This is a genomic window from Stutzerimonas sp. KH-1, from assembly GCF_054483855.1.
Map to the genome: position 1 here is coordinate 4,166,998 of NZ_CM137011.1, position 112,943 is coordinate 4,279,940.

Below are 112,943 nucleotides of genomic sequence, written 5' to 3' on the forward strand. Positions count from 1 at the left end.
CTCGGGGTTGTTCTGCGCGGCGAGAGTGGCCAGCGGATGTTCCGCTGCAACGGCCACGTAGGTCGCACCCATCAGCGTATCGGGGCGGGTGGTGAAGACCTTCATCACGCCTTCGCTGCCGATGCTGGCGACGTCGTAGGGGAAGCTGATCTCCATGCCGCGCGACTTGCCGATCCAGTTGCGCTGCATGGTCTTGACCTGCTCGGGCCAGCCGTCCAGCTCGTCCAGACTCTCCAGCAGCTCATCCGCGTAGGCGGTGATCTTGAAGTAGTACATCGGGATTTCGCGCTTCTCGATCAGCGCGCCCGAACGCCAGCCGCGGCCATCGATGACCTGCTCGTTGGCCAGCACGGTCTGGTCCACCGGGTCCCAGTTCACGGTGCCGTTCTTGCGATAGATCACGCCCTTTTCGTACAGGCGGGTGAACAGCCACTGCTCCCAACGGTAATAGTCAGGCTTGCAGGTGGTGACTTCACGGGTCCAGTCGACGGCCAGGCCCAGGCTTTTCAGCTGGGCCTTCATGTAGGCGATGTTCTCGTAAGTCCACTTCGCCGGCGCCACCTGATTTTTCATCGCGGCGTTCTCGGCCGGCATGCCGAAGGCGTCCCAGCCCATGGGCTGCAGGACGTTCTTGCCCTGCATGCGCTGGTAGCGGGCGATCACGTCGCCAATGGTGTAGTTGCGCACGTGGCCCATGTGCAGCTTGCCGCTGGGGTAGGGGAACATCGACAGGCAATAGAAGGTGTCCTTGCCGGGCTGTTCGCTCACTTCAAAGGATTTCTGCGAATCCCAGTGGGATTGCGCGGCGGCTTCGATCTCGCGGGGCTGATACTGTTCGTGCATGGCTACTGGCGTTGGATAGGGGCTGGCTCTCCGCGAATGCGCTGGCGCAGGCTCGGCTGGCAGGTCGGCACGACCTTGTGCAAACGCGACCCGGCGGGTGGCGGACGGAGGCATGGAAGCGCCGTAGCATACATGACCCCCCGCAGCCTAGGGAAACCCGATTTGCCGTCAGCACCGAGGGTTCCGTCTGTCGCGTCCGGCTTGAGCGAGCCAGGCTGAGCTACGCTTGATCCAGGGGCCGGACAAATGCGAGGTATGTCCAATGGAAAGAGAGTCGCAATCAGAGGACAGCAGTCTGTATGCGCGGGTGCTGCAGCGCTTGAGTTCGGCGCTGCAGGAGGCAGAGCGTGGCGAATCAGGTGCCGCTGGCGAACTGGAGGTCGGCGGGTTGACGCCGGCGGAATTCGAGTTGATTCGCGCCTATCTGCAACGTGATTCCCAATGGCTTTCCGGCTGGCATGCGGCTGCCGAGGAACAGGCTCATCTCACGCGCCAGGCGATGCGGCCAGCCGTGCGTGGTGGCGGGCGGCAGCGCCATGGCGCACGCCTCAGGCATGCGCCGCTGCACCTGCAGCAGAGCCTCAGTTGCGCGCTTTGCAATACCAAGGTGACCTGGCCGGAAGGTGCCGGGCCTGCGACGTGTCCGGCCTGCGGCTCGCAGCTGCTACGTGCACGGCAACGTCTGCAGACCTACCCGCGCCATTGACCGCCCCCTGCGCCGACAAATCGGCCGACAGCCGCTAGAGTGTCGACCTTTGCCGGAGAGCTGGGATGCCCATTCGTTATTTCTTCAAGCAACTGCTGTTGCCGCCGGGGGGGCTGCTGCTCCTGTTGCTGCTGGGCTGGTGGCTGCGCCGACGCGCGCCGAGGCTGGCGGCGCTGTGTTTCGTCACCGGCTTCGGTGGGCTCTGGCTGATGAGCCTGCCGATCGTCGTCGAATGGACGGCGCGCGCGGTGGAGCGCGAGCCGGCATTGGCCGAGGCGCGCTGGCCGAAATTGAGCGGGCAGGCCGGTGCCATCGTGGTACTGGGCGCCGGCCGGGAGCAGAACGATCCGGCCTGGGGCGGTGATCAGCCAGGCTACGTAGCGCTGGAGCGCCTGCGCTATGCCGCGCGCGTCGCCAAGGCATCTGGCCTGCCGATTCTCACCAGTGGCGGTCTGCACTACGGCCAGCCGCCCAGCGAAGCTATGCTTGGCGCCGAGGTGTTGCAGCGCGATCTAGGCGTCGCCACCCGCTGGCTGGAGGAGCGCAGCCGTACGACCTGGGAGAACGCCGTGCTCAGTGCCGAGCTGCTGCGCTCGGCTGGCATCGAGCGGGTGGTGCTGGTCACCTCGGCCGCGCACATGCCTCGTTCGCGTTGGTGCTTCGAGCAGAACGGCATCGAAGTGATTGCCGCGCCAGTGGGCTTCATGGGCGTGCCCAACGGCCGCCCTTTGAACGGCTGGCTGCCGGAGGCCAAGGCTTACTGGCAGAACGGCATGCTGCTCAATGAAATCGTCGGCATGGCGGTGTACCCGCTGGTTTATCGCTCGGCGAACGATTGAGCGGAACGCTTTCATTCGTAGGGGCTTAGGGTGCCCCTATGCGGACTTGCGTCTGACCAGCGCCCAGCCGAGCAGCAACACGCATGCCGCGATCAGCGGCCAGGAGCGCCAGCGCAGGTAGGGCGTCAGCCCCTGCATCGGCGTGACCTCGCCATACAGCACAGCCTGTTCGAACTGCGGAACCTGCTCGGTGATGCGCCCATAGGGGTCGATCAGCACGGTGATGCCGTTGTTGGTTGCGCGGATCATCCAGCGTCCGGCCTCCAGGGCGCGCATCTGCGCCATCTGCAGGTGCTGCAGTGGGCCGATGGAGCGGCCGAACCAGGCGTCGTTGCTCACCGTCAGCAGCAGGTCGCTCTGCGCCGCGAGGCCCGCGGCGAACTCCGGATAGACCACCTCATAGCAGATGTAGGGCGCGATCTGCAGGCCTCTGGCCTGTAGCAGCGGCTGGCCGGGTTCGCCGCGGGCGAAATCGGACATCGGCAGGTCGAAGAAGGCGATCAGCCCGCGCAACAGTTCCTGCAGCGGCACATACTCGCCGAACGGCACCAGCTTCTGCTTGAGGTAGGTACCGGCACCCTCGCCAGCGGTGGTCAGGCCGTTGTAGTAGCGCAGCTCGCCCTCGGCGTTGGGCTGGCGCACCGGCACGCCGGTGATGAGAGCCGATCCGCGCTGCTTGGCGAAGCCGGCCATCATTGTCAGGTAGCCTTCGGCGTGTTCCTTGAGGATCGGCACGGCGGTTTCCGGCCAGACGATCAGGTCCGCCGGACGGCTGCGAAAGGTCATGTCGCGATACAGCAGCAGCTGCATCTCGAGCTTCTTCGGGTCCCACTTCATGCTCTGCTCGACGTTGCCCTGCACTGCAACCACGCTCAAGGGCTCGCCCTTGTCTTGGGTCCAGGCGCGATCCTTGAGTGCCAGGCCGGTCAGCCAGGGGGCGATCAGCAACAGGACGCCGGCCAGCAGGCGCGGCTTGTCGGCACGCAGTCGCGGCAGCGCGACCAGCAGGGTGGCGCTCAGGGCGATGGCGAAGCTCAGCAGCCAGACGCCACCCACCGGCGCCAGCCCGGATAGCGGGCCGTCGAGCTGGCTATAGCCGATATAGAGCCAGGGAAAGCCAGTGAGCAGCCAGCCACGCAGTGCGTCGAAGGCTAGCCAGAGCGCGGCGAAGGCCAGCGCGTCACCGAGCGCGGAATGGCGATTGCGCAGCAGCCGCACCCAAAGCCAGCCGAGCAGGGCGAAGAACAGCGCCAGGCCGGCGACGAAGCCGAGCGTGAGCAGGCCGGCCAGTGGCGGCGACGCCGCGCCGAAATCATGGATGCTGACATAGACCCAGCTGACGCCCGAGGCGAACAGGCCAAAGCCGTAGCACCAGCCGCGCTGCGCCGCCTGCTTTGGCCCGGTTTCGCGCAGGCCGAGGTAGAGCAGCGCGACCGACAGCAGGGCCAGTGGCCAGATGTCGAAGGGCGCCAGGGAGAGGGTGGTCAGCGTGCCGGCCAGCAGGGCCAGCAGATTGCCCGGCCAGCCGGGGCGGGTGAACCAGTGCATGGGGTTTCCTTGCGCGGGGATTGCGGCGCAGGCTACGGGCAACGTCGCGATCGGGCAAGCTGCCCGGCGACTCGCCGCCCATAGGCGGGCGACAAGTCGCGGGTCATGCGCTTTCCAGGCGGCTCAGGCGCAGCATGTGCACGCGGCGGCTGTCGGCGTTCAATACGCGAACGCGGAAGCCGTCGATCTCGGTCACCTCGTTGCGCTTGGGCAGATGGCCGAAGGTGCTCATCACCAGGCCGGCGACAGTATCGAACTCATCGTCGGGGAAGGCGCTGCCGAAGTACTCGTTGAAGCTGTCGATCGGTGTCAGCGCCTTGACCAGGAAGTCGCCACTGGGCAGCGGGCGGATATAGCTGTCTTCCTCGACGTCGTGCTCGTCCTCGATGTCGCCGACGATCTGCTCGAGCACGTCCTCGATGGTCACCAGGCCGGCCACGCCGCCGTACTCGTCGATGACGATGGCCATGTGATTGTGGTTGGCGCGGAACTCGCGCAGCAGCACATTGAGACGCTTGGATTCGGGCACGAAGGTGGCCGGGCGCAGCAGGTCCTTGATGTCGAAGTTGTGATGCTCATCCTTGAGAATCAGCGGCAGCAGATCCTTGGCCAGCAGCACGCCGATCACCTCGTCGAGGCTCTCGCCGACCACCGGGTAGCGCGAATGCGCGGCGGCGATGATGGCGGGTAGAAATTCGCGTGGCGACTGGTCGGCCTTGATGCTGATCACCTGCGACCGCGGCACCATGATGTCGCGTACCTGCAGGTCGGCGACCTGGATGGCGCCTTCGACGATGGCTAGCGCCTCGTTGTCGAGCAGCTTGTTCTGGTGGGCTTCGCGCAGGATCTCCAGAAGCTCCTGGCGATTCTTGGGTTCATGGGCAAAAGCCTGGGTGATTCTTTCCAGCCAGGTCTTCTGCCCGCTGATCGATCGATCTTCGCTCATGTCGTTTGACTCAAGAGTCCTTGCAAATGCCCGTATCGGGCGAATCTTCAGCATAGGGGTCGGGATGCCCCAGTTCGGTCAGCAGCTGGCGCTCCAGCGCTTCCATTTCCTCGGCTTCGGCATCCTCGATGTGGTCGTAGCCGAGCAGATGCAGGCAGCCGTGGATGACCAGGTGGGCCCAGTGCGCGTCGAGGGCCTTGCCCTGTTCCGCCGCCTCGCGCTCGACCACCGGCACGCAGATCACCAGGTCGCCGAGCAGCGGGATGTCGAGAAACTCGTCCGGCACGTCGGCCGGGAACGACAGCACGTTGGTGGCGTAGTCCTTCTGCCGCCAGGTGCGGTTCAGCTCGCGGCCTTCGGCTTCGTCGACCAGGCGAATGGTCAGTTCTGAATCGCCGCTGCGCTGGCGCAACGCCAGTTCGCACCAGCGTTGCAGGTCTGCCGCAGCGGGCGTGGCGCCATCGCTGGCGCATTGCAGGTCGAGTTCAATCATCGGCGGCATCCCGCGCGGCGCGCTTGCTGGCCGGCGACTGACGATCCTCGAACGACTCGTACGCCTCGACGATGCGTTGCACCAGCGGGTGGCGCACCACGTCCTTGGGCTTGAAGTGGGTGAAGCTGATGCCGTTGACGTCCTTGAGCACCTCGATGACATGCGCCAGGCCGCTCTTGGTACCCCGCGGCAGGTCGACCTGGGTGATGTCGCCGGTGATCACCGCGGTGGAGCCGAAGCCGATCCGCGTGAGGAACATCTTCATCTGTTCCTGGGTGGTGTTCTGGCTTTCATCGAGGATGATGAAGCTGTTGTTCAGCGTGCGCCCGCGCATGTAGGCCAGCGGGGCGATCTCGATCACCTGTTTCTCGATCAGTCGCGCCACGTGCTCGAAGCCAAGCATTTCGTAGAGCGCGTCATAGAGCGGGCGCAGATAGGGGTCGATCTTCTGCGCCAGGTCACCGGGCAGGAAACCGAGCTTCTCGCCGGCTTCCACCGCCGGACGCACCAAGAGGATGCGGCGCACCTGCTCGCGTTCCAGTGCGTCCACCGCGCAGGCCACCGCCAGGTAGGTCTTGCCGGTACCGGCCGGGCCAACACCGAAGTTGATGTCGTTGTCGAGAATGGCCTTTACATAGCGCTGCTGGTTGGCACCGCGCGGGCGGATCATGCCTTTCTTGGTGCGCAGCGCCACGCCCTGGTGGGCGTTCGGGTTGGCCAGTTCCTCCATGCCGGATTCCTGCAGGTACAGGTGCACCATGTCCGGGGACAGCTCGGTGGTCTTGGTCTCGCGGTACAGGCGGCGCAGGAGATTCTCGGCGGATTTGGCCACGTTGCTCGGGCCGACCAGTTCGAACTGATTGCCGCGGTTGCGGATTTCCAGCTCCAGGCGCTGTTCGATCAGGCGCAGATGCTCGTCGAACTGGCCGCAGAGATTGGCGAAGCGACGGGCTTCAAAGGGTTCGAGGGTGAAACGATGCGGTTCTATGGGTGCGTTCAAGGGCTTTTATATGTGGCCGATATCGGCGAAATGATGAAAGAAGAATAGCGCTGCGGGCGCGAAGCGAAAAGCGCAGTCGCGGCCCGGATGCATTCACATGGGGGCCGCATTCCGGCTTCTCAAGCTAGCAAGGTGCCACGCAGCGAGTGTGGCAGCGCGTCATCGATGTGTACGTCGACGAACTGGCCGATCAGTCGCGGGTTGTCGCAGCGGAAGTTGACGATGCGATTGTGCTCGGTACGGCCCTGCAGCATGCCTGGGTCCTTCTTCGAATAGTCGCTGACGAGGATGCGCTGGGTGGTGCCGACCATTCGTCGGCTATTCTCGAAACCCTGCTGATTGATGCGCTGCTGCAAGATGGCCAGACGCTGCTTCTTGACCTCTTCCGGCGTGTCGTCGGCGAGGTCCGCTGCCGGGGTGCCGGGGCGTGCGCTGTAGACGAAGGAGTAGGAGAAGTCGAAGCCGACGTCCTCGATCAGCTTCATGGTCTGCTCGAAGTCCTTATCGGTCTCGCCGGGGAAGCCGACGATGAAATCCGAGCTGATCAGGATATCCGGCACGGCGGCCTTGAGCCGACGGATGCGCGACTTGTACTCGAGCGCGGTGTGGTTGCGCTTCATCGCCGCGAGGATTCGGTCGGAGCCGGCCTGCACCGGAAGGTGCAGGTACTTCACCAGCTGCGGGATGTCCGCATGGGCCTGAATGATGGCGTCGGAGAACTCCAGCGGGTGGCTGGTCGTGTAACGGATGCGACCGATACCTTCGATCGCCGCTACCGCGTGCAGCAGGTCGGCGAAGTCGTGGCCGTCATGGCGATAGCCGTTGACGTTCTGCCCCAGCAGGGTGACTTCCTTCACGCCGTTCTCGGCCAGGTGCACGATTTCCGCCAGCACATCGGCCAGCGGCCGGCTGACCTCCTCGCCGCGGGTGTAGGGCACCACGCAGAAGGTGCAGTACTTGCTGCAGCCTTCCATGACCGAGACGAAGGCGCTGGGGCCGTCGACGCGGGGTTCGGGCAGGCGGTCGAATTTCTCGATCTCGGGGAAGGAAATGTCCACCTGCGGCGTCTTGGTTGTGCGTGCGGCGTCGATCATTTCCGGCAGGCGGTGCAGCGTCTGCGGGCCGAAGACCACATCGACGTAAGGCGCGCGGTCGCGGATCGCCGCGCCTTCCTGGCTGGCGACGCAGCCACCGACGCCGATGACCAGTTGCGGATTATCCTGTTTCAGTTCGCGCCAGCGGCCCAGCTGCGAAAAGACCTTTTCCTGGGCCTTTTCGCGGATCGAGCAGGTATTGAGAAGAATCACGTCGGCTTCTGCCGGATTCTCGGTGATCTCCATGGCCTGGTGTTCGCCCAGCAGGTCCACCATGCGCGAGCTGTCGTACTCGTTCATCTGGCAGCCGTGGGTTTCGATGAAAAGCTTGCGGGTCATGTTACGGGCCGGCGTTGTGCAAAAAATGACCGGCGATTATATGCCCATGGCCGGGCAGGGGAAAGCGCGGACGGATGCCGCAGGGGGGCACCGGTTTCTCAGGGGATCTGTGGGGCGTCGGCGGCCTGCAACTGCATCAGGTAGTCGCGGAAGATCTGGCCGAGCACCTGGCTGGCAATCTCCAGCTCATCCCGGCGCATCTGCGCGGAGACGCGGTCGGCGGTATCCAGCGCTTCGTCTTCGCCGTTGACCGCGGCCATCTTCAGCACAATATAGGCCTGCACATTGTTGGCCTTGACGCCTTCGCCGCGGAAGAACATCACGCCGAGGCGGTGCTGCGCCGCCGCATGGCCGCGCAGCGATGCCTGTTCGAACCAGTACAGCGCCTTGGCCAGATCGCGTGGCGCACGTTTGCCGTCGTAGAGGAATTCGCCCAGCTCGTAGGCGGCCTGCACGTCGCCATCGCTGGCTGCCTGCTGGCAGCTGCGCAGCGCTTCAGGCAGTTCCTCGGGCAGCGTATCGAGGGCACAACGGGCGGTCGCCGGGATCAGCAGGGTGTTCCCGCCAGCCAAAGCCGTGAGAGGCGAGAGAAGCAGCAGACAGCCCAAAGACAGGATGCGGCCGGTGCGGATCATGAAAATCTGGCGCCTCGAGGAGCAGGGCGATAATGAAAGACTGGAACGAGCCAGCCGTCACATTATGGATAAGCTGCTGTCTGCTTACAAAGCCTTTAACGGCCTGCCATCGGCTTTTTATGCGGCCGTTGGCTGTTGCTCGCGCGCGCTGCCCGGCAAGCGCAGCAGCAGGACTGCCAGCAGCGGACTGGCGATCGCCAGCAGCAACGGCTGTGCCCCGGCGAACGGGTTGCCGATCGCCATGCTGCCAGGCAACGGCAGCATGAGCAGCAACAGCACGCCTGCCGCGACGCCGGCGCCACTCGGCAAGCGCTCCGGCCATTGCAGCACGGCGGCATAGATCACTAGCAACGCGCTGGCGAGCAGCAGGCCGAGCGCATAGGGCTCGCTCCAGCCGAGCTGTCGTGCCAGTTCGAAGAACACGCACAGGCCCAGCACCACGCGGCCCCAGTTCGGACGGCTCCAGGCCCAGCGTCGCGCCAGGGTCAGTGCGGCCAGGGCGAGCAGGGGCAAACCGAGTAGCAGGCTGGCGCGTTCCAGCCACTGCTGGGCCTCGGCCATTCCGCCGGCGAGGCCGGTCGCCCCGCTGGCCGCGGCAAGGATGAAGGCGAGCATCGCGCTGAACAGCGCCGGTTGATCCGCTTCGCCGTAACGGCGCCGGGCGCGACCGACAAGGATCGCGCTGGTGGCCGCGGCAACTGTCAGTAGCAGGGCCTGCAGCAGTTCCATCGGCGTGTTCACTTGAGCTTGGCGAAGGCGCGCTCGGCGGCGTCGAGGGTGATGGCCAGCTCCTTATCGCCATGGGCGATGGAGGTGAAACCGGCCTCGAACGCGCTCGGCGCCAGGTACACGCCGCCCTCGAGCATCAGGTGGAAGAAGCGCTTGAAGCGATCGGCATCGCTGGCCATGACGTCGGCAAAGGTCACGATGTCGTCGGCGCCGCTGAAATACAGGCCGAACATGCCGCCGACCTGAGTGGTGACGAAGGGAATGCCGGCGGCGTCGGCGCGATCCTGCAGACCCTGCAGCATGCGGCTGGTATAGGCGCTCAGGGCATCATGGAAGCCGGGGCGGCTGATCAGCTCGAGGGTGGTCAGGCCGGCGGCCATGGCCAGTGGGTTGCCCGATAGCGTGCCAGCCTGGTAGACCGGGCCGAGCGGGGCGATGCGTTCCATGATGGCGCGCTTGCCGCCGAAGCAGCCGACCGGCATGCCGCCACCGATGATCTTGCCGAAGGTCGACAGGTCCGGCGTCACGCCGTAGTAGGCCTGGGCGCCGCCGAGGGCGACGCGGAAGCCGGTCATCACCTCGTCGAAGATCAGCACCACGCCGTGCGCGTCGCACAGGCGGCGCAGGCCTTCGAGGAAGCCCGGCGCCGGCGGCACGCAGTTCATGTTGCCGGCGACCGGCTCGACGATGATGCAGGCGACCTGCTCGCCCTTTTCCTTCAGCGTGGCTTCGACTTCGGCGAGGTCGTTGTAGGCCAGTGTCAGGGTGTGCTTGGCGAAGTCCGCCGGCACGCCCGCTGAGCTGGGTACGCCCTGGGTCAGGGCGCCAGAACCGGCTTTCACCAGCAGGCTGTCGGAGTGGCCGTGGTAGCAGCCTTCGAACTTGATGATGGCGTCGCGCCCGGTGTAGCCGCGGGCCAGGCGGATCGCACTCATGGTCGCTTCGGTGCCGGAGCTGACCATGCGCACCATCTCCATGGACGGCACCAGGCGGCAGACCAGTTCGGCCATCTCGGTTTCCATCGCGGTCGGCGCGCCGTAGGACAGCCCGTGCTCGAGCTGGCGACGCACCGCATCGAGCACCTGCGGATGGCTGTGGCCGAGGATCATCGGGCCCCAGGAGCCGACGTAGTCGACGTAGCGCTTGTCGTCCTCGTCGATGACATAGGCGCCTTCGGCGTGCTTGAGGAACAGCGGGGTGCCGCCGACGCTGCGGAAGGCGCGAACCGGCGAGTTGACGCCGCCGGGGATGTGGGTCTGGGCGCTGGCAAAGAGGGTTTCGGAACGGGACATGCGGGCCTCGCAAAACAGGGGCGGGCCGGCATCAGCGACCCACCGTGGCGGAATCAGGGCGTGTTGAACAGTTGGCTGAAGGCCTGGGCGCGGCGCTCGACCTCGGCGGCGCTGTCGGCGGCGAACAGGGCGTGGATCACGGCGATCATCTGCACGCCTTCGGCGATCAGTGACGGCGCGGTGTCCAGCGTGATGCCACCGATGGCGACGATGGGCAGGCCGATACGGGCGCGGGCTTCACGCAGCAGGTCTTGATTGGCTGCCGGTGCGCCGGGTTTGGTGTGGGACTGGAAGAAACGGCCGAAGGCGACGTAGCTGGCGCCGTCACGCGCCGCCTGCTCGGCTAGCGGCAGTTGCGCATGGCAGGTGGCGCCGATGATCGCCTGGCGGCCGAGCAGGGCCCGCGCGGCTGCCAGCGAACCATCTTCCTGGCCCAGGTGCAGGCCTACGCCCAAGCGCGCGGCCAGCTCGGCATCATCGTTGATGATCAGCTGAGCACCGTGGCGGGCGCAGAGCTCCTGCAGCGCATCGGCCTCGCGCAGCCGCCGCGCTTCGTCGCTGGTCTTGTCTCGATACTGCAGCAGGCGGGCGCCGCCCTTCAGTGCCGCCTCGACATAGGGCAGCAGGTGGCCATCGGCCAGCAACTTGCTGTCGGTGATGGCGTACAGGCCGCGCAGGCGGGACGATTCCTTCATGCGCTGCTCTCCAGTCAGGCCAGGTCCAGGGGCAGGCGGCGCGGCACGTACTGGCCGTGGCCGGGGGCCTCGGCATCGCGCAGCGTGCGCCAGGTGTAGTCGAGCGCCGAGCGGACCGCGCTGGTCAGCTCCTCGCCCAGTGCCAGACGACCGGCCAGGGCGCTGGCAAGCGTGCAGCCGGAGCCGTGATAGCTGCCCGGCAGGCGCGCGCAAGTGAAGTCGTGACGACTGCCGTCGCGGCAATACAGGCGGTTGTGCACTTCGCTCTCGTCGCCATGGCCGCCGGTGATCAGCAGGTGGCGGATATGCGGCAGCAGGCGCTCGGCACACTCGTCGGCGCTGCCCTCCGGCAGTTCGGCAAGGATCCGAGCTTCCGGCAGATTCGGCGTGGCGATGGTGGAAACCGGGAACAGCCGCTCGCGCATGGCATAGCCGACATCCTCCTTGCCCAGCGCACCGCCACCGCCGGCGCGCAGCACCGGGTCGCAGACCAGCGGCACGCCCGGCAGCCGGGCCATGACCTTGAGCACCGTCTCGACCATCTCCACCGAGCCGAGCATGCCCAGCTTGACGGCGGCGATGGGCAGGTCGGCGATCACTGCGTTGGCCTGGGCGAGTACCCACTCGCGGTCGAGCACGCGGAAGTCGGAAACGTTGACGGTGTCCTGCACGGTGAGCGCGGTGACGGTCGGCGCGGCGTGGCAGGCCTGTGCCAGCAGGGCTTCGATGTCCGCCTGCAGGCCGGCGCCGCCACTGGGATCGTGGCCGGACAGACAGAGGACGACGGGACGGGAAGTGAAGTTTTTCATGGCGTGCGAGCTTATCACCAAACCGCGCTGGCGGGACGCGGCAGTTGTGCGTCTATCCGCCACCGCCGCGCGCACCGGTCATCGGCCAAGTCATCCTGGCGAATCGGCTTTTTCCGGGTGCGCACGCCGCTGTGGTAGATTGCTGGCACTTTGGTTTTCGGACCGGGCGACGGAGTTCACCGACGGTGGGTTCGCAGTAGTCGCCTGGCCTGCACGAGGCATCATGCGGTACGTCTTCCTCTTCTTCCTGGCTGTTCTGCCTGCCTTGGCCGCCGCCGTCGAGCTCGACGAACACACCCGTCATTTGCCGCTCGGGCAGATGATGGAAGTGTTCGAGGACCCGCGCGGGGAGATCGGCATAGAGGACATCGCGTCGCCCGCATTCGAAAGCCATTTCCAGCGCAATCGCACGCCGGTTTTCAACGCCGGCTATTCACGCTCCGTGCACTGGGTTCGCATCGATCTGAGCTACCGACCGCAGATCGCCCAGGGGGCGAGGCGCTGGTTGCTGGAAGTGGCGTATCCGCCACTGGACAGCCTGCAGCTCTATCTGTCCGACGGGCAGGGTGGCTACCGCCTCGCCCGGGATACCGGCGACACCCGGCCCTGGGCCAGTCGCGAGATCCGTCAGGGCAACTACCTGTTCGAACTCGAGCTCCAGCCCGAGCAGCCGCAGCGCGTCTACCTGCGGGTGGAGAGCGAAGGCTCGATTCAGGTGCCGTTGAGCCTCTGGTCGCAGCACGCCTATCTGGAGGCGCAGCCGGGACGCATCTACGTACTGGGCATGATCTATGGCGTGCTGCTGGCGATGCTGGTCTACAACCTGTTCATCTATATCAGCATCCGCGACCAGAGCTACCTGTTCTACATCCTCTACATCGCCGCGTTTGGCCTCTACCAGGTCTCGGTGAACGGCGCCGGGGTGCAGTTTCTCTGGCCGGATCGGCCCTGGTGGGCCAACGCTGCGACGCCCCTTCTGATCGGCGCCACCGGGTTGTTCGGCTGCCTGTTCACCCGCAGCTTCCTGCGCACCGCCGAGCACAGCCGTTGGATGGACCGGCTGTTGCGGCTGATCATCGGTTTTTCGGTGGTGGTCATGGTGCTGGCGCTGACCACCGACTATGGCCTGTCGCTGCGCCTGGCCACCGCGCTGGCGCTGCTCTTCACCCTGGCGGTGTTCGCCGCCGGCATCCTGGCCTGGCTGCGCGGCATGCGTGTGGCGCGCTATTTCATCATCGCCTGGAGCGCGTTGCTGGTCGGAGGGCAGATCAACACCCTGATGGTGCTCGGCCACCTGCCGCACAACTTCCTGACGATGTACGCCAGCCAGCTGGGGGCGGCGCTGGAGGTGGTGCTGCTTTCGATGGCGCTGGCCGATCGCATCAACGCGCTGAAGGACGAGCGGGCAAAGATCCTGGAGAACGCCCGCTCCGACCTGGAACAGCTGAACCGCGAGCTGGCCGAGAGCAACCGGCTCAAGGACGAGTTTCTCTCCAACATCAGCCACGAGCTGCGCACGCCGATGATGGGCGTGATGGGCGCGCTCGAGCTGCTGCCTACGTCAGAGTCGGCTGACGAGCTGCAGCAGTACCAGCACATCGCTACCGGCTCGGCGCGGGACATGATGCGCCTGGTCAACAACATCCTGGCGCTGAGCGAGCTGCGTGCAGGCAAGCTGCGGCCCCGTATCGGAGAGTTCCGCCTGCGCCAGATGGCCGAGCGCTTGCACCAGCAATTCGCTCCCGCGGCGCAGGAAAAGGGCCTGGAGTTCGAGCTGGAGGTCGCCGCCAACCTGCCGGACCGCGTCTTCGGCGACGGCGAAAAGCTCGAACAGAGCCTGACCCACCTGCTCGACAACGCGCTCAAGTTCACGTCGCGCGGCCACATCACGCTGCGCTTCGGTGGCGAACCAGGGGAGCATCACCTGCTGCTGCAGGCCGAGGTCATCGACACGGGCATCGGCTTCAGCGACGCCGATGAGGCGTTCCTCTACCACCAGTTCCGCCAGGTGGATGGTTCCATGACCCGGCGTTATGGCGGCCTCGGCATCGGCCTGGCGATCAGTCGCGGTCTGCTGGAGGTGATCGGCGGACAGCTCGACCAGCAGTCGCGTCCCGGCCTGGGCAGCCGTTTCCGCATCAGCGTTCGCCTGGCGCTCATCGATCCGCACCAGGCGATTGCCTGACGCGCGGACCTTTTGGCCGATACCTCGCTTCAACCGTCGCGTCAGCACATGCTTCACTGGCTGTGCGTCGCCGGTTGCCGGCTACGCTTGCTGGCAACCGCCGCATCGGTCAAGAAGGAGGACGCCTGGATGAATCCGCAAAGCTGCGCCGAAACCCACGAGGTCACCAACCAGGTGCCGCCCCTCGACGGCGCCAACCTCTACCGTCTCGACCTGCCGCTGCAGCAATGGGTGCAGCGCTATCATGCCGGCTGGGCGGCGGAACGCCTGGACGCCTACGGTGCGCTTGCCGGTGGCCCGTTGATGCAGGCCGGTTTTCTCGCCAACGAGAACAAGCCGGTGTTCAAGAGCCATGACCGCTACGGTCATCGCATTGATCTGGTGGAGTTTCACCCGGCCTATCACGAGCTGATGCGTGCGGCTATCGAGCACGGCATCCCCTCGCTGCCGTGGACCGATCCGCAGCCCGGCGCGCAGGTGGCGCGCGCCGCCCTGATGTACCTGCACAACCAGGCCGAAGCCGGCAGCAGTTGCCCGCTGACCATGACCTACGCCAGCGTGCCGGCGCTGCGCCTGCAGCCGGATCTCGCCGAGCGCTGGCTGCCGAAGATCCTTGCCCGCCAATATGACCCACGCAACCTGCCGATGGAGCAGAAGGCCGGCGTCACCATCGGCATGGCCATGACCGAGAAACAGGGCGGCACCGATGTGCGCGCCAACACGACCCGTGCCTTTGCAGTCGGTGCCGGGGGCCCCGGCCAGGCCTACGAGCTGACCGGGCACAAGTGGTTCTGCTCGGCGCCGATGTGCGATGCCTTCCTCACCCTGGCGCAGACCGACAAGGGGCTGACCTGCTTCCTGCTGCCGCGGCATCGCCCGGACGGCACGCGCAACCAGTTCTACATCCAGCGCCTGAAGAACAAGCTGGGCAATTGGGCCAACGCCTCCAGCGAAGTCGAGTACCGTGGCGCGCTGGCCTGGATGGTCGGTGAGGAAGGGCGCGGCATGCCGACCATCATCGAAATGGTCTCCTCGACCCGTTTCGACTGCATGATCGGCTCCAGCTCGCTGATGCGTCAGGCACTGACCCAGGCCCTGCATCACTGCGCGCACCGCCAGGTCGGCGGCCGGGTCCTGCTAAAGCAGCCGCTGATGCAGAACGTGCTGGCCGATCTCGCGCTGGAAAGCGAGGCGGCGCTGGCGCTGACCCTGCGCATGGGCCGCGCCCAGGACAATCGCCATGACGAGCACGAAGACAAGTTCGCCCGGCTGGTCACCGCTGTCGGCAAATACTGGATCTGCAAGCGCGCACCGAACATGATCGCCGAGGCCAGCGAATGCCTGGGCGGCGCTGGTTATGTCGAGGAAACCATCCTGCCGCGGCTGTACCGCGAGGCGCCGGTGAATTCCATCTGGGAAGGTTCCGGCAACGTGCAGTGCCTCGACGTCTTGCGCGCGCTATCGAAGGAGCCGGGCGTGCTGGAGGTGCTGTTCGCCGAACTAGGCGACGGCCACGGTGATGCACGGCTGAAGGCGCATATCCAGCGTTTGAAGGCGGCCTTCGGCGACACCGAGGACATCCAGCACCGCGCCCGCCAGCTCACCGAGGACGTTGCCGTTGGCCTGCAGGGCAAGCTGCTGCTCGAAGCCGGCAACGCGGCCGTATCCGATGCCTTCATCGCCAGCCGCCTTGCAGGGCGCGGACGGGTCTATGGGACGTTGCCGCGCGGGCTCGACATCGACGCAGTGCTGGCCCGGAGCGCTCCGCAGCTGTGATGGGGGACGTGGGACTCTGCCGTTGTAAACGCCCGGCCGGGTGCGAGCATGGCGACGAAGACCTGCTCGGGAAGTGACGGCGGTGTCCGGTTCGTTTCCAGATTTGACAGAGGTCGGGCGGCGCTTTGAGCGCGGTGACAGACCGGGCGCCCCGATTCCACGGCGTACGGCGGCGGGTGAATGCTGCACAGTCGGCCGCTCGTGGTTGCGCTGGGCGCGGATACCGGCTATGACCTCTCCTGTGCGGCGGCCTGCTAGTACCTTTGTATAACAGCCAAAAGAGCTGGTGCTCCTAGAATGGGGCGAGCGACTACGTTACGGGGTTGCAAGTGCCGCATGATTTTTTGAGGTTCCGATATTGAGCGGCAAAAGACATGGGCGCTTTGTCTCCGGACATCAAGTGGCCGTCTCCCTGCCTCGTCAGGCCTGGCGAATTTCTTTGCAGAGCCTTCACGGACGAGCATTCGATGAGTTTCTGAGGTGAGTTCATGGCAACCGATCTAAACAAGTACATCCGCAACGCAGCGTTTCTCGACAAGGTCGTCTCGGCAGAAGAGGCCGCGTCGTGGATCGAGGACGGCATGACGCTGGGCATGAGCGGCTTCACCCTGTTCGGGGAGCCGAAGGTGTTCCCGAAGGCGCTGTCCGAGCGCGGCCAGCGCGAGAAATTCAAGGTCAACCTGTTCACCGGCGCGTCCATGGGCCCGGCGGCCGACCAGTCGATGGCCGAAGCCGGCATCATCAACAAGCGCATCCCGTATCAGGGCAACCCGGTACAGCGCAAGAAGATCAACGCCGGAGAGGTGCTCTACATCGACCAGCATCTGTCCCACACCGCCGAGCTGCTGCGTCAGGGCGTGCTGCCGCAGGTCGACTACGCCATCATCGAAGCGGCGGCCATCACCGAAGACGGCCAGATCATCCCGACCGGTTCGGTCGGTAACTCGCCGATCTTCGTGCAGAACGCCAAGCACGTGATCATCGAGCTGAACACTTCTGCTCCGCGCGAGTACGAAGGCATGCACGACATCTACATTCCCGGTCCGGCCGGCGAGGATTCGCGCAAGGACATCCCGGTCTATAACGTCAGCAAGCGCATCGGCTCGATCGGTATCCCGGTCGATCCGGCCAAGGTGCGTGGCATCGTGCTGTCCAGCGAGCCGGACATTCCTTCCCCACTGTTCGAGCCGAACGCCGAAACCCAGAAGATCGCTGACAACCTGCTGGACTTCCTGCGTGAAGAAGTGCGGCTGGGGCGCCTGACCAACAGCCTGGCTCCATTGCAGTCCGGTGTGGGCTCGGTGGCCAACGCGGTGCTGGCCGGCATGAAGACCTCCGAGTTCAAGGACCTGACAGTCGCTTCCGAGGTGCTGCAGGACGGCGTTTTCGACCTGATCGACGCCGGAGTGGTGAAGTTCGCCGCCGCGACCGCCTTCTCGCTGTCGAAGAAGCGCGTGGACAACCTGGCCTCTGACCTAGCCAAGTACGCCGGCAAGGTGGTGTTCCGTCCGCAGGAGATCTCCAACCATCCGGAAGTGATCCGCCGACTGGGGATCATCTCCTTCAATACCGCGCTGGAAGCCGACATCTACGGCAACGTGAACTCCACGCACGTCAACGGCACCCACATGATGAATGGTATCGGCGGCTCGGGTGACTTCGCCCGCAACGCACGTATCAGCATCTTCGTGACGACCTCGACGGCGAAGGACGGCAAGATCTCCTCCATCGTGCCGTTCGTCACGCATGTGGATCACACCAACCACGACGTCGACGTGATCATCACCGAGCAGGGCTATGCCGATCTGCGCGGGCTGGCGCCCGTCGAGGCGGCGGCGCGAATCATCAACAACTGCATGCACCCGGATTACCGGGCCCAGGCGCTCGCCTACCTCGAAGAGGCGAAGCAGCGTGGCGGCCACACCCCGCACGTGCTGGAAAAAGCCTTCTCCTGGCACGCCAACTTCGCCAAGAACGGCACCATGCTGCTGGACAAGTAATCGGTAGGAGCCTGTGCGGCTGATGCAGCAATGCATCGGCGGCGGGCTCGAAGCGGTGCCCAAATCCGACGCCAGGCGCTGGCGTCGGATTTTTTTTGCCCGTGACGGTGCACATTTGCAGCGCGCCGGCGTCTCTGATGCGACTCCATCCGCTCGGCTGCGTATACATCCGTCACCAAATGCGGCCAAGATAGGCCGATGTGTTAAGCCAGGATGAGCCATGACTTCCAACGAATCCAGATCCTTCACCGTCGCCACCTGCGCTGAGGAGGCGGTCGACAAGCTGGCCGAGCTGCACGCGCAGGCCACCGCAGCGCTCAACCAGGCGCTCAAGCGCTACGTGGCCAGCCGCACCGAGCCGAGCCAGCAGGAGCGCAGCCTGTTCCGCTATCCGCAGCTGCGCCTGACCTATGAATGCCATGGCGAAGTGCCGGCCTCGACCCGCGCCTACGCCAAGGTGCAGGCACCCGGCGTATACAGCGTCACGGTGACCCATCCGGCAGCGTTCCGTGCCTATCTGCTCGATCAGCTGAAACCGCTGATCCAGGACTTCAACGTCACCGTTGAGGTCGGCATGAGCGACCGCAACATCCCTTATCCCTACGTCATCGAGCAGGGCGACGAGCTGGCCGGTAGCGGCGTGACCGCCGCCGAGCTGGCGCGGGTATTCCCCAGTACCGACCTGTCCGCCGCGACCGACGACATCGCTGACGGGCTCTATGACTGGGAGAACGCCGATCCCTATCCGCTGGCACTGTTCGATGGCGCGCGGGTGGACTTCTCGCTGCGCCGGCTGGTGCACTACACCGGCAGCGACTGGCGCCATGTGCAGCCCTGGATCCTGCTGACCAACTACCACCGCTACGTCGACCAATTCATTCGCCACGGCCTGGACATGCTGCGTGACGACACCCGTTTCACCCGCATGGTGCTGCCGGGCAATGTGATCATCGAGCGTGGCATGGAGGAGGGCGAGGCGCAGGCGATCATCGGCGGCGTGCTCTGGCATCGCTACCAGATGCCGGCTTATCACCTGATCGCCGACGATGGCCATGGCATCACCCTGGTCAACATCGGCGTCGGTCCTTCCAACGCAAAGAACATCACCGACCACCTGGCCGTGCTGCGCCCGCATTGCTGGCTGATGATCGGTCACTGCGGCGGGCTACGGCAGTCGCAGTCCATCGGCGACTACGTGCTGGCCCACGCCTACATGCGCCGCGACGGCATCCTCGATCGGGTGTTGCCGCCGCACATCCCGCTGCCGGCGCTGGCCGAGGTGCAGCAGGCGCTGCAGGAATCGGCCGCGACGGTAACCGGCGAGCAGGGCGAAGCGTTGAAGAAGCGCCTGCGGACCGGCACCGTGCTGACCTATGACGACCGCAACTGGGAGCTGCGCTGGGCGCAGGAGCGACCGCTGATCAACCTGTCGCGGGCCGTTGCGGTGGACATGGAGAGCGGCACCATCGCCGCCCAGGGCTACCGCCTGCGGGTGCCCTACGGGACACTGCTGTGCGTATCGGACAAGCCGCTGCACAGCGAGATCAAGCTGCCCGGCTCGGCCAACGCGTTCTACGAGCGGGCCGTGACCCAGCACCTGAAGATCGGTATCACCGCACTCGAACTGCTGCGCAACCAGCTCAACTCGCTGCACTCGCGCAAGCTGCGCAGTTTCGACGAGCCGCCGTTCCGCTGACGCCGGCGCTTTCGCGGGAATGAGCAATACTCATAGCGTTCATTCCCGCGAGCACCGGAGGTCAACATGGAACAGTCGATCCACGCCTTCCATAACCTGTTCGAGCAGTTGGGCCTGCCCAACGACGATGTCTCGATCAGGCGATTCATCGAAACCCATTCGCCGCTGGCAGACGATGTCTATCTGGCCGACGCGTCGTTCTGGACGCCGGCCCAGGCGGCATTCCTGCGCGAGGAGATTCTCGAGGATGCCGACTGGGCCGAGGTGGTCGATCGCCTCAATGTCGCGCTGCGGCGGCGCTATCACTGAGGCATGGCTGGTTTTCAGCCGGCCAGCAGCCAGGCGCCCGTGACTGCCGAGGCGCCACCGGCGATGCGTACCAGCGGTGCGGCTGTCTGCGGCAGCAAGCGCACCATTGTGTAACCGGCGGCATGCAGAGCAACGGTGGCAACAATGAAACCGGCGGCATAACCCCATGGACTGGACAGCTCCGGCAGTTCCAGTCCGTGGGCGACGCCATGGCTGGCGGCGAACAGCGCGGTCAGCGCTGCGGCGACGACCAGCGGCGGGCGAATTGCCAGGGCTACCAGCAGGCCGAGGGCCAGAACCGAGCCGGCAATACCGGTTTCCATCAGCGGCATTTCGATTCCGGCGAAACCGGCCAGGCCGCCGAGCAGCATGGTGGCTACGAAGGTCAGCGGCAGCGCCCAGCGCGCCTTGCCAGTCTGTTGGGCGGCCCACAGTCCGACGGCAACCATCGCCAGCAGGTGGTCGAGGCCGAAGATAGGGTGGGCGATACCGGACATCACGCCGGCATGGTCATGCCCGGGGTGAGCCAAGGCCAGCGCAGGGCTGAGCAACAGGGCCGAGGTGGCTAGGATTTTCTGTACGTTCATGCGAGTTCCTCTGATTGCAAGGCTGAGAGCTGGACCGAGAAGCTGGCACTCGGTCGATGTCCGTTTGATGGGTGAGGTCACGCGGCTCTGAGCATTCCCTGTTTTTCGATAAAGGCGATGATTTCCTCGAGACCCTGGCCGACCTTCTGGTTGCTGAAGACGAACGGGCGCTCGCCGCGCATCTTGCGGGCGTCGCGATCCATCACCTCCAGCGAGGCGCCGACCATGGGTGCGAGGTCGATCTTGTTGATCACCAGCAGGTCGGACTTGCAGATGCCCGGGCCGCCCTTGCGCGGCAGCTTGTCGCCGGCGGAGACGTCGATCACGTAGATGGTCAGGTCCGACAGCTCCGGGCTGAAGGTGGCCGAGAGGTTGTCGCCGCCGGACTCGACGATGATCAGATCCAGGCCGGGAAAGCGCCGGTTAAGCTGCTCCACGGCTTCGAGGTTGATCGAGGCGTCCTCGCGGATCGCCGTGTGCGGACAGCCGCCGGTTTCCACGCCGATGATCCGCTCGGGCGCCAGGGCCTCGTTACGCACGAGGAACTGGGCGTCTTCCTGGGTGTAGATGTCGTTGGTCACCACGGCGAGGTTGTAGCGGTCGCGCAGGGCCTGGCACAGGGCGAGGGTCAGGGCGGTCTTGCCGGAACCGACCGGCCCGCCAATACCGACGCGCAGGGGTTGGGTGTTCATGGGAGTTCTCCTCTGGAAGGCAGAGAGGCTGCCTCGGGGTTGATGCGAAGGGCGTGCCGCTGCCGATTGGGGCAGGGGGGAATAGAAATCGTTGGGTGATCGATGGTGGCGTACGCAGTGTTGTCAGGCGCCGCGCTTTCCTCGGCTGGGACTACTGGTTGCGCCTTGCACGGCGCGTCACTTTCTCTTGTCTCGCCAAGAGAAAGTAACCAAAGAAAAGGCGACCCCGACATCCGGACTGGGCGTCCCCGGTTTGCTGCGCAAAACTCCCCTCCCTCCGGCATTACTCCGGGGGATGTGGTCCGAGCCGGTTGGAAGTTTCTAAACGGGTCCGTAGGGTGGGTAACGCGAAGCTTACCCACCGGTTTGAAAAGTAATACGCCATGGCTCGGCGAGAGCGTGCTTGTAGCCTGCGGTGGAAAATGCTGCGCAGTTTTCCACCCTACATCGCGGGCGAGAGATAGCGGCAGGGCTGTCTGTAGGTCGCTGGCGTTACCCTCAGCTTGTTTTTTCTTATACGGACGATCAGGCGACATCAATTGCCCCTTCAGGAGGGTGAACGGAGTCGTTGTGGAGAGGGGCGAGCGGCATGGATGCCGCAAGAGCCGTAAAGGGCCATGGATGGCCCTTGTACGGCGACCCTCGGAGCGGCGGCGGAGAGAACGAACCCTTCGCGAAGCGAAGGGCCGAATGCAGGGGCAAGCGTTTTTGCTTACTTTTTTCGCGACTGAAAAAAGTGAGTCGCCCAACAGGGCGAAACCTAAGGTCAGTGCCCATAACGACGCCGCGCCGTCGAGGGAAGCTGCTCCCGCCACCACCTGTGCACCGCCTCGGCCTGCTCCTGTGCAGCTGCGCCCGTAGCACGGGGCTCGCGCCAGTTCTCTCATGACCTAAACAACCGACTGTACTGCCGCTCATGCGCCATGCTGGTCAGCACCAGTCCAAACGGCGCACTGCCCCATTCCCGCTCCGGCAGCTCGCTGGCTTCCCGCTGCGCCTGGCTCAGGACCGGCAACAACTGCGAGGTCAAGCGCTGCGCCGCCTGCTGCCCCAGCGGCAGGGTCTTCATCAGCACCGCCAGCTGATTTTCCAGCCAGCCCCACAACCAGGCGGCCAGTGCATCGGCGGGTTCGATCCGCCAGGCGCGGGCGGCCAGCGCCCAGGCCAGGGCCAGGCCGGGCTCGTCGGCGGCCGCGAGGCAATCGCGGGCCGGCTGGTCGAGTTCCGGCAGGCCGTCGAGCAACTGCGCGAGGGAATAGCCCATCTGCCGGCTTTCCAGCTGCAGCTCGCGGGTTTCGCGGCTGGCGCGGTGTTCGGCAGCCAGTTGCAACAGGCGCGGCCAGTCGTCCTGTGCCGCTGCTTCGCAATGCGCGAGCAGCAGCGGCGCCTCGAAGCGGGCGAGGTTGAGCAGCAACTGATCCTCCAGCCAACGCCGGGCGCTGTCCGGATCGTTCACCAAGCCGTTTTCCACCGCCATTTCCAGCCCCTGGGAATAGCTGTAGCCGCCGATCGGCAGCTGCGGGCTGGCCAGCCGCAGCAGCGCCCAGGCCAGGCCGGGAGTAGCGGCCGCGTTCACGGGCGCACGCCGAACTGGTGCAGGCGCGGTGCGTAGCTGAACTCCGCTTCGCCAGCGTGGGAATGGTGATGGCCGCCACCGTAGGCGCCATGCTCCGGCTGGAAGGGCGCCTCGATGTGTTCGACGCTGGCGCCCAGCTGCAACAGCATGTCCTTGAGCACGTAGTCGTCGAGCAGCCGCAGCCAGCCGTCACCGACCTGCAGGGCGACATGGCGGTTGCCCAGGTGGTAGGCCGCGCGGGTCAGCTCGAAAGCACTGGCGCAGGTGACATGCAGCAGCTGCTCGGGGCGTGCGCGTACGCGCACGACACGGCCATCACCGGCGAGCAGGCATTCGCCATCGTGCAGCGGCGGCTGGCCGCGTTCGAGAAACAGGCCGACGTCTTCGCCGCTGGTACTGAAGCAGCGCAGGCGACTCTTGCTGCGCGCGTCGTAGGTCAGTTCGAGTTCGGCCTGCCACTCGGGGCGGGCGTCGATGCGTTGGCGAATCACCAGCATGTGCAGAGTTCCGGTCGGATCGTTTCCGGAACAAGAGCAAGTGGCTTGCCAACCGAGCCCATGTATCGCGATCACTGCGGCTGTCGGGCCTGCGTGCCTGATAATGGGGCTTTGGGCGCACCTTCACGGTGCACGTGTCGGGGGCGGGTCTGATGCGTGCGCCTTACTGGTGCAGATCGCGCACCATATACACCGCCGGGATCTGGTAACTGGCCAGGTTGCCGGCCTGCGGCGGGTCGAGTTCGTCGTGGGCTTCGTAGCCCAGGCGCGACCAGAAGCCGGTGGAATCCTGCACCGAGACCAGTGCCGAATAGCGCAGCTGTGCGGTGCCGGCCTGTTGCAGGTTGTGCCGCACCAGTGCCGGGCCTATGCCGCGGCCTGCGGCTCGTCCGGCCACGGCGAGGTCATGCAGGTAGAGGCAATCGGGTTCGCCGTCGGTGCAGAACTCCCCGTCCAGCGGGGTCACTTTGCCCAGGCGCGAGTGATAGGCGAACAGGTAGGCGCATACGCCGTCGTCATCCTCGGCCACCCACGCCAGCTGCGGAAATGCCGCCAGACGCGAACGGATCACCGCCTCGCCTTCCAGGACCTCGGCGGCATAGGATTCTTCCTGGATCGCCAGGACGGCAGGGATATCGCGCTCCTGCATCGCTCTCAACTGGTACATCACGACTACACTCGGACGCCGCGAAACGCCGCGCGGCTCGGCAAAAAGCCGGCGATCATACGCCAATTGCCGGCGTTCCGCTTGCCGTCAGGCGGCGCGTCCGCGCCCCGTCAGCCCACGCAGCGGGACGGACAGGGCAGTGGCACCCCCCGTCCTCGCTGGGCTGAAAGGTTTCAGCTGATTGGTGCAGCGGTGCGACAAGATGACAGGCATAATGGTTAGCCTGCTAACAAGTGGCTGAGGCCTGCGTTGAACGATCACCATCACCCGCTCTACGGCGTCCTGCTGATATTGCTGTCGGGTCTGTTGCTGGCCAGTCATGACGGGCTGGCCAAACACCTCTCGGAAATCTACCCGGTGTTTCTGGTCATCTGGGCTCGTTACGTCGCGCAGACGGTGCTGATGACCGCGCTGTTCGTGCCGCGCATGGGCCAGCGCGTGTTTCGCACCCTGCGCCCGTGGCCACAATTGCTGCGCGGGCTGAGCCTGGTCAGCGTCAGCCTGCTGTTCATCAACGGCCTGCATTTCATCCCGCTGGCCGAAGCCACCGCAGTGATCTTTCTGACCCCGGTGCTGGTAACCATCGCCTCGGCGCTGCTGGGCGAGCGGGTCAGTCGCAGCCAGTGGCTCGCCGTGGCCTTCGGTCTGCTCGGGGTGGTGATCATCGTGCGCCCCGGTTCGGCGCTGTTCACCCCGGCGGTGCTGTTGCCCTTCGGCGCGGCGCTGTCGTTCACCGTGTATCAGCTGGTGACCCGGCGCCTGGCCGGTACCGACCACCCGGTGACCAGCAACTACCTGACCAGCCTGGTCGGCTGCGTGACACTGAGCGTGCTGGTGGTCTTCAACTGGCGGACGCCAACGCTGCACGACGCGCTGCTGATGGGTGCGCTCGGCGGCATGGCGATGCTCGGCCACCTGCTGCTGACCAATGCCTTCCGCTTCGCCAGCGCGGCGACGCTGGCGCCGTTCACCTACGGGCAGATCGTGTTTGCCGGGGTGGTCGGCTATGTCGCCTTCGATCACGCGCCGGATGCCGGAGCGCTGTTCGGTATGGCGGTGATCATGGCCAGTGGCCTGTGCATGGCTTATGTGCAGCGCCGCCAGGGGCCGGTCGAGGGATAACCAGCGAAAATGTGCCATTCGGCCGACCAGGCAGCTTCTCAACAACACTGAAATGAAAAGACAGGGCGAATCGACCCTTGCGTGCACCCTTGGAGCCTATATGCCGCGACTCTCTCATCACGACCTGCGCCGCAACTTTCGCGAGCTGCTGAACGCCGACCGCTGCTTCCACACCGCCTCGGTGTTCGACCCGATGTCCGCGCGCATCGCCGCCGACCTCGGCTTCGAAGTGGGCATCCTCGGTGGCTCGGTGGCCTCGCTGCAGGTCCTCGCCGCGCCGGACTTCAACCTCATCACCTTGAGCGAATTCGTCGAGCAGGCCACGCGTATCTGCCGTGTCGCCCAGTTGCCGGTGCTGGCCGACGCCGATCATGGCTACGGCAACGCGCTGAACGTGATGCGCACCGTTTCCGAACTGGAGCGCGCCGGGATTTCCGCGCTGACCATCGAGGACACCCTGCTGCCGCCCAAATTCGGCCGCCGCTCCACCGACCTCATCGGCATGTTCGAGGCCGTCGGCAAGATCCGCGCGGCGCTGGAGGCGCGAGTCGATCCGGAAATGGCCATCATCGGCCGTACCAATGCTGGCGTGATCGGCTTCGAGGAAGTCATCGCCCGCGCCCAGGCCTACGAAAAGGCCGGCGCCGATGCCATCTGCCTGGTCGGCATCGAAGATTTCGACCACCTGGAGAGCATCGCCAGCCAACTCAGCAAGCCACTGATGCTGGTCACCTACGGCAACCCCAACCTGCGCGACAACGCGCGGCTGGCGGCGCTCGGCGTACGCATCGTGGTCAACGGTCACGCGGCCTACTTCGCGGCGATCAAGGCGACCTACGACTGCCTGCGCGAACAACGCCAGGTCGATGCGCTGGACCTGAACGCTTCGCAGCTGTCGGTCAAATACTCCACGGCCGATGAATACGTCGTCTGGGCCGAGGAGTACATGCAGGTCAAGGAATAGCCGCGCTCAGAACAGCTGCCGCTCGGCACGGAAGGTCAGCAGGCCGTCGCAACGCGGGTTCTGTCCCGAGTAGGCGCTGCAGGCCTGGCCGCTCAGGCTGGAGTCGCTGTAGGACAGGTTCAGTTGCAGGCCCAGCCAGGGCCGCGAGAGGTCGAGCGACCAGTCGCTGAACATGTCCACGCTGCCGCCACCGTCGAGATAATGCGGTGTGGCCAGCGCGTGGCTCGAGTACTTCACGCGGACGCCGACGGCGAATGGCGTCACCGTGCCCAAGTCCAAGTAGAAGGTGCTGTCGGTGCGCCCGGCGGCACTGTTAAGCGCCGCACCGAGGCGGCGATCGCCCAGCGTCAGGCCACCGTAGTATTCGTGTCGATCCCATTCGGGCAGTTCCGGAAAGCTGTAGCGCATCAGGCCGATCTCGTAGCCGAGTTGGTCATGATCGTTCTGCTGGGCGTAGCCGAGATAGGAGTTCACCTCGAGTTGCCTTCCCTCGACCAGACCGACGCTGGGGGACCACTGCCCGACATACAGCCCGCTGGCATGGGTGAGATCGAGCCCGCCATGGAATGCATTGCCGGTACTCGGTTGCACCAGCCCCTGAGCCATGCTGCGGGCGGGCTCGGTGCCCAGCTTGAGATCGAAGGTGCCCAGTTCGCGTTCGAGCACCTGTGGTTCGCTGGCGCAGCCCGCTGCCAGGAGCACGCTGGTTATGATCGGTAAGATGCGCTTCATGCTGGCTGCCCTGCCGGTTCGCAAAGGCCCGAGGCACTAAGCCGTCGGCGTAAACCGAGGCAGGATAGGTGACTGTGCCGCTCGGGTTGCGCCATCCGTCGATTGCCCGGCGTCATTCGATGGGCGGTATCGCCTGGGGTGAGCATCCGCCCGCGCAATGACTCCAAAGCAGAACAGCATCGAGAGCCGATGCGGGAGGTGAGCAATGGCGACAGGTTGGGCAGGTGATGGTGCCGTCCAGGAGCAGATCGACAGCACGGTCGAAGACGCGGTGCAGCGTGCCCGCAGCAAGCTCGCCCGCGGCGAGAGCCTCAAGCATTGCGAGGAGTGCGGCGCGGCCATTCCCGAAGCACGGCGTCTAGCGGTACCCGGCGTCAGGCTGTGCATCAAGTGCCAGGCCGAGCAGGACAAGGAAGACGCCAGGTTCAGCGGCTATAACCGCCGTGGCAGCAAGGACAGCCAGCTGCGCTGATCAGGCGCGCTGCAGCGGCATGCGGAAGGTGAAGGTGGTACCGGCCTCGGCGCTGGAGGTTACCTGCATGCCGCCGCCATGGGCTTTGGCCACCTGGTCAACGATGAACAGCCCCAGTCCAAGCCCGTTGCGCGAGGTGTCGTCTTCCTGGGAATAGGCATGGAACAGTCGTCCCAGCCGTTGCGCCGGGATTGGCGTGCCGCGATTGTGCACCGCCAGCTGGAAGTGCTCGTCGATCACCTCGGCCTTCACGATCACCGGACCAGTGCTGGCGCCATGGTGCAGCGCGTTGGTGATCAGGTTGGCCAGCAGCTGGGCGATCCGGTCCGGGTCGCATTCGAACACCGGCAGCTCCGGCACCTGTTCGAGAATGACTCGGCGTGGATGGGCGGTGCGCAGTTCGGTGACCACCTGCATCAGCGTGAGATGCAGGTTGGCTGCGGCGGTCCAGTTCAGCGGTATGCCATTGCCCAGCTGGCCGCGCGCGAAATCCATCAGATCATCGACCATGCGCGAGGCGCGCTGGCTGGACGTGCGCACATGCTCGGCGAGCTGCTGCGTGCCGCGTTCCGTCGAGCGCCGGACCAGCAGATCGCTGGCCGCCTGGATCGAGGCGAGCGGGGTGCGCAGGTCGTGCCCGAGCAGGGCGATGAACTGCTCGCGCTGGTGGCCAGTGATGCGCTCGTCGGCCAACGCTGCACGGGTGGCCTGCTGCTGCTCCTCGGCTTCGATCTGCAGGGTCAGCAGGCGCGCGAAGGATTCGAACATTGCCCGCGTTGCCGGGCTGGACAGGTCGCGTGGCAGTGGATCGAGCGCACAGAGCGTGCCGAAGAAACTACCGTCGGCGCGCAGCACCGGCACCGAGATATAGCTTTCGAAGCCATACATCTGCGGCGTGTGATGGTTGCAGTAATCGGGGTCGGCGCTGACCTGGCTGATGATGATCGGCTGGTGCGAGGCGTGGATCTCGCTGCACAGCGTCGTGGTGATATCCAGCTCGCCACCGACCTTCAGGCCGAACTCGATGCGATCGAGCACGGCGCATGCGGTCCAGTTCGTCTCGGTGACGCGGGCAACCGCAGCGAAGCGCAGGCCGGTGGTTTCGCTGACCACCTGCAGGATGGCCGGGACGGCGCTGATGCGCTGGACGGTGAGCAGGTCGTCGAGGATGGATCGCACCATCTGCAGGCCCTGAGCGGCGAAAAAAGGCCGGCCACTTTAACATGGCCGACCTCTTCTGCAGGCGGCGCTCAGCCGAGCGGAGCGGGTTGCGCCGCGCCGGTGAGCGGCGACTGGTTACGCATCAGTCGATCAGAACAGAAAGTAGCGCTGCGCCATCGGCAGCACTTCGGCCGGCTCGCACCAGAGCAGCTGGCCATCGGCGCGCACCTGATAGTTCTGCGGGTCGACCTGGATGTCCGGCGTGTAGTCGTTGTGGATCAGGTCCTTCTTCTGCACCTGACGGCAACCCCGGACCACGCCGATCTTCTTCTTCAGTCCCAGCTGTTCCGGTACGCCGGCCTCGAAGGCGGCCTGGCTGATGAAGGTGAAGCTCGACGCATGCAGCGAACCGCCAAAGCTGGCGAACATCGGCCGGTAGTGCACCGGCTGCGGCGTCGGGATCGAGGCGTTGGCGTCGCCCATCAGGCTCGCGGCAATGGCGCCGCCCTTGAGGATCAGGCTCGGCTTCACGCCGAAGAACGCCGGGCGCCAGAGCACCAGGTCGGCCCACTTGCCCACTTCGATCGAGCCCACCTCGTGGCTGACGCCGTGGGTAATCGCCGGGTTGATGGTGTACTTGGCGATGTAGCGTTTGGCGCGGAAGTTGTCGTTGCCCGCGCCGTCGCCCGGCAGGGCGCCGCGCTGCTTCTTCATCTTGTCGGCGGTCTGCCAGGTGCGGGTGATTACCTCGCCGACGCGGCCCATGGCCTGGCTGTCGGAGCTGATCATGGAGAACGCGCCGAGATCATGCAGGATGTCTTCGGCGGCGATGGTCTCGCGGCGGATGCGGCTCTCGGCGAAGGCGACGTCCTCGGCGATGCTCGGGTCGAGGTGGTGGCAGACCATGAGCATGTCCAGGTGCTCGTCGATGGTGTTGCGGGTGAACGGCCGGGTCGGATTAGTGGAGCTGGGCAGCACGTTGGCGAAGCCGCAGGCCTTGATGATGTCGGGCGCGTGGCCGCCACCGGCGCCTTCGGTGTGGTAGGTGTGGATGGTGCGGCCCTTGAACGCGCCGAGGGTCGTCTCGACGAAGCCCGATTCGTTCAGCGTGTCGGTATGGATGGCCACCTGCACGTCGTACTGGTCGGCGACCGACAGGCAGTTGTCGATGGCGGCCGGGGTGGTGCCCCAGTCCTCGTGCAGCTTGAGGCCGATGGCACCGGCCTTGACCTGCTCGATCAGCGGTTCGGGCAGCGAGGCGTTGCCCTTGCCGGTAAAGCCGATGTTCATCGGAAAGGCGTCGGCGGCCTTGAGCATCATCGCCATGTGCCAGGGGCCGGGCGTCACCGTGGTGGCGTTGGTGCCGGTAGCAGGCCCGGTGCCGCCACCGATCATGGTGGTCACGCCGCTCATCAGCGCCTCTTCGATCTGCTGCGGGCAGATGAAGTGGATGTGCGAGTCGATGCCGCCGGCGGTGAGGATCATGCCTTCGCCAGCGATCACTTCGGTGCTGGCGCCGATGGCGATGGTCACATCGGGCTGGATGTCCGGGTTGCCGGCCTTGCCGATGGCGGCGATGCGGCCGTCCTTGAGACCCACGTCGGCCTTGACGATGCCCCAGTGGTCGAGGATCAGCGCGTTGGTGATCAGGGTATCGACCACCTCGGCGGCGCACAGCTGGCTCTGGCCCATGCCGTCGCGGATCACCTTGCCGCCGCCGAACTTCACCTCTTCGCCATAGGTGGTGAAGTCTTTTTCGACTTCGATCCACAGGTCGGTGTCGGCCAGGCGCACCTTGTCGCCAACGGTGGGGCCGAACATGTCGGCATAGGCTTGGCGGGAAATCTTCATCCGTATCGTCTCGCGTAGGGTGGATGGCCGAAGCCATCCACCGATCCTGTTCACGGTGGAAAAGCCTTCGGCGTTCTCCACCCTACGAAAAGCGCTGTGCCCTAGAGCGCGCCCATTACCCGCCCGGCGAAGCCGAACACCCGGCGCTCGCCGGCCAGCTCGACCAGCTCCACCTCGCGGCTCTGGCCCGGTTCGAAGCGCACCGCAGTGCCGGCCGGGATGTTCAGGCGCATGCCGCGCGAGGCGGCGCGATCGAAGGTGAGCGCGTCGTTGGTTTCGAAGAAGTGGTAGTGCGAACCGACCTGAATCGGCCGGTCGCCGCTGTTGGCCACGCAGAGGGTCAGGGTGCGGCGGCCGGCGTTGAGCTCGATATCGCCGTCCTGGATCTGGTATTCGCCGGGAATCATGGTTTCGAGGTCCTGTTCAGGGTCAGTTGCATCATGGTCAGGTCCAGCCAGCGGCCGAACTTGCAGCCGACCTGGCGCATCTGGCCGACATGGATGAAGCCCAGTTGCTGGTGCATATGCACCGAGGCGCGGTTCTCGCTTTCGATGAAGGCGACCATCACATGCTTCTCGAGCATGCGGGCGCGCTCGATCAGTGCCTTCATCAGGCTGCGGCCGATGCCGCTGCCGCGATGGTCGGGGCTGACGTAGACCGAGTTCTCCACGGTATGACGAAAGCCGTCGTGGGGGCGCCAGGGGCCGAAGGAGGCATAGCCGGCCACGCGGCCCAGCTCGTCGATTGCGACCAGCACGGGGTAGCCCTGCGCGTGACGCTCGGCCAGCCAGGCCTGGCGGTTGGCGAGGTCGACGCAGTGGTCGTTCCAGATCGCCGTGCTGTTCTGCACCGCGTCGTTGTAGATCTGCAGGATGCCTTCGAGGTCGGTGTCCAGGGCGTCGCGTATCTGCACGTTGGTTTCCTTCAAGAACGGTTCAAGGTCGTGGGCAGTAGACATTGACCGATATTTCAGGCGATTGGTTGATGCACCGTGACCAGCTTGGTGCCGTCCGGGAAGGTCGCCTCGACCTGGATTTCCGGAATCATCTCGGGCACGCCTTCCATCACCTGCTCGCGGCTGAGCAGGGTGGTGCCGTAGTGCATCAGCTCGGCGACCGTCTGGCCGTCGCGCGCGCCTTCGAGCAGCGCGGCGGAGATGTAGGCCATGGCCTCCGGGTAGTTGAGCTTCACACCGCGGGCCAGCCGGCGCTCGGCCACCAGGCCGGCGGTGAAGATCAGCAGCTTGTCCTTCTCTCTTGGTGACAGATCCATAACCGCTCCAGTCGTAGGGTGGATGTCGCTCTTCGTATCCACCGGCCGGTGGTCGAGACCACGCAGCGTTGTTCAGGGCGACGTGCACGCAGGCGCGCCGGCGTAGTGAGGGCAGCGGCGCAGCCGTGCCCATCGATCATTCAGGTACTCCAGATTCGCGGCGGTACCGCTTCGCGGCCCAGCAGTGCGGGACGCAACAGCCGCCACAGGTCGATCAGCCAGGCGCGGGCGTGCAGCGCCTCGTCGGCCAGACAGCGCGCCACGATGAGCCCCGGCAGTTGCGTCAGGTCACCGCGCACGCGGCTGGGCAGTTCACGGCAGCGCTCCAGCAGGTCCGCGTCGAGCTCGCCGCTGGCAATGAGGGTGGCGAACACCGAACGCCCGTCGAGGCCGATCAGTGAGTCGAGCAACGCATCGGCGCCGGCGATGCGCTGGCGCTCGTGCCAGATCAGTCGGTCGTCGCGACGGATACCCAGGCGCGCCTGGAAATGCCCGGCGTCGAAGCGCTCGCCTGCTGCCGGCCGGCCGAGGGCGACGATGTCCCAGTAGAACAGCCGGGCGTCGCCGTGCAGCTCGATGCGAGTGTTCAGCTCGGCCTGAGCCGCGGAATAGACGATGGTCTCCTGCGGCAGCCATTCCAGCGTGGCACCGGCCTCGACGCGCAGCTGCAGGTCCTGAAAGGCCGGGCTGGCGGCGCGATACCACTTGGCTGCACCAGGGCTGGTCAGCTGCGCCCAGGCGCCGGGGCCGAGCGTGACGCTGATGTCCAGCCGATCCCCGCCGGCGATGCCGCCCGGGGGGTGGACGATGATGTGCTGGCAGACTTCCGACCCTTCGGGATACAGATGCTTCTGCACCCGTAGCGGTCCGCTATGGCGGCGCAGCACCGGGCGCGTCGCGTCGCCGATGCGGGTATAGCCGAGCTCGAGCTCGGCCTGCCAGTGCGGGGTGAAGGGGTGAGTCAGAACGGTCATGCGCGGCTGCCGGTGGTAGTTGACTGGGCAGACAGCAATAGTCGTGCCTCCATCCATCGGTATGCGCAGCTTCGGGGCGTGCGAGGCCTCGTCGACGATGAGACCCGTGGGATATGCACCGTTACGGTGCGATCTGCTGCCGCCCGTTTCGCCACGCCCTTTCGTGGTGCGCTTGCTGCGCTCTTGCTCAGGGCTGACGGGATGCGCCGAGCCGGGCAAAGAAGCGTTGCTTGGTCCATTCCGAACAGGCCGCATAGAGCAGCGTGATCAGCAGAACCGCCCCGAGCACCGTGGCTGGCAGCGGCTGCAGGGCGAACCAGCCGCCCACCGGCGTGTAGGGCAGCAGCACGGTCAGCAGCGCGATGAGCAGTGAACTGACCAGCAGGAAGCGCCCCGGCCGGCTGCGGTAGAACGGCTTGTGCGTGCGCACCACGAAGATGATGGCGAGTTCGGTGATCAGCGATTCGACGAACCAGCCGCTGCGAAACAGCTCCGGTTGCTCGCCCACCAGGTACAGCAGCACGCCGAAGGTGAGCAGATCGAAGGCCGAGCTGATCAGGCCGAACAGGATCATGAAGCGACGCACCTCGCCGATGTCCCAGCGGTGCGGCGTGCGTGACCAGTCGGCATCGACGCGGTCACCGGCGATGCCGATGGCCGGGATGTCGGAGAGGAAGTTGTTGAGCAGGATCTGCTTGGCCAGCAGCGGCAGGAAGGGCAGGAAGAACGAGGCCACGGCCATGCTGATCATGTTGCCGAAGTTGGCGCTGGTGGTCAGGTAGATGTACTTCAGCGTGTTGGCGAAGGTACGTCGGCCTTCGTCGATGCCCTGACGGACCAGGCCCAGCTCGTGGCGCAGCAGGACGAAATCGGCCGCCTCCTTGGCCACGTCCACCGCGTTGTCCACCGAGATGCCGACGTCCGCGGCATGCAGTGCCGGCGCGTCGTTGATGCCGTCGCCGAGAAAGCCCACCACGTGGCCGGTCTTCTGCAGCGCGCGGATGATGCGCTCCTTCTGGTTGGGATCGACCTCGGCGAACAGGCTGACCCGCGGCGCCAGGTTGATCAGCGCCTCGTCGCGCATCTGCCCGATCTCGGCGCCAGTGATGACGCGCTCGACATCGATGCCGACGCTCTCGGCCACCTGCCGGGCGATCAGGCGGTTGTCGCCGCTGATGATCTTCACCGCCACGCCAAGCTCGCGCAGCGCCGCCAGTTCCTCGCGCACACCGGGCTCGGGTGGGTCGAAGAACAGCAGGAAGCCGGCGAAGACCAGCGCCTGCTCATCATCGACGGTGCAGCGCTCGCCTTCCATGGAGCGCCAGGCCAGGCCGAGCACCCGATAGCCGGCGGCGCTCCAGGCAGCGAAGCGGGCCGCCAGCGCCTCACGCCGCTCGGCGGTCAACGGCAGCACGGCATCGCCCTGTTGCACGAACGCCGACACCTGCAGCACGTTATCCAGCGCACCCTTGCAGATCAGCCGTGGTGTGGGCTCGCCGGCGTCGCGCAGCAGCACGCTCAGGCGCTTGCGGACGAAGTCGTAGGGAATTTCATCGAGCTTGTCGGCGCCAGTCATGGCCGGCGCCTTGTCGCGGGCGTAGTCGCCGATCGCCTCGTCCAGCGGGTTGCGCAGGCCGGTCTGCAGCGATGCGTTGAGCCAGGCCATGCGCAGCACCGTGGTGCTGGGCTGGCCGTCGGCGTCCAGCGCGCCGTCGAGGGCCACCACGCCGCGGGTGAGGGTGCCGGTCTTGTCGGTGCAGAGGGTGTCCATCGCGCCGAGATTCTCGATGGCGTTGAGATGGCGCACGATCACGCCGCGCCCCGCCATGCGTCGCGCGCCGGCCGAAAGGGTCGCGCTGAGGATCGCCGGCAACAGCTCCGGCGACAGCCCGACGGCCAGGGCGATGGCGAACATCAGGGTGTCCAGCGGCGGTCGGTCGAGAAACAGGTTGAGCCCGAGCACCGCCGTGACCATCACCAGCATCACCCGCAGCAGCAGACCGCCGAACTGGCGCAGGCCACGCTCGAACTCGGTTTCCGGCGGGCGCAACACCAGCGAGCGCTCGATATGGCCGAGCTCGGTATGCAGGCCGCAGCGCACGGCCAGCAGGCGCGCCGTGCCGCTGCGCAGCGAGGTGCCGCGGAACAGGCAGTTGTCGCGCTGCGCCAGGGCGGCGTCGCTGGCGACCCGGATCGCCTGCTTTTGCACCGGAAAGGTCTCGCCGGTCAGCAGGGCCTGGTTGACGAAGCAGTCGCGCGCCTCGACCAGCCGGCCATCGGCCGGAATCAGGCTGCCGGCCGAGAGCTCGACGATATCGCCGGGCACCACTTCATCCGCGGCCAGGCTCTGCAGGCGCCCGTCGCGCCAGACATCGGCGCGGCTGGCCACCTGTTCGCGCAGGCGCGCAATCGCGCGGTTGGAACGGACCTCGTGCAGGCTGCCGACCAGCGCGCTGGCGATGACGATGGCCAGCACGATCAGGGCATCCAGCCAGTCATGGGCGATCAGCGCCACCAGCGCGCCGATCAACAGGATCAGCACCAGCGGGCTGGACAGCTGGCGCAGCAGCGAGGCGCCGAACTGCCGCGCCAGGTTCGGCCGGTACGTACGCCTGACCGACGGCTGACGCGCGGCGGCAGCGTCGCTGGCGAGCCCGTTCGGGCCGCTCTTCAGGCTGGCGTAGAGCTCATCCAGCGGCTGGCTCCAGTAGTCCGGCGTGACCGTCTCGTGGTGGTCTGCGGCCCCGGCCCGCAAGGCGTCCCGGGAGAGCCAGAAGCCGGGCAGCATCGGCAGCCAGAAGCTCAATACGCGAAACAGCAGCGTTGCCGACAGGCCGGCCGCCAGCGGCACGCCGGCCCAGCTGAGGGTCGCCACCGCGGCGGCCTCGAACGCCCCCAGCCCACCCGGCACGATGCCGACACTGCGCAACACGCTGGCCAGCATGAAGCTGGCGAAGATGCCGGCGAAGGGCGCCGCGTGGCCGACCGCGTGAAGCAGCGCCCAGAGGGTCAGGGCGTCAAGCAGGATGATCAGCAGTGAATAGCCGCTGGCCCAGCTCAGCAGGCGCGGATTGCGAGTGAGCCGGGGCTCGGCCGCGAACACCATCGCCAGCAGGCGTTGCATCCAGCGCACGTGTTGCAGGCGCCTGGCCAGGGCGCCCTGCGGCAGCCCGGCGATCAGCGGCGCGGCGATCGCCATGAGGCCGCAGAACAGCATGAAGGCTGCGCTGGTGGCGATCACGGCGAGACTGCCATGGCCGCTGTCGATCGCGATGAAGAGGGCGGCGCCGAGCGCCAGCAGGTAGGCCACGAAATAGGCCGACACGCTGACGATGAAGCAGCTGGAAACCTGAGACGCAGCGATGCCGCGGCGTTGCAGCAGGGCGACCACTGCCACCGCTCCGCTGAATCCGGAGGAAGGCAGGGCCTGGTCGATGAACAGCTTGGTCAGGCTGAGTTTGGTGGCGTCCCACAACGGCAGCGACGTGCCCGCGGCCGTCAGTACCTGGCGATACAGTTGGCCCTGGACGACGTAAGTCAGCCCCTGCAGCGCGATGGCGACCAGCAGCCAGGCCGGCTCGGCCTGGCTGAGAACCAGGGCGAAGTGGCTGGCGTCGGCCAACTGCAGGACGCCGACCACCAGCGCGCCGAGCATGGCCGCGCCCAACAGCCAGGACAGCCAGATCAGCGGCCTGGCATGTTCGGTCGGGGCGGAAGAGTCGAACGCATCGTGCATGCCGTGCACCCCCTGCTGGAGCCAACGCTGTCAATCATCGGCCCGGCGGGAGAACCGGACATTGACACCGATCAGGCGCCCCCGTGGGGGCGCTGCAGCAAGGCTAGATCGCCACCAGGCGTTGCACACCCTCGGCGGCCATGTTTTCGCCACGGCCCTGCTGGATGATCTCGCCGCGGCTCATCACCAGGTACTGGTCGGCCAGTTCGGCGGCGAAGTCGTAGAACTGCTCCACCAGGAGGATCGCCATGTCGCCGCGGGCCGCGAGCTTCTTGATCACCGCGCCGATCTCCTTGATCACCGAGGGCTGGATGCCTTCGGTGGGTTCGTCGAGGATCAACAGGCGCGGCTTGCTCGCCAGCGCGCGGCCGATGGCGAGCTGCTGTTGCTGGCCGCCAGAGAGGTCGCCGCCGCGACGGTGCTTCATTTCCTGCAAAACCGGGAACAGCTCGTAGATGAACAGGGGTACTTCCTTGGCTTCCCTGGCGTTGAAGCGGGACAGGCCCATCAGCAGGTTTTCCTCGACGGTCAGGCGGCCGAAGATCTCGCGCCCCTGCGGCACGTAGGCGATGCCGGCGTGCACGCGCTGGTGCGGCTTGAAGCCGGTGATCGGCTTGCCCTCCCAGTTCACCGCGCCTTCCTTGGCCGGGATCAGGCCCATCAAGCACTTGAGCAGGGTGGTCTTGCCGACGCCGTTGCGTCCGAGCAGGCAGGTGACTTCGCCGACCTTCGCCTCGAACGAGAGGCCGCGCAGGATATGGCTGCCGCCGTAGTACTGGTGCAGTTGCTGGACTTGCAGCATGTCGATGTCCTTGTTTCTTTCGTGACGCGTGGAAAAGGCTGCGCCGTTTTCGGTGGGCGTAGGGTGGACGGCCGAAGCCTGCCACCTTTTTTGCTCAACGCCCCAGGTACACCTCGATCACCCGCTCGTCCTCCTGCACCTGTTGCAGCGAACCCTCGGCCAGCACCTGGCCCTGATGCAGCACGGTGACGTGGTCGGCGATGGTCTCGACGAAGCCCATGTCGTGCTCGACCACCATCAGCGAATGCTTGCGCGCCAAGGACTTGAACAGCTCGGCGGTGAACTCGGTCTCGGCGTCGGTCATGCCGGCCACCGGCTCGTCGAGCAGCAAGAGCTGCGGCGACTGCATCAGCAGCATGCCGATCTCGAGGAACTGCTTCTGCCCGTGGGACAGCAGCCCGGCCGGGCGATGACGCGACTGGCCGAGGCGAATGGTCTCCAGCACTTCGTCGATGCGGTCCTTCTGCTCGCCGGAAAGCCTGGCCCTGAGGCTCGCCCACACCGACTTGTCGGTCTTCTGCGCCAGCTCCAGGTTCTCGAACACTGAAAGCGCTTCGAACACCGTGGGCTTCTGGAATTTACGGCCGATGCCGGCCTGAGCGATGTCCACCTCGCTCATGCGGGTCAGGTCCAGGGTTTCGCCGAACCAGGCGCTGCCGCTGGTGGGGCGCGTCTTGCCGGTGATGACGTCCATCATGGTGGTCTTGCCGGCGCCGTTGGGGCCGATGATGCAGCGCAGCTCGCCGACGCCGATGTACAGGCTGAGATCCGTCAGCGCCTTGAAGCCGTCGAAGCTGACGTTGATGTCTTCCAGGCTGAGGATGGTGCCGTGGCGTACGTCCAGGCCCTTCTCGGCGACCCGGCCGAGGCCGATGGCATCGCGGGTCAGGCCGCCCCCGGTGGGGTCGAAGCCGTCGATGACGGCGCTGCAGGGTACGGTTTTCATTCTTCGCCCCTCCGCTTGATGAGGCCGATGACGCCCTTGGGCAGGTACAGGGTGACGACGATGAACAGCGCACCGAGGGCGAACAGCCAGTATTCGGGGAAGGCCACGGTGAACCAGCTCTTCATGCCGTTGACGAGGCCGGCGCCGAGCAGCGGGCCGATCAGCGTGCCGCGTCCGCCGAGGGCGACCCAGACGGCGGCCTCGATGGATTGCGTCGGCGCCATCTCGCTGGGGTTGATGATCCCCACCTGCGGCACGTAGAGCGCACCGGCCAGGCCGCAGAGCACCGCCGACAGCGTCCAGATGAACAGCTTGTAGCCGCGCGGGTCGTAGCCGCAGAACATCAGCCGGTTCTCGGCATCGCGCAGGGCGGTGAGCACCCGGCCGAACTTGCTGCGCGCCAGGCGAAAGCCCAGGTACAGGCTGCCGGCCAGGAGCGCCACGGTGGCGAGAAACAGCGTGGCGCGGGTCGCCGGCGCCGAGATCGAGAAACCGAGAATGGTCTTGAAATCGGTGAAGCCGTTGTTGCCGCCGAAGCCGGTCTCGTTGCGGAAGAACAGGAGCATGCCGGCGAAGGTCAGCGCCTGGGTCATGATCGAGAAGTACACGCCCTTGATCCGCGAGCGGAAGGCGAAGAAGCCGAAGACGAAGGCCAGCACGCCGGGCACCAGCACCACCAGGCACATGGCCCAGAGAAAGCTCGACGTGCCATACCAATACCAGGGCAGCTCGTTCCAGGCGAGGAAGCTCATGAATGCCGGCAGGCCGTCACCGGCGCTCTGGCGCATCAGGTACATGCCCATGGCGTAACCGCCGAGGGCGAAGAACAGGCCGTGGCCGAGGGACAAGAGCCCCGCGTAACCCCAGACCAGATCCAGCGCCAGGGCGACGATGGCGTAGCAGAGAATCTTGCCCACCAGGGTCAGGGTGTAGGCCGAAACGTGCAGGGCATGCTCGGCCGGAAGCAGGTGCAGCAGCGGCATGGCGACGAGGACGGCCAGCGCCAGGCCGAGGGCGATGATCGTGGCTTTCGGCCCGGCTTTCTGCGCGGCGGTGAGGGTAAGTGGCTGGTTCAATCGATGACCCTCCCCTTGAGAGCGAAGAGCCCCTGCGGACGCTTCTGGATGAAGAGGATGATCAGCGCGAGGATGAGGATCTTGCCCAGCACGGCGCCGATCTGCGGTTCGAGGATCTTGTTGGCGATGCCGAGGCCGAAGGCGGCGAAGATGCTGCCGGCCAGCTGACCGACACCGCCGAGCACCACCACCAGGAAGGAATCGATGATGTAGCTCTGGCCGAGGTCAGGGCCGACGTTGCCGATCTGGCTCAGGGCCACGCCGCCGAGCCCGGCGATGCCGGAACCCAGCCCGAAGGCCATCATGTCGATGCGCCCGGTGGGCACGCCGCAGCAGGCGGCCATGTTGCGGTTCTGCGTTACCGCGCGCACGTTCAGGCCCAGGCGCGTCTTGTTCAGCAAGAGCCAGGTCAGGAGCACCACGAACAGCGCGAAGCCGATGATCACCATGCGGTTGTACGGCAGCACCAGGTTCGGCAGCACCTGCAGGCCACCGGACAGCCAGGCCGGGTTGGCGACCTCGACATTCTGCGCGCCGAACAGCACCCGCACCAGCTGGATCAGGATCAGGCTGATGCCCCAGGTCGCCAACAGGGTTTCCAGTGGGCGGCCGTACAGATGGCGGATCACCGTGCGTTCCAGCGCCATGCCGATCGCGGCGGTGACGAAGAAGGCCACCGGCAACGCCACCAGCGGGTAGAAGGCGAGGGCTTCCGGGGCGAGCCGCGCCATCAGCACCTGCACCATGTAAGTGGTGTAGGCCCCGAGCATGAGCATCTCGCCGTGGGCCATGTTGATCACCCCGAGCAGGCCGAAGGTGATTGCCAGGCCGAGGGCGGCGAGCAGCAGGATCGAGCCCAGCGACAGACCGCTGAAGGCCTGGCCGAGCAGCTCGCCGATCAGGAGCTTGCGCTTGACCTGAGCCAGGCTGGTCTCGGCGGCCTTGCGCACGTTGGCGTCGGTTTCCGCCTCGTTGGCCAGCAGGTTCTCCAGGCGCACCCGGGCCATGGGCGCGCCGGTTTCGCCGAGCAGGCGCACCGCGGCGAGGCGTACTGCGGGGTCGCTTGCGGTCAGCTGCAGGTTGGCCAGCGCCAGGGTCAGCGCTTCGCTGACGGCGGCATCGTCCTCGGCGTCCAGGCGCTGCTGGAGCAGCTCGAGCTGTTCCGGTTGGCCGCTGCGCTGCAGGCGCTTGGCCGCGGCGAGGCGCTGGGCGGGGTCTTCGGCGAACAGCTGGTGGCTCGCCAGAGCGGTGTTGAGCAGGCCGCGCAGGCGGTTGTTCAGGCGCAGCTTCTTCGGCGTGCCGACCGGCTCGGCATCACCTTCGACGGCACGGTAGGCTCCGTTTTCCTCGATGAAGGGCGTCTTGTTCTGGTCGATGGCGACGCGATTGGCGCGCAGCGCTTCGATCAGTTCGAGGCGCTCAGGTGCGGGCGCGGCGGCCCAGCTTTCCAGCAGCCTGGCCTGTTTGGCCGGGCTGGCCTTGGCGTAGTCGGCCGCGTCTCCGGCCTGGGCCGCCCAGGGCAGGGCGAGCAGGAGCAGCAGCAATAATCGGTGCAGGGCAGTGTTCATCTGTGCATTCCCCAGGGGGCGCCGCGGGCTCTCTTGATGGAGGTGGCGGCGATGGGCGGGCGGATGAGAACGTCTCGACTACGCGTCCCGTTCCGCCCAACGAAACCCGAGTGATCGTGGGGTGGATCGGGGCGCGCTGTAGGCGCGTCACCCCATCCACCGCGACGACCGCAGCGGTTAGTTCGACTTCACCGCGTAATCCGGCTTCTTGTCGTTGCCCGGGATGTAGGGGCTCCACGGCTGGGCGCGGACCGGGCTTTCGGTTTCCCAGACCACCGAGAACTGGCCGTCCTCCTGGACCTCGCCGATCATCACCGGCTTGTGCAGGTGGTGGTTCTTCTCGTCCATGGTCAGGGTGTAGCCGCTCGGCGCCTCGAAGGTCTGCCCGGCGAGGGCATCGCGCACCTTGTCCACCTCGGTGCTGCCGGCTTTCTCGACCGCCTGCGCCCACATGTGGATGCCGACGTAGGTGGCTTCCATCGGGTCGTTGGTCACCGCCTTGTCGGCGCCCGGCAGGTTCTGGGCCTTGGCGTAAGCCTTCCACTTGCTGACGAAGGCTTCGTTGACCGGGTTTTCAACCGACTGGAAGTAGTTCCAGGCGGCCAGGTGACCGACCAGCGGCTTGGTGTCGATGCCGCGCAGCTCTTCTTCGCCGACCGAGAAGGCGACGACCGGAACGTCGGTGGCGTCCAGGCCCTGGTTGGCCAGCTCCTTGTAGAAGGGCACGTTGGAGTCGCCGTTGATGGTCGACACTACGGCGGTCTTGCCGCCGGCGGAGAACTTCTTGATGTTGGCGACGATGGTCTGGTAATCGCTGTGACCGAAGGGGGTGTAGACCTCTTCGATGCTGGATTCCGGCACGCCCTTGCTGATCAGGAAGGCGCGCAGGATCTTGTTGGTGGTGCGCGGGTAGACGTAGTCGGTACCGAGCAGGAAGAAGCGCTCGGCGCTGCCGCCGTCTTCGCTCATCAGGTACTCGACGGCCGGGATGGCCTGCTGGTTCGGTGCGGCGCCGGTGTAGAAGACGTTCGGCGACAGTTCCTCGCCTTCGTACTGCACCGGGTAGAACAAGAGGCCGTTGAGCTCTTCATAGACCGGCAGCACGGATTTGCGCGAAACCGAAGTCCAGCAACCAAAGGTCACCGCGACCTTGTCCTGGGTCAGCAGCTGACGGCCTTTCTCGGCGAACAGCGGCCAGTTGGACGCCGGATCGACCACTACCGGCTCGAGCTGCTTGCCGAGCACGCCGCCCTTGGCGTTGATCTCGTCGATGGTCATCAGCGCCATGTCCTTGAGCGAGGTCTCGGAGATGGCCATGGTGCCGGACAGCGAATGCAGGATGCCGACCTTGATGGTTTCGGCGGCCTGCAGGGTGAAAGGGAACAGGCCGCTGAGCATCAGGGCACTGGCGGCGAGGGTGGTCTTGATCAGAGGACGGCGTTTCATTTGGGGCTCCTTGGCTGTCCGTGCGCAACTGTGGGCTGGGTACATCGGAACGCCTGGAGCAATGGCAGCATCCGTGCCAAATGGCGCAAAGCCTTCTACGACGCCGCTTTGCGCCGATCCTGGGTTGATCCGGCAGCTTGCGTGGTGAGCCATGCTGGTGCATCGCAGGGCGCCTGGTGCACTGCCAGGGCCCGCTTTGCCCGATTTCGGTGCCGGCCCGCCACTTGCCCGTTGCAGGCCTGGCTTCTAGCATGGCCGGCCCGCTCCGAGACCCGTCGCCATGCCCCGTCCACCGCGTTCTCCATCCTCGCGATCGCCTGCCAGACCGCCTGCGCCGCGGCGCGTCGCCAAGGCGCCGCCGGCCGAGCCGCGGCTGTTGCTGCTGAACAAGCCGTTCGATGTACTGACGCAATTCAACGATGCCGATGGCCGCGCGACGCTGAAGGATTTCGTGCAGGTGCCGGGCGTCTACCCCGCCGGGCGCCTGGATCGCGACAGCGAGGGGCTGCTGCTCTTGACCAACGACGGTCGGTTGCAGGCGCGCATCGCCGACCCGAAGCACAAGCTGCCCAAGACCTACTGGGTGCAGGTGGAGGGCGAGGTGGACGAGACACAGCTGGAGCGGCTGCGTCAGGGCGTCGAGCTGAACGACGGCATGACCCTGCCGGCCGAAGCGCGGCAGCTCGATGAGCCCGAGCTATGGCCACGCAACCCGCCGGTACGCTTTCGCAAGAGCGTGCCGACCTGCTGGCTGGAACTGGTGATTCGCGAAGGACGCAATCGCCAGGTCAGGCGCATGACGGCGGCAGTCGGGTTGCCGACCCTGCGCCTGGTGCGGGTGCGCATCGGCCCTTGGACGCTGGATGGCCTGCAGCCGGGGGAGTGGCGGGAGGTGCCGGCGCAGCTGTAGCGCGCCGGCCGGTGCCTCAACTCAGTGCGGGATGCCCTGAGTCACTTCGATGACGTAACCGATGACCGGCTTGGCGAGAAAGGCGAACAGGCACAGGCCTAGGCCGAGGAAGAGAATGGCGGTGCCGAGGCGACCGGCCTTCGACTTCTTGGCCAGGTCCCAGATGATGAACGCCATGAAGGCCATCAGCCCGCCGACGAGCACGATCATCATCCACTTTTCGAAAACTTCGGGCTCCACAGGGATCTCCTGAGTGACTTCGACGAATGCGCCCGTGGCAGGCCGGGCGCGAAAGCGGCGCAGTATACGCCGCCAGCGAGTGGCGGGTGTGCCACCGCTGGTTGGACGGTCGAGCTCGGAAAGCGTTCGGGTCGCGCCGGCCGGGCGCCGGTGCGGCGAAATGTCTCACCGATATTCAGTAGGCCGCCTTGATCACGTCGATGCCCTTGTTCAACACCATGTGCCAGGCCTTCAGGTCCTGTTGCTGCAGCTCGCCATCGTGCTGGCGGATGGTCTTGAGCAGCGCATCGATCCATAGGTCATAGAGCTCCGGGCGGATGTCCAGCCGCGCCCGTGAATGGCTCTCGCCCAGTGCGCGGAGCTTGGTATCCGGCATGCCGCGGGCGAACAGCACCAGGTTGAGAATGCCGGCGCGTAGCAGCTGCTTTTGCGCGGTCATGTCGGTGCGGGCGAACTTCTCCCGTATCGCCGGCGAGCTGGCGAGGAAAGTCACGTAGAAATCGTCGAAGAAGCTGGGGCTCGCGCAGCAGCGGCCATAGCTTTGCATGACGCGGTTGGTGTCGTTCATGGGGCGTCCCTTGCACGAAGGATCTGGAACGGCGCCTGCATGGGGCGTCGCATTCGGCAGTCCGGCTCGCCTAGGCGGGCCGGAAAACAAGGGCGCGGATTATAGGCAGTAACCCTGCGAAAAGTAGGGTGCAAGCTGTGCGCTGCGTCTCAGCTGCGCAAATGCTCCAGCGGCAGCTCTGTGCTCGACGCTACCTGACGCAGGACGAAGCTGGAACGCACGCTGGAGACGCCTTCGATACGCGTCAGGGTGCCGAGCAGGAACTGCTGGTAGTGGTCCATGTCGGGCACGACTACCTTGAGCTGGTAGTCGGCATCCATGCCGGTGACCAGGCTGCATTCCAGCACCTCCGGGCAGCGTCCGATCACCCCCTCGAAATGCTCGAAGCGCTCCGGGGTGTGCCGGTCCATGCCGATCAGCACGTAGGCGGTCAGCGTCAGACCGAGCTTCTTGCGGTCGAGCAGGGCGACCTGGCGCGCGATATAGCCGTCGTCTTCCAGCTGCTTGACGCGGCGCGAGCAGGGCGAGGGCGACAGTCCGATGCGTTCGGCCAACTCCTGGTTCGAGATGCGGGCGTCGTGCTGCAATTCGGCGAGAATGCGCAGGTCGTAGCGGTCGAGTTTGCTCATGGAGGGAGACCTTTGGGATCGGATTGCGCGGGATGATGAGTCCAGGGCTGTCGATTGCGCAAGAGGTGCTGTGATCAGCAATGTTCGCAATCCGATGCCGGTCGGGGCGGCGTAAACTTTATCTCAACTTCAGCCCCCGGCAGAACGACCACGGCACGCGATCCCCGCCGCGGTCACCGAAAGTCTTACCGAGACCGACGGTCCGGGCCTCCGGCGCTCACGAGGCACCGTGCGAAGCAGCCGTTACCATCGGCCAGACGAATCGAAGAGACCACGCCCAGGCGTGGTCTTTTTCGTTGTGAGCGTTGTGGTGGTCGAACTGCTTACCGCCTCGGCGGCGCCACCTCAAGCGGGTCGGCATGCACCAGCACCTCCGCGTTCGGATAGCGGTCGTGAATCGTATTCTCCACCGCCACACACAGATCATGTGCCTGCGACAGTGGCAGTTCACCGGGCAGCTCCAGGTGCAACTGCACGAACCAGCGCGTGCCAGAAACACGTGTGCGGAAATCATGACAGCCATGCACGCCGGGCACTTCGCAGACCAGTTGCTGCATCTGTTCGCTGATTTCTGGCGACAGCTCGGTATCCATCAGCACGGCACCGGCCTCGCGGACGATGCTGATCGCGCTCCAGAAGATGTACAGCGCGATAGCGATGCCGAACAGCGCGTCCACTCGCTCCCAACCAAAGCTGGCCAGCACCAGCGCGAGCAGGATGCTGGTATTCAGCAGGAGATCGGAGCGGTAGTGCAGCGAATCGGCGCGGATGGCGGTGGAGCCGGTGAGCTTGACCACGTGGTGCTGGTAGGTCAGCAGCACGGCGGTCATCACCAGTGAGAAAATCATCACCGCGATGCCGACGCCCTGCGCGCCCAACGGTTGCGGGTGCAGCAGGCGGTCGACGCCTTGCACGCCGACGAGGATCGCGCTGACACAGATGAATGCCGCCTGGCCCAGCCCGGCCAGGGCCTCGGCCTTGCCATGGCCGTAGCGGTGGTCGTCGTCCGCCGGGCGCAGCGAGTAGTGCACCGCCAGCAGGTTGAGCAGCGAGGCGGCGCCGTCCAGCAGCGAGTCGGTGAGGCCGGCCAGCAGGCTCACCGAGCCGCTCAGCCACCAGGCCACCGCCTTGCTCAGCGCCAGCAGGATGGCCGTCGCCAATGCCGCAGCGGTGGCCCGACGCATGAGCCGGGCGTGGTCACGATTGATGCTCATCGGCGGCGGCTATCCCTGTGCGCGTCAGGCGGCCGGGCGCAGGCCGAAAGCGGCCAGCTGCTCGGTGCTGCCGTTGTGCTGGATCAGTCGTGGGTCGTCCAGCGGCAGACTGCGGCCGGTTTCCGCCTCGATGATGGCTTTCAGACGGGCCTGATCGATCACGCCGTCGGCACCAATGGCTTCCTGCAGTTTCTCCGGCGCAACGGAGTACTGGTCGTCGGGCAGGTAGATCGCGCCAGTGGCGAAGTCGATACCGAAGGCGATCAGGCCGGGAATGACATAGAACAGCAGGCCGACGGCGTTGAGCACGGCGATGGCCGGGTCGATGCGGCCTTCGATCTGCCCGCGGCGATCGGGATAGAACAGCGTGCCGCAGGCGGTCAGTTGGGTGAACAGGGAAGCGGCCAACACGCCGCCGATGATTCGGTTACGGGTACGCATAAAGACCTCCGGGAAAAGTGGCGCAACTATACAAGGGCTGCGTGATGTTTTCCCGATATCAGACCGTTTCTTAAGGCTCAGCGTTCGCGCGCGGTGCGACGCGTGCAGATGCGGCGAAACCACCCTGGTCTGGAGCCGCGGGGCTGGCTTGGGCATCTTAACGGTGGGCGACCAATCCGTTTGGTCCGAAATTCGTAAAGGCTTCGATGCTTTTACCAAGAGCTTACGTTTGGTTGACGATTTCCTCGTCTCGTCGCGCGGATAATCAGCGCCGTAGCAACCTCGTCTTCATCTGGAGGCACACCATGCCCTGGTTCATTTCGCATACAAGCTTCGCCGCGCTACTTGCAGCTTTCCTCAGTGCACCAGCATTCGCCGCGCCAGGCCCGAAAGTGCGGCACGATCCACCCAAAGTCCGTTATTTTCATCCGGGCCCGCGTCACGGCCACGGTCTGCCGGCCGGCGCGCGGGAAATCTGGATCGGCAGCATGCTCTACTTCATCGCCGCCGGAACCTATTACCTGTGGAATGCCGAGCGCAATGTCTACGAGCCGGTCAGTCAGCCGCCGCTGCTGGCCAGCGAGGCCACGCGATATGATGTCATCGCCTATCCGGCCAAGGGCCAGAGTGCCGAGCAGCAGAGCCGCGACCGCTACGAGTGCCATAGCTGGGCGGTCAGCCAGAGCGGTTTCGACCCGGCCAGCGCCCGGACGGCTCCGGCGGCCAGCGTTGCCGATACCTACAAGCGCGCCCTCGGTGCCTGCCTGACCGGACGCGGCTACAGCGTCAACTGATGCGCCCAGCTTCGGGCGGGCGCTTCGGTTGTTGAATCGTCTGCCCGAAGCGAGTGCTCATGAATTCCCTACCGATCGACGAAGTTCTGCCGGCGTTGCGCCAGGCTCTGCAGCAGTGCGACGAAGCCGTGCTCGAGGCGCCGCCCGGCGCCGGCAAGACCACCCGCGTGCCGCTGGCGCTGCTAGGCGAAACTTGGTTGGCCGGGCAGACCATCATCATGCTCGAACCCCGCCGGCTGGCCGCCCGCGCCGCTGCCGAGCGCCTGGCCAGCGAGCTCGGCGAGCGGGTCGGCGAGACGGTGGGCTATCGCATCCGCCTGGACAGCAAGGTCGGGCCGAACACCCGCATCGAGGTGGTCACCGAGGGCATCCTTGCGCGCCGCCTGCAGGACGATCCGGCACTGGAAGGCGTCGGGCTGGTGATCTTCGACGAATTCCACGAGCGCAGCCTGGATGCCGATCTGGCCCTGGCGCTGACGCTCAATGCGCGTCAGCTGCTGCGCGACGAGCCGCTGAAGCTGCTGCTGATGTCGGCGACGCTGGAGGGCCAGCGCCTGTCGGCGTTGCTCGACAATGCCCCGGTGGTGCGCAGCGAGGGCCGCATGCATCCAGTCGCGCAGCGCTGGGGACGCGTCGTCCCTGCGAATGAACGTATCGAGCCGCGCGTGGTGCAGACGGTGCTGCAGGCACTGAACGAAGAGCCGGGCAGCGTGCTGGTGTTTCTGCCCGGGCAGGCCGAGATCCGCCGGGTGAACGAGGCGCTGGCCGAACAGCTGGAGGGGCGCGGCGACATTCTGCTCTGCCCGCTGCACGGCGAGCTGGAGCTGGCCCAGCAGCGCGCGGCGATCGAGCCGGCACCGGCGGGCCTGCGCAAGGTGGTACTGGCGACCAATATCGCCGAGACCAGCCTGACCATCGAAGGCGTGCGCGTGGTGGTGGATGCCGGGCTGGCGCGGGTGCCGCGCTTCGACCCCGGCAGTGGCATGACCCGTCTGGAAACCCGTCGCATCTCGCGCGCCTCGGCCACGCAACGGGCGGGGCGGGCCGGGCGGCTGGAGCCGGGTGTCTGCTATCGGCTGTGGTCCGAGGATCAGCATGTGCAGCTAGCTGCCTATGGCGAGGCGGAAATCCTCCAGGCTGACCTTGCTGGTGTCGCGCTGCAACTGGCGCGCTGGGGTGTCGAGCCGGACGAGCTAGCCTGGCTTGATCGCCCGCCGGCGGCGGCTTACGCCCAGGCTCAGGCACTGCTCGAGCGCCTTGGCGCATTGCAGCGCAACGAACATCGCGGCTGGCAGCTGACCCGCCACGGCCAGGCCATGGCCGAGTTGCCGGCGCACCCGCGGCTGGCGCATATGCTGCTGCGCGGGCAGGCGTTGGGCGTGGCTGCGTTGGCTGCCGACGTGGCGGCGCTGCTGGTCGAGCGCGACATTCAACCCGGCGGGCAGCGCGGCGGCGGAGCCGATCTCGCCCTGCGCCTGCATCAGTTGCAGGATGGTCGTGGTGCTGGGGTACAGCGCGTCCGGCAGATGGCCCGGCAGTTTCGCAGCTTGCTGCGCGGTGGCGCGGCGGCGCCGGCTGCTCAACTCGATGAGCAACACGCCCTGGCCGCACTGCTGGCCTTCGCCTATCCGGACCGGGTGGCCCGACAGCGCCGCGAGGGCGGCGGTGGCTATCGGCTGGCCAACGGCCGCGCGGCGCAGTTCGGCGAGCCGGATGCGCTGATGAAGGAGTCCTGGTTGGTGATCGCCGAACTGGGCAGTCATCAGGGCCAGCGCGAGGAGCGCATCTATCGCGCCGTGGCATTGGACCCGGCGCTGTTCGAGGGGGCGTTGGCCGAGCAGGTCGTCGTGCGTGACGAGCTGGAATGGGACGAGCGCGAGGGCGTGCTGCGCGCCGAGCGACAGCGGCGGGTCGGCGAGCTGGTGCTCAGCCGCGAACCGCTGCCGACGCTGGATGAAGCGGAACGCGGCAAGGCGCTGCTCGCGCTGGTGCGGCGCAAGGGGCTGGAGCTGCTGGCCTGGACGCCGGAGCTGCGCCAGTGGCAGGCGCGTATCGGCTTGCTGCGCCAGCTCGATCTGGCTGCGGGTGGCACCAGCGACTGGCCGGATGTCAGCGACGCCGCGCTGCTGGCACGCCTGGAGGACTGGCTGCTGCCTTACCTGGGCAAGGTCACGCGGCTGGCGCACTTCGCCCAGCTGGATCTCGCCGCGATGCTCGCCACCCTGCTGCCCTGGCCGCTGCCGCAGCGCCTGGAGGAGCAGGCACCGGTGGCCATCACGGTGCCCTCCGGCTCGCGTATTCGGTTGGACTACAGCGAGCAGCCGCCGGTGCTGGCGGTGCGCCTGCAGGAACTGTTCGGCCTGGCCGACACGCCGCGTATCGCCGGCGGCCGGCAGGTCGTCAAGCTGCACCTGCTGTCACCGGCGCGCCGGCCGGTACAGGTCACCCAGGACCTGGCGAGCTTCTGGGCCAATACCTATGCCGAGGTGAAGAAGGATCTGAAGGGGCGCTATCCCAAGCACTACTGGCCGGACGACCCGCTGGTCGCCGAGCCCACCGCCCGGGCCAAGCCACGCGGGCAGTGAGGCTCAGTCGGAGGGCAGGCTGAGGTCTTCGCCGGCCTGGCGCAGCGTTTCGTAGGCCTGGTCCAGTGCATCGACGATGGTTTCGGCGTCGTGCGCGTGGCGCGAAACGATGAAGTGGATCGGCACCTGGGTCAGGCGCAGGTAGGGCAGCTCTTCCATCTGCAGCCGCTGCCGCGCCTGCTCCACCGGGATCTGGTAGTCGAGCAGATAGTCGCCACGCTTGCGCCGCAGCATTTCCAGCGCCGAAAGGTGGTTGCTGGTGCGCAGCAGACGCAGATCGAGCGCCGGGTTCTCGAGCATCGTGTTGACGTTCGGCCAGTAGCTGTAGCCGCCGATCAGGATCAGCGACTTGCCGGCCAGATCCTCGGGAATGCGTGGCGCCGGTGTGCCCGCACGGCGGTACAGGTTGAGGTTGATCTGACTGAGGGTATGCCGCCCCTCCAGGGTATGCGCGGCGAGCTCAGGCTTGCCCCGGGCACCGGGCCAGACGTCGATACTGCCGTTTTCCAGGGCCGCATACAGGCGCGCACTGGGCAGCGGTCGGAAGCGTGCCTCATAGCCGGCCTGGCGCGCCACGCGGCGGGTCAGCTCGGCCAGCTCGCCGCGCGCCGTGCCGTGGGCGTCGGTATAGATGGCAGGCGCGAATTCGTAATAGCCGATATTGAGGGCTCGCGGCGAAACGGAGTCTGCCATCGCCCCGGCAGACAGGCTGCAGAGCAGGGCCACGCCCAGTTGGAGGAATGCGTTCAAAGGATCGATCACTGGCTTGCGCTGTTCCGGCAAGCATGCGCAGCCGTTGCGCCGTTGTCCATGAGGCATATTGCGGCGGCGTGAGGTATGTCTGCTTATCTCGACCTATGCTCAAGGCAAGGCGCGATGTCGCGGGCGAGGAGTAAAGATATGCAGCGCAAGGTGTTCGATCGCAAGGTGTTCAACCGCAAGCTGGTGCTGATCACCGGTGGCTGTGCCGGAATCGGCCGTGCCCTGGCGGTGCGTATGGCCCAGGCCGGCGCGCGGCTGGTGATCTTCGATCTGCATCAGGATGCGCTGGATGGCCTGGTGCAGCATCTGGCCGATCACCACAACGCCGAAGCGCTGGGGCTGTGCTGCGACGTCAGTGACGCCGAGGCGGTGCAGCGCGCGGTGACGCTGGTGATCGAGCGTTACGGCGGCATTGATGTGCTGGTCAACAACGCCGGCATCACCCATCGCAGCCCGGTGGCGAGCACCAGCCTGGCGGTGTTCCAGCGGGTGATGGCGGTGAATTTCTACGGCGCGCTGCATTGCACCCAGGCGGCACTGCCCAGCCTGATCGCCCGGGACGGGCAGATCATCGTGCTCAGCTCGCTTTCGCAGTATGCCCCTGTGCCCAACCGCGCCGCCTACAACGCCAGCAAGCACGCGCTGCACGGGCTGTTCGAGACGCTGCGCGGCGAGCTGAGCGATACCGGGGTGCATGTGATGCTGGTCTGCCCCGGTTACACCGCCACCGACCTGCGCAAGAACGTGCTGGTCGGCGACGGCTCCACCGCACCGTCGCCGGTGCTGGACATCGGCCGGGTCGCCTCGCCACAGGATGTCGCCGAGGCGATCTACCAGGGCGCGCTGCGTCGGCGCCCGCTGCTGGTGCACTCCAATCTGGACTGGAAGGCGCGGCTGCTGGCGCGCTGGTGTCCGCGCCTGTACCAGCAGCTGCTGCTGCCACGGCTGCTCGGCAGTCGAACCTGATGCCCCGCGGTCACTCGCCGCTGCCGTAGAGCTGCTCCATCAGCGCGGCGTCCCAGTAGGCTGCCTCGATCTTGTGGCCGTCCAGATCACGGACGAAGCACCCGTAATAGGGCTCGCCATACTCCGGCCGTGGTCCCGGGGCGCCTTCATCGACCGCGCCGGCGGCAATGGCGGCTCGGTGGAAGGCGTCCACGGCAGCCTGATCGGCAGCGAAGAAGCCTACATGGGTGCCGTTGCCGACGGAGGCCGTGCCGCCGTCGAACGGGCGTTGGACCCAGAATTCCGGGTATTCGCGGCCCCAGGCGACCGCGCCCGGATGTTCGAGGATGCGTTTGCAGCCGAGGGTGGCGAGGACCTGGTCATAGAAGGCAACCGCCTCGTCGAAGCGATTGCTGCCCAGGGAAATGTGGGAAAGGATGCTGGGGTTCTGTTCGGCCATGGTGCGTTCTCCTTGAATGGCCAAGCAAGCCTAGCAGGCCATCGGCGCCTGGCCGCGGGACCAGCCGAACGGCGACTCAGCCGGGCTCCGACTGCCTTGCCGGCGGTTCGCTGCAGAGCATGAAGCAGCGGAACAGCATGATGGTCGGCAGCAGTTGCAGCAGGCCGACCACGCCATCCAGCAGCATCGCCGGCAATAGCGGTGGGGTCTCGTCAGCGAACAGTTGAGCGGCGATCCAGACCTCGAGCATCCAGACCGGCAACAGCACGGTCATCACACAGCCCAGGATCAGCAGAAAATGCCCGCGGGTGAGGAGGAAGCTCTGCTTCAGCGCTGCCAGCGGTGTCAGCCCGCGCAGCACCAGCAGGTACTCGGCGAAGGCGATCTTGACCATTACCCAGATGCCCGGCAGCACGAACAGCGAGGCGCCGAGCAGGATCAACAGCGTGCCCAGCCCCGAAAGCACAGCCAATGCTGGCCACAATGGCAGCGCCCGGGCATAGACCGCGCCCAGAGCCGGATCATGGCCACGGCTGCGCGCGTCCAGAAAGAGGATCAGCGCGCCGACGTACAGCGGATAGAAGATCAGGCCCACCAGCAGGTCCAGCGCGGGCAGGACGTCTTCGCCGAGCCAGTGGTCGAGCGCCCGACGGGTCAGACTTTCCAGCAGGATCAGCGGCAGGCAGAGCCGGACGATGGTCAGGAAGTGGCGGGAGTAGAAAAACCAGGCGTCGCGCAGGATGGCAAGAACGTTCATTGCAGACCGAAGGTGAGGTAGTCGTTTCGGGGCGCCACTGTAACGGATGCGGCAAGGACGGGACATGCGCGATTTCGCCGTCCATACTGGCGGTCCATTCAGATTTCAGGCTGCCGCGTGAAGAAGATCGCCCTGTTCGCCGATGTGCAGAACCTCTACTACACCGTGCGCCAGGCCCATGGCTGTCATTTCGATTATTCGGCGCTGTGGGCCGATGTCAGCCGCCGTGGCAGCATCGTCGAGGCCTATGCCTACGCCATCGAGCGCGGCGATCCGCGCCAGCAGCAGTTTCAGCAGATCCTGCGCAAGCTGGGCTTCACGGTGAAGCTCAAACCCTATATCCAGCGCAGCGACGGCTCGGCCAAGGGCGACTGGGACGTGGGTATCACCATCGATGTGCTGGATGCAGCGGCGCGGGTCGACGAGGTGGTGCTGGCATCCGGTGACGGTGATTTCGACCTGCTGCTCGAACGGGTGCGTGCCGGTGGCGCCGAAGCCACAGCCTACGGCGTTCCGGGGCTCACCGCGCAGTCGTTGATTCGCGCGGCGACGCGTTATGTGCCAATCGAGGGTAACTTGTTGTTGCGTGGCTGAAATCCGCCGCTTTGAGAGAACGGGATTGTCTGCCAACGGGGCGACTCGGAGTTGCCAGTGTAGGATGGATGATGCTCCACCCATCCACCGCAGCGGAGCCACGTCGTGGAAAATGCTGCGCAGTTTTCCACCCTACGCCTCCCACTCAGCGGCGCTGTGATCGTAGGGTGGATGACGCTTCACCCATCCACCAAAACGACCTCAGGCTTTGCCCAGCGCCGCCAGGCGCTTGCGCACCGCTGCCTCGATGCCGGCGGCATCCAGGCCGCACTCGGCGAGCATTTCGCTGGGCTTGGCGTGCTCGACGTAGTAGTCCGGCAGGCCCAGATGCAGGATCGGTCGCAGCACGCCTTCGGCAGCGAGGAACTCGGCCACCGCACTGCCGGCACCGCCCATGATGCTGTTCTCCTCTACCGTCACCAGCAGCTCGTGGCTGCCCGCCAGTTCGCGCAGCAGGGCTTCGTCCAGCGGCTTGACGAAACGCATGTCGACCACCGTGGCGTCCAGCGCCTCGCCGACCTGCAGCGCCTCCGGCAGCTGCACGCCGAACACCAGTAGCGCCACCTTGCTGCCCTGACGGCGTACCACGGCCTTGCCGATTTCCAGCGGTTCCAGCCCTGGTTCGATGGCGGCATTGGGGCCGCTGCCGCGCGGGTAGCGCACCGCGGCCGGGCCTTCGAAGTGGTAGCCGGTGGTGAGCATGCGGCGCATCTCGTTCTCGTCGCTGGGCGTCATCACCAGCATGCCGGGGATGCAGCGCAGGTAGGAGAGGTCGAAACTGCCGGCATGGGTCGGGCCGTCCTCGCCGACCAGGCCGGCGCGGTCGATGGCAAACAGCACATCGAGGTTCTGCACCGCGACGTCATGGATCAGCTGATCGTAGGCGCGCTGGAGGAACGTCGAGTAGATCGCCACCACCGGCTTCATGCCTTCGCAGGCCATGCCGGCCGCCAGCGTCACGGCATGCTGCTCGGCGATGGCGACATCGAAGTAACGCTCCGGGTAGCGCTCGCTGAAGGCCACCAGGTCCGAACCTTCCTTCATCGCCGGGGTTATGCCGGCCAGGCGCGGGTCGGCGGCGGCCATGTCGCATAGCCACTGGCCGAAGACGTTGGAGTATTTCGGCCCCGTGGGCTTCTTCGGCGCTGGCGGCGCGCCGACTGGCTCCAATTTGCTGATTGCATGCCAGGTGATGGGGTCGGCCTCGGCCGGGGCGAAGCCCTTGCCCTTCTTCGTCACCACATGGAGGAACTGCGGGCCGTCGAGGTCGCGCATGTTGCGCAAGGTGGCGATCAGGGTCGGCAGGTCGTGGCCGTCGATGGGGCCGATGTAGTTCCAGCCCAGTTCCTCGAACAGCGTGCCGGGCACCAGCATGCCCTTGGCGTATTCCTCGGTGCGGCGGGCGATTTCCCAGGCACCCGGTAGGCGCGAGAGGATCTTCTTGCTGCCTTCGCGCATGCTCGAATAGGTGCGGCTGGAGAGGATCTTGGCCAGGTAGTTGGACAGGCCGCCGACGTTGCGCGAGATCGACATGTCGTTGTCGTTGAGCACGACCAGCATGTTGGCGCCGACTTCCGGGGCGTGGTTGAGCGCCTCGAAGGCCATGCCGGCGGTGAGGGCACCGTCGCCGATCACCGCGATGGACTTGCGCTGCTCGCCTTTCAGACGGGCGGCGACCGCCATGCCCAGGGCGGCGCTGATCGAGGTGCTGGAATGACCGACGCCGAAGGTGTCGTATTCGCTTTCCGAGCGACGCGGGAAGGCGGCCAGGCCATCCTTCTGGCGCAGGGTGGCCATGCGCTCACGGCGGCCGGTGAGGATCTTGTGCGGATAGGCCTGGTGGCCGACGTCCCAGACCAACCGGTCGTCCGGTGTGTCGTAGACGTAGTGCAGGGCGATGGTCAGTTCGACCACGCCGAGGCCGGCGCCGAAGTGCCCACCGGTGCGGCCGACGCTGTACAGCAGCTCCTGGCGCAGTTCGTTGGCAAGCTCTTCGAGTTCCGCCTCGCCCAGTCGGCGCAGCTGCTCGGGGGTCGCCGCTCGGTCAAGAACGGGCGTCGCGGGGCGCACCCGAGGAATCTCATGGAACGTCTTGGGCATCAGGCGGATCGTTGTCGTTGGAAAAAAGAGCGGCAGTTTACCCGATGGGCCCCTCGATAAGAACGGCCCCGGGTCCGGTAGGGGTTTGACTGCGATTTCGGCGAAAGGTCAATTGCGTCGTTCGACAATGTAGCGCGCCAGCTCGCGCAGCGGCTCGGCGGCGGTATCGAACGGCCGCAGGGCGTGCAGTGCCTGGTCGCGCAACTCCAGTGCATAGGCCTTGGCCGCGTCCATGCCGAGCAGGGCCGGGTAGGTGGGTTTGTCCCGGGCGATGTCGGCACCTTGGTGCTTGCCGAGCGTCGCGGTGTCGCTTTCCACGTCGAGAATGTCGTCCTGGACCTGGAAGGCCAGGCCGATGGCGCGGGCGTACTGGCTCAGCGAGGCGAGGTTGTCGGCATCGGCACGGCCACTGGCCAGCGCGCCGAGCTGCACGCTGGCCTCGATCAGCGCCCCGGTCTTGTGTCGGTGCATCAGCTCGAGGGCGTCGCGATCGAGCTTGAGGCCCACCGAACCGAGGTCGATGGCCTGACCGCCGACCATGCCCGCCGGCCCGGCGGCGCGCGCCAGCACGGCGAACATGCGCAGGCGCAGCGTGGCGTCCTGCGGATTGTGTTCGGCCTGGGCCATGGCCTCGAAGGCCAGACTCTGCAGGCCGTCGCCGGCAAGGATGGCGCAGGCCTCGTCGAAAGCCTTGTGGGTGGTGGGCTGGCCGCGACGCAGGTCGTCGTCGTCCATCGCCGGCAGATCGTCGTGCACCAGCGAATAGGCATGGATCAGCTCGACCGCGCAGGCAGCGCCGTCGGCGCTGGCCTTGTCACCATTCAATGCTTCGCAGGCGGCGTAGACCAGCAGCGGGCGGACGCGCTTGCCACCGTTCATCACGCTGTAGCGCATGGCCTGGTAGAGCCGCTCGAGCTGCGGCAGCGGCGGGACGAAGAGGGCTTCGAGGCAGCCGTCGACGCGCTGCTGACAGCCTTTCTGGTAGTCGCCGATCATCATGCTTCGGGGTCCGACTCGAAGGGGGCTTCCTGCAGGCTGCCGTCGCGTTCCAGCAAGATCTGCACCTTCTGCTCGGCCTGGCTCAGCGCCGCCTGGCAGTCGCGGGTCAGGCCGATGCCCTGTTCGAAGCAGGTCAGCGAGTCTTCCAGCGACAGCTCGCCGCTCTCCAGGCGCTCCACCAGCTGTTGCAGCTCGGCAAGGGATTGTTCGAAATCGAGTGCAGCTTTCTTGCGGGCCATGGCGGGAACCTGTCGTCGGCGGCGAGTCGGAAACGGGCGCGACATTAGCAAAGAAACGCCCGTGGCAGCCACAAGGTTTGCCCGCGTGATGTGTATCAACCTGCGTAGGCCGGCGGGGTGCCCGTCAACCCGCTCCGCCGCTCAGTGGTCCTGCTCGCGCAGTCGCCTTTCCCGTTCGGCGAGCGGCAGCTTCGGGCAGCTGTCGCAGAGTTCGCCATCGGCGCGGCGAAAGTGCTGGCAGCACGCCTTGCGCTGCAGGCCCAGGCGCGTACCGCCTTCAGCCAGCGGTACCGCGAGCAGGCCGCTGGCGCCGGACATGGCGCAAGCCGCCAGCCAGACGTCAGCCGCCCGGCAAAGTTGCAGGTTGCCGCAACCGTCGAGGCGCTGGCTATGCAGCAGTGCGGCCATGACGCAGTCGGCCGCCAGCCTCTGCGCCAGTTTGGGGTGCAGCCCGAGCAGCGGCCCGCTGACGGCCTGGGCCTGTTCACAGAAGCCACGGATCTGGGCGCCGGCATGGCGCAGCAGGCGCTGGGACTCGCCCTGCAGTGGCTGGTGATCGGGCAGGCAGAACCCGGCGACGAAGCCCTGTTCGACGCCCTGCGCCAGTCCGTCCAGGCACGGGGCCTGGCCGGCCAGGCGCACCGCGAGCACCTGCAGGTAGATGGGCTGCCAGACCAGCAGCGTCCAGCAGCGCGCCGCCCAGTAGTGGCGGCCCGCTTCCGGCCAGGCCGCCTGCCAGTGCGCCAGCAGCCTGGCCACAGACTGCGGATGCTCCAGCGTCAGCTCGTCGGCGCGGGGTGCGCCGACCCGGCCATCGAGGCCCGGCAGCACGCGACGCAGGCGCAGCAGCAGGCTGCCCAGCGCATCCGTGGGCGGCCAGCGCGCTTCAGCGCTCCGGTGCATAGCGCGCCACGGGGTTCTTCAGGGTGCCCGCGAATTTCAGCGCTCCGGCCGGATCGGCGAGGTCGAGCATCTGTCGGTTGTTGCCCAGCTGCAGGCGGTTCAGGCAGGAGCGGGCGAATTCCTCGGCGAACAGGTCGTAACGGGCGAACTTGTCGCGCAGCTGCGGCTGGCTGGCCTGGTAGTCGGCGATGCAGTCGGCGACCTGCTGCCAGAAGCGCTGCTCCGGCAGGCCGCCCTGTTCGTCGAGAATCTGCGCCAGGTAGCGGAAGAAGCCGTCGAACACGTCGGTGAAGATCGACAGCACCTTGAGCTCTTCCGGCACCGAGACGGCGAGACGGCCGACCGCTTCGGGAATCTTCGCCTCGGCATCGAGGATCACCGCTTCCTCACCGATGTCCTTCATCAGCACGCGGACCGGCACATGGTCTTCCAGCACCAGGATCAGGTTTTCGCCATGGGGCATGAAGACCAGGTCATGGGCATAGAAGCAGTGCAGCAGCGGCTTCAGGTAGGCATTGAGGTACTGCCGCAGCCAGCGGTCTGCGGTGAGTCCCGAGGCGCTGATCAGCGTCGGCAGCAGGGCGCGCTCGTCGCCGTCGCTGTGCAGCAGCGCGGCCATGGTCATCAGCCGCTGGCCAGGTTCGATGTGGCCCAGCGGGCTCTCGCGCCAGAGCGCCGAGAGCATCTTGCGGTAGGGGCTGCTGGCCGGCAGCGCCTGCTCGTAGTAAGGGTTGCGATAGCCGATCGCCGCCACCTCGCGCAGCAGCTGGAAGCCGCAGTCGCGCAGCAGCGGGTCGCGCGCCACGCGGCCGGCGAGGTAGGCGTTGATCGCCGGGGTCGCCTGCATGTAATAGGGCGACAGCCCGCGCATGAAGCCCATGTTGAGGATCGACAGGGCGGTCTTCACGTAGCGCCGCTGCGGCTCGCTCTGGTTGAAGAAGGTGCGGATCGACTGCTGCGCCAGGTAACGATCGTTGCTCAGGCCGAGATAGACGATCTGCCGGTTGGCGATCTCCGCGGCGAAACCGATGGCCAGGATGTTGTGCCACTGCCAGGGATGCGCCGGCATCAGCAGATAGTCGTCCGGGTCGAGCTGCAGCGCCTGCAGCTGGTTGTGGAACACGCCGAGCTGGCCACCCAGTTCCTCGCGCAACAGGGTCGCCTGGTCGAGCCCGTCGATGGCGCTGTAGCTGGCGCGGCTGCGGTGCACGGCGAGCCAGACCAGACGCACCGGGCTGGCGGCTTCCGGCGCGTAGGCGCGGTAATCCTGGGCGTCGAACCCCATCCGCCCGTTGTTGGCGACGAATCCCGGATGACCTTCGCGCATGCCGGTCTCGATTTGCTGGAAGTCCGACAGGGCCAGCTGGGCCGCGCTCAGCGGGCTGTTGGCGAGTTTGTAGGCGCTGCCGAACAGGGTGCTGCTGATCTCGTCCAGGTAGAGCGGCAGGTTGGCTTCGGAAAGGCCGAGGACGTCGCTGAATTCGATGATGAACGCAAGGGCATCCAGCGGCTGTGGTTCCCCGTCGCTGAGCTTTTCGATGGAGTCGGTGGCGATCGACCAGTGATCCAGCGCCAGCCGCCGCGCCCTGAAGCGGTACTCCGTCGAGCTGTCCGGCACGGCGACGCGGTAGTGGCTGTCACCCAGCGGCTCGGGGCTGAGCAGCTTCTCGTGGCTGAACTCGGCCAGCGCCTTTTTCAGCAGCAGGCGATTGGCGCGGGCCCAGAGTTCGGCTTGCAGATGGTCGGTGGCCAGGTCGCTGGTAGCGGTCGGCAGGCGTACGAGCTGATTCATTGCGGGTTCTCCTGAAGGGTGGCGAGGAACTGCGCACGGGTGCAGAACGCCAGACAGGCGTCCTTCTCCGGCAGATGCAGCAGGCACTGGTAGACGAAGCCGACCCGGCGGTTGAGCGCATGTACCTTGGCGTTGCGGGCGTCGGGCTCGACGACGATGCGGCGGGCGAACGGGTCGGCGAACTGATAGGCGAGGATGCTGCGCATCACCTCCAGGCTGAAGCCGTGCACCGGGCGCTCGCAGGGGGCGAGCAGCAGGTGCATGCCGCGGTCGCCGGGGCGCACCTGATAGTGGTCGGCGAGCCGGTCGTGGGCAGGGTGGTAGCCCTCGAACAGGAAGGCAGGCTCGCCGTTCCACAGGCCGAGGGCGATGTCGCGGTGACTGCTGCGCTGGATCTCGTCAACGTAGTCGGCCAGCTGCGTCAGACTCATGTGGCCCATGCCCCAGAAGCGCGCGTAGTCGCGGCGCAGCCAGTCCTGCAGCAGCGGCAGGTGCTCGGGTTGCAGGGTTTCGAAGTGCATGGCGCCGAGGGCGCAGTAGCGGACGAAGCGCGGACCTTCCGCGCGGGAGAGAGCGGTGTTCATGGTTTGGCTCCACAGAGAGGCGCCCCGGCCGGTGCCGAAACCAGCAGCCAGCGCAGGGTGCATGCGGTGAGAACGAGGCCCAGTGCCGAGAGCAGGAACGGCGCGGCGAGGCCGGCATCACGTACCACCACGCCGGCCAGCCAGGAGGCGGTGAGTACGCCGAGGTTCTGGAAGATGTTGATCAGGCTGTAGTCGCGGCCGTAGTGCTCCGGCCGGCTGAGGGCGAACAGTCGCGCATCCAGCGCCACGGTGAGCTGGTATAGCGCCCAGCCGAACAGCACGCGCCCGGCCAGCACCAGCGGCATCTGCTCGACGCCCTGCAACGCCAGCCCGGCGGCACCGAGCAGCAGCCAGGCGGTCAGGTGCTGCCCGGCGTGGTAGTGCAGGGCGAGGGCGAGCAGTGCCAGCATGCCGGGAATGGCATAGACCAGGCCGGTGATCCAGCTGGCCTGTGGTCCGCCGAGCTGTTCCCAGTACAGCGTGAAGAACGGCCGCGCCAGGTAGACGCAGAAGTAGAAGGCCAGCATCAGCAGGCACAGGCGGATGATCGCCAGGTGTTCCTGCGCAGCCCGTGGCGGCGTGCTCGCATCGACCCGTGCCGGTTGCGGCGCGTGGCGCAACAGCAGCAGGCTGACGGCCATCTGCACGAAGTCCATCAGCCCCATCAGCACGAACATCCGCGCCGGACTGAGGTAGTGCAGCACGCCGCCGCCCAGCGTCGCGCCGGCGATTGCGCCCAGGTGCACCACCACCGAAAGCAGGCCGATGGTGCGTACCTGCTGGTCGGTGCCTACCAGGCCCATGACGTAGGGATACATCAGCAGGTAGCTGGCCTTGAAGGCGATCATCGCCAGCGACACCGGCCAGAACAGCCACTGCCGGTCGATGGCCGCGCAGGCCAGTGCCAGCACGCCGGCTACCAGCTGACCGAGGATCAGCAGCCGCAGCGGGTGAGCATGGCGTGCAAGGCGCACCCACACGGGCAGTGCGAGCATCGCCACTAGGCACACCGCGGCCAGGTACAGCCCGACCTGCTCGCTGCGCAACTCGCCGAAACGCTCGGCGAAGTATTGCGGGTAGAACGGCATCAGCAGGCTGTCGCCGAGCACGGCCAGCAGCGTCATGCCGATCAGTGCGCGTCGCAGCGTCATCGCGCCGCCACCGCGCCCTGGGGTGTGAGCGGCTGCGGCAGGCTGAACTGCTGGAAGGCGATCTTCGTCTCCACTGGGTAGTGCTCGCGCCCGCAGATCTCGCGCAGGATGCAGGCGTTGCGGTAGCAGCCCATGCCGAGATCCGGCGTCACCAGGCCGTGATCGGCAAGCCCGGCGTTCTGCACGAAGACCTCGCCGCCGTTGCGGTCGATGCTGTAGTTGCGCGCCACGGCGAAGCGCTCCGGCGCCTGCCAGACGATGCGTTCGGCGATCGGCTGGATGAAGCGTGGCAGGCGGTACTGATACCCGCTGGCCATCACCAGCGCCTCGCAGCGGTGCCGGTAGCTCTGCTGCAGTTCGTGCTGGAAGAACTCCAGCTCCAGCGTGCCGTCGGCCAGGCGTTGGCAGCGGCGCAGTTCGGCGTTGGTCAGCAGCTGGGTCGGCACCTCGCCCTTGAGGCTCTGGTTGTACAGCTCGTCGTAGATGGCGTTGATCAGCGTACCGTTGATGCCCTTGTACAGGCCCTTCTGGCTGTCGATGAGCTTTTCCCGGGTGCTACGCGGCAGACTGTGGAAGTAGTCGATGTACTCGGGGCTGGTCATTTCCAGCGTCAGCTTGGTGTATTCCAGCGGGAAGAAGCGCGGCGCGCGGGTGATCCAGTTCAGCTGATAGTCGTTGCGGTCGATTTCCTGCAGCAGGTCGTAGTAGATCTCCGCCGCGCTCTGGCCGCTGCCGACCACCGTGATCGAGCGCTTGCCCTGCAGGCGTGGCTTGTCCTGCAGGTAGTTGCCGCTGTGGCTGACGTGGTCGGCCACGCCTTCGCAGCAACTCGGCAGATAGGGCGTGGTGCCGGTGCCGAGTACCAGGCGGCGGGTGAGGAACTCGAAACCCTCGCCGCTGCGCGCATGTACCCCGCGCACGCGGTAGCAGCGACGCTCGTCGAGGTAGTCGACGTACTGGACGAAATGCCCGAAGCGCAGGCTGTCGAGCTGCTCCACCACCCACTGGCAGTACTGGTTGTATTCGCGGCGCATCAGGAAGAAGTCTTCCTTGATGTAGAAGGCGTACAGCCGCCCGATCTGCTTGGCGTAGTTGAGAAAGCTGAAACGGCTGGTGGGGTCGGCCAGGGTCACCAGATCGGCCATGAACGGCGTCTGCAGGGTGGCGCTGTCGAGCATCATGCCGGGATGCCAGTTGAAGCCCTCGGCGCGGTCGAGGAACAGGCAGTCGAGTCCGTCGATGGGCTCTGCCAGGCAGGCCAGGCCAAGGTTGAACGGGCCGATGCCGATGCCTATGAAGTCGTAGATCTTGTTCATGAGCGATCTCCTACTGGTTGGCGGTCGTCGAGCAGGCGGGCGCCGTGGTCACGAATCAGCTCGACGATGGCGCGCAGGTCGTCCAGCGTGGTTTCCGGGTTGAGCAGGGTGAACTTGAGGTACTGCCGACCCTCGACCACGGTGGCGGCAATGACCGCTGCGCCGGAGCGGAAGATCGCCTTGCGGATCTCGCGGTTGATCTCGTCCAGGCGCTCGTCCGCCACGCCTGCGGCGACGAAGCGGAACACCAGCGTGCTCAGGCGCGGGGCGAAGACCTCGAAGGCCGGGTCGTCGGCGAGCAGGCGATGGGTGTCGGCGGCGCGGTCGATGACCTCCTCGAACATCGCGCCGAGATGCTCGGCACCGAGGATGCGCAGGGTCAGCCAGAGCTTCAGCGCGTCGAAGCGGCGGGTGGTCTGGATACTCTTGTTGACCAGGTTCGGCGTGCCCTCGCGGGTCTGGCTGCGCGGGTTGAGGTAGTCGGCGTGGTGGGTGATGTAGCTCAGGTGCTGACGCTGGCGGACGAAGAAGCCGCTGCAGCTGACCGGCTGGAAGAACGACTTGTGGTAGTCCACGGTGACCGAGTCGGCGTGCTCGATGCCGGCTAGCCAGCCGCGGTAGCGCGGCGCGACCAGCAGGCCGCCGCCATAGGCCGCATCGACGTGCAACCAGACGCCGTAGTGCTGGCACAGCGCGGCGATCTCCGCCAGCGGGTCGATGCTGCCGAAGTCGGTGGTGCCGGCGGTGGCGACCACGGCCATGGGCAGCTCGCCCAGGCGCTGACAGTCCGCCAGCGCCTGGGCCAGCGCCGGCACGCTCATGCATTGGGCACTGTCGGTTTCGATGCTGCGCACGGCGTCGTAGCCCAGCCCCAGCAGCGCGGCGGATTTCTGCACGCTGAAGTGGCTGGCGCGGGAGGCGAGGATGCGCAGTCGGCCCGCGTCCGGCGGTAGCCCGTGCTGGAGGTTGCCGCCGTGGCCGGGCAAGCGGTTGCAGACGTGCTCACGGGCCAGCAGCAGCCCCATCAGGTTGGACTGGGTGCCGCCGCTGGTGAAGACGCCGTCGGCCTGACTGCCGAGGCCGATGCGCGCGCAGGTCCAGTCGATCAGGCGTTGTTCGATCAGCGTGCCGCCGGCGCTCTGGTCCCAGGTGTCGAGCGAGGAATTGAGCGATGACACCAGCACTTCGGCGAGCAGCGCCGGCAGCACCACCGGGCAGTTGAGATGGGCGACGTAGCGCGGATGGTGGAAATACACCGCGTCGCGCAGATAGAGCTGATCCAGCTCGCGCAGCGCGGCGCCGGCGTCGCCCAGCGGGCGCTCGAGATCGACGCGTTCGAAGTCGGCGGCCAGCTCCTGCGGAAGGATGCCGCTGAACGGCTGCTGCTGACGCTGCAGGCACTGCTGCACCAGGTTCAGACCCTGCTGCAGGAGCCGGCGGTAGTCATCATGATTGCTGCGGGTGAACAGCCCGTTGCTGGCGGGGCCGGGGGCGAAGGGCACTACGGTACTGGACGGGGCCATGCACATTCCTCGGGCCGAGCGCGGCCGCGACCCGGAGCGGGCCGTTTTCGCGGCGTCGGTGGTTTCTTGTCTGGCGGCGTGGCCGCACGAAAGCATCTGCGAGGATGCCGTTTAATCGAGAATTACTCTCAATTGCGCAAGGGCACAGGCAAGACGAATCAGCGCGGAAAAACCATTACGGGTGACAGAAAAAAAATTACGGCCGCTCCAGCCGCTGGCGCGCCTTGGCCAGCTGAGCGATCACGGTGTTCACCGAAATGCCCAGGCGCTCGGCGATCTCCGCCTGGCTGAGCCCTTCCAGCCGCGCCAGTTCGAACACCTGGCGACAGCGTGGCGGCAAGTCGTCGAGCTGGCGCAGGACGCATCGCAGCGCACACTGGTGTTCCACCAGCCCGCAGGGGTCGGCCTGCACGGCCTCGATCAGTTCCAGCGGTGCCTCGTCGCCGGCACCGACAAGCGCGCGGCGGCGCAGGGCATCGCGCAAGAGATTGGTGGCGATGCGAAAGAGATAGGCCTTGGGGTTGGCGAGGCTCTGCTCGGGCATGACCTGCGCCAGTTTCAGCCAGGCATCCTGAGCCAGGTCCTCGGCCAGTGCTCGGCAGCCGCCGAGGCGGGTCAGATGGGCTACCAGCCGTTGGCGGTGATGGACATAGCATTGCAGACAGGCATCGGGAATCTTGTTGTTGTTGTTGTTGCGCATGAGTGCGTGCCACCGGGAGGGGGCACGAACCTAACTCAGATGCGAACGCTTCGCAATTGCAGGCGCTTTGCCGCTATCGATGCCGATCAGCCGTCCAGCGGCAGCTGCAGATTGACCGGCCGGCCATTCAGCTGCAGACGGCACTGCGCTGCCGGCTGCGGTCGCGCATAGTGGAAGCCTTGCAGGCTGGGGCAGCCGTTGAGGCGCAGGAAGGCCGCCTGACGCTCGTTCTCCACCCCTTCGGCGACCACGTGCAGGCCGAGGTGACTGGCCATGGTGAGGATGCCACGCACCAGCGCGACGGACTGCTCGCTATCCGGCAGCCCGCTGACGAATTCGCGATCGATCTTGATGCCATCGAAGCGGAAGCGCTGCAGGTACGTCAGCGAGGCATAGCCGGTGCCGAAGTCATCGAGTAGCAGTGGCAAACCGGCGGCCTTGAGACGGCCGAGGGTCTGCTGCACATGCTCGTCGGCCTCCAGCAGCGCGCTTTCGGTGATCTCCAGCTCCAGCATGGCGGGCGACGCACCCTCTTCGGCGAGGATCGCCAGCAGGCTGCCGGCCAGATCGGCCTGGCGGAAGTCCAGCGGCGACAGGTTGACCGCGATGCGAAGCGGATGGCCCATGGCGTGCCAGCGGCAGGCCTGGCGGCAGGCCTCGCGAAACACCCAGCGGGTCGCCTCGATGATCATGCCGCTCTCTTCCAGCACCGGGATGAACTCTCCGGGCGGTACCAGTCCGCGCTCCGGCGAATTCCAGCGCAGCAGCGCTTCCATGACTTCGGGCTCGCCCTGGGCGTTGACCTGGGCCTGGTAATGCAGCACGAACTCGTCCCGGTCCAGCGCCCGGCGCAGAGCCTGCTCGAGGGCGCGGCGGCCGGCGGCGGCATCGCTGAGCGACTCGTTGTAGAACACCGTGCAGTTGCGGCCGGCATCCTTGGCCGCATACAGCGCGAGGTCCACCTGCTTGAGCAGGTCGCTGGCACTGTGCCGGCCGTCGCTGATGGCAACGCCGATGCTCGGGCTGACGTAGCACTCGTACTGGCCGATGCGCACCGGCGGCTGGAAGCCTTCGATGATGCACTGGGCCAGCTGCTCGGCGCGGGCGTGGTCGCTGCCGTCGAGCAGCAGCATGAATTCGTCGCCGCCGCTGCGTGACAGCAGCGCATGCTCGGGCATCAGCCGGCCCAGGCGGTCGCCGATCTGCACCAGCAGCTTGTCGCCGATCTCATGGCCGAGACTGTCGTTGATGCGCTTGAAGTGGTCCAGGTCGAGGTAGAGCAGCGTCAGCGGCAGGCGCGCCGCGAGCAGCTGTTCGAGGCGCTGCACCAGGTAGTTGCGATTGGCCAGCTGCGTCAGCGGATCGAAGTGGGCAAGAAAGCGCAGACGCTGTTCGGCGCGCAGGCGGTCGCTGATGTCGCGCAGCAGCACGAGGAAATGGCGAACGCCGTAGCGCTGGAATGGCGTGCAGCTGATCTCCAGCGGCACCTCCTGATCATGACGGCGACCGGTCAGCTCCAGCGGCGTGTTCGCCGGGGTGCTCAGCAGCCGGGTGGTGGCGTCGCTTTCCAGCAGGCGATCACTCGGCAGATTGCCCAACAGCTCCGCCGGGGTACAGCCGAACAGCGCTGCCGCCGCAGGGTTGGCCTGCAGCACGCGCAGCTCGCGGTCGACCACCAGCATGCCGATTGGCGCGGTGTCCACCAGGTCGCGGAACAGCTGCTCGCTTTCGCTGAGCGCCAGCTGGCGCTCGTGCAGCTGGTTCATCATCTGATTGAGGGTTCTGGCCAGCCGGCCGATCTCGTCGCGGCCGTCGACCGACAGGTTCTGCGGTTGCTGATCAATGGCGAACTGGCGTGCGGCCTGGTCGATGCGGGCCAGGCGGCGCGTCAGCAGGCGGCCATAGAGGCGGTTGAGGATCAAGCCGAGCAGCAGCAACAGGGTCAGCGTCTGCGCCAGGTAGAACCAGGCCTCGCGCTTGGTCTGCGCCAGCATCGGCGCGAAGTCGTACTCCACCAGCAGCGCTTCGCGCAGCGGCGTGCCGTCCTGGGCGACGCGGTCCAGCGGGTAGATCGCCAGCTGCCTGGAGCCTTCGCCGAACCAACCCGCGCGGCCGCCGTTCACCTGTTTAGCGAGTTCGCTGGCATCGATCAGCGTCAGGCGCTCGGGGGACAGGCCCAGCTGGGTCGTGGCGATCACCTGTAGCCCGCGGTCGATCACCATCGCCCAGCGTACACCTTCCAGGCTGGCCAGATCGGCCAGCTCGGTTTCCAGCTCGGCGTTGCGGCCGAGGCGGCGATGATCGCTCAGGCTGCTCTGCAGCAGGGCAAGATGCTGCGAGGTGTGATTGCGCCAGCCGGCGAGGGTTTCCTCGATACGGGTCGGCAGGTGCCAGGCGGTCAGCATGACCGTGAACAGCAGACCGAAGATGCCCAGCAGCAGGGGCAGTGATCGACGCAGCGACAAACTTGTCAGCATTTTCGACCCTCGCAGCGAGCGATCAGATTGACCGGGTTCGAACCGTTGAGCAGCCGGCGTTCGCGCAGATACTGGCTGAGCTGGCCGATGCTCTGCTGCAACTGGCCCTCGTCGAACCACTCACGGTTGACGGCGCGATCACCCATCAACAGGCCGTCGAGGGTGACCTGCAGTGCCATCGGCGTCAGGCCCAGGCGCGCATGCAGGCGCGGATCGGTTTCGCCGCGATTGTCCTGCCAGGTGCGCAGCGCGTCGAACCAGAGGGCCCGGAGGCGCCGACGCTGCTCGCGGGTGACGCGTTGCCGGTCGACGACCAGTACGTCGACGATCTCGCCCGGCAGCCGGCGGCTGTCGAAGATGCGCCGGGCGCCCTTGCTTTCCAGCGTCGGGCCCTCCGAAGCGAAGGTGATGACAGCGTCGACATCGCCGGCGGCGAAGGCGGCGGCCTGCTCATGCACTGGCAGGCTGACCACCTGCAGATCGTCGATCCGCAGCCCGGCCTGATCCAGCACGCGGGACAGGAAGTAGGCGCCCAGCGCAGTGTTTTCGACGCCGATGCGCTGGCCGGCCAGGTCCTTGAGGTTGGTCAGCGGCGCGCGGGCGAACAGCGCATCGGCGCCAGCTGAGACGTTGGTGACCAGAATGATCTCCAGGTCGAGCTCCGCCGCGCTGTCCTGCAGCAGCAGCGTTTCGTCGAGGGTGAGCATGGCGGCGTCCAGCATGCCGTTGCGAAAGCCGCGCAGCACACCTGTGGTGTTCGGGTATTCCACCAGACGGATGCCACTGGGGGCAGTCCAGCCCAGATCGTCCGCCAGATAGATCGGCGCATAGCCAAGCCAGCGGTTGCTGCCGATACGGATCGAATCCGATTCGGGCTGGCAGCCGAGCAAGGCGACAAACAACAGCAAGAGGATTGAGCCCCGAACCATGCGATCACTCCGTGATACCTGTTAGCCACCATAGCGAAACCGTACGGTCACGGGAATCCCTTCGAAAGCAGGGGATATAGGCGCGACGTATCGGCGGTGCGCTGAATCGCATCAGCGACGCTCGTCTGCAGCGGCACCGTGCTCAACTCCGGCAAGTGGCACGGGCATAGTCGGTGATCAACCTGGGCAGGTTTTCCAGGGCCTCGGTGCTCTGGGCGGCACCGATCTGCAGGGCCTCCTTGGGCATGCCGAAAACCACGCAGCTGGCTTCGTCCTGGGCCACGGTGCGGGCACCGGCCTCGCGCATGTTCAGCAGGCCGCGTGCGCCGTCGTCGCCCATGCCGGTCATGATGATGCCCAGTGCGTTGTGCCCGGCATGCCGCGCCACCGAGCGAAACAGCACATCCACCGAGGGTTTGTGGCGGTTGACCGGCGGCCCGTCGAGCACTTCGACGAAGTACTGCGCGCCGCTGCGCTTGAGCTGCATGTGCCGCCCGCCGGGCGCGACCAGCGCCAGCCCGGCGCGCACGCGATCGAGGTGGCGCGCCTCGCGCACTTCGATCTGGCACAGGTGGTTCAGGCGCTGGGCGAAGGCTGCGGTGAATTTCTCCGGCATGTGCTGGACGATGACGATGCCCGGGCTGTCCGCCGGCAACTGGCGCAGCACCAGTTCCAGTGCCTGCGTACCGCCGGTCGACGTGCCAAGCGCGATGACACGATCGGTGGTGGTCAGCCCCGCCGCGGGCAATGGCTCCCGGGAGGGCTCCCGGGACGGGCTGCTGGGTTTCGGCTGCGCACGCACGGCGGCGCGCGGCCGGCTGCGGGCTGCCTGTTCGATCTGCCGGATCAGCTCGCTGGAGAGCTGCTGCAGGCTTTCCTTGAGGCCCAGCCTGGCCTTGGTGAACACACCGACGGCTCCGGCTGCCAGCGCTTCCAGAGTGATCGCCGCACCGGCCTCGGTGAGGGTCGAGCAGATGATCGCCGGTGTCGGTCGTTCAGCCATGATCTTGCGCAGAAAGGTGATGCCGTCCATGCGCGGCATTTCCACGTCCAGCACCAGCACGTCCGGCCAGTCGCGCTGCATCTTCTCCAGGGCGAACAGCGGGTCGGCAGCCTGGCCGATGACCTGGATGCCGGGGTGACGATCCAGGCAGGCGGTCAGTACCTGGCGCACCAGCGCGGAGTCGTCAACGATGAAGACTTTGATCATGAGCGACTCCTGGGCGGCAAGACGCGGTTCGACCCGGTGCGTCGGAACGTCGCGGAGGGGGCTGAGCGGCTCATAGACGCTCGAATACCGAAGGCGCCAGACCGCGCAGCGGCAAGCCGAAGCCTTGCACGCTTTCGGCGTGGCCGATCAACAGCAGACCGCCCGGGCGCAGGTGCTGCAACAGACGAGCCGTGATGGCGCGCTTGTCGTCGGCGGTGAAGTAGATCAGCACGTTGCGCAGCAGGATCAGGTCCATCGGTTCGAGATCCTGCGGCAGCGGCCGCATGAGGTTGATCTCGCGAAAGCTGACCCGCTCGCGCAGCGCCTGGCTGATACGAAAGTTGCCATCCTGGGCGCCGACACCACGCAGGCAGTGGCGCTTGAGCCAGCCGGGTGGGAAAGCGTCGGTATCGGTCATCGGATAGACCGCCTCGCGAGCCTTGTGCAAAACGCTCTGGCTCAGGTCACTGGCAAGGATCGACCAGTCGGAGCTGGCGTGCTCGGCCAGTACCATGGCCAGGCTGTAGGGCTCTTCGCCGCTGGAGCAGGCGGCGCTCCAGCAGCGCAGCGGCCCGCTGCGGCGTTCCAGCCACTGGGCGAGAAAGCGGAAGTGCTGTGGCTCGCGGAAGAAGTAGGTTTCGTTGGTGGTCAGCAGGTCGACCACCAGCCGCCGCTCGACCTGCTGCTCCGGTGCGCGCAGCAGATCCAGATACTGCGCATAGTCGCGCAGGCCCAGCGCCCTGAGCCGGCGCATCAGCCGGCCGGCCACCAGCGGGCGCTTGCCTTCGCTCATGCGTATGCCGGAAGCCTCGGCCATCATCTTCTGCAGATAGCGGAACTCCCGATCGCCCAGCGACGGCAGGTGGGACGTCGTCACTTCAGCCTGCCAGCGCCATGGCGCGATTGAGTTGCAGGATGTCGTCCAGCGAGAGCACCCGGCGCACGTCGAGAATGATGGTGAAGCCCTGCTCGTTGCGCGCCATGCCGGCGATGAAGTCGGTGCGGATGCCGGTGCCGAAGGGCGGCGCCGGCTCGACTTCATGCCCTTCGATGTCCAGCACCGCATCCACCGCATCGACCACCAGGCCGATGCGCTGCTGCACCTCGTTGAGCTCCAGTTCGATGATCACGATGCAGGTGCGCTTGCCCGCGGCGGTGCGCTCCATGCCGAAGCGCGCCGCCAGGTCCAGCACAGGCACCACGTTGCCGCGCAGGTTGATTACCCCGTGGATGCACGCAGGCATCATCGGCACGCTGGTGATCTGGCCGTACTCGATGATTTCCCGGACCAGCTCGATCGGCAGGGCATAGCGCGCCTGGCGAACCCGGAACGAGAGGTGCTGGATGCTGTGCTCGGTGTTGGCGATCTGGTTCATGCGCGCACCCTCAGCTGAAGCTGACGAACTGGCTGTCGTCCACCGACGCCAGTGCCCGCTGCTCGCCACGCGGGCTCTTGGCGGCGGGGCGTGGGCTGGCGAACGGCACCGGGCGCCGCAGCGGCTGCGAGGCGGTGTTGGTGGCGTCGAAGCGGAAGAAACTGATCAGCTCGAGCAGCTGTCCGGCCTGGGCGTTCATCTCCTCGGAGGTGGCGGCCAGCTCCTCGGAAGCCGAGGCGTTCTGCTGGGTGATCTGGTTCATCTGGCCCATGGCGATGTTGATCTGCTCGGCTCCGCTGCTCTGCTCCTGCGAGGCGGCGGTGATCTCCTGCACCAGGTCGGATGTCTTCTGGATGTTCGGCACGATCTCGTCGAGCAGCGACCCGGCCTGCTCGGCCAGTTGCACGCTGTTGCTGGCGACACCGCCGATCTCCTGGGCAGCGACCTGACTGCGCTCGGCCAGCTTGCGCACTTCGGCGGCGACCACCGCGAATCCCTTGCCGTGATCGCCCGCGCGCGCGGCCTCGATGGCGGCGTTGAGGGCCAGCAGGTTGGTCTGGTAGGCGATGTCGTCGATGATGCCGATCTTGTCGGCGATCTGCTTCATCGCCTGGACCATGTCGCGTACCGCACGGCCGCCTTCGACGGCATCATTGGCGGCCTTGCCGGCAATGTTGTCGGTGATCTTCGCGCTTTCGGTGTTCTGTGCGATCGAGGCGGACATCTGCTCCACCGAGGCGGTGGTTTCCTCGACGCTGGCGGCCTGCTCGCTGGCGGCCTGGCTGAGCGATTGCGAGGTGGCGCTGACTTCCTCGGAGGCCGACGACAGCGAGTCGGCGGCGCTGCGAACGTCGCTGATGACGTTGCGCAGGCGTTCGGCCATGTTGTTCATCGAACTGAGCAGGCGCCCGGTTTCATCCTTGCTGTTGACCTCCAGCTGCACGCCCAGATCGCCGGCGGCGAGGCTGTCGGCGACGCTGACGGCACGATTGAGCGGACGGGTGATGCTGCGGGTGACCAGGATACCGATGCCGAAGCCGAGCACGGCGGCGATGATCACCAGGCCGATCATCTGAGTCCGCGAGCCGAGGTAGATGCCGGTGATCTGCTCGTTGGCCTGCTTGGCATTGGCGACCTTGCGCTCGACCAGCGCGGTCAGCAGATCGTCTGCCTTGCTGCCGGTTTCGCGCAGGCGTGGAAGCATGACGGTCAGCTCGTCGGCCGGCCGCACCTCGCTGGACGCTTCACGCAGCTTGAGCACCTGCTCGACCATCTGCACATACGCCTGCATCGGCTCGCTAAGCGACTCGAATTGCGCCTTGCCTTCCGGCGTCACGAAGCTCGGGCGAGTCAGCTCTATGTATTCATACATTTTCCTGATGGCTTCACGGGTCTGCTTGATGGCCGCGTCACGTTCTTCCAGGCTCGTTGCCAGAAGGCTCGAACGCATACCGCGACCGACGTAGACCAGCTGTACGTTGGCCGACTGGATGTTGTTCAGGGCGATCATTTCGCGCGAATACATCTGGTCTGACAGGTCGTTGACGTGCTCGAGGTTGCGAATGCCCAACAGGCCCACGGTGACGGTAAGCGCGACCACCACCAGGAAGCCCAGAGTCAGGCGCGCGCCGATTTTCATGTTGCGGAAGAGTTGCATGGGTTTTCTCCTTGCTGACCTGCGGCGATCTGGCGGGGCTGGCTGGTACGCAGATCAGCAGGGCTCGCTTCGACGTGGGTGTGCAGATGACGGAACAGACTGGGAATATCCAGGATCAGGGCGACTTGCCCGTTCCCGAGAATGGTTGAGCCGCCAATACCCTGCAGATGCTGGAACAGCTGGCCGAGGGGCTTGATGACGGTTTGCAGTTCACCGTGCAGGTGATCGACGATCAGCCCGGCCTGTTGCCGGCCGTGACTGACGACAATGATGTTGCGGCGCTTGCTGGGCGCTTCGCGCAGTTTGAAATGCGCGGCCAGTGACAGGCACGGCAGCGGTCGGCCGCGCAGGTCGAGGTAGCCGTAGGCGGTGCCATCGAGCTGATCGGCTTCCAGCTCCAGGCATTCGGTGACCATGTCCAGCGGAATGACGAAGTAGTCGTCGCCAAGGCTGATCAGGAAGCCATCGATGATGGCCAGGGTCAGCGGCAGGCGGATGCGGAAGGTGCAGCCTTCGCCGGGGCGCGAGTCGATCTCGATGGTGCCGCGCAGCGCATCGATGGCACTGCGCACCACATCCATGCCCACGCCACGCCCGGAGAGGTCGGAAACGTTGTCGGCGGTGGAGAAGCCGGCGGCGAAGATCAGCATCTGCACATCGTGATCGCTGAGGTTGGCCTGGGCATCGATCAGGCCGCGGGCAACGGCCTTCTCGCGGATGCGCTGGGTGTTCAGGCCGCGGCCGTCGTCGGCGACTTCGATGACGATCATCCCCGACTCGTGATAGGCGTCCAGGCGCAGATGCCCTTCGGCCGGTTTGCCGGCGGCGAGGCGCTGAGCGGCCGGCTCGATGCCGTGGTCGATGGCGTTACGCACCAGGTGGGTCAGCGGGTCGGCCAGTCGATCGATCACCGCCTTGTCCAGTTCGGTGTCGGCGCCCTGGATTTCCAGGCGGATGTCCTTGCCCAGCTGCTGGCTGACGTCGCGCACCACGCGGTGGAAGCGGTTGAAGGTGTCGCCGATCTCGATCATGCGCAGCTTCAGCGCCGCCTCACGGATCTGTTCGACATGCAGATTGACCGTCTGCGTGCTTTCGATGCAGGCGGCGTCGCCCTTCAGCTGGGCCCGCAGCTGGGCACCGGCGGCGCTGATCACCAGTTCGCCGACCAGGTTGATCAGCTCGTCGAGCTTGTGCGCCGCGACGCGGATCTGGCTGCTCTCCTGGTTGCGCTTCTCGCGTACCGTCTGTTGCTTGGCCAGCGCTGCATTGACGCCCTGGGCCGGCACCATGCCTTGCTCCACCAGCACGCTGCCCAGCGGACGGGGCTGCTGCGCTTCGGCTGCCTGCAGGCGCAGTGCCTGGTCCAGTTCCAGCTCGGTGAGCAGACCACTGGCGACGAGGATGCGGCCGATCTTCTGGTCGGTTTCCGGCAGGTCGTGGATCAGCTGCAGGTAATCTTCCAGCGCGGCGTTCGGCGGCAGGATGCGCAGTGTGCAGAAGTCGCGGATGAACTCGAAGACTTCCTCGATCTCGGCCTTGCCGGCCGTCGTGCACAGGTCGATCTCCATGCCCAGGTAGCAGCTTTCGGGGTCCATATCGGCCAGCGCCGGCAGCGCGTCGTCGATCACTTCGAGCTGCAGGATGTCGCCCAGCCGGCCGAGGTAGCGAAGAAAGGAGGCCGGGTCGAAACCATTGCCGAGGATCTCCGGCTGCAGGCGCAAGGAGATGTGCCAGGCCGCCTCCTGGTCGCAGCTGGCGCATTTGTCGAGGCGCCCGAAAGCCTTGCAGGCGTCTGGCTCGATCACGGTCAGCGGAATGAGCGGGCTGGCGTCATGGCCGGTCAGGGCCGCGATCAGTCCGGCATGACGCGCTTCGTCCACGGTCAGCTCGCCGCTCTCGGCGTCGATTAGCTCGACCATCGCATTGATCTCGTCGAGGCCGCGCAGCAGCAGGTCGAGCAGCACCGGCGTGAGCGCCTGCTGGCCCTCGCGGACCTTCATCAGCAGGCTTTCCAGGTGATGAGTGAAGTTCACCAGAGGCGTCAGCGAGAACAGGCCGGCCGACCCCTTCAGGGTGTGCATGGCGCGGAACAGCCCGTTGATGGCGTCCTCGTCGGTCGGCGTCTGCTCGAGCTGCAGCAGGTATTCCTCGGCCTGCTTGGCCAGGTCATGAGCTTCTTCGACGAAGCTCAGCAGCAGTTGGCTCCATTGTTGGTCATTGAGCATGGCGATCTCCGCTGGCTGCCGGCCCGTGGCTGGAGAACAGCGCCTGCAGACGCAGCAGCTGGAGCAGTTCGAGCGCGCTGGCGCTTGGGTTGCAGACTTCCAGGATGGCGTCGCTCAGACGCAGCTGGCGCTGCGCGGCGAGCAGCAGCTGAGCGCCGGCGGTATCCAGTTCGTCGAGTGCGCTGAGGTCCAGCTGCCAGTGGCCGCTGGGCTGCGCGCCGAACGCGCGCAGCAGCGCGTCGCGGGCGTCGCGCACTTCATAGATGGTCAGGCTGCCGCTCAGGACCAGGCACGTGCCGGCCTCGCTGGCCTGCTGCTCGAGTGTGAACATTTCAGCCGGCCAGTTTTTCGACGGCCGACAGCAGCTGCTGCGGCTGGAACGGTTTGACGATCCAGGCCTTGGCTCCCGCGGCCTGGCCTTCGGCCTTCTTGCCCTGCTCGCTTTCGGTGGTGAGCATGCAGATCGGCGTGAAACGGTAGGCCGGGTTGGCCTTGACCGCCTTGACCAGACCGATGCCGTCGAGGTTGGGCATGTTCACGTCGCTGATGATCAGGTTGATCTTCTGCCCGGTGAGCTTGGTCAGTGCATCGCGGCCATCGACCGCCTCGATCACCTGATGGCCGGCGCCGGTGAGGGTCATCTTCACCAGCTGGCGCATGGACTGCGAGTCGTCGACGATGAGAATGGTCTTGCCCATGAAAATGTCTCCTTGGCGGGGTCAGAAAAAGATCACGTCGTCGGTCGAGGCGCTGCTGCGTTTGACGCCGTGGCGCTCTTCGTCGGTGGTGAAGCGCTGGCGCAGCTCGCGCAGCCAGCGTTGCGGGTCGAGCACGGCGCTGTCCTGATGCTCGACGGCCTCGTGCAGGCGCTGCATGTCCTGCTGCAGGTGGTCGAGCATCTGGTCGGTGCGATCCTGGAACTGCAGGTTGACGACGATCTCTTCGATGTCCGCCTGGGTGTGGCGGGTGTCCTGCTGCAGCAGCAGCGAGGTGTCGGAGAGCTCTTCCAGGCTGGCACTCAGGCCCTGCATGACCTCTCCGGTCACTTCATCGAGGTAGTGCAGGTTGCTCTGTTCGGTATTGCTCAATTCCTCGGCGGCGCTGACCGTGGCGCTGATCGCCTGGTTGATTTCACCGACCTTCTGGTCCATGTCCTGGCCGGTTTCGGCGGACAGCGTGGACAGCTTGCGCACTTCATCGGCGACCACCGAGAAACCGCGGCCGTAGTCGCCGGCACGGGCGGCCTCGATGGCGGCGTTGAGCGCCAGCAGGTTGGTCTGGCGGGCGATGTCCTGAACCAGCCGCGACATGTTCTGCAATTCGCTGGCGTGCTGATTCAACTCGCCGATGGTGCCGAGCAGTTCGGCCTTGCGCTCGCTGGCGGCATGAAAGGCACCCGTTACGGTATTCAGCTGATCGCGTGCCTGACGCAGGCTGCTGGCCATGCCGTTGCCGCCGACCACCGCTTCGGAAGTGTTCAGGGTCTGCTGCAGGCGTTGCGTCATGCCGGAGAAGCGGCTGAACAGTTCGCCGATACTGCCTTGCTGCACCTGGCGCACCTGATCCACGTTGCTGCGCCAGGTGGGAACCACGGCCAGCAGCAGCGCTTCGACTGCCGAGCTGGCCGGCGCTACCGGTGCGCTTGCCGGCTCGGGGTTTGCCTGCGGCGTCGGTGCGGCCGGGCGCAGCAGCAGCGCGGCGCCGGCGCTGCCGAGCAGCCCGACGACGGTCATCCATGGCCAGCCAAGGCCCACGCCTGCGAGCCCTGCGGCGATTGCAATCCAAAGTGCGCTGTAGGCGATCATCTCACCCTGCCTCCCGGTTCATGTGCGGCGAACGATAGGCAGCCGGGAGCGGGGCGGGTATCGGGCAAACCCCTAGGGTGGCCTAGGGCACACGGGGGCTAAAGTTTTCCGCGAATCTGCCGGGCATCGGTCCTGAGCAACTCGGCTACGCCCGTTGGCGATCAAGCGGCGCAGTGGGCTGTCTACAGTGAGACTTGCGCAATGCGCGTCCCCACCGCCTCATGCCGGGGGCGCCTTCGAGGAGTGACAGCATCGAATGATCCCCAATGCTGCCGATGTCGCTGCGAGTCTTCATGCCTCACGCCGTGCGCTGAGGGTGGCGCCGTGGAAGATAGTCCTCGCCTATGCCCTGGTGGCGGCGGTGTGGATCTTCGTGACGAACCTGATCATCACCGCGCTGGGCTTGCCCGAGTCGAGCTATACCCTGCGCATCGCACTGTTCGTGCTGCTCACCGCACTGGGAATCTGGTGGTACACGCGGCGCCTGGCGGATGGGGTGATGCGCTCGCAGAAGCTGGTGGGCCGCGCCGAGAACAGCTACCGCATGCTCTTCGATCGGCATCCAGCACCGATGTGGCTGTTCGACACGCGCACCCTGAGCATCGTCCGCGGCAATCGCCAGGCGGTGGCGGCCTACGGCTACAGCACCGAGGAATTCGCCCAGCTGGAAGTCCTCGATCTGTATGCGGCCCACGAGCGTGAACGGCTGGAGGCGCTTGCTCAGCCGGCAACGCCGCAGCAGTTGGCCGGGCTGCGTCAGCATGTGGCGCGCGACGGCCGGGAGCTGAATGTCGAAGTGCTCTGCAGTGCGCTGGATGTCGACGAGTCGCCTTTCACGCTGTTGATGGCGCAGGATGTCAGCGCGCATTTCCAGACCGAAACGCAGCTGGCCGGTCGTCTGGGGAAGCTGGAGCTGGCGCAGCAGGTCGCCCGGATGGGGCATTGGCAGCGGCTGCCGGGTAGCGAGCAGATCGACTGGGCGCCGGAGATGGCTGACGTGTTCGGCGTCGCCAACGCTCGTGCGCTGAGCTGGACGGCCTTTCTCGATCGCCTGCATCCGGATGATCGCTCAGCGGTCGCCGCTGCCCATGAGCGGGCCGAGCGGCACGGCAGTCTCGCTCATGAGTTCCGTGTGCTGGGCGCGGATGGCGAGCAGCGCTGGATGTTCGAGCGCATACAGCTTCTCGGCGGCCGCCAGCGGGCGCTGTTTGGCGCGCTGATGGACGTCACCGAACTCAAGGCCGCAGACAGCAACCTGGCCGACGAGAAGCGCCGCTACGAACGCATGGTCGACGGCCTGCCCGACGGCGTGCTGATGTTGCGCCAGGGCTGTATCTACTACGCCAATGCAGCTGCGCGCCGTCTGCTGGCCGGCGATCCGCTGCAGCCGCTGAACGCCCAGCCGTTCCTCGACTTCGTCGCCGAACATCAGCGCGCCCGCGAAGCTGCCCGGCTGGAGACCCTGCAGCGCGGACTTGCGGGCGGTCAGCCGCAGCGCTTGCTGCTGGTATGCCGAGATGGCCGGCCGTTCGAGGCGGAGGTGACCGAAACGCTGTTGCCCGCCGATGGCGACGCCGAGGTGCAACTGCTGATCCGCGATATCAGCCAGGCCGAGCAGCTGCGGCGCGATCTGGAGGACGCCAACCAGCGGCTGCAGCATCTTTCGCAGCGGCTGATCGAGGTGCAGGAAATCGAGCGGCGCGAGGTGGCGCGTGACCTGCACGACGACGTCGGCCAGCACCTGACCGGCTTGAAACTGCATTTGCAGCGGCTGATCCGCCGCCAGGCTGGCGACAGCGAGTTCGAACGCCTGTCGCAACCGCTGGTAGCCGGCGTGGATGCGGCGCTGGCCAAGGTGCGCAGCCTGTCGCTGTCGCTGCACCCGCTGCAGCTGGAAGCGCTCGGGCTGGAAGCAGCCGTGCGCTGGCACCTGCAGCATTTCCTCGAAGCCAGCGGCACGAGCTGGGAGCTGGAGGTTCGCGGCTCGACCACGGAAATCCCGCCCGGCCGGGCGGTGGCGGCATTCCGGCTGGTGCAGGAGGCGGTGAACAACGTCGCGCGGCATGCACGGGCGCGCACGGTGCGCATCCTGATGGTCTGCGACGAACACGAATTGCGTCTGGAAATCCTCGACGATGGCTGCGGCTTCGACGTGCCAGACGCGCTGCAGGGCGCCCAGAGCCTGGGGCTGACCAGCATGCACGAGCGAGTCGCCTCATTCGGTGGCGACCTGCGGATTTCCAGCCTGCCGGGCATGGGGACGCGCATCACCGCGCTTCTGCCGGCGCCGAACGACTGATGAGGATGAGCTTTTGAACAAGCGTGTTGCCCTGGTAGACGATCACGCCCTGGTGCGGGCCGGTCTGCGAGCGCTGGTCGAGGATCAGCCCGGCTACGAGGTGGTCGCCGAGGGCGGCGACGGCCAGGACGTGGAGGCGATCCTGCGCCAGGCGCGTCCGGACATTCTGCTGCTGGACCTCAGCATGAAGCACATGGGCGGGCTGGATGCGCTGCGCCAATGGCACGGCCAGTATCCGCACGTGCAGGTGTTGATCCTGTCCATGCATGCCACCGCCGACTACGTGCTGGCAGCGTTGCGCCTGGGTGCCCGTGGCTATCTGCTCAAGGACGCCGCCGCGCAGGAACTGGACATGGCGCTGCAGGCGCTGTCGCGCAACGAGTCCTACCTGAGTCCGGGGATCGCGCAAACGGTGATCAGCTCGGCGATCGTCGAGGGGCGCAGCCGCGAAACAGGCGTGACCCCGGCGCTGACGCCGCGACAGATCGAGATCCTGCGCCTGATCGCACGTGGCGTATCGACCCGCGATATCGCCGGCGGCCTTGGACTCAGCGTTAAAACCGTGGACACCCACCGCGCGCAGATCATGGCGCGGCTGAACCTGCACGACGTACCGTCGCTGGTGCTCTACGCGGTGCGGCAGGGGCTGATCAGCCCCGACGACTAGGGGTTTGCCTGATAGCGCGCCGGCCGCTCCGGCGCCACAGTGTGGCCTGGCCCCGGCAAGCGAGATTCACCATGCATCCCCACTCAGCCGACGTGTTCGTCGACGCCTATCTGGCACGGCACGCCGGCCCCACGGCAATCGCGCAACGCCCGCTCTGGCAGGCGCCATGGCTGCTGGCTCTGGTCGCGGCTGCATTGAGCCTGCTGGCCGGCGTGCTGTGGCGATCGCTCGGCCTGCCGGCCGGGCCCGTGCTGGTGCTGCCGGGTATCGCCGTGGCTGGCGCCTTGCCGGTCTACCTCTGCGCGCGCTTGCTGAAGCAGCGGAAGCGGCTGATGCGGGCGCACGGGGAGGTCGCCTTGCTGCGCCAGCTCTGTTCGCTATGGGCGCAATCCGAGGGCGCCTGCCTGAAAGAGGTCGATGCCCACGGACGACTGCTGGCGATGAGTGAACGCGGCCGGCAACTGATGGACGTATGCGATTTCGATGCGCTGCACGGCTCGGACTGGCTCGGGGTCTGGCCCGGCGAAGCCGCTGTCGCCGCGCGAGACGCCTTCGCGCGCGCCCGTGCCGGTGAGCTTGCACGCTTCTCCGGCTTTTGTCCGACGCTGGCCGGCGTTGCGAAATGGTGGGATGTGCTGATCATGCCGCTGCCCGGGGCCACCGGCGCAGCATCGATGCTGGTGCTGTCCTGGGACGTCACCGAAGTGCGGCAACGTACGTGCCAGCTGCAGGCCACCAACGACGAACTCACCACCTTGCTGGAGCACCTGGACGACGGTTTCTGCCGGCTCGATCGCTCGTGGCGGCTGGTGGAACTCAACGGCCGGGCGGTCGCCCTTCTGCAGCGTCCGCGCAGCGAACTGCTCGGCACCGTGCTCTGGGATCTGCTGCCGCAGGCGAGTGGCGCCGAGCTTGGTGTTGCGTTGCAGGAGGTGATGGACCTGGGCATCGCTCGGCGCATCGAGACCTTTTCGCCGCAGTATCAGGGCTGGTATCGCATTCATGCCTATCCGCATGCCGACGGCCTGTACCTGTTCTTCAGCGACATCAGTCGCGACGTGGCGAGCGCCCAGATCGCCCAGGCGGTGCAGGCGCGCCTGCGCCTGACCCAGCAGGTCGGGTTGTTCGGCGACTGGCAATTCGACCTGGCGAACCAACGCCTGGAGCTCTCCGACCAGGCCCTGCAACTGCTGCGCATGCCGCCGGGCTCCGCTGCCGGCCAGGCGTTGCTGGAGCGTCTGCACCCGCAGGACCGGCTGGGGTTCGTTGCCGCCATGCTCGATCTGGCCGAGGGGCAGACCGGGTTCGATGCGTGGGTTCGTCTGAGCGACACCGACGCCGCGGATTGGCGCCACTTTCATTTTGCCGGCACGGTGATTCGGACCAAGGCCCACCCAGCCGGTTTGCTGGTCGGCTGCCTGCAGGATGTGACCGAGCAGCAGCGGCGCGAGGCACGTCTGGAAGACGCCGAGGCGTTCACCCGCGGGATCATCGATGCCTTGCCGCTAGCCATCGGGGTGGTCGATGGCAACGGCAGGCTGATCACCGCCAATCAGGTCTGGATGGCCGGCGGCAACGCTCCGGCTGCCTTGTCCGGATGCAAGTCGCTGGATTACCTGGCGCGCTGCCGTGCGGCCACTGGCGACGGGTTCGATGCCGGTGCCAGGCTGGCAGACGGCATCGAGGCGCTGCTCGCCGGCACTGGCGATCCGTTCGTCTTCAGCTACGAGCACGGCCGTGATGGTCAGCGGCGCGCGTACCAGAGCTCGGCCTTGCTGATGAGTACGCTGACCCGGCAGGTGCTGGTCGTCCACGAACTTCTTCCGGTGCGCCAGCCAGTGGCGATGGCCTGATTCCAGCCTGATGGCTGTGTTGCCCTTGCGTACACAGCGCGGCCGAGCGCGCTTCATGCCGGTGCGTTGTGCGGTCACGTGTCTGGCCGGCGCTACCGTTCGTCTGTTAGCTTCGAGAACAAGAACTTCGCGTAGGACGCGACGGAGTGAAGCTTGAAACGCAAGGCAGGACTTCTGGCAGCACTGATATTGACCCTGACGCTGGTGCCAATGTGGGTCTTCGTTATCAATGAGATAAAGCACGAGCGCATTCTGGCCACGGACGCCGCCCGTAACGACGCGATGAACCTGGCCACTGCGTTCGAGGCGCACGTACACAGCGTGATAAGGCTGATGGACATGGTGCTCCTGGATATGCGCGAGGACGTGCTGGAACACGCCGACTTCGCGAGCTACGTGGACGAGGAGCTGGCTATCTACGGCGATTTCCTCACGCAGCTGGCAGTGATCGACAAGGACGGTCGACTGGTTTTTTCCAACCTCGACGCGAATATCAAGCCTGTGGACCTGAGTGATCGCGAGCACTTCCGCGTACATCGCGATCACCCTGGCGAGGACCGCCTGTTCATCAGCAAACCGGTGCTGGGACGGGTGTCGAAGCAGTGGACCATCCAGTTCACCCGTCCCATTCACCAGAATGGCGAGTTCGCCGGGGTGCTGGTGCTCTCCATCCCCACCAGCTTCTTTGCCGATTATTACCAGCAGATCAACGTGGGCCCGAACGGCAGCATCGCGCTGGTCGGTACCGATCGCAGCTTGCGTGCGATTGCCTCGGGAGAGCCCGTCGTCGGCCGCTACGGACGCTTCAAGGTGCCGGAAGACAAGCCCTACTTCGATCCGAATGCCCCTGCGCACGGCTACTACGAAGGGGTGAGCTCGATCGATGGCGAGTATCGCCTGGGCGCCTACCGGCGACTCGCCGACGATGGCGTCGTGGTCCTGGTGCTGTTGTCGCCGAAGGACTTCATGGCTGCGTTCCATGAACGCAAGGAGCTGCTGATCGCTTCGGCAGGCATCATTTCGTTGCTGCTGTCGGCGGTCGCCTTGCTGGTGTTCGTGTTGAGCAACCGGTATTTCCAGAATGCCGACCGGCTGCGACAGGCTCATGATCAGCTGACCCTGCTGGCCAACACCGATGTACTGACCGGCGTCGGCAGCCGCCGCGCCTTTCTTGCCAGCCTCGAAGCGGAGATCGCCCGGGCGCATCGCCATAAGCAATGCCTGAGCCTGCTGATGCTCGATATCGACCACTTCAAGCGGGTCAACGACGTCTATGGCCACCCCATCGGCGATGCAGTCCTCAAACAGTTCACCAGCACCTGTGCCGGCATGCTGAGAGGGCATGACCTGTTTGGCCGCCTTGGCGGCGAGGAATTCGCCATCGTCTTGCCGCACACTGATATCGAGGGTGCGCATAGCGTCGGCGAAAAGATTCGCGCCGCCGTCGCGCAGACGCCTATTCCGACCTCCGCCGGCCCGATTGCGATCACGGTCAGCATCGGTCTGGCGCAGCTGGAGACGGGAAACGTCGAGGTCGAGCAGTTGATTGCCCGCGCTGATGGCGCGCTCTACCAGGCCAAGCGCGACGGGCGCAACCAGGTCTGTGCTGCAAGGCGGGCGCCGGATGGATGTTCCGACGGCATGCGAAAGCCGACCGCCGCTGCGGCTGATCCTCTGTGAGAGGCCCGAACGCGCTGTCCGCCCAGGCCAGCGTGCAGGTGCTCGCTCGGGCGCCGCAGAACCGTCCAGACGGTGGTGCCGGGTAGGAGAGCCGAGCAGTGCCCGGCTCACCGGCACCTAGACAGCCGTCAGCGTGCCCCTTCGAGCTGCTTGCGCTTGGCCCGTCGCGCCAGCATGTTCAGCACCTCGATGCCCGCCGAGAACGCCATGGCGGCATAGACGTAGCCTTTCGGCACGTGGGCGCCGAAGCCTTCGGCGATCAGGGTCATGCCGATCATCAGCAGGAACCCCAGGGCCAGCATGACCACTGTCGGGTTGTCGTTGATGAACTTGGCGAGCGGGTTGGCCGCCACCAGCATCACGGTCACCGCAACGATTACCGCGACCACCATGATGGCCACATGGTCGGTCATGCCGACGGCGGTGATGATGCTGTCGATGGAAAACACCAGGTCCAGCAGCAGGATCTGCGCGATTGCCGAGCCGAAGCCCATGGTGACCGCATTGCCGACCGACTTGCCCTCGAACATGTCGCCGCCCGGCGTCGGGTCCATGCTGTGGTGGATTTCCTTGGTCGCCTTCCACAGCAGGAACAGGCCGCCGGCGATCAGGATCATGTCCTTCCAGGAGAAGGCATGGCCGAACGCCTCGAAGACCGGCTCGGTCAACTGGACGATCCAGGCCACGGTCCCCAGCAGGCCCAGGCGCATGATCAGGGCCAGGCCGATGCCGATGCGTCTGGCCCGTTCACGATGCTGCTCCGGCAGCTTGTTGGTCAGGATCGAGATGAAGATCAGGTTGTCGATGCCGAGTACCACCTCCATGGCGATCAGTGTGGCAAGGGCCACCCAGGTGGTGGGTTCGGAAAAAAGCTGGATGAGCGATTCCATCGGAAATCTCGGGTTGGTGGCAGTCAGCCTCCGCACGTAGCTGCACGGGGCGGCGAATCTTAGCGATAACGCTGTTCGCAGCGATGCAGATTAAGAGGCTGATTTGTATCAAGTCGTTCCCGACTTGGGAGCCGACAGACTGCGGCGGCGAGCGCCGAGAGACCGGGACGTAGCAGAGGAAAGCGTGCCGAACTGCAGGCATTAAAAAGCCGGCTTGTGGCCGGCTTTCAGGGGGTGGCGTTGGCTTATTTTTGGTAAGCCGCAACCGCCTTGGTGATTGCGGCGCGGGCGGCGTCGGCGCCTTCCCAGCCTTCGACCTTGACCCACTTGCCCTTCTCGAGATCCTTGTAGTTCTCGAAGAAGTGCTTGATCTGCTCGATCAGCAGCGGCGGCAGGTCGGTGTATTCCTTAACGTCCTTGTACAGCTGGGTCAGCTTGTCGTGCGGGACGGCGATCAGCTTGGCGTCACCGCCGGCTTCGTCGGTCATGTTCAGCACGCCGACCGGACGGCAGCGGATGACCGAGCCCGGGGCAACCGGATAGGGGGTCACGACCAGCACGTCGAGGGGGTCGCCGTCATCGGCCAGGGTATGCGGGATGAAACCGTAGTTGGCCGGGTAGAACATCGGGGTGGCCATGAAGCGGTCGACGAACAGGCAGTCGGTGTCGTGATCGATCTCGTACTTGATCGGCGCATGGTTGGCCGGGATCTCGATGGCGACGTAGATGTCGTTCGGCAGGTCTTTGCCAGCCGGGACTTTGCTGTAGCTCATGAACGATGGGCTCCTGATCGGCCAGCGCGGCCTGGGGGCGGAAAAAAAGTGGGCGCGATTATAGGCGCAATGTCGCGCGCAATGCACGCCGGCTTCGACGCGCCAGGCCTACGCAGGTTCCCGATAGGCGGGATGTTCGGCCTGCAGGCGTTGCAGTCGAGCGAGCGGGTCCTGCCGGTAGAACGCCGCCAGCTGCGCGTAGACGTCGGGAAAGCTCTGCTGCAGCACGTCCGGGGCGCTGAAGAAGTACTCGCTGGTGACGGCGAAGAATTCCGCCGGGTTTTCCGCGGCGTAGGGGTCGATCGGCGTCTCGGCTTCCGGGTCGGCGTCCAGCGCGGCGTTGAGTCGGTCGTAGGCGCCCTGCATGGCGCTGGCCCAGGCATCGATGCGCATCTGCCGATGCAGCGGCGGCAGGCCGTTGGCATCGCCGTTGAGCATGTCCAGCTTGTGCGCCAGTTCGTGGATCACCAGGTTGTAGGCCTCCCAGCCGCCGCTTTCCTGCACCCCGGGCCAGGCCAGGATCACCGGGCCCTGCAGCCAGGCTTCGCCGCTGTGTTCGGCGTCCCATTCATGCTCGACGCCGGCAGCATCGCGGTGCTTCTGCGGGCTGAGGAAATCATCGGGGTAGATCACGATCTCGTGGAAGCCGTGATACCAGCCGAGGTCCGCCAGGTGCAGCAGGGGCAGTTGCGCCTGCAGCGCCAGGCGCAGACGGTCCTCGGCCTGCAGCTCGACGCCGGGCAGCGCGGTGAGGCGCTTGTCGTGCAGGAACAGCACGGCGCGCTCACGCAGGCGGGCGAGTTCGTCGTCGCTGAGACCGTCGAGAATCGGCAGGCTGTCGAGCACCCGCTGCCACAGATCGGCATCGACCGGGTTGCGAGCGAGGATGCGTTTGCGCTGCCAGGCGCGAAAGGACCACATGGCTGATGTTTCCAGCGGGGCGGGGCGCTCACCATAAGCGCGGCGCTCACCAGCGGCAAGCCGGACCTCGGCTGCCATGAAAGCCCGCGACCGCCTCTGCGAAACACCGGTGGGATCGCCGGGCGGCTGCTACGGTGAGTACTCCGGGCGAGTGGCGCTACTGCTGGCCTTGCCCGCCGAACCCTGTAGACGAGGAGCCTGCCATGCGTGAACAGAACCGCCCAGGGGGACTTTCCCTGATCAACCCGCCGGGCTTGTACGACCCCGCCCCGAACGGCTATTCCCATGTGGCGCTGTTGCCGCCCGGCGCGCGACTGGCCTTTATCGCCGGGCAGGGCGGTGAAACCGCCGACGGACAGCTGTCCGAGGACTTCCGCCAGCAGGTGCGCCAGGCGCTGCGCAACCTGTGTATCGCCATCGAGGCCGCGGGCGGTACACCGCAGCAGATTGCCAGGCTCGGTGTACTGATCGTCGATCACAGCGAAGCGCGGCTGCAGGTGTTCGGCGACGAACTCGCGCGGGCGCTGGGGCCGGGTCCGAAGCCGGCCTGTACGCTGATTCCCGTGCCGCGTCTGGCACTGGACGGCATGCTGTTCGAGATCGACGCGGTGCTGTTGCTGGCGGCCGGCTGAGCGTGCCGTCGGTCGGCGCGTCACGGGACTGTCAAGCGGGACGGGTACATCGGAATGACCCCCCACTCGCCAGGAGACTTCCGAAATGACCGCACCGGATCAAAAGCGCCGCCAACTGCTGCAGGGTATCGGCGCCGGCCTCGCCCTGCCGGCCCTGGGCGTCGCGCCTGCCATCATCGCCGCGCCGCGGGCGCGCCCGCAGATGCTTGACGGCGTGCAGTCCGGCGACGTGACGGACGATCGCGCGCTGATCTGGAGCCGCTGCGACCGCCCTGGCCGGTTGATCGTCGAGTGGGATACGCGCAGCCGCTTCGGCAACCCGCGGCGCATGGTGTCCTCCGTAACCGATGCCGGTCAGGACTTCACCGCCCGCGTCGACCTGCGTGGGCTGCCGGCGGATCAGTCGATCTTCTACCGGGCACGTTTCGAGGATGCCCGCAGCGGCGTGCTCAGCGAGCCCTGGTTCGGCCACCTGCGCAGCGCCGCGAAGCGCCCGCGCGATATCCGCTTCGTCTGGGGCGGCGACACCTGCGGCCAGGGCTACGGTATCAACCCGGACTTCGGCGGCATGCGCATCTACGAAAGCATGCGTCGGCGGCGGCCGGACTTTTTCCTGCACAGTGGCGACGTGATCTACGCCGACGGGCCGATTCCCGCCGAGGTGACCGCCGAGGACGGCAGCATCTGGCGCAACCTGGTCACCGAAGAGAAGAGCAAGGTTGCCGAGACGCTGCACGAGTTTCGCGGCAACTACCGCTACAACCTGCTGGACGAGAACCTGCGGGCCTTCAATGCCGAGGTACCGCAGATCTGGCAGTGGGACGATCACGAGGTGACCAACAACTGGTCGCCGAGCAAGGAGCTGGACGACCGCTACCGGCAGGTTCGCGACATCGATACCCTGGTCCGCCGTGCGCGTCAGGCCTACCTGGAATATGCGCCGATGCGCGTGGCCCGCGGCGACAAGCTCGGGCGCATCTATCGCAAGGTCAGCTACGGGCCGTTGCTGGACGTGTTCGTGCTGGACATGCGCAGCTACCGCGGGCCGAACACCGATAATCTGCAGAGCGAGCAGGGCGCGCAGACGGCTTTCCTCGGCCGTGAGCAGTTGCGCTGGCTCAAACGCGAGCTGCGCGCCTCGCGGGCGACCTGGAAAGTGATCGCCGCCGACATGCCCATCGGCCTGCATGTGCCGGACGGCGTGGATGCCCAGGGCATGCGTCGCTGGGAGGCGATCGCCAACGGTGACGACGGTCAGGCGCTCGGTCGCGAGCTGGAAATCGCCGAGCTTCTCGCCTTCATCCAGCGTGCGCGGGTGCGCAACACCGTCTGGCTGACCGCCGATGTGCACTATTGCGCCGCGCACCACTACCACCCCAACCGCGCCGCTTTCCAGCAGTTCGAGCCGTTCTGGGAGTTCGTCGCAGGCCCTTTGAACGCCGGCAGCTTCGGGCCGAATCCGCTGGACGGCACCTTCGGCCCGGAAGTGGTGTTCCAGAAGGCGCCGCCGACGGCGAACAGCTCGCCGCGGGCAGGCTTCCAGTTCTTCGGCGAGGTGGAGATCGACGCGCAGAGCGGTGCGCTGAGCGTGAGCCTGCGCGACATCGACGGCGCGGTGGTCTACAGCCAGACGCTGGAGCCCTGGCAGCCGGCCTGATGCCGGCTAGCCGAGCAGGAAGTTGCCGGCGCGCGGCTGACCGTCCAGCGCCGGCACGTCGGCTTCGTCCTTGAGCTGGACGCCGGAGAGCTGTCGGCGGCTGGCTTCGCGCATCAGGTAGAGCAGGCGGTGCGCGGCCAGGTTGTAGCTCAGCCCCTCGGGGCGGATGTTGGAGATGCAGTTGCGCTGCGCATCGTGCCGGCCGACCTGCGGTGCCCAGGTGAAGTAAAGGCCCAGGCTGTCCGGCGAGCTGAGGCCCGGTCGCTCACCGAGCAGGATCACCACCATGCGCGCCTTGAGGCGCTGACCAATCTCGTCGGCCACCGCCACGCGGCCCTGTTCCACCAACGCGACGGGACCGAGGGACCAGCCTTCGGCCTGGCATTGTTCGGCGATCTTCAGTGCCATGGGTGCCGCATGACGCTGCACGGCCAGGGCCGAGAGGCCATCGGCGATCACCAGCGCCAGGTCGCAGCCGTCGCCGGCCTCGGCGTCGAGCGTGGCGGCGCTGGTTTCGTCGAGGCGTCGGCCGAGGTCAGGGCGTTGCAGGTAGGTCTGGCGGTCGCTGGCGGCGCTGTGTAGCGGCAGGCAGGCGAGGCCGTGCTTGTCCAGTTCGGCGGTCAGCGCGGCGCAGTCCAGCGGCAGGTGCACGGCATCACGGGCCTGCGCGTGGGCGAACTGGAAATCCAGTTGCGCCACCGTCGGCAGACTGGTGCCGGCACGGCCAAGGGCGATGCGCGCCGGGGTCAGCTGGCGCAGGTGCTGCCAGGGATTGGGGATGTGGTTCATTGCGGCTCCCGATAGTCGATACGCAGGCCCAGGCGTCGGACGCTCATGGCGGCGGCCTCGTCGGCGAAGCCGTGCGCGGCCACTGTGCGGTCGAGGCCGCTGCCGGATTTGCCCTGGCATCTCATGCCTGCTGCTCCAGCGCCCGGCGGAAGGCTTCGGGCAGGTCACGGCCGAGCTGCAGGCGATTGCCGTCCTGTCGGAGGATCTGCATCTTCGCCAGCCATTCCTCGAATTCCGGTGCGGGCCGCAGGCCGAGCACCTGACGCACGTAGAGGGCGTCGTGGAAGGAGGTGGTCTGGTAGTTGAGCATCACGTCGTCCGAGCCCGGGATGCCCATGATGAAGTTGATGCCCGCCGTGCCGAGCAGGGTCAACAGCATGTCCATGTCGTCCTGGTCGGCTTCGGCGTGGTTGGTGTAGCAGATGTCGCAACCCATGGGCACGCCGAGCAGCTTGCCGCAGAAGTGGTCCTCCAGCCCGGCGCGGATGATCTGCTTGCCGTTGTAGAGGTATTCCGGGCCGATGAAGCCGACCACGGTGTTCACCAGCAGCGGCTTGTAGCGGCGCGCGACGGCGTAGGCGCGGGCTTCGCAGGTCTGCTGATCGACGCCGTGATGGGCGTTGGCCGAGAGCGCACTGCCCTGGCCGGTCTCGAAATACATGAGGTTGTCGCCGAGGGTGCCGCGCTTCTGCGACAGGCCGGCCTCGTAGCCTTCCTGCAGCGTTGACAGGTTGATGCCGAAGCTGGCGTTGGCCGCCTCGGTGCCGGCGATGGACTGGAACACCAGGTCCAGCGGCGCGCCGCGGTTGATCGCCTCGATGGAGGTGGTGACGTGGGTGAGGATGCAACCCTGGGTCGGGATCTCGTAGCGACTGATCACGGCGTCGAGCATTTTCAGCAGCTCGCAGATGCCGGCGGTGCTGTCGGTGGCCGGGTTGATGCCGATCACCGCGTCGCCGTTGCCGTAGAGCAGGCCGTCGAGAATGCTCGCGGCGATGCCGGCGCCGTCGTCGGTGGGATGGTTCGGCTGCAGTCGGGTGGACATGCGTCCGGCCAGGCCGATGCTGTTGCGAAAGCGGGTGACGACGCGGACCTTCTGCGCGACCAGGATCAGGTCCTGCACGCGCATGATCTTCGACACCGCGGCGACCATTTCCGGCGTCAGCCCCGGTGCGAGGGCTTTCAGCGACGACTCGTCCGCCTCCTCGCCGAGCAGCCAGTTGCGGAAATCGCCCACGGTCAGGTGGCTGATCGGCGCGAAGGCGGCGGCGTCATGGCTGTCGATGATCAGCCGGGTGACTTCATCGCGTTCGTAGGGGATCAGTGCTTCTTCGAGAAAACGCCTGAGCGGCACATCGGCCAGGCACATCTGCGCCGCCACTCGCTCGGCGTCGCTGCCCGCCGCGACCCCGGCGAGCAGGTCGCCGGAGCGCGCCGGGCTGGCCTTGGCCATCACCTCGCGCAGATCGTCGAAGCGCCAGGTGGTGCCGCCCACGCTGTGCGAGTACGTCATGGCTGCTCTCCCTACTTGAGTGTCGCCTCGGCCTGCTCGATCGCCGCGAATTCCTCTTCCGGCGTGCCGGCCACCAGATGGTGTCGACTGTAGATCGCGAAATAGGCGATGAAGATCCCGTAGATGATCGCGGCGCCGATCACCACCCGCGGGTCGACCAGGAAGCCCGCGATGACCGCGATGCAGGCCAGTACCAGCGCCACGCCCGAGGTGACGATGCCGCCGGGTGTCCTGTACGGGCGATGCAGATCCGGCCGGCGCAGGCGCAGCACGATGTGCGAAGCCATCATCAACACGTAGGAGATGGTCGCGCCGAACACCGCGACGAGGATCAGCAGGTCGCCCTGACCGGTCAGCGAGAGCAGGAAACCAATCACACCGGGGATTACCAGGGCCAGCACCGGCGCCTTGTTCTTGTTGGTCAGCGAGAGGTTGCGTGGCAGGTAGCCGGCCCGCGACAGGGCAAAGATCTGCCGCGAGTAGGCGAAGATGATCGAGAAGAAGCTGGCGATCAGCCCGGCCAGGCCAACCAGGTTGACGAAGCCGCTCATCCAGGTGGACGAACCATAGGCCGTGGTCAGCGCTTCCACCAGCGGGTTGCCGGATGCCACCAGGGTGCTGGAACCGGCGCCGCCCGGGCCGACCAGCAAGATCAGGCCGGCAAAGGCGACCAGAATCAGCATGGCGCCGATCAGCCCGCGGGGCATGTCGCGCTGCGGGTTCTTGGTTTCCTCGGCGGCCAGCGGCACGCCTTCGACGGCGAGGAAGAACCAGATCGCGTAGGGAATCGCCGCCCAGATGCCGACATAGCCATAGGGCAGGAAGTTACTGGCACCGGCAGCGGTGGTCGGCGCGATATCGAGCAGCTTGTCCACCGAGAAGTGCGGCACCATGGCGACGATGAACACCGCCAGGGCAAGGGCGGCGACGGCGGTGATGATGAACATCAGCTTCAGCGCCTCGCCGACGCCGAAGATATGGATGCCGATGAAGACGATGTAGAAGGCCAGATAGATCATCCAGCCGCCGATGCCGAACAGTGACTCGCAATAGGCGCCGATGAACACGGCGATCGCCGCCGGCGCGATGGCGTATTCGATGAGGATCGCCGTGCCGGTGAGGAAGCCGCCCAATGGGCCGAAGGCGGTGCGGGCAAAACCGTAGCCGCCGCCCGCGGTCGGGACCATCGAGGACAGCTCGGCCAGCGAGAAGCACATGCACAGGTACATGGTCGCCATCAGCAGCGTGGCGATGAACAGCCCGCCCCAACCGCCCTGGGCGAGGCCGAAGTTCCAGCCGGCGTAGTCGCCGGAAATCACATAGGCGACGCCAAGGCCGACCAGCAGCACCCAGCCGGCGGCGCCTTTCTTCAGTTCGCGTTCCTGGAAATAGCTACTGCCAACGGTTTCGAAATCGATTGCGTGGTGCGGTGGCGTTGAACTGCTGTGTTCGAGAGCCATGGGGGAATCCTCTTGGACGGGTTGGCACCTCTCTCCCTAGCAAGCGTCATGCCCCGGCACCGGAATACGGGATTCCCGGTGTTTTGTCGGTGGATGTCGGCAGGAACGCACCTTTTGCGGGCTCCACAGCACCACGGCGGAGCCCGGCAGGTGTCTTGTTCGAACGCGCGGTGAGCCAAAGCCCACCGCGCTCAGCCCATCAGAAGAAGCCCAGCGGATTGATGTCGTAGCTCACCAGCAGGTTCTTGGTCTGCTGATAGCTGTCGAGGATCATCTTGTGCGTCTCGCGACCGACGCCCGACTTCTTGTAACCACCGAACGCCGCGTGCGCCGGGTAGAGGTGGTAGCAGTTGGTCCAGACACGGCCGGCCTTGATCGCCCGGCCCATGCGGTAGGCGCGGTTGATGTCGCGGGTCCAGACGCCAGCGCCGAGGCCATATTCGGTGTCGTTGGCGATGGCCAGCGCCTCGGCCTCGTCCTTGAAGGTGGTGACGCCGATCACCGGGCCGAAGATCTCCTCCTGGAACACTCGCATCTTGTTGGTGCCCTTGAGCAGGGTCGGCTGGATGTAATAACCGGTGGCGAGCGAGCCTTCGAGTTTCTCGGCCGCCCCGCCGGTGAGCACTTCGGCGCCTTCTTCCTGGGCGATCTTCAGGTAGGACATGATCTTGTCGAACTGCTGCTGGCTGGCCTGGGCGCCAACCATGGTGTCGGTGTCCAGCGGGTCGCCGCGCTTGATCTGCGCGACCTTTTTCATCACCGCTTCCATGAACGGCGCGTAGATCGACTCCTGCACCAGTGCGCGGGACGGGCAGGTGCACACCTCGCCCTGGTTGAAGAAGCCAAGCACCAGCCCCTCGGCGGCCTTCTCGATGAAGGCCGGTTCGGCCTGCATGATGTCCTCGAAGTAGATGTTCGGGCTCTTGCCGCCCAGCTCCACGGTGCTCGGGATGATGTGCTCGGCGGCGCGCTTCATGATGTGCGAGCCCACCGGGGTAGAGCCGGTGAAGGCGATCTTGGCGATGCGCTTGCTCGAGGCCAGTGCTTCGCCGGCTTCCCGGCCGTAGCCGTGCACCACGTTGAGCACCCCCGGCGGCAGCAGGTCGCCGATGCATTCGAGCAGCACGTTGATGCCCAGCGGGGTCTGCTCGGCCGGTTTGAGCACCACGCAGTTCCCAGCGGCCAGCGCCGGGGCGAGCTTCCAGGCGGCCATCAGGATCGGGAAGTTCCACGGGATGATCTGCCCCACCACGCCCAGCGGCTCGTGGAAATGGTAGGCCGCGGTGTGTTCGTCGATCTCCGCGCTGGTGCCTTCCTGGGCACGGATGCAACCGGCGAAATAGCGGAAGTGGTCGGCGGCCAGCGGGATATCGGCGTTGAGCGTCTCGCGCACCGCCTTGCCGTTGTCCCAGGTCTCGGTGATGGCGAGCATCTCCAGGTTCTGCTCGATGCGGTCGGCGATCTGCAACAGGATCAGCGAACGCGCCTGGACGCTGGTCTTGCCCCAGGCATCGGCGGCGGCATGGGCGGCGTCCAGGGCCTTCTCGATGTCGGCGGCGTCGGAGCGCGGGAACTCGGCGATGGGCTGACCGTTGACCGGGGAAAGGTTGGTGAAATACTGACCACCGGCCGGCTCGACGAACTGGCCGTTGATGTAATTGCCGTAGCGGGATTTGAAGGAAACGACAGCGCCTTCGCTGCCGGGATGGGCGTAACGCATGATGAGTCTCCGGTCTTGTAATTGTGATGACTGCTGTCTTTCAGCGTAGAACAGGCTCCGTTCGTCGGCAGGCGAGGCGACGTGCGGTGCGACCGCCCCGCAGCGGACCCTGTGCTAATCTGCGCCGCAGTTTTCCAGCGTCGAATGCGCGGCCATGCCGTCTGGCGCGGCGTCTTTCAGAGGTCATCAATGCATATCCATATTCTCGGCATCTGCGGCACCTTCATGGGTTCGCTCGCGGTGCTGGCCAAGGAACTCGGCCATCGCGTCACCGGCTCCGATGCCAACGTCTATCCGCCGATGAGCACCCAGCTCGAGGCTCAGGGCATCGAGCTGATGCAGGGCTACGAGCCGGCGCATCTGGAACCGGCACCCGATCTGGTGGTGGTGGGCAACGCCATGTCGCGTGGCAACCCGGCAGTGGAATACGTGCTGAACAAGGGGCTGCCCTATGTCTCCGGCCCGCAATGGCTGGCCGATCACGTGCTGCAGGGTCGCTGGGTACTGGCGGCGGCCGGCACCCATGGCAAGACCACCACCAGCAGCATGCTGGCCTGGGTGCTGGAACATGCCGGCATGAGCCCGGGCTTTCTCATCGGTGGTGTGCCGCAGAACTTCGGCATCTCCGCACGGCTCGGCGGTACGCCGTTCTTCGTGGTGGAGGCCGACGAGTACGACAGCGCCTTCTTCGACAAGCGCAGCAAATTCGTCCATTACCGCCCGCGCACCGCGATCCTGAACAATCTGGAGTTCGATCACGCGGATATCTTCCCGGATCTCGCCGCCATTGAGCGGCAGTTCCATCATCTGGTGCGCACCGTGCCAGGCGAGGGGCTGATCATCCATCCCGAGTCGGAAACGGCGCTCAAACGCGTCATCGGCATGGGCTGTTGGACGCCGGTGCAGACCACCGGCGACGGCGGCCAGTGGCAGGCGAAGCTGCTCAGCGCCGACGGCTCGCGCTTCGAGGTGATCTTCGACGGCGAGGTGCAGGGCGTGGTGGAGTGGGAGCTGACCGGCCAACACAACGTCAACAATGCGCTGGCGACGCTGGCAGCGGCACGGCATGTCGGCGTGCTGCCGAAGCAGGGCGCCGAGGCGCTGAGCGAATTCCGTAGCGTCAAGCGGCGCATGGAGAAGGTCGCCGAGGTCAATGGCGTGACGATCTATGACGACTTCGCCCATCACCCGACCGCCATCGCCACCACCCTCGACGGCCTGCGCAAGCGCGTCGGCGATACGCCGATCATCGCGGTGGTCGAGCCGCGTTCGAACTCGATGAAGCTCGGCGCGCACCGCGAGGGCCTGGCCGAGTCGGTGGCGCTGGCCGATCAGGCGATCTGGTACGCACCGGCCAACCTTGGCTGGGATCTCGCCGCGACCGTCGCCGGCTCGCCGGTGCCGACCACGGTCTGCGATTCGCTGGAGGCGATCATTGCCAAAGTGAAAGCCGATGCCGTGCCGGGCACGCAGGTGGTGGTGATGAGCAATGGCGGTTTCGGTGGGTTGCACGGCCAATTGGCCGCCGCACTGGCGTAGGGTGGAAATCGCCGCAGGCATTTCCACGCGAATGGCATCAGGAGCAAATTGAATGAGCGGACCGGAACGCATCACCTTGGCCATGACCGGCGCCTCCGGCGCGCAGTACGGTCTGCGCCTGCTCGACTGCCTGATCCAGGAAGACCGCGAGGTGCACTTCCTGATTTCCAAGGCCGCGCAACTGGTGATGGCCACCGAGACCGACGTGGTGCTGCCGGCCAAGCCGCAGGCCATGCAGGCCTTCCTCTCCGAGTACACCGGTGCCGCCGCCGGGCAGATCCGTGTGTTCGCCAAGGAGGACTGGATGGCCCCGCCGGCGTCCGGTTCCGGCGCACCGACGGCGATGGTGGTGGTGCCCTGTTCCACCGGCACCCTGTCGGCAATCGCCACCGGCGCCTGCAACAATCTGATCGAACGCGCCGCCGACGTCACCCTCAAGGAGCGCCGCCAGCTGATCTTGGTCCCGCGCGAGGCGCCCTATTCGAGCATTCATCTGGAAAACATGCTCAAGCTGTCGAACCTGGGCGCGGTGATCCTGCCGGCCTCGCCCGGCTTCTATCACCAGCCGCAGAGCATCGACGACCTGGTCGATTTCGTCGTCGCGCGCATCCTCAACCTGCTCAACATTCCCCAGGACATGCTGCCGCGCTGGGGCGAGCACCATATCGTCAGCGACGACTGAGATGATCGGTCGGGCGCTGCTGGTACTGACGACGCTGAGCCTGCTGGGTGGCTGCGCCACGGTGCGCACGCTGGACGCGGCCAAGCCCGGTGCGCCGATCATCTATTCCGGCACGCGTCTGGACTGGTACAGCCTCAACGGTGGCTGCTGCCCGCTGGATCGCTTCGGTGCCGTGGCGCCCAAGCGTGCCGCGCTCGATCTGCCGGCCAGCGCCCTGCTGGACACGCTGTTGCTGCCCTTCGCCGTCGCGGCGGAGCTGGGCGTCGGCCTCGGCGTGCGCGGCGGGCTCTGATTGCAGCAACCGTGGCATAACTGATCTGAGTCCAGGCGACGTCTTCGCCGAACAGGCATAGTTGGCAGGTCCGCGCCACAAGGAGAACCGGTGTGAAAGACCGCGCTCAGTTCCACTTCAACTACTGGATGATCGCCATCCTGGTGTTTCTCGGCCTTCAGTACCTGCTGTCGACCCAGCAGCAAGTGGCGACCATCCCTTACAGCGAGTTCGAGCAGCACCTCAAGGACGGGCGTATCGACGAACTGGCCATCACGGACCGGCGCATCGAAGGCCGGCTCAAGGAGCCCCTGGCCGGCGGCCAGCGCCGTTTCATCACCAACCGCGTCGAGCCGCAGCTGGCCGAGCATCTGCAGCAGTACCCGGTACGCTACACCGGCAAGGTGGAAAGCACGCTGGTGCGCGACCTGCTGTCGTGGATCGTGCCGGCCATGCTGTTCTTCGGCATCTGGCTGTTCCTGCTCAAGCGCATCGGCAGCGGCCTGGGGGGCGGCGGCATGATGCAGATCGGCAAGAGCAAGGCGCGGGTCTACGTCGAGACCGATATGAAGGTGACCTTCGCCGATGTAGCCGGTGTGGACGAGGCCAAGGACGAGCTCAAGGAAATCATCGACTTTCTCCGCGATCCGCAGACCTACGGTCGCCTCGGCGGACGCATGCCCAAGGGCGTGCTGCTGGTCGGCCCGCCCGGCACCGGCAAGACGCTCCTGGCGCGCGCGGTGGCCGGCGAGGCGAAGGTGCCATTCTTCTCCATTTCCGGTTCCGAGTTCGTCGAGATGTTCGTCGGCGTCGGCGCCGCGCGGGTGCGTGATCTGTTCGAGCAGGCGCGGGCCCAGGCGCCGGCGATCATCTTCATCGACGAGCTGGACGCGCTCGGCCGCGCCCGCGGTGCCGGGCCGCTGTCCGGCGGGCATGACGAGAAGGAGCAGACGCTCAACCAGCTACTGGTGGAGATGGACGGCTTCGACACCTCCAGCGGACTCGTCCTCTTGGCGGCCACCAATCGCCCGGAAATCCTCGATCCGGCACTGCTGCGTGCCGGCCGCTTCGACCGTCAGGTGCTGGTCGATCGTCCGGACAAGGTCGGGCGGTTGCAGATTCTCAACGTGCACCTGAAGAAGTCGCGCCTGGGCACCGATGTCGATCCGCAGGCCATCGCCGCGCTGACCCCGGGCTTCACCGGCGCCGACCTGGCCAACCTGGTCAACGAGGCGACGCTACTGGCGACCCGGCGCAATGCCGACGCGGTGGCGATGGAGGACTTTACCGCGGCCATCGAGCGCATCATCGCCGGGCTGGAGAAACGCAATCGCCTGCTCAACCCGCGCGAGCGCGAGATCGTCGCCTATCACGAGATGGGCCATGCGCTGGTGGCAATGGCGCTGCCGGGCGTCGATCCGGTGCACAAGGTGTCGATCATTCCGCGCGGCATGGGGGCGCTGGGTTACACCATCCAGCGGCCGATCGAGGATCGCTTCCTGATGACCCGTGAGGAGTTGGAGAACAAGATGGCGGTATTGCTCGGCGGGCGTGCGGCGGAGTGGCTGATCTTCGCGCATCTGTCCACCGGGGCGGCGGACGACCTGGCCAAGGTCACCGATATCGCCCGCGCCATGGTGACGCGCTACGGCATGTCCAAGCGTCTCGGCCACCTGGCGCTGGAGCGCGAGCCCAATTCCTTCCTCGGCAACGAGGCGATGCTCGGCCTCAAGCCGCAACACGACTATGCCGAGAGCACGGCGACGGCGATCGACGAGGAAGTGCAGGAGCTGGTTCAGTCGGCCTTCCAGCGTAGCGTCGATCTGCTGCAGGCGCGTCGTGCACTGCTCGAGCGCTGCGCCCGGCAGCTGCTGCAACAGGAGACGCTGGATGCCGGACAACTGCGTGCGTTGAGCGCCGAGCTCGGCGCTCAGTTGCCGTTGTCGGACTAGCCTGCCCGCTTGGCGTGCTGAGCCAGGGCCCACTCCACATGCTCGCGCACCAGCTCCGACGGGTCGTCGCGGCGCGCCTCGAGTGCCTCCAGCACCGGAATGCTCGACGGCGCATTGCCCAGGCCCACCGCGAGATTACGTAGCCAGCGTTCGTAGCCGGCGCGGCGTAGCGGCGAGCCCTCGGTGCGGCTGAGAAATTCCTCTTCCGTCCAGCGGAACAAGGTCGCCAGTTCAGCGTTGTCCAGGCTATGGCGCGGCTGAAAGTCGCTCTGCTCGGTGGGGCGTGCGAAGCGGTTCCAGGGGCAGACGATCTGGCAATCGTCGCAACCGAATACGCGGTTGCCGATCTTGTCGCGCAGCTCGACCGGGATCGGCCCCTTGAGCTCGATGGTGAGGTAGGAAATGCAGCGCCGCGCGTCCAGCAGCCGTTCACCGGCGAAAGCGTCGGTGGGGCAGATGTCCAGACAGGCGTGGCAGCTGCCGCAGTGATCGCGGGTTACCGGCTCGTCGACCGGCAGCGCGATGTCGACGAACAGCTCGCCGAGAAAGAACCAGCTGCCGGCCTTGCGGTTGAGCAGGAGGGTGTTCTTGCCGATCCAGCCGAGCCCGGCCTGCTGGCCGGCGGCCTTCTCCAGCACTGGCGCGCTGTCGACGAACGCACGAAAGCCGAACGGGCCGACCACCTGCTGAATGCGCTCGGCAAGCTGCTGGATGCGCTTGCGGATCAGCTTGTGATAATCGCGGCCCAGCGCATAGCGCGACACATAGGCCTTCTCCGGGTCGGCCAGCTGCTCGCTCATGCGCGTGTCGCCGGGCAGGTAGTCCATGCGCAGCGAGATGACCCGCAGCGTGCCGGGCACCAGTTCGTCCGGCCGCGAGCGCTTGCTGCCGTGGGCGGCCATGTAGTCCATCTCGCCTTGGTAGCCCGCCGCGAGCCAGGCCTCGAGATGCGCCTCGTGCTCGCCGAGGTCGACGCCGGTGATGCCCACCTGCTGGAAGCCGAGCTCGCGGCCCCACTCCTTGATGGAGTTGGCGAGGGCGACGGGGTCGAGAGCGGAGCTGGACATCGGAGACTGCGGCGGGAAGTGAGCGGGTGCGTATAATTCTGCCAGACATTCCGCCGCGATGATCCCTGCACCGATGACCGACTCCCTGCCCGTCGCCCTGTTCAACGCCGCCCAGGTGCGCGAACTCGATACGCGCCTGATTGCCGCCGGCACGCCCGGTTTCGAACTGATGCAGCGTGCCGCCCATGTAGCCTGGCGTGCGCTGCGCCGGCGTTGGCCCGACGCAGGGGCTGTCACCGTGCTCGCCGGGCGTGGCAACAACGCCGGCGATGGCTACCTGGTGGCGGCGCTGGCGCAGCGCGCTGGCTGGCAGGTACGGGTGCTGGCGGTGGGCGATCCGCAGGCGCTGCAGGGCGACGCGGCGCTGGCCTGCGCCGAAGCGCGTGATTGTGGGGTGAGCATCGAACCCTGGCGAGCAGAGGCGCCGCTGCAGGGCGTGCTGGTGGATGCGCTGCTCGGCACCGGCCTGAGCGGGGCGGTGCGTGAGCCCTATGCGAGCGCGATAGCGGCGATCAACGCCAGCGGCCTGCCAGTGCTGGCGATCGACCTGCCCAGCGGACTCTGCGCCAACACCGGTCAGGTGCTGGGGCGCGCGGTGCGGGCCGATCTCAGCGTGACCTTCATTGGTCTCAAGCTCGGCCTGTTCACTGCTGACGGTCCGGATCGCGTCGGCGCGCTGGTATTCGACGACCTGCAGGCCGACCCGGGAATCGTCGCGCAGGTGGCCAGCGAGGCCGTGCGCCTCGACCACGGCTCGCTGGCGCGGGTCGCACCTCGTTCGCCGACTGCGCACAAGGGCAGTTTCGGCCAGGTACTGGTGATCGGCGGCGACCTCGGTACCGGCGGCGCCGCGCTGCTCAGCGCCGAGGCGGCGCTGCGTTGTGGGGCCGGCATGGTGACCCTGGCTACCCGGCCGGAGCACGTCGGCGCTTCGCTGGTGCGCCGCCCGGAGGTCATGTGCAGCGGTGTGGAGTCCACCTACAGCCTGACGGCGCTGCTGGAGCGTGCCGATGTGCTGGTGGTCGGCCCCGGCCTCGGCCAGGCGCCGTGGGGGCGCAGCCTGATTTCCGCGGCTGCGCAGCGCGAGCAGCCGCAGGTCTGGGATGCCGATGCGTTGAACCTGCTGGCGAGCGGCACCGTCGAATTGCCGTCCGGCTGCCTGATCACCCCGCATCCGGGCGAGGCCGCGCGACTGCTGCAGTGCTCGGTCGACGAGGTTCAGGCCGATCGCCCGGCGGCCGTGCGGGCGCTGGCGCAGCGTTATGGGTGCGTCGCGTTGCTCAAGGGGGCCGGCACGCTGATCGCGGCGCCGGATGGCCGGCTGGCCCTGTGTGATCGCGGCCATCCGGCGATGGCCAGTGCCGGGCTCGGCGACGTGCTGGCCGGTGTGCTCGGTGCCTTGCTGGCACAGCAGCTGGCACCGTTCGAGGCGGCCTGCCTGGGCGCCTGGCTGCACGCCACCGCGGGTGAGCGCCTTAGCCCGCTGGGGCGCGGCCTGGCTGCCAGTGATCTGATTCCGGTGATCCGTCAGTTGTTCGAGGAGCAGTCGCCATGCCTGAAATGAATCTGTATGCCGGTGACGAGGCGGCTATGCTCGCGCTGGGTGCGCGCATCGCTCGTGCAACCGGTGGTCGGGGCGTCATCTATCTGCATGGTGACCTCGGCGCCGGCAAGACCACACTGTCACGCGGCCTGATCCGTGGTTTCGGCCACGAGGGCAAGGTCAAGAGCCCGACCTTCACTCTGGTCGAGCCCTACGAGCTGGGCGAGGTTCAGGTGTTCCATTTCGACTTGTATCGCCTGGTCGATCCGGAGGAGCTGGAGTTCCTCGGCATCCGCGACTACTTCGAGGGCAATGCACTGTGCCTGATCGAGTGGCCGGAACGCGGGGCCGGCATTTTGCCAAAGGCCGACATGGACATTACCATTACGCCGCATGAGGCCGGCCGAACGCTGCGCCTATCGCCCCATACCGCGAGGGGCGAAGCCTGGTGTGTCGCCCTGACCGACGGAGAGCTATGAATAACATGGGTTTGGGGATGCGCATGCGCACCCTGGTTGTTGGCCTGCTGCTGTCGCTGATGACGGCGGACCTGTTTGCTGCCAGCGATGTACAGAGCGTGCGTCTGTGGCGTGCGCCGGACAACACCCGCCTGGTGTTCGACCTGTCAGGGCCGGTCGAGCACAAGATCTTCACACTCACCGCACCCGATCGGCTGGTCATCGACGTCACCAACGCCACGCTCAAGGCGCAGCTCGATCAGTTGCCGCTGAGCAATACGCCCGTTGCCTCCCTGCGCGCCGGTCAACACGATGCCGATACGCTGCGCGTAGTCGTTGATCTGCATGCGCCGGTTACGCCTAAGAGCTTCAGCCTGGCGCCGAACCAGCAGTATGGCCACCGGCTGGTGGTCGATCTGTTCGATCAGGCAACGGCCGCCCGCGCCGCCACTCAACCGCCGGTCACGGCAACGCCGTCCAAACCTGTCGCACCGGTCTCGCCGACGCTGCCTGCGGTCAAGCTGCCCGCTCCGATCGGTGGCAAGCGTGACATCGTGATCGCGATCGATGCCGGTCATGGTGGCGAAGACCCAGGCGCCATTGGCCCCGGCAAGGTCTACGAAAAACACGTCGTACTACAGATTTCCAAGGAGTTGCAGCGCCAGATCAATGCCGATAAAGGCTTCCGCGCCGAGCTGGTGCGCACCGGCGATTACTTCATTCCGCTGCGCAAACGCACCGAGATCGCCCGCAAGAAGGGCGCCGACCTGTTCGTCTCGATCCATGCCGATGCCGCGCCGCGTTCAGCGGCCTATGGCGCTTCCGTATTTGCCCTGTCGGATCGCGGCGCCACCTCGGAAACCGCGCGTTGGCTGGCCGACAGCGAAAACCGTTCCGACCTCATCGGCGGTGCCGGCAACGTCAGCCTCGGCGACAAGGACCAGATGCTCGCAGGCGTGCTGCTGGACCTGTCGATGACCGCCTCGCTGTCCTCGAGTCTGAACGTCGGGCAGAAGGTGCTGAGCAACATGGGCCGCATCACGCCGCTGCACAAACGGCGCGTGGAGCAGGCCGGCTTCATGGTGCTGAAGTCGCCGGACATCCCGTCGATCCTGGTCGAGACCGGCTTCATCTCCAATCCGTCGGAAGCCAAGAAGCTGCAGACGTCCGGCCATCAGCAGGCGCTGGCACGCTCCATTCACAGTGGCGTGCGGCAGTTCTTCCACGAGAATCCGCCTCCGGGAACCTACGTCGCCTGGTTGCGCGATTCCGGCAAGATAGCGGCCGGTCCTCGCGAGCATGTCGTGCGCTCGGGCGAAAGCCTGGCCCTGCTCGCCCAGCGCTATCAGGTCAGCCTGACCTCGCTGCGCAGTGCCAACAATCTGCGCAACGACGTGATCAAGATCGGCCAGACGCTGAACATTCCCGCCACCACCCTGGCTTCGCAGCCATGACACAAGCGCCACGCATCCAGCTGCTCAGCCCGCGGCTGGCGAACCAGATCGCCGCTGGCGAGGTGGTTGAACGCCCGGCCTCGGTAATCAAGGAGTTGCTGGAAAACAGCCTGGACTCCGGCGCCGGCCGCATCGAAGTAGACGTCGAGCAGGGTGGCGTCAAACTGCTGCGTGTGCGCGACGACGGCTGCGGCATCCCTCCGGACGACCTACCGCTGGCCCTGGCCCGCCATGCCACCAGCAAGATTCGCGATCTGGAAGATCTCGAGCGAGTCATGAGCCTGGGCTTTCGCGGCGAAGCGCTGGCCTCGATCAGCTCCGTCTCGCGGCTGACCCTGACCTCGCGTACCGCCGATGCCAGCGAGGCCTGGCAGGTGGAAACCGAGGGGCGCGAAATGGAAGCGCGGGTGCAGCCGGCGGCTCATCCGGTGGGTACCTCGGTGGAAGTGCGTGACCTGTTTTTCAACACGCCAGCGCGGCGCAAGTTCCTGCGCACCGAGAAGACCGAGTTCGACCACCTGCAGGAGGTCATCAAGCGCCTGGCGCTGGCGCGCTTCGATGTGGCCTTCCATCTGCGCCACAACGGCAAGGGTGTGCTGGCGTTGCATCAGGCCAACGACGACAGCGCCCGTGCGCGGCGCGTCGCTGCGGTGTGCGGGCCGGCCTTCCTCGAGCAGGCGCTGCCCATCGAGATCGAGCGTAACGGCTTGCGACTGTGGGGTTGGGTCGGACTGCCGACCTTCTCGCGCAGTCAGGCGGACCTGCAGTACTTCTATGTCAACGGGCGCATGGTGCGCGACAAACTAGTCGCCCATGCGGTGCGTCAGGCCTATCGCGACGTGCTGTTCAATGGCCGACACCCGACCTTCGTGCTGTTCCTCGACGTCGATCCGGCAGTGGTGGATGTCAATGTGCATCCCACCAAGCACGAGGTGCGTTTCCGCGACAGCCGTATGGTCCACGACTTCCTCTACGGCACGCTGCATCGCGCGCTGGGCGATGTGCGTCCCGAGGACCAGCTGGCCGCGCCGGCGAGCGTGGCGCCGATGACCCAAGTCTCCGGGCTGGCTGCCGGCGAGTTCGCCGGGCAGAACGAAATGAGCCTGTCGGCCAGCGTGCTCGAGCGGCCACAGGGGGAGACACCCGCCTGGCGCGGTGCCGGCGCGGGCTATCAGGCGCCACGCCCGGCATCGACCGGCTATACCGCCGAAGCCCAGGGCGCCTACCGCGAGTTCTTTACTCCGCTGCCCGAAAGCACCCCGGCGCCACTGCCTGCCAGTCAGGATGACGTACCCCCGCTGGGCTACGCGCTGGCGCAGCTCAAGGGGGTCTACATCCTCGCCGAGAATGCCCAGGGCATGGTGCTGGTAGACATGCACGCCGCCCACGAACGAATTACCTATGAGCGCCTGAAGACCGCCATGGCCAGCGAAGGGCTGCGCGGCCAGCCGCTGCTGGTGCCTGAAGCCATCGCCCTCAGCCAGCGCGAGGCCGACTGCGCGGAAGAGCATGCGCAGTGGTTCCAGATGCTCGGCTTCGAGCTGCAGCGCCTCGGCCCGGAAACCCTGGCGATCCGTCAGATTCCCTCGCTGCTCAAGCAGGCCGAAGCGACCCAACTGGTGCGCGATGTGCTCGCCGATCTTCTGGAATACGGCACCAGTGATCGTATCCAGGCCCACCTCAACGAGTTACTGGCGACCATGGCTTGCCATGGCGCGGTTCGCGCCAATCGCCGGCTGACGCTGCCGGAGATGAACGCCTTGCTGCGTGACATGGAGCACACCGAGCGTAGCGGACAGTGCAACCACGGCCGTCCGACCTGGACGCAACTGGGCATGGACGATCTGGACAAGCTGTTTCTGCGCGGTCGCTGACCGGCTCCGGGCGGCAGGCCGTGCTTGCGGCCAGCCGTCCGCCACTGGAAACTATCCGGCCACGCCTGCCGAGCCCGCCGATGTCTTCTCTGCCTCCCGCCATCTTTCTCATGGGTCCCACCGCCTCGGGCAAGACCGATCTGGCGCTGGAGCTGGCGCGTGTGCTGCCCTGCGAGCTGATCAGCGTCGATTCGGCGCTGGTCTACCGTGGCATGGACATCGGCACGGCGAAGCCTTCCCCAGAGCTGCTGGCAGAGTTCCCGCATCGGCTAGTGGATATTCTCGATCCGGCCGAGAGTTACTCGGCAGCCGAATTCAGCAGTGATGCCCTGGCGGCCATGGCGGAGATCAGCGCCGCCGGCCGCATTCCGCTGCTGGTCGGCGGAACCATGTTGTATTTCAAGGCGTTGCGCGATGGTCTGGCCGACATGCCGGGTGCCGATCCGTCGGTGCGTGCCGATCTGGAAGCGCAGGCGGCGGCTGAGGGGCTGCAGGCGTTGCACGACGAGCTGGCGCGGATCGATCCCGAGTCGGCGGCGCGCATACATCCCAACGATCCGCAGCGGTTGGTTCGTGCCCTTGAGGTCTATCGTGTCAGCGGTTCGACCATGAGCGAACACCGTGCCCGACAAAGGTCGCAAAAAGCCGTTGCAGACGCTCCAGGCTCCGGTGTCTTGCCTTATACTGTGGCGCATCTGTGCATTGCTCCGGCGCAGCGCAGCATTCTTCATGAACGTATCGAAAGGCGTTTCCTAGGGATGGTTGAACAGGGGTTCATCGAAGAGGTCGAAGCCCTGAGGTGCCGCGGTGATCTGCATCCCGGCATGCCATCGATTCGCTCGGTTGGTTATCGGCAAGTCTGGGAGTACCTGGACGGTCGGTCGAGCCGGGACGAGATGGTAGAGCGCGGCATCGTCGCGACCCGGCAACTCGCCAAGCGGCAATTCACCTGGTTGCGGAGTTGGGGGGAAAGTTATTGGTTGGACAGTTTGTCCCGCGACAATCTGCCGCGCGCATTGAAATACCTGCAATCGCTCTCCATATTGAGCTGACACTGCAAGCTGACCGTCTATTCTCAGACAAGTGGATCGTCGGTTGTACTTTATAGAACACTAATGAAACAGATCCTCTAAGGAGTGCGGCACATGTCAAAAGGGCATTCGCTACAAGACCCTTACCTCAACACACTGCGTAAGGAACGCGTCCCGGTCTCCATCTATCTGGTCAATGGCATCAAGCTGCAGGGTCAGATCGAATCCTTCGACCAGTTCGTCATTCTGCTGAAGAACACCGTCAGCCAGATGGTGTACAAGCATGCGATCTCCACCGTTGTTCCCGGGCGTCCTGTGCGTCTGCCGACCGCTGGCGATGCCGAGCAATCCGAGTCGAGCAACGACTGAGGTAGGTTTCTTTGTTCTTCGAACGTCCCGGTGGTGGTGAGCGGGCTATCCTGGTGCACCTGGACGGCCAGGATCCCGCGGCGCGCGAGGATCCTCAGGAGTTCCAGGAACTGGCGCGTTCGGCAGGTGCAGAAACGGTTGGCTTCGTCAATGTGTCCCGCCACCAGCCGTCCGCCAAGTTTCTGATCGGCAGTGGCAAGGTCGAAGAGTTGCATGACCTCGTCAAGGATGGCGAGGTCGAGTTGGTGATCTTCAATCACACGCTTACCCCCAGCCAGGAGCGCAACCTCGAGCGTGCCCTCGAGTGTCGCGTGCTCGATCGCACCGGTCTGATCCTGGACATCTTCGCCCAGCGTGCGCGTACCCATGAGGGCAAGCTGCAGGTCGAACTGGCACAGCTGGAACACATGAGCACGCGGCTGGTTCGCGGCTGGACTCACCTCGAGCGGCAGAAGGGCGGTATCGGTCTGCGGGGGCCGGGTGAAACCCAGCTGGAAACCGACCGTCGTCTGTTGCGTGTCCGTATTCGGCAGATCAAGCAGCGCCTGGAAAAAGTGCGCGGCCAGCGTGAGCAGGCCCGTCGCGGGCGGCGTCGCGCGGATATTCCTTCCGTGTCGCTGGTGGGCTACACCAACGCCGGTAAGTCCACTCTGTTCAATGCCCTCACCGAATCCGAGGTCTACGCTGCCAATCAGCTGTTCGCCACGCTCGATCCCACGCTGCGCCGCCTCGAGCTCGAGGATGTCGGTCCGGTGATCCTGGCCGACACGGTGGGCTTCATTCGTCATCTGCCGCACAAATTGGTGGAATCCTTTCGGGCGACGCTGGAGGAGTCCAGCAACGCCGACCTCCTGCTGCATGTGATCGATGCTCACGAGCCCGAACGTGATCAGCAGATCGAGCAGGTGCTCGCGGTGCTTGGCGAGATCGGCGCCAACGAGCTGCCGATGCTCGAGGTGTACAACAAGCTCGACCTTCTCGAGGGTATCGAGCCGCAGATACAGCGCGATGCCGATGGCAAGCCGCAGCGCGTCTGGGTGTCCGCCCGTGACGGTTTGGGGCTGGACCTGCTGCGTCAGGCCGTCGCCGAGCTGCTCGGCGACGACCTCTTCGTCGGCACCTTGCGCCTGCCGCAGAGGCTGGGCCGCTTGCGTGCGCAGTTCTTCGAGCTGGGTGCGGTGCAGCGCGAGACGCACGACGAGGAGGGTGGCAGCCTGCTCGAGGTTCGCTTGCCGCGGGTCGAACTGAATCGCTTGATCAGCCGCGAAGGGTTGCGGGTGGACGAGTTCATCGAGCAACACACTTTGCAATAAAGCCTCGATCGGCAATTTTGCCGGTCGTTCGGGGCTTTCTGTAGCATTGGCGGGCGCGCCGTGGGCGCGTCTTTAGCTTTATTTGAATGGAGAGCGCTATGGCTTGGAATGAGCCGGGTGGCAACTCGAACAACCAGGATCCCTGGGGCAGTGGTGGCGGCGGCCGTCGTGGCGGCGGTGGCGACCAGAAGGGTCCACCGGATCTCGATGAGGCTTTCCGCAAGCTGCAGGACAGCCTGAACGGCATGTTCGGCGGCAAGAAACGTGGTGGCGGCAACTTCGGTGGCAGTGGCAAGCGCGGCGGATTCGGCTTGGTATGGGTCGCCCTGGTCGTACTGCTGGCTGTGTGGCTGTTCAATGCCATCTACATCGTCGACGAGCAGGAGCAGGCCGTGGTGCTGCGCTTCGGCAAGTACCACGAGACTGTCGGGCCTGGCCTGAACATCTATTTCCCGCCGATCGATCGCAAGTTCCAGGAGAACGTCACTCGCGAGCGCTCGTACAGCAAGCAGGGGCAGATGCTCACCGAGGACGAGAACATCATCGAGGTGCCGCTGACCGTTCAGTACAAGATCAGCAACCTGCAGTCTTTCGTGCTGAATGTCGATCAGCCTGAAGTGAGCCTGCAGCACGCCACCGACAGCGCCGTGCGGCATGTCGTGGGCTCGACGGCCATGGATCAGGTGCTCACCGAGGGGCGTGAGGTCATGGCCGGTGAGGTCAAGGAGCGTCTGCAGCGGTTCCTCGACAACTACGGTACCGGCATCGTCGTTACCCAGGTCAACCTGCAGAGTGCGGCCGCGCCGCGTGAAGTCCAGGAAGCCTTCGATGACGTCATTCGGGCGCGCGAGGACGAGCAGCGCGAGAAGAACCAGGCCGAGTCCTACGCCAACGGTGTGATTCCCGAGGCGCGTGGTCAGGCCCAGCGCATGCTGGAAGAAGCCAGTGGTTACCGCGACGCGGTGATCTCCCGTGCCCAGGGTGAGGCGGATCGCTTCAGCAAGCTGGTCGCCGAGTATCGCAAGGCGCCGGAAGTCACGCGCGAGCGTCTGTATCTGGAAACCATGCAGGAAGTCATGAGCAATACCAGCAAGGTCATGGTGAGTGGCGACAGCGGGCAGAACCTGCTCTATCTGCCGCTGGACAAGATGATCAACAGCCGTGGCGCAAGCACGCCAGCTCCGGCTGGAGTTGCGTCGGGCGCGGCTACGCAGGGCACCCGACTGCCGCCAGAGCTGGATCCGCGTGAAGTTCGTACGAGGGAGAGCCGCTGATGAGCAATAAATCCCTTACCGCCCTGATCGTGGGCGTAGTGGCGGCAATCGTTCTGTGGAACAGTTTTTACATCGTTTCGCAGACCGAGCGCGCGGTACTGCTGCGGTTCGGGCGTATCGTCGAGCCGGACGTGAAGCCGGGTCTGCACATGAAGATTCCGTACGTGAACTCGGTGCGCAAGTTCGATGCGCGGCTGCTGACGCTGGATACCACCACCTCGCGTTTCCTGACGCTGGAGAAGAAGGCGCTGATGGTCGACTCCTATGCCAAGTGGCGTGTGGACGATGCCGAACGCTTCTATACCGCGACCTCGGGCATGAAGCAGATCGCCGATGAGCGCCTGGCGCGTCGCCTCGAGGCGGCGCTGCGCGATCAGTTCGGTAAGCGCACGCTGCATGAGTCGGTCTCCGGCCAGCGTGATGAGCTGATGGCTCAGGTCACTCGAAGCTTGAATCGTGCGGCTCAGCAAGAGCTGGGGATCGAAGTCGTCGACGTCCGCGTCAAGGGCATCGACCTGCCGCGTGAAGTCAATCGCAGTGTCTTCGAGCGTATGAGTTCCGAGCGGGAGCGTGAGGCGCGCGAGCATCGCGCCAAGGGTAAGGAGCTTGCCGAGGGTATCCGCGCCGACGCCGATCGCCAGCGCCGTGTCCTGCTGGCCGAAGCATTCCGCGAAGCCGAAGAGCTGCGTGGTGACGGTGACGCCAAAGCTGCTGCAATCTATGCCGCCGCGTACGGCCAGGATCAGGAGTTCTACGCCTTCCACCGTAGCCTGCAGGCTTACCGTGAGAGCTTCTCCAGCAAGGAAGACGTGCTGGTACTTGATCCGAAGAGCGACTTCTTCCGTTATCTGCAGAGCAACAAATAGCATCTCACCGCCAGATGGCTAAGGTTCTCCGGCGACACGCGCGTGTCGCCGGGTGACCCATGGGGAAAAGGTTGCTATGATCCGCCGGCCGGGGAAATCCCGGCTTTTTTGCGTCTGTGCCCTTGAGGTCGCAGGCTATCCCAGGCATGCGGTGGTCATGCCGACCCCTCAGGGGCATGGCTCGGATGCCATGGTTCGAACACAACTGCACGCAACCGGAGGCCAGCTGAGGCTGCAGCCGCGGTTTTCGTCTGGGCTTACCGGAACGAGAGGTGATTTCGCGAATGGCAACGGTAGACCGCTGGCTCTTGCCAGATGGCATCGAAGAAGTGCTGCCGCCCGAGGCGGCGCGTATCGAAACGGCGCGTCGGCGCGTGCTGGATCTGTTCCAGCGCTGGGGCTACGAGCTGGTCATCACCCCGCATGTGGAATTCCTCGAGTCATTGCTCACCGGTTCCGGGCAGGATCTGGATCTGCGCACCTTCAAGGTCATCGATCCGCTTTCCGGTCGCCAGATGGGTTTGCGTGCCGATATCACGCCCCAGGTGGCCCGCGTCGATGCGCATACCCTGCGTCGTGAAGGCCCGAGCCGGCTGTGCTATGCCGGTAGCGTGCTGCATGCCAAGCCGCAGGCGCTTTCCACTTCGCGCAGCCCCATTCAGCTCGGTGCCGAACTGTATGGCGATGCCTCCGCTTCCAGCGATCTCGAAGTCATCAGTCTGATGCTGGAAATGCTCGAGCTGGCCGATGTGCCCGACGTGCACATGGACCTCGGTCATGTCGGCATCTACCGCGGTCTGGCAAAGGCCGCTGCGCTGAGCGGTGAGGCCGAGCAGCGCCTGTTCGACGCGCTGCAGCGCAAGGCTATGGACGAGATCGAGCAGCTGACCGCGTCACTTGATCCGGCGCTTGCCGCGATGCTGCGCTCGCTGGCGCGTCTGTGCGGTGGTCGCGAGACGCTCGATGATGCTCGGCAGGCTCTGGCTGGCGCGCCCGCGGATGTGCAGGCGGCGCTGGAGACCCTTTCGGTGGTGGCCGACCAGCTCGCGCTGCGCTACCCGCAGGTGCCGCTGTACTTCGACTTGGGCGAATTGCGCGGCTATCACTACCATACTGGAGTGGTGTTCGCCGTATTCGTGCCGGGCATGGGACAGTCGATTGCCCAGGGCGGGCGTTACGACGATATCGGTGCCGATTTCGGGCGTGCCCGTCCGGCGACCGGCTTCTCCACTGATTTGAAAACGCTCGTCAGTCTCGGAAATGCCGATCTGAGCACGCCAGTTTCCGGGATCTGGGCTCCGCACGGCGATGAGTCGGGTCTTTGGAATGCGATTCGCGAGCTGCGGCGCCAGGGCGAGCGCGTGGTGCAGGCGCTGGATGGCCAGTCGCGGGCCGATGCCGCGCAGCTGGGCTGCGACCGGCAGTTGCGGTTGAGTAATGGTGTCTGGACGGTGGCTTCGCTGGCGTCCTGACGGCTATGGCGCCGCGCGCTCGCGGTGCCGGCCAGGTTTCGATTATCGCCGGTTGCGGCCGGTATGCTTCGCCGAAGAGGACAAAGGGTTATGGGTAAGAATGTCGTGGTCCTGGGCACCCAATGGGGTGATGAGGGCAAGGGCAAGATCGTCGATCTGCTGACCGATCAGGCGGCTGCGGTCGTGCGTTATCAGGGCGGCCACAATGCCGGTCATACCCTGGTCATCGATGGCGAGAAGACCGTGCTGCACCTGATTCCGTCCGGCATCCTGCGCGACAACGTGCAATGCCTGATCGGCAATGGCGTGGTGGTCGCGCCTGATGCGTTGCTGCGGGAAATCACCAAGCTGGAAGAGAAGGGTGTACCGGTGCGCGAGCGCCTGCGCATCAGCCCGTCCTGCACCCTGATCCTGCCGTACCATGTGGCGCTGGATCAGGCCCGCGAGGCCTCGCGTTCGGAGGGCAAGATCGGTACCACCGGGCGCGGCATCGGTCCGGCCTACGAGGACAAGGTGGCGCGTCGCGGCCTGCGCATCGCTGACCTGTTCAATCCAGAGCGCTTCACGGTCAAGCTGCGTGAGTTGCTGGACTACCACAACTTCGTGCTGCAGAACTTCTATAAGGTCGAGCCGGTAGATTTCCAGAAGACCCTCGACGAGGCCCTCGGCTACGCCGAGATCCTCAAGCCGCTGATCACCGATGTCACCGCCCGTCTGCACGAGCTGCGCAAGCAGGGTGCCTGCATCATGTTCGAAGGTGCGCAGGGCTCGCTGCTGGACATCGACCATGGCACCTATCCGTACGTGACCAGCTCCAGCACAACGGCTGGCGGCACGGCGACTGGTTCCGGCTTCGGTCCGCTGTATCTGGATTACATCCTCGGCATTACCAAGGCCTATACCACGCGCGTGGGCTCCGGTCCGTTCCCCACCGAGCTGTTCGATGATGTCGGTGCGCGCCTGGCCGAGCGTGGTCACGAGTTCGGCTCGACCACCGGGCGTGCGCGTCGTTGCGGCTGGTTCGATGCCGTCATCCTGCGCCGTGCGATCGAGATCAACAGCATCTCCGGGATCTGCCTGACCAAACTCGACGTGCTCGACGGGCTGGAGACCATCCGCATCTGCGTCGGCTACAAGGATCGCAATGGCGAAGTGTTGGTCGATGCGCCGACCGATGCCGACAGCTACGACGGTCTGCAGCCGGTGTACGAGGACATGCCGGGTTGGAGCGAGTCGACCGTTGGCGCCAAGAGTCTTGACGAGCTGCCGGCCAATGCTCGCGCCTACATCAAGCGACTGGAAGAGCTGATCGAGGCGCCAGTGGATATCATCTCCACCGGTCCGGACCGCAACGAGACCATCGTGTTGCGTCATCCGTACGCCTGATAGCGCGCATGGTAGAAAGACCGCCTTCGGGCGGTCTTTTGCTGTTTGGGGCTGGCGACAGCGCGAGTCTGGGTCGACGGGGATTTTTATCGGACTGAAACGAAAAAACCGAGCCAGGGGCTCGGTTTTTTCTTGAAGAGTGGTGCCCAGGAGAAGACTCGAACTTCCACGGTGTTGCCACCGCTAGGACCTGAACCTAGTGCGTCTACCAATTCCGCCACCTGGGCACATTGCGATGATTGCTCACCGACTTTTTTGCCATTTTGCCGATTCACATCGGCCGAAGTCGGCAATCTTCGTTACTGCCTGAGACACGCATCGATGATGCGGGTTTCATTTGAAGAGTGGTGCCCAGGAGAAGACTCGAACTTCCACGGTGTTGCCACCGCTAGGACCTGAACCTAGTGCGTCTACCAATTCCGCCACCTGGGCACGAGAAACGATGATACTTGGCCGTTTCCGTGTTACAACGTCTGCCAGACATTGTGGGCGCGAACTATACGGCCGAGGTTTGGCCTTGTAAACCCCTGATGGCGAAAAATAATTCGCATGAAAGCTGCCGTCCGGCAGCGATTCGCGCTTCAATAGAAAAAGGGCGTTCTGCCTCTATAAATGAATGAAAGGTGACATCTCTTAATGGCCGATTGGCAATCCCTCGATCCCGAGGCCGCTCGTGAAGCGGAAAAGTACGAAAACCCTATTCCCAGCCGTGAGCTGATTCTTCAGCATCTCGGCGAACGTGGCTCGCCAGCTGCCCGTGAAGAGTTGGTGGAAGAGTTCGGGCTGGAGTCCGACGAAGATATCGAAGCGCTGCGTCGCCGCCTGCGCGCGATGGAGCGAGACGGCCAGCTGATCTACACCCGGCGCGGCACCTATGCCCCGGTGGACAAGCTGGACCTGGTCTGCGGGCGCGTCAGCGGCCATCGTGACGGTTTTGGTTTCCTCATTCCCGATGATGGCAGTGACGACCTGTTCCTCAGCCCGGCGCAGATGCGCCTGGTGTTCGATGGTGACCGCTGCCTGGCGCGCGTCGCGGGTCTCGATCGCCGTGGGCGCCGCGAAGGCGCCATCGTCGAGGTGATCAGCCGCGCGCACGAGAGCATCGTGGGCCGTTATCACATCGAGAGCGATGTCGGTTTCGTCGTTCCGGACAACCCCAAGATTCAGCAGGAAGTGCTGGTCACGCCCGGGCGGGCGCTGGATGCCAAGCCGGGTCAGTTCGTCGAGGTGAAGATCACTCACTGGCCGACGCAGCGCTTCCAGCCGCAGGGCGATATCGTCGAGGTGATCGGCAACTACATGGCGCCGGGCATGGAAATCGACGTCGCGCTGCGCAGCTTCGATATTCCGCACGTATGGCCCGAGGCGGTGCTCAAGGAGGCTGCGCGGCTCAAGCCCGAGGTGGAGGAGAAGGACAAGCACAAGCGCGTCGACCTGCGCCATCTGCCCTTCGTCACCATCGATGGCGAGGATGCCCGCGACTTCGACGATGCGGTCTACTGCGAGAAGCCGGGCGGCTGGAAGCTGCTGACCGGCGGGTTCCGTCTGTATGTGGCCATTGCCGATGTGTCGCACTAC

General features: G+C 65.9%; 103 protein-coding genes and 2 tRNA genes (2 of these 105 only partly in view). 37 read left to right on the plus strand and 68 right to left on the minus strand.

Features of this window, described 5'->3' with window-relative positions:
* On the minus strand, positions 1–843 hold the beginning of the coding sequence (gene leuS, locus ACX1DW_RS19895) for a leucine--tRNA ligase (RefSeq protein WP_458992233.1). It extends 1,764 nt beyond the left edge of the window; the window shows 843 of its 2,607 coding nt (coding positions 1–843); the start codon lies at positions 841–843; its stop codon lies beyond the left edge, outside the window.
* A 262-nt stretch (positions 844–1,105) separates the two neighbouring features.
* Here leuS and ACX1DW_RS19900 point away from each other — a divergent pair, with 262 nt between their 5' ends.
* Both ACX1DW_RS19900 and ACX1DW_RS19905 read left to right on the plus strand, forming a co-directional pair.
* The gene (locus tag ACX1DW_RS19900) at positions 1,106–1,549 is read left to right on the plus strand and encodes a hypothetical protein (protein WP_125867077.1); all 444 of its coding nucleotides are present in this window, start codon (positions 1,106–1,108) and stop codon (positions 1,547–1,549) included.
* A 65-nt stretch (positions 1,550–1,614) separates the two neighbouring features.
* Positions 1,615–2,388, plus strand: a complete 774-nt coding sequence (locus tag ACX1DW_RS19905) for a YdcF family protein (protein WP_394375042.1) — start codon at positions 1,615–1,617, stop codon at positions 2,386–2,388.
* A gap of 36 nt (positions 2,389–2,424) precedes the next feature.
* Here the strand turns inward: ACX1DW_RS19905 and lnt are convergent, their stop codons facing one another.
* The 10 genes from lnt to ACX1DW_RS19955 all read right to left on the minus strand — a co-directional run bounded on the left by lnt (position 2,425) and on the right by ACX1DW_RS19955 (position 11,968).
* A complete protein-coding gene (gene lnt / locus ACX1DW_RS19910) occupies positions 2,425–3,936 on the minus strand; it encodes an apolipoprotein N-acyltransferase (RefSeq protein ID WP_458992234.1) in 1,512 nt (503 codons plus the stop codon).
* A 103-nt stretch (positions 3,937–4,039) separates the two neighbouring features.
* Positions 4,040–4,882, minus strand: coding sequence for an HlyC/CorC family transporter (locus ACX1DW_RS19915; protein ID WP_063540862.1), 843 nt, complete (start codon positions 4,880–4,882; stop codon positions 4,040–4,042).
* A gap of 10 nt (positions 4,883–4,892) precedes the next feature.
* Entirely contained in the window at positions 4,893–5,375 is a 483-nt protein-coding gene (gene ybeY / locus ACX1DW_RS19920; RefSeq protein WP_267908242.1) for an rRNA maturation RNase YbeY, read from the minus strand.
* Positions 5,368–6,375 carry a PhoH family protein gene (locus ACX1DW_RS19925; protein ID WP_156245125.1) on the minus strand — a complete coding sequence of 336 codons (1,008 nt, stop codon included), beginning with the start codon at positions 6,373–6,375 and terminating at the stop codon, positions 5,368–5,370. Before ACX1DW_RS19925 ends, ybeY begins: the two co-directional genes overlap by 8 nt.
* Positions 6,376–6,494: 119 nt before the next feature.
* The gene (gene miaB / locus ACX1DW_RS19930) at positions 6,495–7,808 is read right to left on the minus strand and encodes a tRNA (N6-isopentenyl adenosine(37)-C2)-methylthiotransferase MiaB (protein WP_063540865.1); all 1,314 of its coding nucleotides are present in this window, start codon (positions 7,806–7,808) and stop codon (positions 6,495–6,497) included.
* A 98-nt stretch (positions 7,809–7,906) separates the two neighbouring features.
* On the minus strand, positions 7,907–8,443 hold the full coding sequence (locus ACX1DW_RS19935) for a tetratricopeptide repeat protein (RefSeq protein WP_458992235.1): 537 nt from the start codon (positions 8,441–8,443) through the stop codon (positions 7,907–7,909).
* A 117-nt stretch (positions 8,444–8,560) separates the two neighbouring features.
* Positions 8,561–9,172: a hypothetical protein gene (locus tag ACX1DW_RS19940; RefSeq protein WP_156245126.1), complete on the minus strand. Its 612-nt coding sequence runs from the start codon at positions 9,170–9,172 to the stop codon at positions 8,561–8,563.
* A gap of 8 nt (positions 9,173–9,180) precedes the next feature.
* Positions 9,181–10,464: a glutamate-1-semialdehyde 2,1-aminomutase gene (gene hemL / locus ACX1DW_RS19945; protein WP_045633632.1), complete on the minus strand. Its 1,284-nt coding sequence runs from the start codon at positions 10,462–10,464 to the stop codon at positions 9,181–9,183.
* A gap of 53 nt (positions 10,465–10,517) precedes the next feature.
* Positions 10,518–11,159 carry a thiamine phosphate synthase gene (thiE, locus tag ACX1DW_RS19950; protein WP_458992236.1) on the minus strand — a complete coding sequence of 214 codons (642 nt, stop codon included), beginning with the start codon at positions 11,157–11,159 and terminating at the stop codon, positions 10,518–10,520.
* 14 nt (positions 11,160–11,173) lie between these two features.
* Positions 11,174–11,968, minus strand: coding sequence for a hydroxymethylpyrimidine/phosphomethylpyrimidine kinase (locus ACX1DW_RS19955; protein ID WP_458992237.1), 795 nt, complete (start codon positions 11,966–11,968; stop codon positions 11,174–11,176).
* Between the two features lie 223 nt (positions 11,969–12,191).
* On the opposite strand from ACX1DW_RS19955, the gene ACX1DW_RS19960 reads away from it, so the two are divergent.
* The 5 genes from ACX1DW_RS19960 (at position 12,192) to ACX1DW_RS19980 (ending at position 19,934) form a co-directional block, all read left to right on the plus strand.
* Positions 12,192–14,153, plus strand: a complete 1,962-nt coding sequence (locus ACX1DW_RS19960) for a sensor histidine kinase (RefSeq protein WP_458992238.1) — start codon at positions 12,192–12,194, stop codon at positions 14,151–14,153.
* 129 nt (positions 14,154–14,282) lie between these two features.
* Positions 14,283–15,929 carry an acyl-CoA dehydrogenase family protein gene (locus ACX1DW_RS19965; RefSeq protein ID WP_458992239.1) on the plus strand — a complete coding sequence of 549 codons (1,647 nt, stop codon included), beginning with the start codon at positions 14,283–14,285 and terminating at the stop codon, positions 15,927–15,929.
* A 488-nt stretch (positions 15,930–16,417) separates the two neighbouring features.
* On the plus strand, positions 16,418–17,929 hold the full coding sequence (locus tag ACX1DW_RS19970) for a succinate CoA transferase (RefSeq protein ID WP_102838744.1): 1,512 nt from the start codon (positions 16,418–16,420) through the stop codon (positions 17,927–17,929).
* 220 nt (positions 17,930–18,149) lie between these two features.
* The gene (gene amn / locus ACX1DW_RS19975) at positions 18,150–19,625 is read left to right on the plus strand and encodes an AMP nucleosidase (protein WP_458992240.1); all 1,476 of its coding nucleotides are present in this window, start codon (positions 18,150–18,152) and stop codon (positions 19,623–19,625) included.
* Between the two features lie 66 nt (positions 19,626–19,691).
* On the plus strand, positions 19,692–19,934 hold the full coding sequence (locus ACX1DW_RS19980; protein WP_063540874.1) for a DUF2789 domain-containing protein: 243 nt from the start codon (positions 19,692–19,694) through the stop codon (positions 19,932–19,934).
* Positions 19,935–19,948: 14 nt separating this feature from the next.
* Here ACX1DW_RS19980 and ACX1DW_RS19985 read toward each other — a convergent pair whose 3' ends face one another.
* The 5 genes from ACX1DW_RS19985 to ACX1DW_RS20005 form a co-directional block, all read right to left on the minus strand.
* Positions 19,949–20,521 (minus strand): HupE/UreJ family protein, encoded by a 573-nt coding sequence (locus ACX1DW_RS19985; RefSeq protein ID WP_458992241.1) that lies wholly within the window; start codon positions 20,519–20,521, stop codon positions 19,949–19,951.
* 77 nt (positions 20,522–20,598) lie between these two features.
* Entirely contained in the window at positions 20,599–21,213 is a 615-nt protein-coding gene (gene ureG, locus ACX1DW_RS19990) for an urease accessory protein UreG (protein ID WP_458992242.1), read from the minus strand.
* Between the two features lie 883 nt (positions 21,214–22,096).
* Positions 22,097–22,789, minus strand: a complete 693-nt coding sequence (locus ACX1DW_RS19995) for an urease accessory protein UreF (protein WP_458992243.1) — start codon at positions 22,787–22,789, stop codon at positions 22,097–22,099.
* Positions 22,786–23,286, minus strand: a complete 501-nt coding sequence (ureE, locus tag ACX1DW_RS20000; protein ID WP_133455548.1) for an urease accessory protein UreE — start codon at positions 23,284–23,286, stop codon at positions 22,786–22,788. Before ureE ends, ACX1DW_RS19995 begins: the two co-directional genes overlap by 4 nt.
* A gap of 163 nt (positions 23,287–23,449) precedes the next feature.
* Positions 23,450–23,935: a GNAT family N-acetyltransferase gene (locus tag ACX1DW_RS20005; RefSeq protein ID WP_458993421.1), complete on the minus strand. Its 486-nt coding sequence runs from the start codon at positions 23,933–23,935 to the stop codon at positions 23,450–23,452.
* 267 nt (positions 23,936–24,202) lie between these two features.
* Here ACX1DW_RS20005 and ACX1DW_RS20010 point away from each other — a divergent pair, with 267 nt between their 5' ends.
* Together ACX1DW_RS20010 and ACX1DW_RS20015 are read left to right on the plus strand one after the other, a co-directional pair.
* Positions 24,203–25,075: a DMT family transporter gene (locus tag ACX1DW_RS20010; RefSeq protein ID WP_256076747.1), complete on the plus strand. Its 873-nt coding sequence runs from the start codon at positions 24,203–24,205 to the stop codon at positions 25,073–25,075.
* 100 nt (positions 25,076–25,175) lie between these two features.
* Positions 25,176–26,039, plus strand: coding sequence for an isocitrate lyase/PEP mutase family protein (locus ACX1DW_RS20015; protein WP_003301755.1), 864 nt, complete (start codon positions 25,176–25,178; stop codon positions 26,037–26,039).
* Positions 26,040–26,045: 6 nt separating this feature from the next.
* Here the strand turns inward: ACX1DW_RS20015 and ACX1DW_RS20020 are convergent, their stop codons facing one another.
* A complete protein-coding gene (locus tag ACX1DW_RS20020; protein ID WP_458992244.1) occupies positions 26,046–26,771 on the minus strand; it encodes a TorF family putative porin in 726 nt (241 codons plus the stop codon).
* A gap of 205 nt (positions 26,772–26,976) precedes the next feature.
* Between ACX1DW_RS20020 and ACX1DW_RS20025 the strand changes: the two genes are divergently transcribed.
* Entirely contained in the window at positions 26,977–27,243 is a 267-nt protein-coding gene (locus tag ACX1DW_RS20025; protein WP_102838738.1) for a DksA/TraR family C4-type zinc finger protein, read from the plus strand.
* On the opposite strand, the gene ACX1DW_RS20030 is transcribed toward ACX1DW_RS20025, so the two are convergent.
* The 12 genes from ACX1DW_RS20030 to urtA all read right to left on the minus strand — a co-directional run bounded on the left by ACX1DW_RS20030 (position 27,244) and on the right by urtA (position 42,075).
* Entirely contained in the window at positions 27,244–28,425 is a 1,182-nt protein-coding gene (locus ACX1DW_RS20030) for a GAF domain-containing sensor histidine kinase (RefSeq protein WP_253749040.1), read from the minus strand.
* A 129-nt stretch (positions 28,426–28,554) separates the two neighbouring features.
* Complete coding sequence (ureC, locus tag ACX1DW_RS20035) at positions 28,555–30,255, minus strand: urease subunit alpha (RefSeq protein ID WP_061337584.1); 1,701 nt, start codon at positions 30,253–30,255, stop codon at positions 28,555–28,557.
* A 101-nt stretch (positions 30,256–30,356) separates the two neighbouring features.
* Positions 30,357–30,662, minus strand: coding sequence for an urease subunit beta (locus tag ACX1DW_RS20040; protein ID WP_011914741.1), 306 nt, complete (start codon positions 30,660–30,662; stop codon positions 30,357–30,359).
* Positions 30,659–31,213 carry a GNAT family N-acetyltransferase gene (locus ACX1DW_RS20045; protein WP_080977926.1) on the minus strand — a complete coding sequence of 185 codons (555 nt, stop codon included), beginning with the start codon at positions 31,211–31,213 and terminating at the stop codon, positions 30,659–30,661. The genes ACX1DW_RS20040 and ACX1DW_RS20045 overlap by 4 nt, the downstream gene beginning before the upstream one ends.
* An 11-nt stretch (positions 31,214–31,224) precedes the next feature.
* Entirely contained in the window at positions 31,225–31,527 is a 303-nt protein-coding gene (gene ureA, locus ACX1DW_RS20050) for an urease subunit gamma (RefSeq protein WP_003283033.1), read from the minus strand.
* Positions 31,528–31,667: 140 nt separating this feature from the next.
* Positions 31,668–32,501 (minus strand): urease accessory protein UreD, encoded by an 834-nt coding sequence (locus tag ACX1DW_RS20055; protein ID WP_458992245.1) that lies wholly within the window; start codon positions 32,499–32,501, stop codon positions 31,668–31,670.
* Between the two features lie 187 nt (positions 32,502–32,688).
* Positions 32,689–36,237: a magnesium-translocating P-type ATPase gene (gene mgtA / locus ACX1DW_RS20060; protein WP_458992246.1), complete on the minus strand. Its 3,549-nt coding sequence runs from the start codon at positions 36,235–36,237 to the stop codon at positions 32,689–32,691.
* 103 nt (positions 36,238–36,340) lie between these two features.
* Positions 36,341–37,039 (minus strand): urea ABC transporter ATP-binding subunit UrtE, encoded by a 699-nt coding sequence (urtE, locus tag ACX1DW_RS20065; protein ID WP_458992247.1) that lies wholly within the window; start codon positions 37,037–37,039, stop codon positions 36,341–36,343.
* A 94-nt stretch (positions 37,040–37,133) separates the two neighbouring features.
* A complete protein-coding gene (urtD, locus tag ACX1DW_RS20070; protein WP_458992248.1) occupies positions 37,134–37,985 on the minus strand; it encodes an urea ABC transporter ATP-binding protein UrtD in 852 nt (283 codons plus the stop codon).
* Positions 37,982–39,061 carry an urea ABC transporter permease subunit UrtC gene (gene urtC / locus ACX1DW_RS20075; RefSeq protein ID WP_458992249.1) on the minus strand — a complete coding sequence of 360 codons (1,080 nt, stop codon included), beginning with the start codon at positions 39,059–39,061 and terminating at the stop codon, positions 37,982–37,984. The genes urtD and urtC overlap by 4 nt, the downstream gene beginning before the upstream one ends.
* A complete protein-coding gene (gene urtB / locus ACX1DW_RS20080; protein ID WP_458992250.1) occupies positions 39,058–40,629 on the minus strand; it encodes an urea ABC transporter permease subunit UrtB in 1,572 nt (523 codons plus the stop codon). Before urtB ends, urtC begins: the two co-directional genes overlap by 4 nt.
* Before the next feature lie 177 nt (positions 40,630–40,806).
* Complete coding sequence (gene urtA, locus ACX1DW_RS20085; RefSeq protein ID WP_041108008.1) at positions 40,807–42,075, minus strand: urea ABC transporter substrate-binding protein; 1,269 nt, start codon at positions 42,073–42,075, stop codon at positions 40,807–40,809.
* Positions 42,076–42,355: 280 nt separating this feature from the next.
* On the opposite strand from urtA, the gene ACX1DW_RS20090 reads away from it, so the two are divergent.
* Positions 42,356–42,985, plus strand: coding sequence for a pseudouridine synthase (locus tag ACX1DW_RS20090; RefSeq protein ID WP_458992251.1), 630 nt, complete (start codon positions 42,356–42,358; stop codon positions 42,983–42,985).
* Between the two features lie 21 nt (positions 42,986–43,006).
* On the opposite strand, the gene ACX1DW_RS20095 is transcribed toward ACX1DW_RS20090, so the two are convergent.
* From ACX1DW_RS20095 to ACX1DW_RS20115, 5 genes are all read right to left on the minus strand, one after another.
* Complete coding sequence (locus tag ACX1DW_RS20095; RefSeq protein WP_003298283.1) at positions 43,007–43,225, minus strand: DUF2788 domain-containing protein; 219 nt, start codon at positions 43,223–43,225, stop codon at positions 43,007–43,009.
* Positions 43,226–43,400: 175 nt separating this feature from the next.
* A complete protein-coding gene (locus ACX1DW_RS20100; protein ID WP_063540890.1) occupies positions 43,401–43,793 on the minus strand; it encodes a globin in 393 nt (130 codons plus the stop codon).
* Positions 43,794–43,942: 149 nt separating this feature from the next.
* Positions 43,943–44,422, minus strand: a complete 480-nt coding sequence (locus ACX1DW_RS20105) for an Lrp/AsnC family transcriptional regulator (RefSeq protein ID WP_017246503.1) — start codon at positions 44,420–44,422, stop codon at positions 43,943–43,945.
* Between the two features lie 323 nt (positions 44,423–44,745).
* Positions 44,746–45,636 carry a cation diffusion facilitator family transporter gene (locus tag ACX1DW_RS20110; RefSeq protein WP_458992252.1) on the minus strand — a complete coding sequence of 297 codons (891 nt, stop codon included), beginning with the start codon at positions 45,634–45,636 and terminating at the stop codon, positions 44,746–44,748.
* 24 nt (positions 45,637–45,660) lie between these two features.
* Positions 45,661–46,077 (minus strand): polyribonucleotide nucleotidyltransferase, encoded by a 417-nt coding sequence (locus tag ACX1DW_RS20115; RefSeq protein WP_458992253.1) that lies wholly within the window; start codon positions 46,075–46,077, stop codon positions 45,661–45,663.
* 305 nt (positions 46,078–46,382) lie between these two features.
* Between ACX1DW_RS20115 and ACX1DW_RS20120 the strand changes: the two genes are divergently transcribed.
* A complete protein-coding gene (locus tag ACX1DW_RS20120) occupies positions 46,383–46,871 on the plus strand; it encodes a hypothetical protein (protein ID WP_458992254.1) in 489 nt (162 codons plus the stop codon).
* A gap of 59 nt (positions 46,872–46,930) precedes the next feature.
* Positions 46,931–49,456: an ATP-dependent helicase HrpB gene (hrpB, locus tag ACX1DW_RS20125; RefSeq protein WP_458992255.1), complete on the plus strand. Its 2,526-nt coding sequence runs from the start codon at positions 46,931–46,933 to the stop codon at positions 49,454–49,456.
* A 3-nt stretch (positions 49,457–49,459) separates the two neighbouring features.
* Here hrpB and ACX1DW_RS20130 read toward each other — a convergent pair whose 3' ends face one another.
* Positions 49,460–50,275, minus strand: coding sequence for a substrate-binding periplasmic protein (locus ACX1DW_RS20130; protein WP_458992256.1), 816 nt, complete (start codon positions 50,273–50,275; stop codon positions 49,460–49,462).
* A gap of 81 nt (positions 50,276–50,356) precedes the next feature.
* On the opposite strand from ACX1DW_RS20130, the gene ACX1DW_RS20135 reads away from it, so the two are divergent.
* A complete protein-coding gene (locus ACX1DW_RS20135; RefSeq protein ID WP_110775827.1) occupies positions 50,357–51,184 on the plus strand; it encodes an SDR family oxidoreductase in 828 nt (275 codons plus the stop codon).
* 10 nt (positions 51,185–51,194) lie between these two features.
* Here ACX1DW_RS20135 and ACX1DW_RS20140 read toward each other — a convergent pair whose 3' ends face one another.
* Both ACX1DW_RS20140 and ACX1DW_RS20145 read right to left on the minus strand, forming a co-directional pair.
* Complete coding sequence (locus ACX1DW_RS20140; protein WP_011914724.1) at positions 51,195–51,623, minus strand: VOC family protein; 429 nt, start codon at positions 51,621–51,623, stop codon at positions 51,195–51,197.
* 76 nt (positions 51,624–51,699) lie between these two features.
* Positions 51,700–52,380 carry a YciC family protein gene (locus ACX1DW_RS20145; RefSeq protein ID WP_267931272.1) on the minus strand — a complete coding sequence of 227 codons (681 nt, stop codon included), beginning with the start codon at positions 52,378–52,380 and terminating at the stop codon, positions 51,700–51,702.
* 117 nt (positions 52,381–52,497) lie between these two features.
* On the opposite strand from ACX1DW_RS20145, the gene ACX1DW_RS20150 reads away from it, so the two are divergent.
* A complete protein-coding gene (locus tag ACX1DW_RS20150; RefSeq protein WP_239330515.1) occupies positions 52,498–52,974 on the plus strand; it encodes a LabA-like NYN domain-containing protein in 477 nt (158 codons plus the stop codon).
* Between the two features lie 201 nt (positions 52,975–53,175).
* Here the strand turns inward: ACX1DW_RS20150 and dxs are convergent, their stop codons facing one another.
* The 20 genes from dxs to ACX1DW_RS20250 all read right to left on the minus strand — a co-directional run bounded on the left by dxs (position 53,176) and on the right by ACX1DW_RS20250 (position 75,960).
* On the minus strand, positions 53,176–55,074 hold the full coding sequence (gene dxs, locus ACX1DW_RS20155; RefSeq protein ID WP_267931271.1) for a 1-deoxy-D-xylulose-5-phosphate synthase: 1,899 nt from the start codon (positions 55,072–55,074) through the stop codon (positions 53,176–53,178).
* 108 nt (positions 55,075–55,182) lie between these two features.
* Positions 55,183–56,070: a polyprenyl synthetase family protein gene (locus tag ACX1DW_RS20160; RefSeq protein ID WP_267932916.1), complete on the minus strand. Its 888-nt coding sequence runs from the start codon at positions 56,068–56,070 to the stop codon at positions 55,183–55,185.
* Entirely contained in the window at positions 56,070–56,312 is a 243-nt protein-coding gene (locus ACX1DW_RS20165) for an exodeoxyribonuclease VII small subunit (RefSeq protein WP_003283056.1), read from the minus strand. Before ACX1DW_RS20165 ends, ACX1DW_RS20160 begins: the two co-directional genes overlap by 1 nt.
* A gap of 141 nt (positions 56,313–56,453) precedes the next feature.
* Positions 56,454–57,215, minus strand: a complete 762-nt coding sequence (locus ACX1DW_RS20170) for a siderophore ferric iron reductase (RefSeq protein WP_267931270.1) — start codon at positions 57,213–57,215, stop codon at positions 56,454–56,456.
* A complete protein-coding gene (locus ACX1DW_RS20175) occupies positions 57,199–59,007 on the minus strand; it encodes an IucA/IucC family protein (RefSeq protein WP_267931269.1) in 1,809 nt (602 codons plus the stop codon). Before ACX1DW_RS20175 ends, ACX1DW_RS20170 begins: the two co-directional genes overlap by 17 nt.
* A complete protein-coding gene (locus ACX1DW_RS20180; protein WP_267931268.1) occupies positions 59,004–59,591 on the minus strand; it encodes a GNAT family N-acetyltransferase in 588 nt (195 codons plus the stop codon). Before ACX1DW_RS20180 ends, ACX1DW_RS20175 begins: the two co-directional genes overlap by 4 nt.
* Positions 59,588–60,742, minus strand: coding sequence for an MFS transporter (locus tag ACX1DW_RS20185; protein WP_200597559.1), 1,155 nt, complete (start codon positions 60,740–60,742; stop codon positions 59,588–59,590). The genes ACX1DW_RS20180 and ACX1DW_RS20185 overlap by 4 nt, the downstream gene beginning before the upstream one ends.
* The gene (locus tag ACX1DW_RS20190; protein WP_267931267.1) at positions 60,739–62,058 is read right to left on the minus strand and encodes a lysine N(6)-hydroxylase/L-ornithine N(5)-oxygenase family protein; all 1,320 of its coding nucleotides are present in this window, start codon (positions 62,056–62,058) and stop codon (positions 60,739–60,741) included. Before ACX1DW_RS20190 ends, ACX1DW_RS20185 begins: the two co-directional genes overlap by 4 nt.
* Positions 62,055–63,581, minus strand: a complete 1,527-nt coding sequence (locus tag ACX1DW_RS20195) for a pyridoxal phosphate-dependent decarboxylase family protein (RefSeq protein WP_458992257.1) — start codon at positions 63,579–63,581, stop codon at positions 62,055–62,057. Before ACX1DW_RS20195 ends, ACX1DW_RS20190 begins: the two co-directional genes overlap by 4 nt.
* Positions 63,582–63,777: 196 nt before the next feature.
* A complete protein-coding gene (locus tag ACX1DW_RS20200) occupies positions 63,778–64,281 on the minus strand; it encodes an RNA polymerase sigma factor (RefSeq protein ID WP_458992258.1) in 504 nt (167 codons plus the stop codon).
* An 86-nt stretch (positions 64,282–64,367) separates the two neighbouring features.
* Positions 64,368–66,758, minus strand: a complete 2,391-nt coding sequence (locus tag ACX1DW_RS20205) for a putative bifunctional diguanylate cyclase/phosphodiesterase (protein ID WP_267931264.1) — start codon at positions 66,756–66,758, stop codon at positions 64,368–64,370.
* Positions 66,752–67,687, minus strand: coding sequence for an ABC transporter substrate-binding protein (locus tag ACX1DW_RS20210; protein ID WP_156245159.1), 936 nt, complete (start codon positions 67,685–67,687; stop codon positions 66,752–66,754). Before ACX1DW_RS20210 ends, ACX1DW_RS20205 begins: the two co-directional genes overlap by 7 nt.
* Positions 67,688–67,829: 142 nt before the next feature.
* Positions 67,830–68,897, minus strand: coding sequence for a protein-glutamate methylesterase/protein-glutamine glutaminase (locus ACX1DW_RS20215; protein ID WP_458992259.1), 1,068 nt, complete (start codon positions 68,895–68,897; stop codon positions 67,830–67,832).
* A 70-nt stretch (positions 68,898–68,967) separates the two neighbouring features.
* Positions 68,968–69,774 carry a CheR family methyltransferase gene (locus ACX1DW_RS20220; RefSeq protein ID WP_458992260.1) on the minus strand — a complete coding sequence of 269 codons (807 nt, stop codon included), beginning with the start codon at positions 69,772–69,774 and terminating at the stop codon, positions 68,968–68,970.
* Between the two features lies 1 nt (position 69,775).
* On the minus strand, positions 69,776–70,273 hold the full coding sequence (locus ACX1DW_RS20225) for a chemotaxis protein CheW (RefSeq protein WP_017246051.1): 498 nt from the start codon (positions 70,271–70,273) through the stop codon (positions 69,776–69,778).
* Positions 70,274–70,283: 10 nt separating this feature from the next.
* Entirely contained in the window at positions 70,284–71,930 is a 1,647-nt protein-coding gene (locus tag ACX1DW_RS20230) for a methyl-accepting chemotaxis protein (protein ID WP_458992261.1), read from the minus strand.
* Positions 71,909–74,155 carry a chemotaxis protein CheA gene (locus tag ACX1DW_RS20235; protein ID WP_458992262.1) on the minus strand — a complete coding sequence of 749 codons (2,247 nt, stop codon included), beginning with the start codon at positions 74,153–74,155 and terminating at the stop codon, positions 71,909–71,911. The genes ACX1DW_RS20230 and ACX1DW_RS20235 overlap by 22 nt, the downstream gene beginning before the upstream one ends.
* Positions 74,145–74,486 carry an STAS domain-containing protein gene (locus ACX1DW_RS20240; protein ID WP_230724369.1) on the minus strand — a complete coding sequence of 114 codons (342 nt, stop codon included), beginning with the start codon at positions 74,484–74,486 and terminating at the stop codon, positions 74,145–74,147. The genes ACX1DW_RS20235 and ACX1DW_RS20240 overlap by 11 nt, the downstream gene beginning before the upstream one ends.
* A gap of 1 nt (position 74,487) precedes the next feature.
* Complete coding sequence (locus tag ACX1DW_RS20245; protein WP_015275608.1) at positions 74,488–74,853, minus strand: response regulator; 366 nt, start codon at positions 74,851–74,853, stop codon at positions 74,488–74,490.
* Positions 74,854–74,874: 21 nt separating this feature from the next.
* Positions 74,875–75,960: a methyl-accepting chemotaxis protein gene (locus ACX1DW_RS20250; RefSeq protein WP_458992263.1), complete on the minus strand. Its 1,086-nt coding sequence runs from the start codon at positions 75,958–75,960 to the stop codon at positions 74,875–74,877.
* Positions 75,961–76,216: 256 nt separating this feature from the next.
* On the opposite strand from ACX1DW_RS20250, the gene ACX1DW_RS20255 reads away from it, so the two are divergent.
* From ACX1DW_RS20255 to ACX1DW_RS20270, 4 genes are all read left to right on the plus strand, one after another.
* Positions 76,217–78,259 carry a PAS domain-containing sensor histidine kinase gene (locus ACX1DW_RS20255; RefSeq protein WP_458992264.1) on the plus strand — a complete coding sequence of 681 codons (2,043 nt, stop codon included), beginning with the start codon at positions 76,217–76,219 and terminating at the stop codon, positions 78,257–78,259.
* A gap of 13 nt (positions 78,260–78,272) precedes the next feature.
* Positions 78,273–78,926 carry a response regulator gene (locus tag ACX1DW_RS20260; protein ID WP_156245165.1) on the plus strand — a complete coding sequence of 218 codons (654 nt, stop codon included), beginning with the start codon at positions 78,273–78,275 and terminating at the stop codon, positions 78,924–78,926.
* A 71-nt stretch (positions 78,927–78,997) separates the two neighbouring features.
* Positions 78,998–80,779, plus strand: coding sequence for a PAS domain-containing protein (locus ACX1DW_RS20265; RefSeq protein WP_458992265.1), 1,782 nt, complete (start codon positions 78,998–79,000; stop codon positions 80,777–80,779).
* A 210-nt stretch (positions 80,780–80,989) separates the two neighbouring features.
* A complete protein-coding gene (locus tag ACX1DW_RS20270; protein WP_458993422.1) occupies positions 80,990–82,459 on the plus strand; it encodes a sensor domain-containing diguanylate cyclase in 1,470 nt (489 codons plus the stop codon).
* Positions 82,460–82,587: 128 nt separating this feature from the next.
* Here ACX1DW_RS20270 and ACX1DW_RS20275 read toward each other — a convergent pair whose 3' ends face one another.
* The 3 genes from ACX1DW_RS20275 to ACX1DW_RS20285 all read right to left on the minus strand — a co-directional run bounded on the left by ACX1DW_RS20275 (position 82,588) and on the right by ACX1DW_RS20285 (position 85,043).
* Positions 82,588–83,349, minus strand: a complete 762-nt coding sequence (locus tag ACX1DW_RS20275; RefSeq protein WP_267931253.1) for a TerC family protein — start codon at positions 83,347–83,349, stop codon at positions 82,588–82,590.
* A gap of 245 nt (positions 83,350–83,594) precedes the next feature.
* Positions 83,595–84,122, minus strand: a complete 528-nt coding sequence (ppa, locus tag ACX1DW_RS20280) for an inorganic diphosphatase (protein ID WP_063541497.1) — start codon at positions 84,120–84,122, stop codon at positions 83,595–83,597.
* Between the two features lie 108 nt (positions 84,123–84,230).
* Complete coding sequence (locus ACX1DW_RS20285) at positions 84,231–85,043, minus strand: M90 family metallopeptidase (protein ID WP_014597773.1); 813 nt, start codon at positions 85,041–85,043, stop codon at positions 84,231–84,233.
* 203 nt (positions 85,044–85,246) lie between these two features.
* On the opposite strand from ACX1DW_RS20285, the gene ACX1DW_RS20290 reads away from it, so the two are divergent.
* The gene (locus ACX1DW_RS20290) at positions 85,247–85,675 is read left to right on the plus strand and encodes a RidA family protein (RefSeq protein ID WP_014597772.1); all 429 of its coding nucleotides are present in this window, start codon (positions 85,247–85,249) and stop codon (positions 85,673–85,675) included.
* 85 nt (positions 85,676–85,760) lie between these two features.
* On the plus strand, positions 85,761–87,332 hold the full coding sequence (locus ACX1DW_RS20295; RefSeq protein WP_013984104.1) for an alkaline phosphatase D family protein: 1,572 nt from the start codon (positions 85,761–85,763) through the stop codon (positions 87,330–87,332).
* Positions 87,333–87,338: 6 nt separating this feature from the next.
* Here ACX1DW_RS20295 and eutC read toward each other — a convergent pair whose 3' ends face one another.
* From eutC to exaC, 5 genes are all read right to left on the minus strand, one after another.
* Positions 87,339–88,121, minus strand: coding sequence for an ethanolamine ammonia-lyase subunit EutC (eutC, locus tag ACX1DW_RS20300; RefSeq protein WP_017246063.1), 783 nt, complete (start codon positions 88,119–88,121; stop codon positions 87,339–87,341).
* Positions 88,118–88,246, minus strand: a complete 129-nt coding sequence (locus ACX1DW_RS20305; RefSeq protein WP_019405358.1) for a hypothetical protein — start codon at positions 88,244–88,246, stop codon at positions 88,118–88,120. Before ACX1DW_RS20305 ends, eutC begins: the two co-directional genes overlap by 4 nt.
* Positions 88,243–89,634: an ethanolamine ammonia-lyase subunit EutB gene (locus tag ACX1DW_RS20310; protein WP_048329951.1), complete on the minus strand. Its 1,392-nt coding sequence runs from the start codon at positions 89,632–89,634 to the stop codon at positions 88,243–88,245. The genes ACX1DW_RS20305 and ACX1DW_RS20310 overlap by 4 nt, the downstream gene beginning before the upstream one ends.
* 11 nt (positions 89,635–89,645) lie before the next feature.
* Positions 89,646–91,094, minus strand: a complete 1,449-nt coding sequence (gene eat, locus ACX1DW_RS20315; RefSeq protein ID WP_013984101.1) for an ethanolamine permease — start codon at positions 91,092–91,094, stop codon at positions 89,646–89,648.
* Between the two features lie 199 nt (positions 91,095–91,293).
* On the minus strand, positions 91,294–92,814 hold the full coding sequence (exaC, locus tag ACX1DW_RS20320) for an acetaldehyde dehydrogenase ExaC (RefSeq protein ID WP_011914694.1): 1,521 nt from the start codon (positions 92,812–92,814) through the stop codon (positions 91,294–91,296).
* A 189-nt stretch (positions 92,815–93,003) separates the two neighbouring features.
* Between exaC and mpl the strand changes: the two genes are divergently transcribed.
* The 4 genes from mpl (at position 93,004) to ftsH (ending at position 97,258) form a co-directional block, all read left to right on the plus strand.
* Complete coding sequence (gene mpl, locus ACX1DW_RS20325) at positions 93,004–94,353, plus strand: UDP-N-acetylmuramate:L-alanyl-gamma-D-glutamyl-meso-diaminopimelate ligase (protein ID WP_458992266.1); 1,350 nt, start codon at positions 93,004–93,006, stop codon at positions 94,351–94,353.
* Between the two features lie 52 nt (positions 94,354–94,405).
* The gene (gene ubiX, locus ACX1DW_RS20330) at positions 94,406–95,035 is read left to right on the plus strand and encodes a flavin prenyltransferase UbiX (RefSeq protein WP_013984098.1); all 630 of its coding nucleotides are present in this window, start codon (positions 94,406–94,408) and stop codon (positions 95,033–95,035) included.
* Position 95,036: 1 nt separating this feature from the next.
* Positions 95,037–95,327, plus strand: a complete 291-nt coding sequence (locus ACX1DW_RS20335) for a YceK/YidQ family lipoprotein (RefSeq protein WP_458992267.1) — start codon at positions 95,037–95,039, stop codon at positions 95,325–95,327.
* A 92-nt stretch (positions 95,328–95,419) separates the two neighbouring features.
* The gene (gene ftsH / locus ACX1DW_RS20340; protein ID WP_458992268.1) at positions 95,420–97,258 is read left to right on the plus strand and encodes an ATP-dependent zinc metalloprotease FtsH; all 1,839 of its coding nucleotides are present in this window, start codon (positions 95,420–95,422) and stop codon (positions 97,256–97,258) included.
* Here ftsH and queG read toward each other — a convergent pair.
* Positions 97,255–98,325 carry a tRNA epoxyqueuosine(34) reductase QueG gene (queG, locus tag ACX1DW_RS20345; protein WP_458992269.1) on the minus strand — a complete coding sequence of 357 codons (1,071 nt, stop codon included), beginning with the start codon at positions 98,323–98,325 and terminating at the stop codon, positions 97,255–97,257. The two genes, ftsH and queG, sit on opposite strands and share 4 nt — an antisense overlap.
* A gap of 73 nt (positions 98,326–98,398) precedes the next feature.
* On the opposite strand from queG, the gene ACX1DW_RS20350 reads away from it, so the two are divergent.
* From ACX1DW_RS20350 to ACX1DW_RS20400, 11 genes are all read left to right on the plus strand, one after another.
* Entirely contained in the window at positions 98,399–99,889 is a 1,491-nt protein-coding gene (locus ACX1DW_RS20350; protein ID WP_458992270.1) for an NAD(P)H-hydrate dehydratase, read from the plus strand.
* The gene (tsaE, locus tag ACX1DW_RS20355; protein WP_063541528.1) at positions 99,877–100,347 is read left to right on the plus strand and encodes a tRNA (adenosine(37)-N6)-threonylcarbamoyltransferase complex ATPase subunit type 1 TsaE; all 471 of its coding nucleotides are present in this window, start codon (positions 99,877–99,879) and stop codon (positions 100,345–100,347) included. Before ACX1DW_RS20350 ends, tsaE begins: the two co-directional genes overlap by 13 nt.
* Positions 100,348–100,364: 17 nt before the next feature.
* The gene (locus ACX1DW_RS20360; protein ID WP_125867711.1) at positions 100,365–101,780 is read left to right on the plus strand and encodes an N-acetylmuramoyl-L-alanine amidase; all 1,416 of its coding nucleotides are present in this window, start codon (positions 100,365–100,367) and stop codon (positions 101,778–101,780) included.
* Positions 101,777–103,654: a DNA mismatch repair endonuclease MutL gene (gene mutL / locus ACX1DW_RS20365; protein WP_458992271.1), complete on the plus strand. Its 1,878-nt coding sequence runs from the start codon at positions 101,777–101,779 to the stop codon at positions 103,652–103,654. Before ACX1DW_RS20360 ends, mutL begins: the two co-directional genes overlap by 4 nt.
* An 80-nt stretch (positions 103,655–103,734) precedes the next feature.
* On the plus strand, positions 103,735–104,706 hold the full coding sequence (miaA, locus tag ACX1DW_RS20370) for a tRNA (adenosine(37)-N6)-dimethylallyltransferase MiaA (RefSeq protein WP_152482101.1): 972 nt from the start codon (positions 103,735–103,737) through the stop codon (positions 104,704–104,706).
* Between the two features lie 93 nt (positions 104,707–104,799).
* Positions 104,800–105,054, plus strand: a complete 255-nt coding sequence (hfq, locus tag ACX1DW_RS20375) for an RNA chaperone Hfq (protein WP_003298547.1) — start codon at positions 104,800–104,802, stop codon at positions 105,052–105,054.
* Between the two features lie 11 nt (positions 105,055–105,065).
* Positions 105,066–106,367, plus strand: coding sequence for a ribosome rescue GTPase HflX (gene hflX / locus ACX1DW_RS20380; protein WP_256043370.1), 1,302 nt, complete (start codon positions 105,066–105,068; stop codon positions 106,365–106,367).
* 98 nt (positions 106,368–106,465) lie between these two features.
* Positions 106,466–107,641, plus strand: coding sequence for an FtsH protease activity modulator HflK (hflK, locus tag ACX1DW_RS20385; RefSeq protein WP_133455591.1), 1,176 nt, complete (start codon positions 106,466–106,468; stop codon positions 107,639–107,641).
* Positions 107,641–108,507: a protease modulator HflC gene (hflC, locus tag ACX1DW_RS20390; protein ID WP_102838698.1), complete on the plus strand. Its 867-nt coding sequence runs from the start codon at positions 107,641–107,643 to the stop codon at positions 108,505–108,507. The genes hflK and hflC overlap by 1 nt, the downstream gene beginning before the upstream one ends.
* A gap of 284 nt (positions 108,508–108,791) precedes the next feature.
* Positions 108,792–109,979, plus strand: coding sequence for an ATP phosphoribosyltransferase regulatory subunit (locus ACX1DW_RS20395; protein WP_458992272.1), 1,188 nt, complete (start codon positions 108,792–108,794; stop codon positions 109,977–109,979).
* A gap of 90 nt (positions 109,980–110,069) precedes the next feature.
* Positions 110,070–111,365, plus strand: a complete 1,296-nt coding sequence (locus ACX1DW_RS20400; protein WP_133455593.1) for an adenylosuccinate synthase — start codon at positions 110,070–110,072, stop codon at positions 111,363–111,365.
* Positions 111,366–111,505: 140 nt separating this feature from the next.
* On the opposite strand, the gene ACX1DW_RS20405 is transcribed toward ACX1DW_RS20400, so the two are convergent.
* Positions 111,506–111,592, minus strand: a tRNA-Leu gene (locus ACX1DW_RS20405).
* 118 nt (positions 111,593–111,710) lie between these two features.
* A tRNA-Leu gene (locus tag ACX1DW_RS20410) sits at positions 111,711–111,797 on the minus strand.
* Between the two features lie 204 nt (positions 111,798–112,001).
* On the opposite strand from ACX1DW_RS20410, the gene rnr reads away from it, so the two are divergent.
* On the plus strand, positions 112,002–112,943 hold the beginning of the coding sequence (gene rnr / locus ACX1DW_RS20415; RefSeq protein WP_458992273.1) for a ribonuclease R. It continues 1,560 nt past the right edge of the window; the window shows 942 of its 2,502 coding nt (coding positions 1–942); its start codon is at positions 112,002–112,004; its stop codon lies off the right edge, out of view.

Excerpts from the sequence above, each read along its gene's own strand:
- ACX1DW_RS20130 (WP_458992256.1), bottom strand. The coding sequence starts at position 50,275 with ATGCCTCATGGACAACGGCGCAACGGCTGCGCATGCTTGCCGGAACAG.
- ACX1DW_RS20195 (WP_458992257.1), bottom strand. The coding sequence starts at position 63,581 with ATGGCCCCGTCCAGTACCGTAGTGCCCTTCGCCCCCGGCCCCGCCAGC.
- ACX1DW_RS20205 (WP_267931264.1), bottom strand. The coding sequence starts at position 66,758 with ATGCTGACAAGTTTGTCGCTGCGTCGATCACTGCCCCTGCTGCTGGGC.
- ACX1DW_RS20215 (WP_458992259.1), bottom strand. The coding sequence starts at position 68,897 with ATGATCAAAGTCTTCATCGTTGACGACTCCGCGCTGGTGCGCCAGGTA.
- ACX1DW_RS20395 (WP_458992272.1), top strand. The coding sequence starts at position 108,792 with ATGGCAACGGTAGACCGCTGGCTCTTGCCAGATGGCATCGAAGAAGTG.
- ACX1DW_RS19960 (WP_458992238.1), top strand. The coding sequence starts at position 12,192 with ATGCGGTACGTCTTCCTCTTCTTCCTGGCTGTTCTGCCTGCCTTGGCC.
- hemL (WP_045633632.1), bottom strand. The coding sequence starts at position 10,464 with ATGTCCCGTTCCGAAACCCTCTTTGCCAGCGCCCAGACCCACATCCCC.
- ACX1DW_RS20045 (WP_080977926.1), bottom strand. The coding sequence starts at position 31,213 with ATGTCTACTGCCCACGACCTTGAACCGTTCTTGAAGGAAACCAACGTG.
- ureE (WP_133455548.1), bottom strand. The coding sequence starts at position 23,286 with ATGCTGGTGATTCGCCAACGCATCGACGCCCGCCCCGAGTGGCAGGCC.
- miaA (WP_152482101.1), top strand. The coding sequence starts at position 103,735 with ATGTCTTCTCTGCCTCCCGCCATCTTTCTCATGGGTCCCACCGCCTCG.
- mpl (WP_458992266.1), top strand. The coding sequence starts at position 93,004 with ATGCATATCCATATTCTCGGCATCTGCGGCACCTTCATGGGTTCGCTC.
- thiE (WP_458992236.1), bottom strand. The coding sequence starts at position 11,159 with ATGAAGGAATCGTCCCGCCTGCGCGGCCTGTACGCCATCACCGACAGC.
- ACX1DW_RS19940 (WP_156245126.1), bottom strand. The coding sequence starts at position 9,172 with ATGGAACTGCTGCAGGCCCTGCTACTGACAGTTGCCGCGGCCACCAGC.
- ureC (WP_061337584.1), bottom strand. The coding sequence starts at position 30,255 with ATGAAGATTTCCCGCCAAGCCTATGCCGACATGTTCGGCCCCACCGTT.
- ACX1DW_RS20135 (WP_110775827.1), top strand. The coding sequence starts at position 50,357 with ATGCAGCGCAAGGTGTTCGATCGCAAGGTGTTCAACCGCAAGCTGGTG.
- ureG (WP_458992242.1), bottom strand. The coding sequence starts at position 21,213 with ATGAACACCCAACCCCTGCGCGTCGGTATTGGCGGGCCGGTCGGTTCC.
- ACX1DW_RS20210 (WP_156245159.1), bottom strand. The coding sequence starts at position 67,687 with ATGGTTCGGGGCTCAATCCTCTTGCTGTTGTTTGTCGCCTTGCTCGGC.
- ybeY (WP_267908242.1), bottom strand. The coding sequence starts at position 5,375 with ATGATTGAACTCGACCTGCAATGCGCCAGCGATGGCGCCACGCCCGCT.
- ACX1DW_RS19985 (WP_458992241.1), bottom strand. The coding sequence starts at position 20,521 with ATGAACGTACAGAAAATCCTAGCCACCTCGGCCCTGTTGCTCAGCCCT.
- ACX1DW_RS20225 (WP_017246051.1), bottom strand. The coding sequence starts at position 70,273 with ATGAACCAGATCGCCAACACCGAGCACAGCATCCAGCACCTCTCGTTC.
- ubiX (WP_013984098.1), top strand. The coding sequence starts at position 94,406 with ATGAGCGGACCGGAACGCATCACCTTGGCCATGACCGGCGCCTCCGGC.
- dxs (WP_267931271.1), bottom strand. The coding sequence starts at position 55,074 with ATGCCCAAGACGTTCCATGAGATTCCTCGGGTGCGCCCCGCGACGCCC.
- hflC (WP_102838698.1), top strand. The coding sequence starts at position 107,641 with ATGAGCAATAAATCCCTTACCGCCCTGATCGTGGGCGTAGTGGCGGCA.
- ACX1DW_RS19905 (WP_394375042.1), top strand. The coding sequence starts at position 1,615 with ATGCCCATTCGTTATTTCTTCAAGCAACTGCTGTTGCCGCCGGGGGGG.
- ACX1DW_RS20175 (WP_267931269.1), bottom strand. The coding sequence starts at position 59,007 with ATGAATCAGCTCGTACGCCTGCCGACCGCTACCAGCGACCTGGCCACC.
- ACX1DW_RS20100 (WP_063540890.1), bottom strand. The coding sequence starts at position 43,793 with ATGAACGACACCAACCGCGTCATGCAAAGCTATGGCCGCTGCTGCGCG.
- ACX1DW_RS20285 (WP_014597773.1), bottom strand. The coding sequence starts at position 85,043 with ATGTGGTCCTTTCGCGCCTGGCAGCGCAAACGCATCCTCGCTCGCAAC.
- ACX1DW_RS20295 (WP_013984104.1), top strand. The coding sequence starts at position 85,761 with ATGACCGCACCGGATCAAAAGCGCCGCCAACTGCTGCAGGGTATCGGC.
- miaB (WP_063540865.1), bottom strand. The coding sequence starts at position 7,808 with ATGACCCGCAAGCTTTTCATCGAAACCCACGGCTGCCAGATGAACGAG.
- ACX1DW_RS20265 (WP_458992265.1), top strand. The coding sequence starts at position 78,998 with ATGCATCCCCACTCAGCCGACGTGTTCGTCGACGCCTATCTGGCACGG.
- ureA (WP_003283033.1), bottom strand. The coding sequence starts at position 31,527 with ATGGATCTGTCACCAAGAGAGAAGGACAAGCTGCTGATCTTCACCGCC.
- ACX1DW_RS19900 (WP_125867077.1), top strand. The coding sequence starts at position 1,106 with ATGGAAAGAGAGTCGCAATCAGAGGACAGCAGTCTGTATGCGCGGGTG.
- ACX1DW_RS20055 (WP_458992245.1), bottom strand. The coding sequence starts at position 32,501 with ATGACCGTTCTGACTCACCCCTTCACCCCGCACTGGCAGGCCGAGCTC.
- hfq (WP_003298547.1), top strand. The coding sequence starts at position 104,800 with ATGTCAAAAGGGCATTCGCTACAAGACCCTTACCTCAACACACTGCGT.
- ACX1DW_RS20185 (WP_200597559.1), bottom strand. The coding sequence starts at position 60,742 with ATGACGCTGCGACGCGCACTGATCGGCATGACGCTGCTGGCCGTGCTC.
- ACX1DW_RS20335 (WP_458992267.1), top strand. The coding sequence starts at position 95,037 with ATGATCGGTCGGGCGCTGCTGGTACTGACGACGCTGAGCCTGCTGGGT.
- ACX1DW_RS20180 (WP_267931268.1), bottom strand. The coding sequence starts at position 59,591 with ATGAACACCGCTCTCTCCCGCGCGGAAGGTCCGCGCTTCGTCCGCTAC.
- eat (WP_013984101.1), bottom strand. The coding sequence starts at position 91,094 with ATGGCTCTCGAACACAGCAGTTCAACGCCACCGCACCACGCAATCGAT.
- ACX1DW_RS20240 (WP_230724369.1), bottom strand. The coding sequence starts at position 74,486 with ATGTTCACACTCGAGCAGCAGGCCAGCGAGGCCGGCACGTGCCTGGTC.
- ACX1DW_RS20200 (WP_458992258.1), bottom strand. The coding sequence starts at position 64,281 with ATGCGCAACAACAACAACAACAAGATTCCCGATGCCTGTCTGCAATGC.
- ACX1DW_RS20020 (WP_458992244.1), bottom strand. The coding sequence starts at position 26,771 with ATGAAGCGCATCTTACCGATCATAACCAGCGTGCTCCTGGCAGCGGGC.
- amn (WP_458992240.1), top strand. The coding sequence starts at position 18,150 with ATGACTTCCAACGAATCCAGATCCTTCACCGTCGCCACCTGCGCTGAG.
- hrpB (WP_458992255.1), top strand. The coding sequence starts at position 46,931 with ATGAATTCCCTACCGATCGACGAAGTTCTGCCGGCGTTGCGCCAGGCT.
- ACX1DW_RS20015 (WP_003301755.1), top strand. The coding sequence starts at position 25,176 with ATGCCGCGACTCTCTCATCACGACCTGCGCCGCAACTTTCGCGAGCTG.
- mgtA (WP_458992246.1), bottom strand. The coding sequence starts at position 36,237 with ATGCACGATGCGTTCGACTCTTCCGCCCCGACCGAACATGCCAGGCCG.
- ppa (WP_063541497.1), bottom strand. The coding sequence starts at position 84,122 with ATGAGCTACAGCAAAGTCCCGGCTGGCAAAGACCTGCCGAACGACATC.
- ACX1DW_RS20120 (WP_458992254.1), top strand. The coding sequence starts at position 46,383 with ATGCCCTGGTTCATTTCGCATACAAGCTTCGCCGCGCTACTTGCAGCT.
- ACX1DW_RS20105 (WP_017246503.1), bottom strand. The coding sequence starts at position 44,422 with ATGAGCAAACTCGACCGCTACGACCTGCGCATTCTCGCCGAATTGCAG.
- ACX1DW_RS20170 (WP_267931270.1), bottom strand. The coding sequence starts at position 57,215 with ATGCACCGGAGCGCTGAAGCGCGCTGGCCGCCCACGGATGCGCTGGGC.
- ACX1DW_RS19980 (WP_063540874.1), top strand. The coding sequence starts at position 19,692 with ATGGAACAGTCGATCCACGCCTTCCATAACCTGTTCGAGCAGTTGGGC.
- ACX1DW_RS19955 (WP_458992237.1), bottom strand. The coding sequence starts at position 11,968 with ATGAAAAACTTCACTTCCCGTCCCGTCGTCCTCTGTCTGTCCGGCCAC.
- ACX1DW_RS20160 (WP_267932916.1), bottom strand. The coding sequence starts at position 56,070 with ATGATCGGCGACTACCAGAAAGGCTGTCAGCAGCGCGTCGACGGCTGC.
- ACX1DW_RS20140 (WP_011914724.1), bottom strand. The coding sequence starts at position 51,623 with ATGGCCGAACAGAACCCCAGCATCCTTTCCCACATTTCCCTGGGCAGC.
- ACX1DW_RS20030 (WP_253749040.1), bottom strand. The coding sequence starts at position 28,425 with ATGGTGCGATCCATCCTCGACGACCTGCTCACCGTCCAGCGCATCAGC.
- urtE (WP_458992247.1), bottom strand. The coding sequence starts at position 37,039 with ATGCTGCAAGTCCAGCAACTGCACCAGTACTACGGCGGCAGCCATATC.
- ACX1DW_RS20090 (WP_458992251.1), top strand. The coding sequence starts at position 42,356 with ATGCCCCGTCCACCGCGTTCTCCATCCTCGCGATCGCCTGCCAGACCG.
- ACX1DW_RS20400 (WP_133455593.1), top strand. The coding sequence starts at position 110,070 with ATGGGTAAGAATGTCGTGGTCCTGGGCACCCAATGGGGTGATGAGGGC.
- ACX1DW_RS20190 (WP_267931267.1), bottom strand. The coding sequence starts at position 62,058 with ATGAACAAGATCTACGACTTCATAGGCATCGGCATCGGCCCGTTCAAC.
- ACX1DW_RS20350 (WP_458992270.1), top strand. The coding sequence starts at position 98,399 with ATGACCGACTCCCTGCCCGTCGCCCTGTTCAACGCCGCCCAGGTGCGC.
- ACX1DW_RS20005 (WP_458993421.1), bottom strand. The coding sequence starts at position 23,935 with ATGCAGGAGCGCGATATCCCTGCCGTCCTGGCGATCCAGGAAGAATCC.
- ACX1DW_RS20255 (WP_458992264.1), top strand. The coding sequence starts at position 76,217 with ATGATCCCCAATGCTGCCGATGTCGCTGCGAGTCTTCATGCCTCACGC.
- ACX1DW_RS20290 (WP_014597772.1), top strand. The coding sequence starts at position 85,247 with ATGCGTGAACAGAACCGCCCAGGGGGACTTTCCCTGATCAACCCGCCG.
- queG (WP_458992269.1), bottom strand. The coding sequence starts at position 98,325 with ATGTCCAGCTCCGCTCTCGACCCCGTCGCCCTCGCCAACTCCATCAAG.
- ACX1DW_RS20110 (WP_458992252.1), bottom strand. The coding sequence starts at position 45,636 with ATGAGCATCAATCGTGACCACGCCCGGCTCATGCGTCGGGCCACCGCT.
- ACX1DW_RS20115 (WP_458992253.1), bottom strand. The coding sequence starts at position 46,077 with ATGCGTACCCGTAACCGAATCATCGGCGGCGTGTTGGCCGCTTCCCTG.
- ACX1DW_RS20165 (WP_003283056.1), bottom strand. The coding sequence starts at position 56,312 with ATGGCCCGCAAGAAAGCTGCACTCGATTTCGAACAATCCCTTGCCGAG.
- mutL (WP_458992271.1), top strand. The coding sequence starts at position 101,777 with ATGACACAAGCGCCACGCATCCAGCTGCTCAGCCCGCGGCTGGCGAAC.
- ACX1DW_RS20245 (WP_015275608.1), bottom strand. The coding sequence starts at position 74,853 with ATGGGCAAGACCATTCTCATCGTCGACGACTCGCAGTCCATGCGCCAG.
- ACX1DW_RS20145 (WP_267931272.1), bottom strand. The coding sequence starts at position 52,380 with ATGAACGTTCTTGCCATCCTGCGCGACGCCTGGTTTTTCTACTCCCGC.
- urtD (WP_458992248.1), bottom strand. The coding sequence starts at position 37,985 with ATGAAAACCGTACCCTGCAGCGCCGTCATCGACGGCTTCGACCCCACC.
- ACX1DW_RS20310 (WP_048329951.1), bottom strand. The coding sequence starts at position 89,634 with ATGACGTACTCGCACAGCGTGGGCGGCACCACCTGGCGCTTCGACGAT.
- tsaE (WP_063541528.1), top strand. The coding sequence starts at position 99,877 with ATGCCTGAAATGAATCTGTATGCCGGTGACGAGGCGGCTATGCTCGCG.
- ACX1DW_RS20305 (WP_019405358.1), bottom strand. The coding sequence starts at position 88,246 with ATGAGATGCCAGGGCAAATCCGGCAGCGGCCTCGACCGCACAGTGGCC.
- lnt (WP_458992234.1), bottom strand. The coding sequence starts at position 3,936 with ATGCACTGGTTCACCCGCCCCGGCTGGCCGGGCAATCTGCTGGCCCTG.
- ACX1DW_RS19915 (WP_063540862.1), bottom strand. The coding sequence starts at position 4,882 with ATGAGCGAAGATCGATCGATCAGCGGGCAGAAGACCTGGCTGGAAAGA.
- hflK (WP_133455591.1), top strand. The coding sequence starts at position 106,466 with ATGGCTTGGAATGAGCCGGGTGGCAACTCGAACAACCAGGATCCCTGG.
- ACX1DW_RS20235 (WP_458992262.1), bottom strand. The coding sequence starts at position 74,155 with ATGCTCAATGACCAACAATGGAGCCAACTGCTGCTGAGCTTCGTCGAA.
- ACX1DW_RS20360 (WP_125867711.1), top strand. The coding sequence starts at position 100,365 with ATGCGCATGCGCACCCTGGTTGTTGGCCTGCTGCTGTCGCTGATGACG.
- eutC (WP_017246063.1), bottom strand. The coding sequence starts at position 88,121 with ATGAACCACATCCCCAATCCCTGGCAGCACCTGCGCCAGCTGACCCCG.
- ACX1DW_RS19935 (WP_458992235.1), bottom strand. The coding sequence starts at position 8,443 with ATGATCCGCACCGGCCGCATCCTGTCTTTGGGCTGTCTGCTGCTTCTC.
- ACX1DW_RS19970 (WP_102838744.1), top strand. The coding sequence starts at position 16,418 with ATGGCAACCGATCTAAACAAGTACATCCGCAACGCAGCGTTTCTCGAC.
- urtA (WP_041108008.1), bottom strand. The coding sequence starts at position 42,075 with ATGAAACGCCGTCCTCTGATCAAGACCACCCTCGCCGCCAGTGCCCTG.
- ACX1DW_RS20275 (WP_267931253.1), bottom strand. The coding sequence starts at position 83,349 with ATGGAATCGCTCATCCAGCTTTTTTCCGAACCCACCACCTGGGTGGCC.
- ACX1DW_RS20250 (WP_458992263.1), bottom strand. The coding sequence starts at position 75,960 with ATGATCGCCTACAGCGCACTTTGGATTGCAATCGCCGCAGGGCTCGCA.
- ACX1DW_RS19965 (WP_458992239.1), top strand. The coding sequence starts at position 14,283 with ATGAATCCGCAAAGCTGCGCCGAAACCCACGAGGTCACCAACCAGGTG.
- exaC (WP_011914694.1), bottom strand. The coding sequence starts at position 92,814 with ATGCGTTACGCCCATCCCGGCAGCGAAGGCGCTGTCGTTTCCTTCAAA.
- ACX1DW_RS20040 (WP_011914741.1), bottom strand. The coding sequence starts at position 30,662 with ATGATTCCCGGCGAATACCAGATCCAGGACGGCGATATCGAGCTCAAC.
- ACX1DW_RS20025 (WP_102838738.1), top strand. The coding sequence starts at position 26,977 with ATGGCGACAGGTTGGGCAGGTGATGGTGCCGTCCAGGAGCAGATCGAC.
- ACX1DW_RS20270 (WP_458993422.1), top strand. The coding sequence starts at position 80,990 with ATGTGGGTCTTCGTTATCAATGAGATAAAGCACGAGCGCATTCTGGCC.
- urtB (WP_458992250.1), bottom strand. The coding sequence starts at position 40,629 with ATGAACACTGCCCTGCACCGATTATTGCTGCTGCTCCTGCTCGCCCTG.
- ACX1DW_RS20230 (WP_458992261.1), bottom strand. The coding sequence starts at position 71,930 with ATGCAACTCTTCCGCAACATGAAAATCGGCGCGCGCCTGACTCTGGGC.